This window comes from Streptomyces sp. NPDC048650 (genome assembly GCF_043199095.1).
Taxonomy (GTDB): domain Bacteria; phylum Actinomycetota; class Actinomycetes; order Streptomycetales; family Streptomycetaceae; genus Streptomyces.
In genome coordinates, this window is the sequence record NZ_JBICVM010000004.1 from 507527 (window position 1) to 619707 (window position 112181).

Annotated in this window: 102 protein-coding genes and 1 tRNA gene (2 of these 103 running past the window's edge); 46 read left to right on the forward strand and 57 right to left on the reverse strand. The window is 72.0% G+C overall.

Annotation, left to right across the window (positions count from 1 at the left end; all coding sequences use genetic code 11):
- Together ACGFML_RS14675 and ACGFML_RS14680 are read left to right on the forward strand one after the other, a co-directional pair.
- Positions 1 to 594: the 3' portion of a hypothetical protein gene (locus tag ACGFML_RS14675; protein ID WP_393543547.1), read on the forward strand. Its footprint begins 63 nt before the window's first position; 594 of the gene's 657 nt are visible here — the last part of the coding sequence; its start codon lies beyond the left edge, outside the window; the stop codon is at positions 592 to 594.
- Positions 595 to 848: 254 nt separating this feature from the next.
- Entirely contained in the window at positions 849 to 3323 is a 2475-nt protein-coding gene (locus ACGFML_RS14680) for a polysaccharide lyase 8 family protein (RefSeq protein ID WP_393543549.1), read from the forward strand.
- On the opposite strand, the gene ACGFML_RS14685 is transcribed toward ACGFML_RS14680, so the two are convergent.
- On the reverse strand, positions 3283 to 4434 hold the full coding sequence (locus tag ACGFML_RS14685; protein ID WP_393543550.1) for a substrate-binding domain-containing protein: 1152 nt from the start codon (positions 4432 to 4434) through the stop codon (positions 3283 to 3285). The genes ACGFML_RS14680 and ACGFML_RS14685 overlap by 41 nt on opposite strands.
- Positions 4435 to 4578: 144 nt before the next feature.
- Between ACGFML_RS14685 and ACGFML_RS14690 the strand changes: the two genes are divergently transcribed.
- The 3 genes from ACGFML_RS14690 to ACGFML_RS14700 all read left to right on the forward strand — a co-directional run bounded on the left by ACGFML_RS14690 (position 4579) and on the right by ACGFML_RS14700 (position 7373).
- Positions 4579 to 5469 carry a YndJ family protein gene (locus ACGFML_RS14690; protein WP_393543552.1) on the forward strand — a complete coding sequence of 297 codons (891 nt, stop codon included), beginning with the start codon at positions 4579 to 4581 and terminating at the stop codon, positions 5467 to 5469.
- Positions 5466 to 5990: a DUF1990 family protein gene (locus tag ACGFML_RS14695; RefSeq protein WP_393543554.1), complete on the forward strand. Its 525-nt coding sequence runs from the start codon at positions 5466 to 5468 to the stop codon at positions 5988 to 5990. The genes ACGFML_RS14690 and ACGFML_RS14695 overlap by 4 nt, the downstream gene beginning before the upstream one ends.
- A gap of 159 nt (positions 5991 to 6149) precedes the next feature.
- Positions 6150 to 7373, forward strand: coding sequence for a metallophosphoesterase (locus tag ACGFML_RS14700; RefSeq protein ID WP_393543556.1), 1224 nt, complete (start codon positions 6150 to 6152; stop codon positions 7371 to 7373).
- A 77-nt stretch (positions 7374 to 7450) separates the two neighbouring features.
- Here ACGFML_RS14700 and ACGFML_RS14705 read toward each other — a convergent pair whose 3' ends face one another.
- From ACGFML_RS14705 to ACGFML_RS14725, 5 genes are all read right to left on the reverse strand, one after another.
- On the reverse strand, positions 7451 to 7693 hold the full coding sequence (locus ACGFML_RS14705) for a hypothetical protein (RefSeq protein WP_393543557.1): 243 nt from the start codon (positions 7691 to 7693) through the stop codon (positions 7451 to 7453).
- Between the two features lie 195 nt (positions 7694 to 7888).
- Positions 7889 to 8287, reverse strand: coding sequence for a recombinase family protein (locus ACGFML_RS14710; RefSeq protein WP_393543559.1), 399 nt, complete (start codon positions 8285 to 8287; stop codon positions 7889 to 7891).
- Complete coding sequence (locus ACGFML_RS14715; protein WP_393543561.1) at positions 8284 to 8769, reverse strand: DUF6415 family natural product biosynthesis protein; 486 nt, start codon at positions 8767 to 8769, stop codon at positions 8284 to 8286. Before ACGFML_RS14715 ends, ACGFML_RS14710 begins: the two co-directional genes overlap by 4 nt.
- 126 nt (positions 8770 to 8895) lie before the next feature.
- A complete protein-coding gene (locus ACGFML_RS14720) occupies positions 8896 to 10086 on the reverse strand; it encodes a helix-turn-helix domain-containing protein (protein WP_393543562.1) in 1191 nt (396 codons plus the stop codon).
- A gap of 106 nt (positions 10087 to 10192) precedes the next feature.
- A complete protein-coding gene (locus ACGFML_RS14725; RefSeq protein ID WP_393543564.1) occupies positions 10193 to 10834 on the reverse strand; it encodes an HAD family hydrolase in 642 nt (213 codons plus the stop codon).
- 351 nt (positions 10835 to 11185) lie between these two features.
- On the opposite strand from ACGFML_RS14725, the gene ACGFML_RS14730 reads away from it, so the two are divergent.
- The gene (locus ACGFML_RS14730) at positions 11186 to 11641 is read left to right on the forward strand and encodes a hypothetical protein (RefSeq protein WP_393543566.1); all 456 of its coding nucleotides are present in this window, start codon (positions 11186 to 11188) and stop codon (positions 11639 to 11641) included.
- A gap of 50 nt (positions 11642 to 11691) precedes the next feature.
- Here ACGFML_RS14730 and ACGFML_RS14735 read toward each other — a convergent pair whose 3' ends face one another.
- The 3 genes from ACGFML_RS14735 to ACGFML_RS14745 all read right to left on the reverse strand — a co-directional run bounded on the left by ACGFML_RS14735 (position 11692) and on the right by ACGFML_RS14745 (position 15397).
- On the reverse strand, positions 11692 to 12024 hold the full coding sequence (locus tag ACGFML_RS14735; RefSeq protein WP_393543568.1) for a hypothetical protein: 333 nt from the start codon (positions 12022 to 12024) through the stop codon (positions 11692 to 11694).
- Positions 12025 to 12178: 154 nt separating this feature from the next.
- Positions 12179 to 13900 (reverse strand): coagulation factor 5/8 type domain-containing protein, encoded by a 1722-nt coding sequence (locus ACGFML_RS14740; RefSeq protein WP_393543570.1) that lies wholly within the window; start codon positions 13898 to 13900, stop codon positions 12179 to 12181.
- Between the two features lie 12 nt (positions 13901 to 13912).
- On the reverse strand, positions 13913 to 15397 hold the full coding sequence (locus ACGFML_RS14745) for a glycoside hydrolase family 30 beta sandwich domain-containing protein (protein WP_393543572.1): 1485 nt from the start codon (positions 15395 to 15397) through the stop codon (positions 13913 to 13915).
- Between the two features lie 428 nt (positions 15398 to 15825).
- Here ACGFML_RS14745 and ACGFML_RS14750 point away from each other — a divergent pair, with 428 nt between their 5' ends.
- Complete coding sequence (locus ACGFML_RS14750) at positions 15826 to 17985, forward strand: SpoIIE family protein phosphatase (protein ID WP_393543574.1); 2160 nt, start codon at positions 15826 to 15828, stop codon at positions 17983 to 17985.
- Positions 17986 to 18177: 192 nt separating this feature from the next.
- Here the strand turns inward: ACGFML_RS14750 and ACGFML_RS14755 are convergent, their stop codons facing one another.
- A complete protein-coding gene (locus ACGFML_RS14755) occupies positions 18178 to 19575 on the reverse strand; it encodes an NADP-dependent succinic semialdehyde dehydrogenase (RefSeq protein WP_393543576.1) in 1398 nt (465 codons plus the stop codon).
- 438 nt (positions 19576 to 20013) lie between these two features.
- Here ACGFML_RS14755 and ACGFML_RS14760 point away from each other — a divergent pair, with 438 nt between their 5' ends.
- A complete protein-coding gene (locus ACGFML_RS14760; RefSeq protein ID WP_393543578.1) occupies positions 20014 to 20796 on the forward strand; it encodes a L,D-transpeptidase in 783 nt (260 codons plus the stop codon).
- Here the strand turns inward: ACGFML_RS14760 and ACGFML_RS14765 are convergent.
- From ACGFML_RS14765 to ACGFML_RS14780, 4 genes are read right to left on the reverse strand one after another with little or no spacing between them, the layout of a single operon-like run.
- Positions 20783 to 22975, reverse strand: a complete 2193-nt coding sequence (locus ACGFML_RS14765) for a dipeptide ABC transporter ATP-binding protein (protein WP_393543579.1) — start codon at positions 22973 to 22975, stop codon at positions 20783 to 20785. The two genes, ACGFML_RS14760 and ACGFML_RS14765, sit on opposite strands and share 14 nt — an antisense overlap.
- Positions 22976 to 22991: 16 nt before the next feature.
- Complete coding sequence (locus ACGFML_RS14770; protein WP_393543581.1) at positions 22992 to 23882, reverse strand: ABC transporter permease; 891 nt, start codon at positions 23880 to 23882, stop codon at positions 22992 to 22994.
- Positions 23879 to 24829 carry an ABC transporter permease gene (locus ACGFML_RS14775; RefSeq protein WP_393543583.1) on the reverse strand — a complete coding sequence of 317 codons (951 nt, stop codon included), beginning with the start codon at positions 24827 to 24829 and terminating at the stop codon, positions 23879 to 23881. Before ACGFML_RS14775 ends, ACGFML_RS14770 begins: the two co-directional genes overlap by 4 nt.
- Complete coding sequence (locus tag ACGFML_RS14780; protein ID WP_393543585.1) at positions 24826 to 26625, reverse strand: peptide ABC transporter substrate-binding protein; 1800 nt, start codon at positions 26623 to 26625, stop codon at positions 24826 to 24828. Before ACGFML_RS14780 ends, ACGFML_RS14775 begins: the two co-directional genes overlap by 4 nt.
- A gap of 191 nt (positions 26626 to 26816) precedes the next feature.
- Between ACGFML_RS14780 and ACGFML_RS14785 the strand changes: the two genes are divergently transcribed.
- Entirely contained in the window at positions 26817 to 28025 is a 1209-nt protein-coding gene (locus ACGFML_RS14785; protein WP_393543587.1) for an ROK family protein, read from the forward strand.
- A 50-nt stretch (positions 28026 to 28075) separates the two neighbouring features.
- Positions 28076 to 29605, forward strand: coding sequence for a M81 family metallopeptidase (locus ACGFML_RS14790; RefSeq protein ID WP_393543588.1), 1530 nt, complete (start codon positions 28076 to 28078; stop codon positions 29603 to 29605).
- A gap of 137 nt (positions 29606 to 29742) precedes the next feature.
- Here the strand turns inward: ACGFML_RS14790 and ACGFML_RS14795 are convergent, their stop codons facing one another.
- Together ACGFML_RS14795 and ACGFML_RS14800 are read right to left on the reverse strand one after the other, a co-directional pair.
- Positions 29743 to 30573, reverse strand: coding sequence for a hypothetical protein (locus tag ACGFML_RS14795; protein ID WP_393543786.1), 831 nt, complete (start codon positions 30571 to 30573; stop codon positions 29743 to 29745).
- Positions 30504 to 31487: an alpha/beta fold hydrolase gene (locus ACGFML_RS14800; RefSeq protein WP_393543590.1), complete on the reverse strand. Its 984-nt coding sequence runs from the start codon at positions 31485 to 31487 to the stop codon at positions 30504 to 30506. Before ACGFML_RS14800 ends, ACGFML_RS14795 begins: the two co-directional genes overlap by 70 nt.
- An 89-nt stretch (positions 31488 to 31576) precedes the next feature.
- Here ACGFML_RS14800 and ACGFML_RS14805 point away from each other — a divergent pair, with 89 nt between their 5' ends.
- Positions 31577 to 32281, forward strand: a complete 705-nt coding sequence (locus ACGFML_RS14805; protein WP_393543592.1) for a TetR/AcrR family transcriptional regulator — start codon at positions 31577 to 31579, stop codon at positions 32279 to 32281.
- Positions 32282 to 32341: 60 nt separating this feature from the next.
- Here ACGFML_RS14805 and ACGFML_RS14810 read toward each other — a convergent pair whose 3' ends face one another.
- The 4 genes from ACGFML_RS14810 to ACGFML_RS14825 all read right to left on the reverse strand — a co-directional run bounded on the left by ACGFML_RS14810 (position 32342) and on the right by ACGFML_RS14825 (position 38399).
- On the reverse strand, positions 32342 to 33628 hold the full coding sequence (locus ACGFML_RS14810) for an MFS transporter (RefSeq protein WP_393543594.1): 1287 nt from the start codon (positions 33626 to 33628) through the stop codon (positions 32342 to 32344).
- A 73-nt stretch (positions 33629 to 33701) separates the two neighbouring features.
- Entirely contained in the window at positions 33702 to 34856 is a 1155-nt protein-coding gene (locus tag ACGFML_RS14815; protein ID WP_393543596.1) for an amidohydrolase family protein, read from the reverse strand.
- On the reverse strand, positions 34856 to 36253 hold the full coding sequence (locus ACGFML_RS14820) for a glutamine synthetase (protein ID WP_393543598.1): 1398 nt from the start codon (positions 36251 to 36253) through the stop codon (positions 34856 to 34858). Before ACGFML_RS14820 ends, ACGFML_RS14815 begins: the two co-directional genes overlap by 1 nt.
- An 82-nt stretch (positions 36254 to 36335) precedes the next feature.
- Positions 36336 to 38399, reverse strand: coding sequence for a SpoIIE family protein phosphatase (locus ACGFML_RS14825; RefSeq protein ID WP_393543600.1), 2064 nt, complete (start codon positions 38397 to 38399; stop codon positions 36336 to 36338).
- 193 nt (positions 38400 to 38592) lie between these two features.
- On the opposite strand from ACGFML_RS14825, the gene ACGFML_RS14830 reads away from it, so the two are divergent.
- From ACGFML_RS14830 to ACGFML_RS14870, 9 genes are all read left to right on the forward strand, one after another.
- Positions 38593 to 39453 carry a TetR family transcriptional regulator C-terminal domain-containing protein gene (locus tag ACGFML_RS14830; RefSeq protein WP_393543602.1) on the forward strand — a complete coding sequence of 287 codons (861 nt, stop codon included), beginning with the start codon at positions 38593 to 38595 and terminating at the stop codon, positions 39451 to 39453.
- A gap of 40 nt (positions 39454 to 39493) precedes the next feature.
- Positions 39494 to 40381: a 3-keto-5-aminohexanoate cleavage protein gene (locus ACGFML_RS14835; protein WP_393543604.1), complete on the forward strand. Its 888-nt coding sequence runs from the start codon at positions 39494 to 39496 to the stop codon at positions 40379 to 40381.
- 42 nt (positions 40382 to 40423) lie between these two features.
- The gene (locus ACGFML_RS14840; RefSeq protein WP_393543605.1) at positions 40424 to 41431 is read left to right on the forward strand and encodes a 3-hydroxyacyl-CoA dehydrogenase NAD-binding domain-containing protein; all 1008 of its coding nucleotides are present in this window, start codon (positions 40424 to 40426) and stop codon (positions 41429 to 41431) included.
- The gene (locus ACGFML_RS14845) at positions 41428 to 41901 is read left to right on the forward strand and encodes a thioesterase family protein (protein WP_393543607.1); all 474 of its coding nucleotides are present in this window, start codon (positions 41428 to 41430) and stop codon (positions 41899 to 41901) included. The genes ACGFML_RS14840 and ACGFML_RS14845 overlap by 4 nt, the downstream gene beginning before the upstream one ends.
- A 164-nt stretch (positions 41902 to 42065) precedes the next feature.
- A complete protein-coding gene (locus ACGFML_RS14850; protein ID WP_393543608.1) occupies positions 42066 to 42398 on the forward strand; it encodes a DUF427 domain-containing protein in 333 nt (110 codons plus the stop codon).
- 183 nt (positions 42399 to 42581) lie between these two features.
- On the forward strand, positions 42582 to 43568 hold the full coding sequence (locus ACGFML_RS14855; RefSeq protein WP_393543610.1) for a metallophosphoesterase family protein: 987 nt from the start codon (positions 42582 to 42584) through the stop codon (positions 43566 to 43568).
- Between the two features lie 40 nt (positions 43569 to 43608).
- Entirely contained in the window at positions 43609 to 44889 is a 1281-nt protein-coding gene (locus ACGFML_RS14860) for an MFS transporter (protein WP_393543612.1), read from the forward strand.
- Positions 44890 to 44927: 38 nt separating this feature from the next.
- On the forward strand, positions 44928 to 45998 hold the full coding sequence (locus ACGFML_RS14865) for a TolB family protein (RefSeq protein ID WP_393543614.1): 1071 nt from the start codon (positions 44928 to 44930) through the stop codon (positions 45996 to 45998).
- 67 nt (positions 45999 to 46065) lie between these two features.
- Positions 46066 to 46752 (forward strand): DUF309 domain-containing protein, encoded by a 687-nt coding sequence (locus tag ACGFML_RS14870; protein WP_393543616.1) that lies wholly within the window; start codon positions 46066 to 46068, stop codon positions 46750 to 46752.
- A 152-nt stretch (positions 46753 to 46904) separates the two neighbouring features.
- Here ACGFML_RS14870 and ACGFML_RS14875 read toward each other — a convergent pair whose 3' ends face one another.
- The 5 genes from ACGFML_RS14875 to ACGFML_RS14895 form a co-directional block, all read right to left on the reverse strand.
- Complete coding sequence (locus tag ACGFML_RS14875) at positions 46905 to 48086, reverse strand: D-alanyl-D-alanine carboxypeptidase family protein (protein ID WP_393543618.1); 1182 nt, start codon at positions 48084 to 48086, stop codon at positions 46905 to 46907.
- Positions 48087 to 48272: 186 nt separating this feature from the next.
- Positions 48273 to 49526 (reverse strand): cytochrome P450, encoded by a 1254-nt coding sequence (locus tag ACGFML_RS14880; protein WP_393543620.1) that lies wholly within the window; start codon positions 49524 to 49526, stop codon positions 48273 to 48275.
- 159 nt (positions 49527 to 49685) lie between these two features.
- Positions 49686 to 50918, reverse strand: coding sequence for an MAB_1171c family putative transporter (locus tag ACGFML_RS14885; RefSeq protein WP_393543622.1), 1233 nt, complete (start codon positions 50916 to 50918; stop codon positions 49686 to 49688).
- On the reverse strand, positions 50911 to 51564 hold the full coding sequence (locus tag ACGFML_RS14890) for a hypothetical protein (RefSeq protein WP_393543624.1): 654 nt from the start codon (positions 51562 to 51564) through the stop codon (positions 50911 to 50913). Before ACGFML_RS14890 ends, ACGFML_RS14885 begins: the two co-directional genes overlap by 8 nt.
- Before the next feature lie 4 nt (positions 51565 to 51568).
- Entirely contained in the window at positions 51569 to 52054 is a 486-nt protein-coding gene (locus tag ACGFML_RS14895; RefSeq protein WP_393543626.1) for a helix-turn-helix domain-containing protein, read from the reverse strand.
- Between the two features lie 327 nt (positions 52055 to 52381).
- Here ACGFML_RS14895 and ACGFML_RS14900 point away from each other — a divergent pair, with 327 nt between their 5' ends.
- On the forward strand, positions 52382 to 52912 hold the full coding sequence (locus tag ACGFML_RS14900; RefSeq protein WP_393543627.1) for a carboxylesterase family protein: 531 nt from the start codon (positions 52382 to 52384) through the stop codon (positions 52910 to 52912).
- A gap of 315 nt (positions 52913 to 53227) precedes the next feature.
- Here the strand turns inward: ACGFML_RS14900 and ACGFML_RS14905 are convergent, their stop codons facing one another.
- The gene (locus tag ACGFML_RS14905) at positions 53228 to 53884 is read right to left on the reverse strand and encodes a hypothetical protein (RefSeq protein ID WP_393543629.1); all 657 of its coding nucleotides are present in this window, start codon (positions 53882 to 53884) and stop codon (positions 53228 to 53230) included.
- Positions 53856 to 56300, reverse strand: coding sequence for a hypothetical protein (locus ACGFML_RS14910; RefSeq protein ID WP_393543631.1), 2445 nt, complete (start codon positions 56298 to 56300; stop codon positions 53856 to 53858). Before ACGFML_RS14910 ends, ACGFML_RS14905 begins: the two co-directional genes overlap by 29 nt.
- A 44-nt stretch (positions 56301 to 56344) precedes the next feature.
- On the opposite strand from ACGFML_RS14910, the gene ACGFML_RS14915 reads away from it, so the two are divergent.
- Positions 56345 to 57595, forward strand: a complete 1251-nt coding sequence (locus tag ACGFML_RS14915; protein ID WP_393543633.1) for an erythromycin esterase family protein — start codon at positions 56345 to 56347, stop codon at positions 57593 to 57595.
- Between the two features lie 11 nt (positions 57596 to 57606).
- Here ACGFML_RS14915 and ACGFML_RS14920 read toward each other — a convergent pair whose 3' ends face one another.
- The 3 genes from ACGFML_RS14920 to ACGFML_RS14930 form a co-directional block, all read right to left on the reverse strand.
- Positions 57607 to 58128 (reverse strand): hypothetical protein, encoded by a 522-nt coding sequence (locus ACGFML_RS14920; RefSeq protein WP_393543635.1) that lies wholly within the window; start codon positions 58126 to 58128, stop codon positions 57607 to 57609.
- Entirely contained in the window at positions 58128 to 58391 is a 264-nt protein-coding gene (locus tag ACGFML_RS14925) for a hypothetical protein (protein WP_393543637.1), read from the reverse strand. The genes ACGFML_RS14920 and ACGFML_RS14925 overlap by 1 nt, the downstream gene beginning before the upstream one ends.
- 532 nt (positions 58392 to 58923) lie before the next feature.
- The gene (locus ACGFML_RS14930) at positions 58924 to 59697 is read right to left on the reverse strand and encodes a hypothetical protein (RefSeq protein ID WP_393543638.1); all 774 of its coding nucleotides are present in this window, start codon (positions 59695 to 59697) and stop codon (positions 58924 to 58926) included.
- Positions 59698 to 60949: 1252 nt separating this feature from the next.
- Between ACGFML_RS14930 and ACGFML_RS14935 the strand changes: the two genes are divergently transcribed.
- Both ACGFML_RS14935 and xerC read left to right on the forward strand, forming a co-directional pair.
- On the forward strand, positions 60950 to 61279 hold the full coding sequence (locus ACGFML_RS14935) for a helix-turn-helix transcriptional regulator (protein WP_393543640.1): 330 nt from the start codon (positions 60950 to 60952) through the stop codon (positions 61277 to 61279).
- Positions 61269 to 62255 carry a tyrosine recombinase XerC gene (xerC, locus tag ACGFML_RS14940; RefSeq protein ID WP_393543641.1) on the forward strand — a complete coding sequence of 329 codons (987 nt, stop codon included), beginning with the start codon at positions 61269 to 61271 and terminating at the stop codon, positions 62253 to 62255. Before ACGFML_RS14935 ends, xerC begins: the two co-directional genes overlap by 11 nt.
- A 107-nt stretch (positions 62256 to 62362) precedes the next feature.
- Here the strand turns inward: xerC and ACGFML_RS14945 are convergent.
- Positions 62363 to 62436, reverse strand: a tRNA-Pro gene (locus ACGFML_RS14945).
- 164 nt (positions 62437 to 62600) lie between these two features.
- Here ACGFML_RS14945 and ACGFML_RS14950 point away from each other — a divergent pair.
- From ACGFML_RS14950 to ACGFML_RS14960, 3 genes are all read left to right on the forward strand, one after another.
- Complete coding sequence (locus ACGFML_RS14950; protein WP_393543643.1) at positions 62601 to 62894, forward strand: YiaA/YiaB family inner membrane protein; 294 nt, start codon at positions 62601 to 62603, stop codon at positions 62892 to 62894.
- A gap of 83 nt (positions 62895 to 62977) precedes the next feature.
- A complete protein-coding gene (locus ACGFML_RS14955; RefSeq protein ID WP_393543645.1) occupies positions 62978 to 63679 on the forward strand; it encodes a transketolase in 702 nt (233 codons plus the stop codon).
- 70 nt (positions 63680 to 63749) lie between these two features.
- Complete coding sequence (locus ACGFML_RS14960) at positions 63750 to 64652, forward strand: transketolase family protein (protein WP_393543647.1); 903 nt, start codon at positions 63750 to 63752, stop codon at positions 64650 to 64652.
- Positions 64653 to 64661: 9 nt separating this feature from the next.
- Here the strand turns inward: ACGFML_RS14960 and ACGFML_RS14965 are convergent, their stop codons facing one another.
- Positions 64662 to 65576, reverse strand: coding sequence for an alpha/beta fold hydrolase (locus ACGFML_RS14965; RefSeq protein WP_393543649.1), 915 nt, complete (start codon positions 65574 to 65576; stop codon positions 64662 to 64664).
- A gap of 166 nt (positions 65577 to 65742) precedes the next feature.
- Here ACGFML_RS14965 and ACGFML_RS14970 point away from each other — a divergent pair, with 166 nt between their 5' ends.
- Together ACGFML_RS14970 and ACGFML_RS14975 are read left to right on the forward strand one after the other, a co-directional pair.
- On the forward strand, positions 65743 to 68949 hold the full coding sequence (locus ACGFML_RS14970; protein ID WP_393543651.1) for an amidohydrolase family protein: 3207 nt from the start codon (positions 65743 to 65745) through the stop codon (positions 68947 to 68949).
- A gap of 286 nt (positions 68950 to 69235) precedes the next feature.
- Entirely contained in the window at positions 69236 to 70516 is a 1281-nt protein-coding gene (locus tag ACGFML_RS14975; RefSeq protein WP_393543653.1) for an acyl-CoA dehydrogenase family protein, read from the forward strand.
- 69 nt (positions 70517 to 70585) lie between these two features.
- Here the strand turns inward: ACGFML_RS14975 and ACGFML_RS14980 are convergent, their stop codons facing one another.
- From ACGFML_RS14980 to ACGFML_RS15010, 7 genes are all read right to left on the reverse strand, one after another.
- Positions 70586 to 71197 (reverse strand): GAF domain-containing protein, encoded by a 612-nt coding sequence (locus ACGFML_RS14980; protein ID WP_393543655.1) that lies wholly within the window; start codon positions 71195 to 71197, stop codon positions 70586 to 70588.
- Positions 71194 to 71814 (reverse strand): ATP/GTP-binding protein, encoded by a 621-nt coding sequence (locus ACGFML_RS14985; RefSeq protein WP_393543657.1) that lies wholly within the window; start codon positions 71812 to 71814, stop codon positions 71194 to 71196. The genes ACGFML_RS14980 and ACGFML_RS14985 overlap by 4 nt, the downstream gene beginning before the upstream one ends.
- Positions 71792 to 72196, reverse strand: a complete 405-nt coding sequence (locus ACGFML_RS14990; protein ID WP_393543658.1) for a DUF742 domain-containing protein — start codon at positions 72194 to 72196, stop codon at positions 71792 to 71794. The genes ACGFML_RS14985 and ACGFML_RS14990 overlap by 23 nt, the downstream gene beginning before the upstream one ends.
- Positions 72197 to 72198: 2 nt before the next feature.
- The gene (locus ACGFML_RS14995) at positions 72199 to 72648 is read right to left on the reverse strand and encodes a roadblock/LC7 domain-containing protein (RefSeq protein WP_393543659.1); all 450 of its coding nucleotides are present in this window, start codon (positions 72646 to 72648) and stop codon (positions 72199 to 72201) included.
- Positions 72638 to 74590 (reverse strand): sensor histidine kinase, encoded by a 1953-nt coding sequence (locus ACGFML_RS15000; RefSeq protein ID WP_393543660.1) that lies wholly within the window; start codon positions 74588 to 74590, stop codon positions 72638 to 72640. The genes ACGFML_RS14995 and ACGFML_RS15000 overlap by 11 nt, the downstream gene beginning before the upstream one ends.
- Before the next feature lie 277 nt (positions 74591 to 74867).
- A complete protein-coding gene (locus ACGFML_RS15005; protein ID WP_393543662.1) occupies positions 74868 to 75143 on the reverse strand; it encodes a hypothetical protein in 276 nt (91 codons plus the stop codon).
- A 139-nt stretch (positions 75144 to 75282) separates the two neighbouring features.
- Positions 75283 to 75579 carry a cupin domain-containing protein gene (locus tag ACGFML_RS15010; protein ID WP_393543664.1) on the reverse strand — a complete coding sequence of 99 codons (297 nt, stop codon included), beginning with the start codon at positions 75577 to 75579 and terminating at the stop codon, positions 75283 to 75285.
- 368 nt (positions 75580 to 75947) lie between these two features.
- Here ACGFML_RS15010 and ACGFML_RS15015 point away from each other — a divergent pair, with 368 nt between their 5' ends.
- A complete protein-coding gene (locus ACGFML_RS15015) occupies positions 75948 to 77453 on the forward strand; it encodes an exopolysaccharide biosynthesis polyprenyl glycosylphosphotransferase (RefSeq protein WP_393543666.1) in 1506 nt (501 codons plus the stop codon).
- A gap of 79 nt (positions 77454 to 77532) precedes the next feature.
- Here ACGFML_RS15015 and ACGFML_RS15020 read toward each other — a convergent pair whose 3' ends face one another.
- Positions 77533 to 78477 carry a GDP-L-fucose synthase family protein gene (locus ACGFML_RS15020; RefSeq protein ID WP_393543667.1) on the reverse strand — a complete coding sequence of 315 codons (945 nt, stop codon included), beginning with the start codon at positions 78475 to 78477 and terminating at the stop codon, positions 77533 to 77535.
- A gap of 190 nt (positions 78478 to 78667) precedes the next feature.
- Between ACGFML_RS15020 and gmd the strand changes: the two genes are divergently transcribed.
- The 3 genes from gmd to ACGFML_RS15035 are packed head-to-tail and all read left to right on the forward strand — an operon-like array spanning position 78668 to position 81353.
- Positions 78668 to 79681 (forward strand): GDP-mannose 4,6-dehydratase, encoded by a 1014-nt coding sequence (gene gmd, locus ACGFML_RS15025; protein ID WP_393543669.1) that lies wholly within the window; start codon positions 78668 to 78670, stop codon positions 79679 to 79681.
- Positions 79678 to 80232 carry a putative colanic acid biosynthesis acetyltransferase gene (locus ACGFML_RS15030; RefSeq protein ID WP_393543671.1) on the forward strand — a complete coding sequence of 185 codons (555 nt, stop codon included), beginning with the start codon at positions 79678 to 79680 and terminating at the stop codon, positions 80230 to 80232. The genes gmd and ACGFML_RS15030 overlap by 4 nt, the downstream gene beginning before the upstream one ends.
- Positions 80229 to 81353: a glycosyltransferase gene (locus ACGFML_RS15035; RefSeq protein WP_393543673.1), complete on the forward strand. Its 1125-nt coding sequence runs from the start codon at positions 80229 to 80231 to the stop codon at positions 81351 to 81353. The genes ACGFML_RS15030 and ACGFML_RS15035 overlap by 4 nt, the downstream gene beginning before the upstream one ends.
- A gap of 42 nt (positions 81354 to 81395) precedes the next feature.
- Here the strand turns inward: ACGFML_RS15035 and ACGFML_RS15040 are convergent, their stop codons facing one another.
- On the reverse strand, positions 81396 to 82607 hold the full coding sequence (locus tag ACGFML_RS15040) for a glycosyltransferase (protein WP_393543783.1): 1212 nt from the start codon (positions 82605 to 82607) through the stop codon (positions 81396 to 81398).
- Between the two features lie 185 nt (positions 82608 to 82792).
- Between ACGFML_RS15040 and ACGFML_RS15045 the strand changes: the two genes are divergently transcribed.
- The 5 genes from ACGFML_RS15045 to ACGFML_RS15065 all read left to right on the forward strand — a co-directional run bounded on the left by ACGFML_RS15045 (position 82793) and on the right by ACGFML_RS15065 (position 89570).
- Positions 82793 to 84289, forward strand: coding sequence for a hypothetical protein (locus ACGFML_RS15045; protein ID WP_393543675.1), 1497 nt, complete (start codon positions 82793 to 82795; stop codon positions 84287 to 84289).
- Positions 84286 to 85962 (forward strand): lipopolysaccharide biosynthesis protein, encoded by a 1677-nt coding sequence (locus tag ACGFML_RS15050; protein WP_393543677.1) that lies wholly within the window; start codon positions 84286 to 84288, stop codon positions 85960 to 85962. Before ACGFML_RS15045 ends, ACGFML_RS15050 begins: the two co-directional genes overlap by 4 nt.
- On the forward strand, positions 85959 to 87494 hold the full coding sequence (locus ACGFML_RS15055) for an oligosaccharide flippase family protein (protein ID WP_393543679.1): 1536 nt from the start codon (positions 85959 to 85961) through the stop codon (positions 87492 to 87494). Before ACGFML_RS15050 ends, ACGFML_RS15055 begins: the two co-directional genes overlap by 4 nt.
- A gap of 117 nt (positions 87495 to 87611) precedes the next feature.
- Positions 87612 to 89120 (forward strand): fibronectin type III domain-containing protein, encoded by a 1509-nt coding sequence (locus ACGFML_RS15060; RefSeq protein WP_393543680.1) that lies wholly within the window; start codon positions 87612 to 87614, stop codon positions 89118 to 89120.
- A gap of 21 nt (positions 89121 to 89141) precedes the next feature.
- The gene (locus ACGFML_RS15065; RefSeq protein ID WP_393543682.1) at positions 89142 to 89570 is read left to right on the forward strand and encodes an adenylyltransferase/cytidyltransferase family protein; all 429 of its coding nucleotides are present in this window, start codon (positions 89142 to 89144) and stop codon (positions 89568 to 89570) included.
- Between the two features lie 29 nt (positions 89571 to 89599).
- On the opposite strand, the gene ACGFML_RS15070 is transcribed toward ACGFML_RS15065, so the two are convergent.
- Complete coding sequence (locus ACGFML_RS15070; protein ID WP_393543684.1) at positions 89600 to 90331, reverse strand: CDP-alcohol phosphatidyltransferase family protein; 732 nt, start codon at positions 90329 to 90331, stop codon at positions 89600 to 89602.
- Positions 90332 to 90370: 39 nt separating this feature from the next.
- On the opposite strand from ACGFML_RS15070, the gene ACGFML_RS15075 reads away from it, so the two are divergent.
- Positions 90371 to 91654, forward strand: coding sequence for a glycosyl hydrolase family 28-related protein (locus ACGFML_RS15075; protein WP_393543685.1), 1284 nt, complete (start codon positions 90371 to 90373; stop codon positions 91652 to 91654).
- A 61-nt stretch (positions 91655 to 91715) separates the two neighbouring features.
- On the opposite strand, the gene ACGFML_RS15080 is transcribed toward ACGFML_RS15075, so the two are convergent.
- Positions 91716 to 92933, reverse strand: coding sequence for an MBL fold metallo-hydrolase (locus ACGFML_RS15080; RefSeq protein WP_393543687.1), 1218 nt, complete (start codon positions 92931 to 92933; stop codon positions 91716 to 91718).
- A gap of 315 nt (positions 92934 to 93248) precedes the next feature.
- Here ACGFML_RS15080 and ACGFML_RS15085 point away from each other — a divergent pair, with 315 nt between their 5' ends.
- The 4 genes from ACGFML_RS15085 (at position 93249) to ACGFML_RS15100 (ending at position 96128) form a co-directional block, all read left to right on the forward strand.
- On the forward strand, positions 93249 to 93473 hold the full coding sequence (locus ACGFML_RS15085) for a hypothetical protein (protein WP_393543689.1): 225 nt from the start codon (positions 93249 to 93251) through the stop codon (positions 93471 to 93473).
- A gap of 147 nt (positions 93474 to 93620) precedes the next feature.
- Positions 93621 to 93794 (forward strand): hypothetical protein, encoded by a 174-nt coding sequence (locus ACGFML_RS15090; RefSeq protein WP_393543691.1) that lies wholly within the window; start codon positions 93621 to 93623, stop codon positions 93792 to 93794.
- Positions 93795 to 93985: 191 nt separating this feature from the next.
- Positions 93986 to 95047 carry a nitrous oxide reductase family maturation protein NosD gene (locus ACGFML_RS15095; protein WP_393543692.1) on the forward strand — a complete coding sequence of 354 codons (1062 nt, stop codon included), beginning with the start codon at positions 93986 to 93988 and terminating at the stop codon, positions 95045 to 95047.
- Between the two features lie 52 nt (positions 95048 to 95099).
- Positions 95100 to 96128 carry a methyltransferase gene (locus ACGFML_RS15100; protein ID WP_393543694.1) on the forward strand — a complete coding sequence of 343 codons (1029 nt, stop codon included), beginning with the start codon at positions 95100 to 95102 and terminating at the stop codon, positions 96126 to 96128.
- Positions 96129 to 96195: 67 nt separating this feature from the next.
- Here the strand turns inward: ACGFML_RS15100 and ACGFML_RS15105 are convergent, their stop codons facing one another.
- From ACGFML_RS15105 to ACGFML_RS15135, 7 genes are read right to left on the reverse strand one after another with little or no spacing between them, the layout of a single operon-like run.
- Complete coding sequence (locus ACGFML_RS15105; RefSeq protein ID WP_393543696.1) at positions 96196 to 96525, reverse strand: TcmI family type II polyketide cyclase; 330 nt, start codon at positions 96523 to 96525, stop codon at positions 96196 to 96198.
- A gap of 58 nt (positions 96526 to 96583) precedes the next feature.
- Positions 96584 to 97054 (reverse strand): SRPBCC family protein, encoded by a 471-nt coding sequence (locus tag ACGFML_RS15110; RefSeq protein ID WP_393543697.1) that lies wholly within the window; start codon positions 97052 to 97054, stop codon positions 96584 to 96586.
- A 1-nt stretch (position 97055) separates the two neighbouring features.
- Complete coding sequence (locus tag ACGFML_RS15115) at positions 97056 to 97313, reverse strand: acyl carrier protein (RefSeq protein ID WP_393543699.1); 258 nt, start codon at positions 97311 to 97313, stop codon at positions 97056 to 97058.
- Positions 97314 to 97328: 15 nt separating this feature from the next.
- Positions 97329 to 98600 (reverse strand): ketosynthase chain-length factor, encoded by a 1272-nt coding sequence (locus ACGFML_RS15120; RefSeq protein ID WP_393543701.1) that lies wholly within the window; start codon positions 98598 to 98600, stop codon positions 97329 to 97331.
- Complete coding sequence (locus ACGFML_RS15125) at positions 98597 to 99865, reverse strand: beta-ketoacyl-[acyl-carrier-protein] synthase family protein (RefSeq protein WP_393543702.1); 1269 nt, start codon at positions 99863 to 99865, stop codon at positions 98597 to 98599. The genes ACGFML_RS15120 and ACGFML_RS15125 overlap by 4 nt, the downstream gene beginning before the upstream one ends.
- Complete coding sequence (locus ACGFML_RS15130) at positions 99862 to 100296, reverse strand: cupin domain-containing protein (protein ID WP_393543704.1); 435 nt, start codon at positions 100294 to 100296, stop codon at positions 99862 to 99864. The genes ACGFML_RS15125 and ACGFML_RS15130 overlap by 4 nt, the downstream gene beginning before the upstream one ends.
- Positions 100297 to 100355: 59 nt before the next feature.
- Complete coding sequence (locus ACGFML_RS15135; RefSeq protein ID WP_393543706.1) at positions 100356 to 101477, reverse strand: SchA/CurD-like domain-containing protein; 1122 nt, start codon at positions 101475 to 101477, stop codon at positions 100356 to 100358.
- A gap of 247 nt (positions 101478 to 101724) precedes the next feature.
- Between ACGFML_RS15135 and ACGFML_RS15140 the strand changes: the two genes are divergently transcribed.
- Positions 101725 to 103359 (forward strand): FAD-dependent oxidoreductase, encoded by a 1635-nt coding sequence (locus ACGFML_RS15140; protein ID WP_393543708.1) that lies wholly within the window; start codon positions 101725 to 101727, stop codon positions 103357 to 103359.
- A gap of 13 nt (positions 103360 to 103372) precedes the next feature.
- Here the strand turns inward: ACGFML_RS15140 and ACGFML_RS15145 are convergent, their stop codons facing one another.
- Genes ACGFML_RS15145 through ACGFML_RS15155 form a run of 3 tightly spaced genes read right to left on the reverse strand, consistent with a single transcriptional unit; the run spans position 103373 to position 105423 of the window.
- A complete protein-coding gene (locus tag ACGFML_RS15145; protein ID WP_393543710.1) occupies positions 103373 to 104275 on the reverse strand; it encodes an SAM-dependent methyltransferase in 903 nt (300 codons plus the stop codon).
- Positions 104272 to 104550, reverse strand: coding sequence for a DUF397 domain-containing protein (locus tag ACGFML_RS15150; RefSeq protein ID WP_393543712.1), 279 nt, complete (start codon positions 104548 to 104550; stop codon positions 104272 to 104274). Before ACGFML_RS15150 ends, ACGFML_RS15145 begins: the two co-directional genes overlap by 4 nt.
- A gap of 6 nt (positions 104551 to 104556) precedes the next feature.
- Entirely contained in the window at positions 104557 to 105423 is an 867-nt protein-coding gene (locus ACGFML_RS15155; RefSeq protein ID WP_393543714.1) for a helix-turn-helix domain-containing protein, read from the reverse strand.
- A 136-nt stretch (positions 105424 to 105559) separates the two neighbouring features.
- On the opposite strand from ACGFML_RS15155, the gene ACGFML_RS15160 reads away from it, so the two are divergent.
- Complete coding sequence (locus ACGFML_RS15160; protein ID WP_393543715.1) at positions 105560 to 106021, forward strand: ATP-binding protein; 462 nt, start codon at positions 105560 to 105562, stop codon at positions 106019 to 106021.
- 79 nt (positions 106022 to 106100) lie between these two features.
- Here the strand turns inward: ACGFML_RS15160 and ACGFML_RS15165 are convergent, their stop codons facing one another.
- On the reverse strand, positions 106101 to 106901 hold the full coding sequence (locus tag ACGFML_RS15165; protein WP_393543717.1) for an SGNH/GDSL hydrolase family protein: 801 nt from the start codon (positions 106899 to 106901) through the stop codon (positions 106101 to 106103).
- A gap of 288 nt (positions 106902 to 107189) precedes the next feature.
- On the opposite strand from ACGFML_RS15165, the gene ACGFML_RS15170 reads away from it, so the two are divergent.
- Positions 107190 to 107996 (forward strand): tyrosine-protein phosphatase, encoded by an 807-nt coding sequence (locus ACGFML_RS15170; protein ID WP_393543719.1) that lies wholly within the window; start codon positions 107190 to 107192, stop codon positions 107994 to 107996.
- A gap of 59 nt (positions 107997 to 108055) precedes the next feature.
- Here ACGFML_RS15170 and ACGFML_RS15175 read toward each other — a convergent pair whose 3' ends face one another.
- The 3 genes from ACGFML_RS15175 to dxs all read right to left on the reverse strand — a co-directional run.
- Positions 108056 to 109258, reverse strand: coding sequence for a serpin family protein (locus ACGFML_RS15175; RefSeq protein WP_393543721.1), 1203 nt, complete (start codon positions 109256 to 109258; stop codon positions 108056 to 108058).
- A 259-nt stretch (positions 109259 to 109517) separates the two neighbouring features.
- Positions 109518 to 110906 carry an aspartate aminotransferase family protein gene (locus ACGFML_RS15180; protein WP_393543723.1) on the reverse strand — a complete coding sequence of 463 codons (1389 nt, stop codon included), beginning with the start codon at positions 110904 to 110906 and terminating at the stop codon, positions 109518 to 109520.
- A protein-coding gene (dxs, locus tag ACGFML_RS15185) for a 1-deoxy-D-xylulose-5-phosphate synthase (RefSeq protein WP_393543725.1) crosses the window boundary here: on the reverse strand, positions 110903 to 112181 show its 3' portion. It continues 623 nt past the right edge of the window; only the last 1279 of its 1902 coding nucleotides appear in the window; its start codon lies beyond the right edge, outside the window; its stop codon occupies positions 110903 to 110905. Before dxs ends, ACGFML_RS15180 begins: the two co-directional genes overlap by 4 nt.

The window sequence follows — 112181 nt, forward strand, 5'->3', positions numbered from 1 at the left end:
GCGGTGCCGGCCGCGGCCGAGGACGGCCCGACCCGCGAGCAACTCATAGCCGACTGCGCCTCCGGCGAAGGCAAGTGCAGCTTCAACGAGCCGACGCTCGGCAAGGCGTATCTCGGAGACTTCCGGCAGGTCTCCAACTCGCTCTACAACTGCAGCTCTTCGGATGCCACCCAGTCCATGGGCTGGGCGGACACCGTCGGCTCGACGGATTCGGCGGGCGGTTCGGTCACCGCCGGCGGGACCATCGCCGGCCTCATCAACCTGAGCGTGACCGCCACCTACAGCCACACCTGGTCGAGCTCGCACACCGAGAACAGCTCCCTGAACATGACGGTGAAGCCCGGTGAGGTGGGGTGGATCTCCCGTGCGCAGGTCATGCAGGACGTGTCCGGCACCTGGCAGACCCACTACGACAGCCCGAAGTGGGGGCACTACTTCTGGTTCGTGCCGGACACCGTCAGCGGTCCCGCGGACAACGGCACGGACGGGCAGAGCAACGCCGTGACGGTCAAGACCCGGAAGATGACCGGCGCGGAGCAGGCATCCTGCTCCTCGAACGCGAAGAAGGGCCGGTCGTTCGTGGTGCAGCGCTGACCACCGCCGGGCTCCCCCCGGCCCGGGCCGGGGGGAGCGTGCCGGGCCGGGCGTCACAGGTCGTACTGCGCGCCGCATGTCGTACGGCGCGCCGCAGAACGGACACGGCCCGGCGCGCGGCCGCCCCGGCGAGCGAACGATCGTTTTGTGCGTTTGGGCGAAGGTATTGAGCGTTTGAGGGCGCTCGTGTTTCATACGGGCACGCGGCACGCCGCACTGCCCGGCGCGCTCTCCTCCCGGCCACGGAGGCCCCCATGACGCACCCATGGTCCCGCCGCTCCCTGCTCCTGACGGCGGGAGGCGCCTCCCTCGCCGCCGGCCCGCCCGGCGCCCGCGCCCTCGCCACCCCCCGCACGTCACCCGACGCTCCGACGGCCCAACAGGGGCCCTCCGCCGACGACTTCGCGGCGCTGCGCACCCGATGGCGGGAACTGATCCTGGGAAGCGGGTTCAGCCCCACCGCCCCGCCCTTCAAGGGCCGGCTGGCCGCCCTGGGCGCCGACGCCGAACGCCTGGCCTCCACGATGGCGCCGGCCGAGGGATCGCTGTGGCCCGACGCGGTGTACGCCGATCCCGAGCCGGACACCGACCCCGAGTCGTACGGCTACTCCGGGCAGATCCAGACCAGTTGCACCCGACTGCAGACCATGGCCCAGGCGTACGCCCAGCCCGGCACCGGGCTCACCGGTGACCAGCGGCTGAGTGCGGCGGTATGCACCGGCCTCGACCATCTCCACCAGCAGGTCTACAACGAGCGGACGACCCGCTACGGCAACTGGTACAACTGGCAGATAGGCGCCCCCCAGCAGCTGCTGGACACCTGCGTACTCCTCCACGACCAGCTCACCGAGGACCGAAGGGCCCGCTACCTCACGGCCGTCGACCACTTCGTCCCCGACGCGGCGGTGGGCTCCTACACCGGCACCAGCACGGGCGCCAACCGGGTGGACCTGTGCCGGGTGCTGGCCCTGCGAGGCATCGTCGGGGCCCGCGCCGACAAGATCGCGCTGGCCCGCGACGCGCTGAGTCCGGTCTTCCCGTACGTGACCACCGGCGACGGCATCCACGCCGACGGCTCGGTGGTGCAGCACACCTGGGTGCCCTGCACCGGCTCGTACGGGGCGGTGCTGATCGACGGTCTGAGCCGGCTGTTCGCGCTGCTCGGCGGCTCCCCGTGGGCGGTCACCGATCCAGGACGCCAGATGTTCCTCGACGCGGTGGAGCGCTCCTACGCGCCGTTCCTCTTCAACGGGCTGATGATGGACGGCGTGTCGGGCCGCGCGGTCAGCCGTGGCATCGCCGCGAGCGACCCGGCGAAGGTCCAGGCCGACGACCACCTGCGGGGGCATCCCGTCATCGCCTCGATCCTGCTGCTCGGCGAGGGGGCGAGCACGGAGGAGCGGGCCCGGTGGCGGGGACTGGCCCGGGGATGGTGCCGGCGCGACCGGTACTCCCCCGTGCTGGACGACCCGGTCCTGTCCATCGGCGCGCTCGCCCGGATCAGGGAGGTGCTGGACGACGAGGACGTCACTCCGGCCCCCGAGCCGGTCGGGCACCGGCAGTTCCCGGGGATGGACCGGGCGGTGCACCGCCGCCCCGGCTGGGCGGCCGCGCTGTCCATGGCCTCCCGCCGCATCACGTACTACGAGAACGGCAACGGCGAGAACGTCCGCGGCTGGCACACCGGCGCGGGGATGCTCTACTGGTGGGGCGACACTCTCGCCAACGGCCAGTACAGCGACGCCTTCTGGCCGACCGTCGATCCGCTGCGACTGCCCGGTACCACCGTCTCCCGCAAGGAGCTCGCCGACGGTGAGGGCGGCACCTGGGGCGCGGCCCGCCCGGAGGTGTCCTGGGTGGGCGGCAGCGACACGGGCACCTACGCCTCGGCGGGTCAGCACCTCAAGGGGCTCGCCGGCACGCTTCGCGCGAAGAAGTCGTGGTTCTTCGTGGCGGACGCGGTGGTCTGTCTGGGGGCCGGCATCACGGCGGCGGACGGTCGCCCCGTCGAGACGACCGTCGACAACCGCAATCTGGGCACGACGGGCGCGGCGGCCCTCACCGTCGACGGGCGCCGGCAGCCCACCGCGTACCCCTGGTCGGCGACGCTGCCCGGAGCCCGCTGGGCGCATCTCGCCGGGCATGCGGGGTACGTCTTCCCCGACGGCAGTGCCCTGACGGCGCACCGCGTGGCGCGCTCCGGCACCTGGCGGGACATCAACGCGGGCGGCTCCGCGGAGCCGATCGGCCGCCGCTATCTGACGCTGCTCACCGACCACGGCACCGACCCGTCCGGTGCCCGCTACGCCTATGTGCTGCTGCCCGGCGCGAGTGCGGCCCGCACCGCGGCGCGGGCGGCCGACCGCGACTGGCTGCGCCTCCTCGCCAACACCGATGACATCCAGGGGATTTCGGTACCCACCTCGGGTTTCACCGGCGTCAACTTCTGGTCCGGCGGCACGGCCGGGCCGCTCACCGTCGATGCCCCGGCGAGCGTGACGGTGCACGAGCGGTCCGACGGGACGGCCGTCATCGGCGTCAGCGATCCGATGCGCGCCCGGACCTCGCTGAGGCTCTCCTGGAACCGGCCGGTCGCGGCCGTACTGTCCCGGCCGCCGACGCTCACGGCTGTCACCACCGGCGCATCCCTGTCCCTGGCCTTCGGGGACCTCACGGGAACCGGCGGGGTCAGTCAGAAGGTGACGGTACGGCTGGGCCCGCTTCGGTAGCGGGCTCGGCCGCGGTACCGGCGCCGCACGAGGCGCGGATCCGCAACTCGGGCAAGAGACCGAGATGTTGTCGAGGTGTCATATCGCGCCCGTGGGATGCCGCGGCGATGCGGCTGAGCAGGAGCCGCGCCGCCGTCGTGCCGACCGCCCCCTTGGGAGGCGCCACCGCCGTCAGCGGCACCTCCGCGAGCGAGGCGACCTCGTCGTCGTAGGCCACCACCGCCAGGTCCTCCGGGACCCGGACCCCGCGCTCGCGCAGCCGGGCCACCAGGGCGATGGCGTCCGCGTCGCTGTGCACCAGGGCGGCCGTCACACCGTCCTCGGCGATCGCCCGGACCAGCTGTTCCAGGGTCCGCTCCAGGCGCTCGGCGCCGTTCGCCGAGGGCGGCGGCATCCGCTCGGGGACGGGCTCGACCGCCCGCCCCAACGACCGCACCGCCTCCCGGAAGCCGTCGCGGATCCGGCTCGCGTGAACGCTCTCCTGCACCATGAGGGCGATCCGGCGGTGCCCCAGGCCGGTGAGGTGCCGCACCGCCGTCGCCGCGCCGTGCGCCCGGTCCGTGCCCACCCGGTCCAGCTCGGCCGCGGGGCTGCCCGGCGGCGCCCACCGCTCCACCAGGACGATGGGGGCGGTCCCGCTCAGCAGGCGCTCCTGCTCAGCGGCCGAGGGCAGTCCGTCCTGCCAACTGGGCGCCAGCAGCAGCCCCTCGGCACCGGCGCCGAGCAGCCGCTCGATCTGTGCGGCGTCCTCCGCCGGCCGGTATCCCGTCAGGCCGAGCAGGAGCCGGCCGCCGCGCTCCTCGACCGTCTCGCGGGCGCCGCGCACGATGTCGCCGAAGAAGCGGTCGACGGTCGGGACGACCATGCCCACCACCGGTGCCGCGGCTCCGGGCGCGGCCCCCGCACGGTCCGGCGCCGACACCCCGCCGGGCCACAGCACGGCGCCGTGCCGGCGGACCAGCACGCCGCGCTCCGCGAGCGCCTCGACGTCCCGGCGCACCGTGACGACGGAGACCCCCAGCTCCTCCGCCAGGTCCGCCACCCGCAGGCTGCCGCGCTCCCGGACCAGCGCGACCACCCGTTCCTGACGCCGGTCGACATGCATCCGCATGGTGCCCCGCCCCTGATCGTCTCCCGTTCCCGCCCTGGCCGCGGCAGTCTACGCAGCCGCCGCACGAGGGCTTTCTTGAACGTGTTCAATTCTGCGCGTACTGTCGGTCCGGGAACGGCCCGACGGCCGTGAAAGGGGGACGTGATGACCACGCTGGTCCATCTCATCGTCATGCTCGGGATGTTCGTGGTGATCCCGCTGGGGGCCGGGCTGATCGACGGCCCGGGGACGGCCACGCTCCGGCGGATCTGGCCGCTCGCCGCGACCGCGGGGTCGCTCGCGCTGTGGCTGCCGCGCGGCCCGGCCGCCACCGGCTGCGCCGCCGGGTACGCGGCAGCCACGCTGGCGCTCGCCGCACAGGCCCCTCGGCGGGCGGCCCGCACCCGCTCGCTCGCACCCGCCGAGATCGCGGTCCTGACCGCGCTGACCACTCCGGCCGTTGCGGGACTGGCGCTGGTCGCCGAGCGCGCCGGGTACCGGCTGTTCGGCTTCGACCTCGACATCCTCGCGCTGACCGTGCCGCACTTCCACTTCGCCGGGTTCGCCGCCGCACTGGTCGCGGGGCTGGTCTGCCGGGCCACCGGCGCCGGCCGGGCGGGCCGGCTCGCGGCGCTCAGCGTCCCGGCCGGCACCCTGCTCGTACTCGCCGGCTACTTTCTCGACGACTGGGCCGAACTGGCCGGTGCACTGGTGCTGACCGCCGGCATGTGGCTGGTGGGCCTGCTCACCTGGCGCGACCTCAGGGGTGCCGGTCCCGACCGGACGACCCGCGCACTGCTCGGCTGCTCCGCGGTGGTACTGGTGGCGACCATGCTGCTCGCGCTGAGCTGGGCGCTCGGCGAAGCGACCGGGCTGCCGCACCCCTCCCTCGCCTGGATGGCCGCCACCCACGGCCTGGGCAACGCCCTCGGCTTCACCCTGTGCGCCCTCCTCGCCCAGCACCGGCTCCGGGCCACGACGCCGCATCCACACCCGCACCGGGCCACCGGGACCGTTCCGGCCGCCGCCCCCACCCCGAAGGAGCGCCACGCATGAGCGACGTCAACTACCCCGAAGAGGGCGCCACCCGGCGCACCCCGCTCCCGGCCGGCTACAGCCATCTGCACGTCGAGGTGCCGCTCGGCCACGGGCGGGACGTCCTCGTCGCGGCGGGCGAGGCGGTCACCTCCTTCCGGATGCACCGGGCGGCCGGCACCGTCATCCGGGCCGACGCGACACAGGCCGCACCGGGCGTGGCGGTCGAGGTGGCCCTGGGCGTCGGCCCGCTGCGCCTGGTGGCGCCGTGCCGGGTGGTGTGGACGGTGTCCGACGAGAGCCGGATCGGCTTCGGTTACGGCACCCGGGCGGGGCACCCCGAGTGCGGCGAGGAGGCGTTCGTGGTGGAGCGGCGGGCGGACGACTCGGTGTGGTTCACCGTCACCGCCTTCAGCCGGCCGGGCCGCTGGTACACCCGGCTGGCGGGCCCGCTGGTTCCGGTGTTCCAGCGACTGTACGCCCGGCACCTCGGTCGGACCCTCCGCCGCGCCGCGCAGCGGACCACCGCCGCACCCCGGTGAACCGCAGACCCGTTTCCGCGCGTTTTCTCACGCCCTGCTGACGTGCGGGAACGGGTAGTTACCGACAGGTAGCCCAAGCTTCGCACGATCGCCATACGTCCACCTCTGATTCATCATTCCGTCACCACCACCCCTGCCGGTCGTGAGAGAAAACCAGGCATGTGTGATGACGAACTGATCCCGCCGCAGGCGGACATGACCGAGCGGGAGTGGCTGCGGACCGGCTCGCAGCCGGCGGCCGAGGGGCCGCCGATGCGCACGACGGGGCGCACGCCGCAGTGGGTGAACCGGCGGACCCTGCTGGGCGGCGCGATGGCCGGAGCGGCCCTCACGGTGCTGGCGTCGGGGACGCAGGCGCCGGCCGCCTCCGCCGCACCCCGCCGCGGGGCACCCGGGGCCTTCCCGTTCCCGGAACACCCCAACGGCAACGGGGAATTCGCCGTCCTGGTGACCGGTGACGCGGGGACCGGCGACGAGGCACAGTACGCGGTGGCGGCCGCCGCCCGGGACGTCTGCCGCAGCGAGCGGATAGGTCTCGCCGTCGGACTCGGCGACAACATCTACGAGAACGGTCCGGAGTCGGCACACGACAGCGAGTTCCAGGACAAGTTCGAGAAGCCGAACAACGGCATCGACGTGCCGTGGCTGATGGTGCTGGGCAATCACGACTGCTCCGGGCTGATCCCGGGCAGCGGCGGCGACCCGTCCCGCGGTGACCGTGAGGTCGCGTACGCCACGACGTCGAAGCGCTGGTACATGCCGGGCCGCTACTACAGCGTGCCGCTGCCGGCCGCCGACCCGCTGGTGGAGTTCTTCGCCATCGACACCATTCCCTGGTCGTCGTACGTCGCGCAGCTCGACCCGTACTTCCACTGGGACGGCCCGTACATGCGCGAGCAGCAGAGCTGGCTGGAGGGGGCACTGCGCGCCTCGCGGGCCCGCTGGAAGGTGGTGCTGAGCCACCATCCGTACCTGAACAACGGCAAGCACGGCAGCGCCGGTTCCTACGACGGCTTCACGGTCGGGAACTACACCAGCGGTGTCCACCTCAAGGACATGTACGAGAAGGTGGTGTGCGGGCGGGCCGATCTGATTCTGTCCGGTCACGACCACACGCTGCAGGTGCTGGAGCCGACGGCGCGGACCGGCGGCACCCGTCAGGTGGTGTGCGGCGCATCCGCCAAGACGGAGGACGGCAAGGCGCACTTCACGAACCCGGCGGCCTGGCAGAACTTCTCGGACCACGGGTTCATGGTGCTGAAGGTGTCCGGCGCACGACTGACCGTCGAGGTGTACACGGTCGACGTGGCGACGCGGAAGGCCACCCTCGCGCACCGCACCCGGCAGACCGGCCCGGTCTCGGCGGCGCGGGCGCGCGCCTGAGGTGGCACACGCCGTCCCGGGGGGGCGCTCACCCCGGGACGGCCCGGCGGCTCACCCGGGCTCGCCGCCCGCCATGCCTACCGGACCCAGACCGGGTCCAGGGCCCGCACTTCATCGCGATGCGCCCGCACCATCGTGAAGAATCCGTCCGGATCGGCCTCGAACGCCTCACTCAGCCGCACGTAGAGGCCGTGCGCGTCGCCGTTTATCTCGTAGGGGCAGCCGTCCTGGGAACAGTGCCACCATTCATGGGGAATGCTGGTCAGTACGCCTCCGCACTGAGGGCAGGGAGCGGTCAGCCGGGCTGACTCGTGCCGCACGGGTAGCAGATGTACCAACCGTCCTGCGTCCGGGTCATCTGCTGGTGACATTTTGGGCACGGCATGTGTCTTCCATCGGGGTGGGAGATTGTGCCATTGACCGGTCGGTAACGGCAGCGTGCCGGCCGGCCACCGCCACGGTGCGACGGCGAACGGCCTTCTCTCGGCCCTCACGGGGCACCCGGCCGCGGGAGTTCAGGGGTCGGCCGCCCGCCGAGCCTGCGCCGGCGCGGCGCGGTAGCGCCGGTCGGACTCGCCGAACGTCGTCGCGGTCCAGCCACCACCGTCCTGCGCGATGCGGCGCTGCCACTCGAGCCGCTCGTCGGTGTCGTGCGCGAGCCGGCTCCAGTTGTGGACCAGGCACAGCACCTCGCGGCGCTCGGACTCGCCCCTCATGGCCGCGATCAAGGAATACAGCTGCGGGCGGGCAGCCCCGAGCGCGTGGTCCCCGAGATCGAGCCAGCGGCCGGCGAGGACCCAGCCATGGCTGTCGGCCCAGTTGTGGCAGCCCGTCAGCCGCATGTCCCGATCACGGTGATTCCGCGTCGCGCAGCGGTCGTGGACGAAGACCAGCGGAGCGCGGTCGACGGTCACCACCGGACCTGGTCCAGCAGCCACTGGCAGTCACGTGCCAGAGCACGGACCTGCATCTGCGCGGACATGAGCCCCTGCCCGAGACCCCCTGCGGTGCGGCGCCGGACGGTGTCAAGACGAGCGCGCAGTCGGCAGCCGTCAGCGCTGTCCGGCGGCGTCCCGTTCACCATCTCGTCAACGGGCGCGTACAGCAGCGCAATGGCGCGTAGAAGCGTCTGCTCCAGGCCCACCAGGTCGTCGTACGGCGGCGGGGGGCCGAGGTGCAGAGCGCGGTCCACCGACTCTTGAATCTCGTGCCGGCCCGGAGCGTCGGTGGTCGCCGTCATGGTGACCACCGCGCGGCATGCTGGGGGCAGGCCACGACGGACCAGACGCACGCCCCGGCCCTCAGCCGGTGCGGTGACCGATCCGGCCGGGCTGAGGCTGCTGTGCGCGGCGCCGCACCAGGAACCCGCCTCGCCCTGCAGCCGGACGAGACTCATGTCAGGTTCTGCGGGCGGGTCGTCAGGCGGAGCTGTCATTGCGGTCACGGTCTCTCCCTGTGTCGGTGGGCTCAGGGAGAGATTCGCCCCGCAGGTACCCCTCAAGTACCCCCGCGAGGGGTACCGTCAGCTGACCGCACCAGCGTGACACCACTCGGCGAAGTTGCTGAGCGATTCGGCATCCGCGCGCTTCAGCCGGCGCAGGGTGGCCGCGTCCTCCCGTACCCACCGGTGTTCACGGGCGTGCTGCGGCGCGATCCGACGCGCGAGCTTCAACGACTCGAACGCGGCATCCGGGCGACCGGACCACAGCTGGGCGCGACCGAGCTCGATGTAGAAGCCCGAGCGCCGCTCGGCCGGCAGGCACCGCGGCGGCTTCCACTCCCGAGCCAGCGTCAGGGCCCGGCCCAAGTGGCCGTCTCCCAGGCTCACGGCCACGGACACCTCGTGCACGCGGACACTGTCCGGACCGAATGCGGTGCCCTGATAGACGTCCTCGGGTACCCGGTCACCAGCCGCCCGCGCCTCGTCCAAGTGTGTCTCCGCCGCATTCCCGTTGCCTACCCGGCCCGCGATCACCGCGGCGCGCATGTGCAGCGCGCCGCGAGCAACGATCGCTGCAGGTCGATCACACCGCGGCGCAGCGTCCGCCGCGCGTTCCAGAGCTCGCAGCCCTGCGGTGTGTGCCCTCGCAGCGAGGTAGGTTTCCGTGCCGACGTAGGCCACCGTCGCCTCCACGAGCGGGTCGCTGGTCTGGCCCGCCGCCCACCGCATGAGGTCGACAAGACGCGCTGACAGATCACGAGCGCCGTACTTGAACGCCACGGCATCCGCGGCCCGGCACGTGTCCACCATCAGACGAGCCACCGCTGCACGCTCGCCCGGCGGCGCGTCCTGCAGCGCGCGGCAGAGCTCGGCGAGGAGACCCGGGACAGTGCGGGCGATGCGGACGTACTGCGAGTTGAGGCGGTGAGCGACAACCGACGCCACGGCCTCGCCAAGGACCCACAGGTCCCGACATGGGCCGTCCTCCGGCGCCTCGTACTCGGCGAGGACTGCCGACAGGGTGGGCATGGCCTGGTGCACACGATCATCCGGGCGTTCCCGGTCCGGCAGCAGCCGAGCCGGGTCGACGTCGAGTGCCGCGGCCACGGCGTCCAGGACAGCGTCCGAGATTCCCCGCTCGCCCCGCTCGATCTTCCGCAGGGTGCCCAGGGCGATGCCTGTGGCGCGGGCCAGATCGGCCTGTGTCAGGCCGACGATGCGGCGTTCGTAGGCAATGCGGCGGCCCACCCCGCGATACACGACGCTGGACATACGGTCTCCGTTCGGTGCAGCCACTCCGAACCGTACCCACGCCGTGACAGCTCGGGTACGCAAACGGCCCCGCCTGCATCTCGCAGACGGAGCCGTTCAGTTGGCATCACCGCGCCCGTACAACGTCCACCAGCTCCGTCAGACTCTCGACTCGCCAGTCGGCGGTCCGCGCGTCCTCGCCGTCCGCCCAGAGGTGACCGAGCGGACCGCGGCGCAGGTGAGCCGTCCGGAGCCCGGCGCCGCGGGCAGGCAGTACGTCATTCCGCGGGTGATCGCCGACGTACAGCACCTCGTCCGCCGCGGCCTCAGCAAGCTCAACGGTGCGAGCGAAGAACTCCGGTGCCGGCTTGGCCACGCCCCACTCTCCCGATGTGGCCAATGCATCCACCGGCAGGTCGAGCGCGCGAAGCAACCGCCCTGCTCGCGCCGTCTGGTTGCCCGCCACGACCACACGAACCCCTGCGCCACGGAGCGCGTTCAGAGCCGGGCGAACGTCCGGGTACAAGTCCGTCTCGTCCAGTGCTTCACCACAGCCCGCCCGCTCCATCGCGGCCCGCTCGACCTCGATGTCGATCCCCGGTCGGACAAGTCGCAGCGCATCCGCGTTGTCCCGGCCCTGCGCGACCACCGCGCCGACCAAGGCCGATAGCGTGTGCCGCTTCACGCCGAGCCAGTCCGCCCACGCGCCCCACTCACGGTCATCGCTGATCAGGGTCTCTCCGACATCGAATGCCACTGCACGGATCATGCGACAAGCCTAGGGCTGAGCCGTACCACCGGCTTCTTCCCGCGTGGTCGGCGGCGATTCACGATCAGGCAACGCCCGCCACCCAGCGGCAGGCGAACCGCAGCGCTGGGGTCCGCCGCCCCCGCCGAAGCTGGGGCGGGCGGTTCCGAGGAACGGACCACGCAGCACGCCGTGGGAGTCGCCGCAGATACGCAGTCGGGACGGGTCCGCAGTCAGCTTGCGCAGCTCTACCCGTATACGGTCGGCAGGGACGCTCCCGGCCCACTGCGTGAGGCACGGGACCACATCCGCGGCCTGCTGGCAACGTAGGGAGACACGGGGAGAAGGCCCACCCTCGCCGTTACCGGACACATGGATCTCACGGACGGCACCGTGCGCCTGGTGCAGCAGGCACTGCGACACCTGCTGCGCGAGCACCGCAACAACGAGCTGATCGGGGTCACCTGCCTGGCACGCGGCTCCGACACCCTGTTTGCCGAGGCGGTCATCGCGGCCGGCGGGCATCTGGTCGTCCTCCTGCCCTCAAGGGACTACCGGCAGGCGAAGGTCAAGCCCGACCATGCCCCTGCGTTCGATCGCCTGGCTGCCGTTGCGGATGTGGTGACCATGCCGTACGACACCGCGGATCGGGATGCTTACGAGGCAGCCAACCGCGAGTTGCTGAAACGGGCCGACCGGCTCGTAGCGGTGTGGGACGGCGTGCCGTCCGCAGGAAAGGGTGGCACGGCCGACACCGTCGAACAGGCCCGCAAGGCTGGGTTGCCTGTCGACGTCGTGTGGCCGAGCGGGGCCGAGCGGGGCGCGTAGCCGAAGCGCCCCGCACCCGCCACAGCAGGGACGGGGCCGCCTCCGAGGAACTACTTCTCCTTGTTGTAGCCGGGCAGCATGTTCGACAGCATCCATGCCGCCCCGTTGGCCTGCTCTCCATCACCGTGCGCCGCTTCCACCAGAGCCACCAGCGCCGAAGCCGACGAGCCGTCCATCCGGTAGACGAGAACGACGCGATCCTGGCGTTTCGGGATCTGGAACGGCACGTGGCCCAGCCCAGCAGCCCTCAGTCCGGCCGAGATCTGCTGCACGACGTTGCTCTTGGCTCGTTGGGCGCCGAACGCGTTCCTCAGCGTTTTCACCGTCACCGCGGCATAGCCGTTGCCTGCCTCGATCGCCTTCTCAACCTCTATCAGGTCCATCCCGCCCCCACCCTCTTGGTTGCGGGGAGCGTAGCGCCGCAGGGTGCCGATGGCGTCAGTTTTCCGGATATCACTGCTCTGTCATGAAAGGGGCCCCGCCCCTGCTGCGGCAGGGGCGGGGTGTCGTCACGTCGTGCACCGGTCAGGAGCCCGGCTATTGCGGGTAGTTGACCAGGTTCGCCACATTGCTGTGCGCGTCCGAGGGGCCGCCCGTCCCGTTCACGACGTGGTGGATGGTCCCGGTACCGCCGAGCGAGACGGTCACCATGTCGTGGAGGCGCACCCCGGGGGTGTCGGGGACCGCGAAGGCGTACTCGGCGGCGACGTCGTGGTCGGCGCTGAAGAAGCAGTAGCTGCCGAGGCCCCACGCCTCGTGGTTCTTGACCTGGTCACCGACCTTGTAGGCGGCGTATCCCTGGGTGGCGCCGTTCATCCAGGAGCCCTGGTCCGGCGGGTCGTAGGGCATCTCGTTCTGGTAGAAGTACGTCCGGCCGCGCTCGCCGTTCCAGACCGTCTGGTGCTGCTGGTAGTGCTCGACGAACAGGCCGTAGAGCGTCACGTCGTCGCCGTTGACCGTCAGGCCGTTGGCGGCGGTGTTGGTGTTCCAGCCGACGCCGACGCCGTGGTCGGCGCGCCAGATCCACAGGTGGTCGCCGATGACGTGCGAGCTGTTGACGACCAGGCTCTCGGCGGCCTTGCCGGGGCCGGCGCCGCCGACGCGGAAGAAGACGTCGTGCAGCGAGGTCGGGTCGGCGGCATGGCTCGCGGACGAGTTCTGCGGGCCTATCTCCATGAGGGACGGGGACTCGACCCGGCCCGCGTCGATCAGCAGTCCGGCCAGCTGCACACCGTCGACGTCGGCCACGGAGACGGCCGTGACACCGTCGTCGGGGACGAGGGTGGCCAGGCCCAGGCCGAGGACGACGGTGTCCGGCCGGGTGATCCGCAGCGTCCGGTCGAGGTGGTAGACGCCGGGTGTGATCAGCAGGTGCTTGCCGGCGGCCAGCGCCGTGTTGATCTGTTCGGCGGTTGCGCCGGGCTTGACGACGAAGAAGTCGCCCAGCGGGACGGAGCTGCCCTGCGGGTCGCCGGTCGACCAGCTGGTGCCCTGGGAGTTCTTGCGCAGGGCCGGTACGAACACCTTGTACGCCCCGTCGTCGTCCACGTACAGGAACGGCTTCTCGCGGGAGACGGGTGTGGTGTCGACGCGGGTGTAGGGCGGGTTCGGGAAGTCGCCCGCCGGGGCGTTCCGGGCTCCGACGAAGACCATGTTCCAGTTGGCGCCGCTCCAGCTGCCCCATTCGGTGTTGCGCGACAGCCACTGCTGCTGCGAGCCGGAGCGCACCTGGCCGTCGACCTTGGTGTCGGCCAGCAGTCCACCGCTGGACCAGCCGCCGTCGTCGAGTTGCAGATCACCCTTGAGATGCATCCGGCGGTACGGCGCGGCCTGGGACACCGCCCAGCGGTCGGCGCCGCCGGTCGGGTCGACGGCAAGGTTCTCCGCGGAGCGCCAGAAGTTCTGGGTCGCGTTGCCGTCGAACCAGTCGGCCTCCGCGTGCACGGCGCCGTTGATGGTGGTGTCGTCCGGTGAGCGGCCGAGGCCGGCGATCTGGGTGTAGAAGCCGATGTCGGCGTCGACGTCGTAGGAGCCCGGCTTGAAGAGGAGGGCGTGCCGTGCGGCTCCGAACTGGTTCTTCTCCTGTTCCTTGAAGACGCCGTCCACGGCGCTCTGGACCTGGTCCTTGGGGGTCGAGGGGTCGAAGATCTGCACGTTGGGGCCGAGGTCGGGGTCGGCCGCCGCGGCGTCGACCGAGGGGAGGGAGAGCGTGGCGGCACACGCCGCGAGGAGCGCGGCGAGGACGGTGACGCGTTTCATGGGGGGGTTCTCCTACCAGGTGAAGGTGACCGAGGCGCCGGCCGGCAGGTCGTAACCGGCGTGCAGGCCGTGCTGGTCGATGTCCATCCGTTGGGTGACGCCGGTGTCGTTGTAGGCGATCAGCGCCGTGGAGCCGTCCGGGTTGCGCCACGCCACGTTGGGGACGGTCGTCGAGGCCGTCGAGGCGATGCGCCGGGCGCCGGGCCGGACGAACTTGGTGAGATGGCCCATCGTGTAGTACTCGATGGTGTAGTCGACGGTGCCGTGCGCCCCGTCGCCGTTGTGCACGGTGACCAGCCCGGTGCAGGTGCCGCAACCCCCGTAGTGCGGGCCGCCGTTCTGGTCGACGGCCAGGGACCATTTGACCCAGCTGCTGCCCCAGTCACGGGTGTAGTCGATGAGGTTGTGCATGTCCTCCTTCTGCTGGTCGGCGATCCACTGGCCGCCGGAGTGCTCGGTGTCGTACGCGACGAGATCCGGGTACCGGTCGTGCACCCGGCTCTGCTCGGCGACGTCGCCGCCGTAGCCGTGCCAGGCCATGCCGCCGAAGTTGGGATGGCTGCGGACCGCCGCGTCGTCGACGGTGGGTGCGGCGAAGTCGGCGTACTTGTCCCAGTTCCAGTCCAGGGCGAGGACTTCGGTGGACAGGCCGGCGTTCCGCAGTGCGGGCAGCAGGTTGTTCTTGGTGAAGTAGGCCAGACCCGAGCCGTTCCACTGCATGGACGGATAGCCGGAGCAGCAGGTGGGTTCGTTCTGTACAGAGACGAGGTCGACGGGCACGCCGTGGTCCTGGTAGGCGCGCAGGTACTTCACGAAGTACTGCGCGTAGGTGCCGTAGTACTTCGACTGGAGCCAACCCTGGTCGAGCTTGTCGTTGTCCTTCATCCAGGCGGGGGCGCTCCACGGCGAGGCCATGACCTTCAGGGCCGGGTTGCGGCGGCGGGCCTCGGCGGTGAGGGGCAGCACATCGGCGAGGTCGTGATCGATGGTGAAGTGCCCGAGGTCCGGGTCGGTCCCGCCGGGCGGCATGTCGTCGTAGGTGTAGCCGAAGCGGGCCAGGTCGGAGGCGCCCATGGGGTTGCGCAGGAAGCTCAGGCCGATGCCGTCGACGGGGTCGAAGAGCTTCTTCATCGTCGCGTCGCGGGTGGTGTCGCTGAGCGCGCCGCTGCCCTTCAGCAGCCAGGCCGCGGTGTCGGTGAAGGAGGCGCCACCGCCCGCGAAGGTCTGGTAGCTCTTCGAGTCGTCCACGGTGATGCCGACGGCGCCGGGAGGCCCGTCGCCGGAGGTGAAGGTGAGCGGGTCCTGCCGCTCCAGCCCCTTGACGACCTGACGGCCGCCGGGATCGGAGGTGGTGGTGAGGTGGACCTGGGCCTGTGGTTCCCCGGCCGTGGTGCCGATGCCGGCCGGCGCCCCGGCCGCCGTGGACACCAGGGCCAGGGCGGCGACAACCGCTCCGGCCGCGCCGCCCAGGACACGGGGGAAACTCCGGATGCTCATGGTGGGGGGGGGTGCCCTCCTGTCGAGGGCAGCACAGGCGTGCACGCCATGCGTCTGCCCGCGGACCGGTACGGGCACGGCCCTGCTGTCGCTTCACGGCCGGTGTGGACACGGCCGACGGCTCGCCCTCATGGTTCGGGAGTTGAACGTGCGGCGTCAAGAGGCGTGCACGAACCGCCGGTTGTGGCGGAGGGGCGGCGGGATGCCTTCACCTTCTGAAGCCGGATCGTTCGGCCGCGTACGGTCGGCGCGCCCCGCCACCCGGCCCCGCCACCCGCCACCCGCCTCCGTCACCCGTCGCCCGTCACCCGTTTTCCGTAACGCCCGCCGCCCCGCACCCGGCCGGAAGTGCGGCGCGCACGACCGCCACCTAAGGTGAGCGCACGGCAGCGTTCCGGTGGACCTCGGCCGCGGAGGCGCAGCGCACCATGACCAGGCAGAGCGGACCGGCCCCCGACGGCTACGACCCCCGCGCCGACCGGGAACCGCGACGCGTGCGGGAACCCGCCCCCGGCGTCTCGCACCACGAGCCGATCAGTCTGCGCCGGAGGCTGGCGCTCAACCGGATGGGCACCTTCGACTGGGACCTGGACCGCGGGTTCATGGATCTGGACGCAGGGGCGCTGGAGGTCTTCGACCTGCACCCGGACGAGTACGACGGCGCGCCGCTGTCGCTGGCCTCCCGGGTGCCACCGGAGGAGGGCGAACGCCTGGACGCGGCGGTCTCCCAGGCGCTGCAGGAGGGCACCTCCTCCTACGGCGCGTACTTCCGTGTCCGGTGCCGGGACGGGACGCCGCGCTGGACGCACTCGCAGGGCCGCATCCTGCACGACGAGGACGGCCTGCCGTACCGGATCGTCGGCATCGTCCGGGAGGCGTCCGGTGAGCTGGCCGACTCCTCGCTGCTGCGCTCGCTCCAGCAGGAGCGGCACCGGCAGACCGTGATGGTGCAGCAGGTCACCGCCGCCCTGTCCCGGGCGCTGTCGGTCGAGGACGTGACGCGGGTGCTCAGCGGTCTCGGCGGTGCCCGGCGGTTCGGCGCGGACGGGCTGGTGCTGGGGCTGGCGGCCGACGCCCGGTTCGAGGTGATCGCCACCGCCGGGCTGGAGGGCGAGGTTCCCGAGGGGATGATGAACTCCCGCCTGGACGACACCCTGCCGCTGTCGGACGCGGCCGTCTCACGCCGGCCCAGTTTTCTGAGCACCCGGGGCGAACTGGTCGCGCGCTACCCCCGGCTGCGCCCGTACAGCGACCTCCTGCCGACGGGCAGCGCGTCCTTCCTGCCGCTGATCGCGCAGGACACCGTCATCGGGGCGCTGGGGCTGTTCAACGCGGAGCCCGCGGTGCAGTCGACGGAGGCCAAGAACCTTGCGCTGGCGCTGGCCGGTGTCGTCGCCCAGTCGCTCCAACGGGCGACGCTCTTCGACCAGGAGCGGGAGTTCGCCACCGGGCTGCAGGAGACGATGCTGCCGCGCCGGGTGCCGGCCATCCCCGGCGGCGACGTCACCGTCCGCTATCACCCGGCGAGCGTCGGGCGGGATGTCGGCGGCGACTGGTACGACGTGATCCCGCTGCCGCAGGGGCGGACCGGGCTGGTGGTGGGTGACGTGCAGGGCCACGACACCCATGCGGCCGCCGTGATGGGCCAGTTGCGCATCGCGCTGCGCGCCTATGCCACCGAGGGGCACTCCCCCGAGACGGTCCTGGTGCGGGCCTCCCGATTCCTGGCCGAGCTGGAGACCGAGCGCTTCGCGACCTGTACGTATGTCCAGGCCGATCTGGAGTCCGGTGCGCTGCACGTGGCCAGGGCCGGTCATCTGGGCCCGTTGATCGGCGACGGGAACCGGCACCTGGACTGGCCGGACGTCCGCGGCGGGCTGCCGCTGGGGGTGGCCACCGCCTTCGGGCACGACCACTTCCCGGAGACCCAGCTGTTCCTGGAGCCGGGCTCCACGCTGCTGCTGTGCACCGACGGGCTGGTGGAGCAGCCGGGCCGGGACATCTCGGCCGGACTGGAGGCGCTGTCGGCGGCGTTCCGCTCCGGGCCGGGCGATCTGGAGGCGCTGGCCGACCAGCTGTCGGCGCAGCTGTGGGCCGAACCGGGCTCGGACGACGACATGGCCCTTCTGCTGCTGCGCCGGCTGGCGGTCCCGGGCGCGGACACCACTCCGCGGCTGCGGCTGCACGTCCATCAGGCCGACCCTTCGGGCGCCGCGGAGGTCCGCTCGGCACTGCGGCGCCGGCTGGACCAGTGGCGGGCGGGCGAGGTCACGCACCACGTCGAGGTCGCCGCCTCGGAGCTCATCGCCAATGCGCTGACGCACACCGAGAGCGGCGCGCTGATCTGCGTCGAGCTGGTCGAGGGTGACCCGCGGCGGATCCGGCTGGAGGTGGAGGACCGCTCCAGCTCCTGGCCCCGTCGCCGCAGCCCCGGCGAGACCGCCACGTCCGGCCGCGGGCTGATGCTGGTGGAGGCGCTCGCGGACCGCTGGGGCGCGGAGCCGCGCGGCTCGGGGAAGGCGTTGTGGTGCGAGTTCGAGCTGCCGGAGGCGGGGACGGGGACGGGAGCGGGAACGGGAGCGGGGTGAACTGCGGGGTGGACTCCCTTACGGCCCTGGAACTTACGGCGACGGCCAGGTGGCGAAGGGCGCGTTCACGAAGGGGGGATCCAACAGGCCCGGCACCAAGGGGCGTGCACGGGCCCGGTGGATCCCCCCTTCGCACTCTTCGCGCTCTTCGCGCTCTTCGCGCTCTTCGCCGCGCTCCGGAACGCCTCGTGGCTAATCCTCCGGTCCGTACCACAGCGTCGTCGGATTGCAGAACTCCCGGATGCCGTGCCCGGACAGCTCCCGGCCGTATCCGGAGCGCTTGGCGCCGCCGAAGGGGAGGCCCGGGTGCGAGGCGGTCATGCCGTTGAAGTAGACGCAACCGGCCACGATGTCCCGGGCCAGGCGGGCCTGTTCGTCCGGGTCGCGGGTCCAGGCGTTGGAACTGAGCCCGAACGGCGTGTCGTTGGCGACCCGCACCGCCTCGTCCAGGTCCGCCACGCGGTAGAGCGTGGCGACCGGGCCGAACGCCTCCTCGTGGTGGATGCGCATCTCCGGGGCGATGCCGGTGAGCACCGTCGGCTCGTAGAACCAGCCCGCGGAGTGCTCGGGCGGCCGGCGGCCGCCGCACAGTGCGGTGGCGCCCTGGTGGACCGCGTCGTCGACCAGTTCCTCCAGGTCGGAGCGGCCCTGCTCGCTGGCCAGCGGGCCGACGTCGGTGTTCTCGTCCATCGGGTCGCCGACGGTCAGCGCGGCCATCCGTTCGGTGAAGCGGGCGGCGAAGGCGTCGTGGACGTCGGTGTGGACGATGAACCGCTTGGCCGCGATGCAGGACTGCCCGTTGTTCTGGACGCGGGCGGTGACGGCGGTGGCGACGGCCTTCTCCAGGTCGGCGGACGGCATGACGATGTACGGGTCGCTGCCGCCCAGCTCCAGGACGGTCTTCTTGATCTCGTCGCCGGCGATGGCGGCGACCGAGCGGCCGGCGGGCTCGCTGCCGGTGAGTGTCGCGGCGGCGACCCGCGGGTCGCGCAGCACGTCCTCGACGGCGCGGGCCCCGATCAGCAGGGTCTGGAAGCAGCCCTCGGGGAAGCCCGCCCGGCGGAAGAGCTCCTCCAGATAGAGGGCGGTCTGCGGGACGTTCGACGCGTGTTTGAGGAGGCCGGTGTTGCCCGCCATCAGGGCGGGTGCCGCGAACCGTACGACCTGCCAGAGCGGGAAGTTCCACGGCATCACCGCGAGTACGGTGCCGATCGGACGGTAGCGGACCACGGCGCGGGCCGCCCCGGAGTCCTCGACGTCGGCGGGACGCGGATGCTCGTCGGCGAGGAGCTCCTCGGCGTGGTGGGCGTACCAGCGCATGGTCTTGGCGCACTTCGCGGCCTCCGCGCGCGCCTGGGCGAGCGGTTTGCCCATTTCGGTGGTCATGGTGCGGGCGATGCCGTCCTGGTCGGCGTCGAGCAGCTCGGCGGCCTTGAGGAGCAGTTCGCGGCGGTAGGCGAAGGACGTGGTCCGGTGCCCCTGGTAGGCCCGCTCCGCGCGGACCAGGCGGTCCTCGATCTCGCCCGGGTTGAGCGCGTCGAAGGTCTTCAGGGTTTCGCCGGTGGCCGGGTTGACCGTGGCGATGGCCATGATCAGCACCTTCCTTGGGTGAGCGGTGAGGGGGCGGGGGACGGTTCGGGCACCGGGTCGGGTCCGGGGGGACGCGGCACCGGACCCGGGTCCGGCGGTACGGGATCGGGCGGCGGGGGCGGCGTCGGCGGGCCCGGGAGCGGCTCCGGAAGGGGGCTGGGCGGGGGGCCGCCGGGGTCCGGTGGCGGCGCGGGCCCGGGCTCGCGGTCGAGCGTGCGGTCGCTGCGCACTGGCGGTTGCCGCTGCACTGGGGGCCTCCAGAATGAGACGTCTAGTGGCACATTGACCCCCGTACCCGAGTTTGGCCCGTCCACGGGCCCGGCGCACCATGGATTACCGCCGGATGAGGGGCGGCGGCGGGCGGCAGGCCGTCGGCAGTGGCCGATGTGACCTGATTGGGCGGCGCCCGGTCCCCGTAGTGCGTCCTACATTGCCGCCATGCCCATGACTACCGGTACCCGTGCCCGCACCCGGACCTGTGTCGCGCTGCTGACGGCGGTCTGCGCGGCGCTGCCGCTCACCCTCGCCGCCCCGGCCCACGCCGGCCCGGCCCACGCCGGCCCGGCCCACGCCGGCATCGCCCACTCCGACCGCGTCCCCCTTCCCTACCGGATGGCCGACACCGGGGGCGGTGACCAGCTGATCACCGCCCGGGCGCCCGCCCCGGACACCACCACCGGGACCGTGACGTGGTGGCAGCGGCTCAACGGCCGGTGGCGGGAGAGCGGTTCGGCACCCGCCCGCTTCGGGTCCGGCGGCCTGACCGAGGGCAGCACCCGGGTGCAGGGCACCTCGACCACGCCGACCGGCCTGTACGACCTGCCGTTCGGCTTCGGGAGCGATCCTGCGCCGGCCGGCACCACGGCCCCCTACCGGCGGGTCGGACCGGACTCCTGGTGGTGCGAGGACAACGCCTCGGCCTCCTACAACCGCTGGGTGGACCCGCTGCCGCGGGACTGCGCGGCCACCGAGTCGGAGCGGCTGGCGGACTACCCGGTGCAGTACGGCCGGGCCCTGCTCATCGCGTTCAACTATCGCCGCCCGGTCCACCGCCGCGGCGCCGGGATCTTCCTGCACGTCAACGGGAAGGGGGCGACGGCCGGTTGTGTGTCCGTCCCGGCCGGGGCGATGGCGCGGATCCTGGCGTGGGTGCGGCCCTCGGACGCACCGCACATCGCCATCGGTACGGCGCACGGGCCGACGGCGATCACCCGCTACTGACCGCCTCGTCGGCCGGCGGGAAGTGGCAGGCCACCCGGTGTCCGGGCGTGGACGGCTCGGCGACCGGCGGCTCCGTGGTGGCGCACAGCCCGGTGGCGACCGGGCAGCGGGTACGGAAACGGCAGCCGGAGGGCGGCGCGGCGGCCGACGGGGCCTCGCCCGCCGGCGGCGCGCCGCCCGGGGCGGAGTCCGGGTCCGGAACGTTGACGGTGTCCAGCAGTCCCCGGGTGTAGGGGTGCAGCGGTCGGCCCAGGACCTGCTCGGCGGGGCCCGATTCGACCAGCTTGCCGAGGTACATCACCCCGACGGTGTCCGCGACGTGCCGGACCACCGCCAGATCGTGCGAGATGAAGAGATAGGAGAGCCCCTTCTCCCGTTGCAGCTCACGCATGAGGTTGAGGATCTGCGCCTGTACGGACACGTCGAGGGCCGAGACCGGTTCGTCGGCGACGACGAGCGACGGCGCGAGGGCGAGGGCGCGGGCCAGGCCGAGGCGCTGCCGCTGGCCGCCGGAGAACTCGTGCGGATAGCGGTCCACCGCGCCGCGTGGCAGTCCGACGTCGTCCAGCAGCCCGGCGACCCGCCGCCGCTGCTCCGCCCGGTCGCCGATGCCCTGGACGACCAGCGGTTCGCGGAGCACGGCGTCGACCCGCATCCGCGGGTCCATGGCGGCGTAGGAGTCCTGGAACATCAACTGGACGTCGCGGCGGTGTGCGCGCAGCTCACGGGTGGTCAGGGCGGCGAGGTCGCGGCCGGCGAAGCGGATGGTGCCGTCAGTGGGCGCCTCCAGGCCGACGGCGAGCCTGCCGAGGGTGGACTTGCCGGAGCCGGACTCCCCCACGAGGCCGAAGGTCTCGCCGCGCCGGACGGTGAGCGAGACCCCGGCCACCGCGCTGACCTGCGCGGCACGCCGGCGGCGGGCGAAGGGGCCGCCGTGCAGCGGGTAGGACTTGGCGACGGCGGAGAGGCGCAGCAGGGGTTCCCCGGGACCGGCCGGGGGTGCGGCGGGTGCGGGCGGGCGGGCTCGGGCGGCCGGGTCCGGGCCGGGGGCCGTCCGGTGGGCGGGGCGTTCGGCGGGATGGAAGCAGGCGTAGGCGTGGGCCGTGCCGTCGCCGCCCGCGGCGCCGTGGTCGTCCGACCTGCCGTCGCCGTCTGCCCTGCCGTGGTCGTCCGCCGGGCCGTCGCCGTCCGCCGGGCCGTCGCCGGTCAGCGGCGGCTCCTCGGTGCGGCAGCGGTCGGTGGCGAAGCCGCAGCGGGGCGCGAAGCGGCAGCCGACGGGGCGGGTGACCAGGGACGGCGGCAACCCAGGGAGGATGGCCAGCGGCCGGGCGGAACCGACGCCGGGTGCACCACCCGGCGGGAGCCTGGGGAGTTCGGGGAGCGCGGCGAGCAGAGCCCGGGTGTAGCGGTGCCGTGGTGCGGCGAACAGCGGCCGCACGGGGGCGCGTTCGGCGATCCGGCCGCCGTACATCACCGCGACCCGGTCGACCCGGCGGGCGATCACCCCGAGGTCGTGGGTGACGAGGATCAGCGCCATGCCCAGGCGGGCACGCAGCCCGTCGATGAGCTCCAGGATCTGGTGCTGGGTGGTGACGTCGAGCGCGGTGGTCGGCTCGTCGGCGATCAGCAGCCGGGGCCGGCAGATCAGCGCCATGGCGATCGCGACGCGCTGGCGCATACCGCCGCTGAGCTGATGCGGGTAGTGCGTCATCCGCTCGGCCGGGCGGGGCATACCGACCAGCCCCAGCATCTCCTCGGCCCTGCTCCAAGCCTCGGCCCTGCTCACCTCACGGTGCAGCAGCAGGGGTTCGGCCACCTGGGCGCCGACGGTGAGGGTCGGGTTGAGGGAGGTCAGCGGGTCCTGGAAGACCATGCCGACGGTGTTGCCGCGGACCGTGCGCAGGACGGCCTCCGGGGCGGTGGCCAGGTCGATGGGCGGACCGGCCGCGCCGCGCGGGCCGTCGAAGAGGATCCGGCCGCCCGTGATCCGGCCCCCGGGCGGCAGCAGACCCAGGACCGAGAGTGCCGTCATCGTCTTGCCGCAGCCGGATTCGCCGACGATGCCGAGGGACTCGCCGGGTGCCAGGCCGAGGTCGATGCCGTCGAGGGCGTGGACGGTGCGGCCGCGGCCGGCGATCTCGACGCGCAGGTCTTCGATCCGCAGGAGCGAGGGGGTCATGGAGTCGGTCCCGTCGTCAGTTCTTCTGGAGCCGTACGTCGAAGGCGTCCCGCAGCCCGTCGCCGATGAAGTGGAACGCGGCGACGACCAGCACGATCGCGAGGCCCGGCGGGAAGATCAGCCACCAGTACCCGACCTGGGTGTAGGTGATGCCGGCGGAGAGCATCGAGCCCCAGTCGGCGGCGGGTGGCGGGACGGACAGGCCGAGGAAGGACAGATAGGCGACGTAGAGGATGGCGTCGGCGATCTGGAAGGTGGCGTTGACGACGACCGTGCCGATGGCGTTGGGCACGATGTGCCGGAGGACCGCACGGGTGCCCCCGCCGCCCATCAGCCGCATCGCGTGCACGTAGTCCCGGCCGCGCAGCGCCAGCGCCTCGCCGCGGATGAGCCGGGCCGGGGAGAGCCAGGCGACGGAGGCGATGATCAGGATGAGGACGGGTGTGCTGGGCGTGACGATCGTGGCGACCACGACGAGCAGGAAGAGCGCCGGAATCGCGAGCGCCGCATCCGTCACGCGCATCATCGCGGCGTCCACCCAGCCGCCGCAGTAGCCCGCGACCGCGCCGTAGACGGTGCCGAAGAGGGTGGCCAGCAGACCTGCCGCCAGTCCGACCTCGAGGGAGGTGCGGCCGCCGTACATCAGCCGGCCGAGCAGGTCGTAGCCGAGATCGGTGGTGCCCAGCGGGTGGCCTGCGCCGGGGGCGTGGTTGGCCTGGGAGAGGTCGGTGTGGATCTGGTCGGTGGGGTGGATCAGCGGCCCGAGGAAGCAGAAGGCGAGCAGGGCGAGCAGCACCAGGGCGCCGATGAGGGCGAGCTTGTTGCGGGCGAAGACGGTGAGGGTGCGGTGGGCCAGGCCCGGGGTGGCGAGGTCGGCCTCGGGAGCCGGGGCATCGATCGCGGTCATGTCACGCTCCTGATGCGCGGGTCGAGGACGGCATAGGCGATGTCGGTGAGCAGGGAGCCGAGAACGGTCGCGACGCCGACCACGAGGGTCACGCCCAGTAGGACGGGGAAGTCCGAGCTCTGGGCGGCGTTCCAGAACAGCAGCCCCATCCCGGGGTAGTTGAAGACCGACTCGACGACGAGGGTGCCGCTGAAGAGGGTGGGCAGGTAGAGGCCGAGGAGGGTGGCCAGCGGTATCAGGGCGTTGCGCAGCACGTGCCGGACCATGATCCGGGCGTCGGACTGGCCCTTGGCGCGGGCGGTGCGGACGTACTCCTCGCCGAGGTTGTCGAGGACGGCGGAGCGCATATAGCGGCTGAAGGCCGCGACGATGCCGAGCGCGGTGGTCGCGACGGGAAGCACCAGGGCCGGGGGGTCCGTGAGGATGCCGCCGACCGTGTCGGCCTGCGGCGCCTCGGCGGGCAGCAGTTGGAGCTGCTGGCTGAAGACGAGGACGAGGACCAGGCCGAGGAAGAACACCGGGGTGGCGTAGGCGAGGAAGGCCGCGCCGGTCAGGACGTGGTCGGCGACCCCGCCGCGGCGTACGGCCTGGAGGATGCCGAGCGGTACGGCGAGGAGTGCGGCCAGGGCGATGGCCAGTCCGGCCAGCAGGGCGGTCCTGGGCAGCCGTTCGGCCAGCAGCGAGGCGACGCTCTGGTTGAGCTTGTAGGACTCGCCGAGGTCTCCGGAGAGCAGCCGGCCGAGATATCGCACGTACTGCTCGGGCAGCGAGCGGTCGAACCCCTGCTGGTGGTCGAAGTGCGTGACGGCCTGCGGGGTGGCCTGGACGCCGAGGATGGCGCGGGCCGGGCCGCCGGGGAGCAGATGCAGCAGGACGAAGACGATGACAGAGACCAGCAGCAGGACGACGACGGCCTGTGCGAGGCGCTTGACCAGGAAGTGGATCACTTGCCGGTGCCCCCGTTCCTGACGTAGTACCAGTTCTGCGGGGCGAGGGAGAGCGTCGGGTTCTGGTCGACGCCGCGCAGGTCGTTGCGGATCGCGGAGACCTGGTAGGCGGGGTTGGGGGTCCACAGGACGGGAAGCCGCCGGGCCACCTCGCGGCCGTAGTCGCGCATCGCGGCCGGGGCGGCGGAGTACTCGGTGGCCCTGATGAGCCGGTCGGTGTCCGGGTCGGACCAACTGCCCATGTTGGAGGGCGCGTCGGTGGTGAAGATCTTCTCTCCGCTGGGGTCCGGCGGGAAGTACCAGCTGCCCTGGGTGCCGAAGAAGCCGAGCTGCCACTGCGCACAGGCGGGCTCGGCCCTCTTGCAGGGCACGGTGGTCCCCAGGACGGTGTTCAGCGGCTGCTGCCGGACGTCGAGGGTGATGCCCGCCCTGCCGAAGTCGGACTTGATGGCCTGCATGGTGTTGGAGGTCTCGGTCGAGCCGGACTGGGAGAGCAGCGACAGCCGCAGTTCCCGGCCGTCCTTGACGCCCGCGCCGCACTCCCGGGGCCCACTGCCCGGCCGCACGCAGCGCAGCGTGCCGTCCCGGTCGGCCCAGCCGTGCCCGGCCAGCAGCGCCCGCGCGCGTCCCGGGTCGTACGGATAGGGGTCGCCGTCGAGGAGACCCGCAGGGACCGGGCCCAGGGTGGGTGCGGCGCTGCCGTGCCAGATCACCCGGGAGATCGCCTTCTGGTCGATGAGGTGCTGCATCGCCCGGCGCAGATAGCCGTGGCGCAGCAGCGGTCCCGCGGTGGGGTGGTGGTAGTTGAGGACGATGTACGTGATCGCCCAGCCCTCCCACGGATCGATGCGGTAGCCCATCTCCTTGAACTTCGCCGACTGCGCCATGACGGAGGGCGGGAGGTAGCCGTAGTCGACGCCGCCGGCGCGCAGCACGTTGAACTCGGAGTCGGCGGTGGTGAAGGGCTTGAGGACGACGCGGTCCAAGTGGGGCCTGTCGGGGCCGCGGTACTGCTTGTTGGGGATCAGCGAGACCAGCCCCGACGTCGTCCACTTCTCGATCCGCCAGGGTCCGTCGACCGTCTTCCACAGGGGGTCGGTGGCGAAGTGGGAGAACCGCTTGGCGTGCCGCATCAGCCGGGCGAAGGCCCGCCGGGGTCCCTCGTCGCCGGGGTTCCAGGCGTGGGCGGGAAGGGCGACGAAGTCCTGGAGCTCGTTGGCCGTGAACCACTTCGGGTTGTAGGCGCGGTCCAGGCGGAGCCGGAATGTGCGTTCATCGACGATGTCGAATCGTCTGACGTCGTCCGGCATCAGCTTCGGTGAGTATCCGGCCCATTCCCGCTTGTTGTACTTGATCAGATCGAACCAGAACTTCACGTCGCGCGTGGTGACGGGCTTTCCGTCGGACCACTCGTAGCCCTTCTTCAGCGTCACGCTGACCGTGGTGTTCCGGTCGCTGTAGCGGGGCGCTTCCGCGAGGCCGCGGGGCGAGTCCATGGTCAGGGCGTCGCCCTTCTGCTCGGGCGTGAACAGCGGCAGGAAGAGGAGGTTCTGGACGGCGCTGTTGTACGAGGCCAGATAGCCGGGAGCGCCGATGGGGAAGATCCAGTCGGGGACGGCGGCGGGTGGCAGGGCCATGGTGGCGGTGCCGCCCCTGACGGGCGTGCCGCCGGTGGCCCCCACCGTGGTGACAACGTTGCCAGCGGGACCGCAGCCGACGAGTGTGAGGACGCCGAGCAGGAGCACGGCCGCAACGCGCCCCAGGGGCCCGCGTATTCGTGTACTGCGCAGCCCCATGCCGCCTCCGGGGATCGACCGGTCGAAGAGTGCGAGCAAAGTACGGACGGCCGGGAAAAGAAGTCAAGACCTTGGCGAAACGGCACCAACTGCGTTCTACTGACGGCCAGTTGCCACCGGCACTTTCTTCGGTCGCCGAAGGAAGTCCACCCGTCCGCGCGGCCCGTCCCGTCACCCGAAAGGCGCCCCCCATGACCGTCCCCGACGAGCAGCCCGGCTCCGCCGCGCATGTCCTCGAACTCGTCGCGAACGGCTCCGCCGCCTCCCGCGCCGATCTCGTACGGGAGCTGGGCCTCGCCGCCTCCACCGTCTCCGCCCGCGTCCAGGAACTCGTCGAGGCGGGTCTGTTGGCCGAATCCGGTGCGGGCGTCTCCCGCGGCGGGCGGCGCCCCCGGCTGCTGCGGATCGCCGGCCAGGGGGCCGTCGCGCTCGCCGCGGACCTGGGAAGCCGCCACATCCGCACCGGCGCCGTGGGGCTGAGCGGCGACGCCTTCGACGTCGACGACCACGCCGTCGATCCGGCCGCCGGGCCCGAAGCCGCCCTGGACACGCTCGCCGCGCGGCTGGCCGCGCTGGCCGAACGGCAGCGCGCCGCCGGCCGGACGGTCCGCGGGGCCGGGATCGGCTTCCCCGGGCCGGTCGACGCGGACGGCTCCCGGATCATCGCACCGGCCCGGATGCCCGGCTGGCACCTCTTCCCGCTGCGCGACCGGCTGGCGGACCGCCTCGGCCTGCCGGTGCTGCTCGACAACGACGCCAACATGATGGCGCTGGGCGAACACCGCGCCGGCCATCGGGGACGACGTCACCTCGTCCTGGTCAAGGCGGGTCGGGGCATCGGGTCCGGGGTCATCAGCGACGGCAGGCTGCACCGCGGGGCCCACGGCTCGGCCGGCGACATCAGTCATGTCCGCGTGGACGAGGCCGCCCGGCTCCCCTGTTCCTGCGGCAACATCGGCTGCCTGGAGACGGTGGCATCCGGCGCCGCGATCGCCGCGGCGCTGCGCGGCGAGGGCCTCGCCGCCGACTCGACGGCCGACATCCTGCGTCTGGTCGAGAACGGCGAACCGCACGCCACCACCCTCGTGCGGCAGGCCGGTCGGGACATCGGCGCGGTGCTCGCCGTCGTCGTCAACTTCTTCAACCCCGAGGCGGTGGTCCTCGGCGGTGCGCTGGCCGGCGCCCAGCCGCTGGTCGCCGCCGTACGCGGCATGCTCTACGAGCGCTGTCTGCCGATGGCCACCAGCGAACTCACCATCGGCGCCGCGGTCTGCGGCCCGAATGCGGGCCTGCTGGGCGCGGGCCATGCCGTGCTGCGCCGGACGGCCACCGTGCCCGCGCGGCGCCCGACGCCGTCGGCCGCCGACGGACCGCACGCCTCGGCCGCCGGGCACGGCTGACGGCCGCCCTTCCCGAAGCCCGGCCCGCCGCCTCACGGAAAGCGAACCCCATGCGCGCACCGACCAGCCCCCGGCCCCGCCTCCGCATCGGCATCGGCGGCATGGCCATCGAGTCCAGCCAGTTCTGCCCGCACCGCTCGACGTACGACGACTTCCGCGTCACCCGGGGCGACGCGCTGCTGACCCGCTACGCCTGGACCCGGCCGGACGGTGATCTGGCGGAGCTCGTCGAATGGGTACCGCTGGTGCACGCCGTCGCGGTGCCCGGCGGCCCCGTGGAGCGCACCACCTACGACCGCATCAAGGGCGAACTCACCGAGCGCATCCGGGAGTCGGGGCCACTGGACGGTCTGGTCTACGACATCCACGGCGCCATGAGCGTGATCGGCCTGGACGACGCGGAGGCGGATCTCACCGACGCCGTACGGTCCGCCACCGGTCCCGGCACCCTCATCTCGGCCGCCATGGATCTGCACGGCAACGTCTCGCGCCGCTTCGCCGAGCGCCTCGATCTGCTCACCGCGCACCGTATGGCGCCGCACGAGGACGCCTGGGAGACCCGGGAGCGGGCCGCCCGCAAGCTCGTGGAGCGGCTGGTCTCCGGGACGGGCCGCCCGCACCGCGCGTGGGTGCAGATCCCCGTCCTGCTCCCGGGCGAGAAGACCAGCACCCGTCTCGAACCGGCCAAGTCGCTCTACGGCCGGCTGGCTTCGGTCGAGGCGCTCGACGGCGTCGTCGACGCGGCGATCTGGGTGGGATACGCCTGGGCCGACGAGGAGCGCTGCCGGGCCGCGGTGGTGGTCACAGCGGACGATCCCCGACTCGCCGCCGACCAGGCCCGGTCGCTGGCCCGCGCGTACTGGGACGCACGCCGCGACTTCGTCTTCGTCGGCCCGACCGGTGACGCCGACGAGTGCCTCGCCCGCGCCGTCGCTTCCCCTGCCCGTCCCTTCCTGATCAGCGACTCGGGTGACAACCCCACCGCGGGCGGCGCCGGCGATCTGGCGTACATGCTCGGCCGGCTGCTGGCCAACGAGGAGCTGGCGAGTGGCCGGACCACCGCGCTGCATCCGGGCATCACCGACCCGGCGGCCGTCGCCGTCTGCTGCGACGCCGGTGTGGGCGCCGAGGTGACCCTCCGGGTGGGCGGCCGGTTCAGCGCGGGCAGCGGCCCGCACGCGAAGCCGTACGAACTGACCGGCACGGTCACCGCCCTGGAGGGCGTGGCGGACACCGACTCCGGTGCGCCGCGCGGCAATCCGGCCTACGACGGGGGCGGCCGCAGCGCGGCCGTCACCCGCGGCGGCGTCACGGTGGTCCTGACCGAGCGCCGCAGGCCCTTCCACACCCGTGCCGACTTCGGTGCGCTGGATCCCCTCGCCCACGACCTGGTCGTCGTCAAGATCGGCTATCTGGAACCCGAGCTGCACGCCATGGCCGCCGACTGGTTGCTGGCCCTCACGCCCGGCGGCGTGGACCAGGACCTGCTGCGCCTGGGCCACCACCACGTCCGGCGGCCGCTCTACCCCTTCGACGACGAGGGCTTCGAGGAGCCGGAGTTGGAGCCGGTGCTGCTGTAACGGGCGACACCGGGCTCCGGGCCCGCTGTCGCGCCTCGTCGCGGGAAACCGGCCACGGATCCCGAGCCACCGGCCACGGGCCCCGAGCCACCGGCCACGGACCGAGGTCACCGACACGCGGGCGCACCGCGCCCGGCTCAGCCGCCGTCGGCCGGCACCGTCCGCCCCACGGCTGCCAATACCGCCTCCAGCGCCTCTTCCCAGGCGTGCGGCCAGCCCTCCACGTACATCTCCTGGGCGAGCCCCGGACCGACCTCCTCGTCCGGCACGGAGACCCGTATCTCCCGACCCGCCACCGCGATCTTGTACGTCACCCAGGAGTCACCGCTCGCGTCCGCATCGCTGTAGACGTCGTCGGGCCCGATCGGCAGGCCCCGCTCGATGAGTGCGGCCTCCAGCCGCTCCACGTTGGAGGAAATCGTGCGCCGGGCCGCGTCGAAGGCGACGAGCTGGGCGACGAGGTCGTCCCATGCTTGCGGGACGTCGTTGTGCACCGGCGCCCACCGGCCGTCCGCGTCCGCCTCCTTCACCAGGGTGAGCGGGACACCCGGCATCACCAGTTCGCCGTCGTACCCCTGCGGGCAGGTGAAGGGGAACAGGATGAATCCCGGCTCCGGGCGGTCCGTGTACGCGGAGTCGAGGTAGGCGGAGGGCTCCTCGCAACCGCGCTCGGTCAGCTCGGACAGTAGCGCCGTCATGTTCGCCCGTGCCTGTTCCTCGACCCGGGCGTCGTCGGCGAGCAGGTGCTCGATGTCATAGGTCATGCAGCGATTCTCCGCCGGACCACTGACAACCGGGCCGGCGGGACCGCCCGAGCGGTATGCAGCGGCGCCGGCCTGGCCCGTGAAGTCGTCGGCCGCCTTCATGACGCCGTGCTTGACCGTCAGCGGCGGCCGCTCTACCCGTTCGACGACGCGGGCTTCGAGGAGCCGGAGTTGGAGCCGGTGCTGCTGTAACGGGCGGGGCACCCGCCCCCCTGCCCGTCGGCGAGCCGACGCACCTGGACGGCGACGTCCGCCCAGACGGGCTCGGGGAGGCCGTGGCCGACGCCGGGCAGCCCGACGAACCGCGCTCCCGGGATGCGGGAGGCCACCGCACGTCCGGCGGCGGGTTTGACGAGGGGGTCGTCCATGCCGTGCAGCACCAGGGTCGGCACCGCGATCCGGCCGATGGGCGGACCGTGCCACTGGGCACCGATCTGGCGGCTCTGGCTGCGCGCGTCCCGGACCCCCGCGTCGGCCATGGCGGTGATCCTCTCCTCGGTCGCGCGCTCGTCGAAGGGGTGGGCCGGCGAGTGCATGAGGCGGGCGACGGCCATCCCGGCCCGGATGTCGCCCTCGGGTGTGTCGGGGAACCTCATCCGGGCGAGCCGGGCGAGCGTCCGCATCCGCAGGTGGCGCACGGTACCCAGCCCCGCGGCGTCGCCGGGAACGGCCGACACCGACGTCAGTGTGCGCACCCGCTCGGGGTGGCGCAGCGCGATGCGCTGGGCGATCGCGCCGCCGAGCGACTGACCCAACAGGTGGGCCGAGTCCCAGCCGAGGGCGTCCAGCACGGCGACGGCGTCGTCGGTCATGTCCTCGGCGGTATAGGCCGCGCCGCGTCTGCGGAAGAGCGCGGTGACGGGGTTGCCGGTGGCGGGGTTGCCGGTGGCGGTGGGCGGCAGACGTGTCGACTCCCCCGCATCGCGCTGGTCGTAGCGGGCCACCGCGAAGCCCTGCGCGGCCAGCGCCTCGGCCAGGCCGTCCGGCCACCAGAGCCGGGAGACGCCCAGGCCGGTCACCAACAGCAGCGGCTCCCCGTCCCGGTGGGCGGCCAACTGGTCGTGGGCCAGCTCGACCGTGCCGTTGCGGGCCCGACGAGCCGGAGTCCATGGGGTCATGTCCCCTCCTCGACACTCGAATACTGCGATCGGTGTTCGCAATATCTACCATGGGCGCAGGACGGTGTGGAGGGGCAGGGTGAGATGCGGTGACCGAGGAACCGGTGACGGTGTGGGAGCGTCCCGAACGGGGAGCGCGGGGACCCGCACCCGAGCGGAGCCGTGAGCAGCTCACCCGGACCGCGATCCGCCTGGCCGATGCGGGCGGGCTGGCGGCCGTCTCCGTGCGGCAGGTGGCCGGGGAACTGAGCACCGGCCCCGCCTCCCTCTACCGCTATATCGGCGGCCGGGACGATCTGGTGGACCTCATGACGGACGCCGTGACGGGTGAGATCGACCTCGCCGTGGCCCTGACGGGGGACCCGGTGACGGACCTGGTGGACCTGGCCACGCGTACCCGGGAGGTCCAGCTGCGGCACCCCTGGCTGCTGGAGGTACCGCCGGAAGCCCTGCGGGTGGGGCCGCGCGGGCTGGACCTTCTCGAATTCGCCCTCGGCGCCCTGGCCCCGGCGCAGTTGCCGGGCCGGGCCGCGCTGGAGGCCGTCGCCGCGATGAACGCCCTGGTCGCGATGGTCTCCCGTGCCGAACTGCGGGGACCTTGGGCACCCACCGGCCGCCAGGCGGCCCAGGCCGCCTACCTCATGACCACGGCCCGGCGGGGCGCACACCCGCTGCTGGCGCAGGCGCTGGCCGGCCGGACCGCGGCCGACCTGACGGAGGATGCACGGTCCTTCGAGCGGGTGATCCGCGGGGCACTCGCCGGTCTGCTCGCTCCCGACCCAAGGACGGAGTAGCGCCCGCGGCGCGACCGGCGGCTGTGGCACCTGCCGCGGCGCCCCGCACCCCGTCGTCCGTCAGGGCTGCGGATCGCGGGCGTCGTAGCGGGCGAAGGCGCGGCGGCCGAGGCCCAGCGCGGCGACCACCAGGACGCAGGCGAGGCCGCCACCGATCACCGCGGTGGCCGGGGACGTCAGGTCGGCGGCCGATCCCGCGAGGAAGTCGCCCAGTCGCGGGCCGCCCGCGACCACCACGATGAAGACGCCCTGGAGGCGGCCGCGCATCGCGTCCGGCGTCGCCGCCTGGAGCATGGTGCTGCGGAACACCATGGAGATGGTGTCCGCGCAGCCGGCCACGGCCAGGAAGAACAGGCCGAGCCACAGGTGCCGGGAGAGGCCGAAGCAGGCGATGGCGGCGCCCCAGGAGGCGACGGCCAGCAGGATGGCCAGGCCGTGGCGGCGGATCCCGCCGAGCCAGCCGGAGAACAGCCCGCCCAGTACGGCGCCGACCGCGGGCGCGGCGACCAGCAGGCCGACGGTCTTGGCGTCCCCGGCGAACCACAGCACCGCGACCGCGGGGAACAGCGCGCGCGGCTGGGCCAGCACCATCGCCGCCATGTCGGTGAAGAACGTCATACGGATGTTGGGGCGGGTGGCGAGGAAGCGGAGGCCGTCCAGGACGGAGGCGCGGCGACGCGGGCCGTCGCCCTGCTCCGGCCGCATCGATGGCAGCCGCCACATCGCGTACAACGAGCCGCTGAAGGCCACCACGTCGATCAGATACGCCGCCTGATAGCCCCACAGGCCGACGATCACGCCGCCCAGCATCGGACCGCCCATCATGCCGAGGTTGCTGGTCAGCGAGTTGAGGGCGTTGGCGGCGGGCAGCTGCTCGGTCGGCAGCAGCCGGGGGATCATCGAGGAGCGGGCCGGGGAGTTCATCGCGAAGCAGACGGCCTGGAGGGCGACCACGGTGTAGAGCAGCCAGACCCGGTGGAAGCCGGCCAGTGCCGCGGTGGCCAGCACCACGGACATCACGGTGGCGCCGGTGGCGCTCACGAGACCGAGTTTGCGGCGGTCGACGGTGTCGGCGATGGCGCCGCCGTAGAGGCCGAAGGCGACCAGGGGGATCAGCGAACACAGCCCCACCAGGCCGACCGAGAAGGTGGACCCGGTGATCGCGTAGACCTGGAGGGAGACCGCGAGCGCGGTCATCTGCTGGCCCATCCAGGAGATCGTGTTGCCGCACCACAGGCGGCGGTAGTCCGGGGAGGAGCGCAACGGGGTCAGGTCGGCGAATATCCTGGAGCGCAGGGGTATTTCGCTGTTTCCCGGTCGGGTGCCGGGAGTAGGTGCAGGGGCCACGCGGCGCAGTAAAGCACGCGGCGGTGGTGTGCCGGACGGCAGGGCGGGAAGAGGCGCAGCGGCGGTGTGCCCCTTACCCGGGCGGTGCGCTCTCCTCGAGGCCGTAGACCCGTCGCGCGTTGTCCGCCGCGATCATCGCGCCGACCCGTCGCGCGTCGTCCGCCGACCACGCCCCGGAGGCGGTCCACTCGCCGAGTACGGAGGCGAGCGCGGTACGGAAGAGGACACTGCCGACCAGATAGAGCTCCGGCAGTCCGTAGGCGTCGGTGGAGAAGAGGAGTTTGCCGAACGGGGCGAGTTCCAGGAACTCGGCGAGGACGGCCGAGGCGCGCGGGCCGACGTGGGTCAGGGTGAGTCCGACGTCGGCATGGACGTGCGGGAAGACACCGGCCAGGTAGGCGGCCTGACGGTGGTAGGGGTAGCAGTGCAGCAGCACCAGGTCGGTGCCGGTGCCGGCGGTGGCCCGGACGAGGTCGGTCAGCAGCGCCGGGTCGGCGTCGTCCAGGCGCAGGTCGGGGTCGCCGAAGCCGGTGTGCAGCTGGAGCGGGCGGCCGGTGGCGACGGCCTGCCAGATCAGGTGGCGCAGCAGGACGGGGTCCGTGAGGCGGGGCAGCCCGTCGGCCATCCAGCCGCGGACGGCGGTGTGCACCTCGCCGGAGGCCGGCGGCAGCGGGTCCAGGGCCAGGCCGTGGCGGTAGGCGACGACGGACTTGAAGGCCACGGCGGTGCGGGCGGCGTCCCGGACCGCGGCGCCGAGGGCGTCGGTGAACTCCTCGGCGTCCCGCACCCCGATCGCGACGCGTTCGGCGAGCGCCTCCAGGCGGACGACCTCGTATCCGGTGCCCCGTCCGGCGCGGGCGGTCTCGTCGGGACCGGTGAGGTCGCCGGGCAGGCCGGTGTCGAGGAGGTAGGTGCCGATGCCGGTGGCGCCCAGCAGCCGGCGGCAGGTCTCCCGGGGGCCGAGGTCGCGGCGGCGGGCCAGATAGCGCTCGGGCGGGCAGTGGGCCGGGAGGTCCAGCAACGGGGGGCACCAGCGGCGGACCGCGAAGCCCGTCTGGGTGTCGAAGAAGGAGGTGCCGGCGGCGGGCGGGCGGTCGGATTCGGTGAGGTACCCGGCGAACGTCCCGGGGTCCGGCTCGTGCCGCAGGACGCCGTGGCAGTGGTGGTCCACCAGCGGCGGGAGGCCGTCCTCCAGGCCGGGCACGGGCCCCGGGCCGTTCGCCGCCATCACCAACGCCAGCGGGTCGCGGCGGCGAGCTCCTCAGCGCCGGTCTCGGCGAACCGGGCCTCCTCGGCGCGCCGGACGGCGAGCACCGCACCGTGCAGCACCTTGCCCATCGCCTCGTGGAGCGGGGCCGACTTCTCGAACCGGTCGGCGGCCTCGGTCAGGGTGCCGGGCAACCGGACGATGCCGCGGCGGGCCCGCTCGCGGACCCCGAGGGTGCCCGGATCCTCGGTCTCGGGCGCCGGCAGCTGCGCTCCGGTCTCGACGCCGTGCAGTCCGGCGGCGATGACGGCGCCGACGACGAGGTAGGGGTTGGCGGCGCCGTCGAAGGTCTTGACCTCGGCGCTGCCGCCGTCGGGATCGTCGGGGGCGCCGGGGATCAACCGCAGCGCCGCTTCCCGGTTCTCGATGCCCCAGCACTGGTAGACGCCGGCCCAGTGCGAGGGCTGGAGCCGCAGATAGCTGGCGGGCGAGGGGCAGCCGACGGCGAGCAGGGCGGGCAGGGCGCCCAGGACGCCGCCGAGGAAGGCGACCGCATCGGGGGCCAGGCCCCAGGCGGCGTCCTGGGCGCGGTGCAGGCTGGTGCCGTCGCGGTTGAGGCTGAGGTGGAGGTGGCAGCCGTTGCCGACCTGTCCGGCGACGACGGAGGGAGCGAAGGAGGCGCGCAGTCCGTGGCGGGCGGAGACGGCGCGGACGGTCTCGCGTACCAGGACGGCGTCATCGGCGGCGCGCACCGGGTCGCCGGGGGCGCAGCTCACCTCGAACTGGCCGGGGGCGTACTCGGGGTGGATCTGGTGGACCTCGATGCCCTGGAGGGTCAGCGCCTCGGTGACGTCGCGGAGGTAGTCGGAGAGTTCGACGATGCGGGTCATGCCGTACGCGGGCCCCGCGCAGGGGTGGTCCAACGGCTCGAACACGTCGCCCTGGGCCGGTTCGTGGCCCTTCGGGGCCCGGGTGACCACCCACTCGGTCTCGAAACCCATCCGCAGGTCGAGGCCGGCCGCGGCGGCCCGGTCGGCCATCCTGCGGGCGAACTGCCGCTGGCAGGCCGGGTGCGGCTGTCCCTGCTGGTCGTAGCGGTCCGCCGGGGCCCACGCCCAGCCGGGCTGCGCGGCGAGCACCGTGACCCGGTCCAGGTCGGGGAAGAGCCGCAGGTCACCGGTGGGGCCACCGAGGTGGTCGGAGGCGGCGACGGCGTCGTCGGAGGTGAAGGCGTCGAAGACGGGCGACATACCGACGCCGCGGCGCGCGGCGTGGTCCAGGCGCGCAGCGGGCACCCCCTTGGCACGCACGATGCCGGCGTTGTCCACCCAGGTGAGCGCGATCGTACGGATGCCCTCCGCATCCAGCTGTGCCGTCAACTGGCGGGCGTTCCCGCGCTCTTCCGCCGGCGATCCCATAGGTCGTCCTACCGTCCTCACGTGGCCGTGCCGAGTGTTCGGCGCCCGTACCGCTGGTCCGGTGCGGCTGCACGCCTCCCGGTCAGGGGCAGTTGAACTCGCACCATACGCACTTTCCGGTGCCGCGCGGCTCCACACCCCAGACATCCGCCAGCCGGTCCACCAGCAGCAGGCCGCGCCCGGAGACCCCGGCCTCGCCCGGTTCGCGGCGCCGCGGCAGGCTGCTGGAGTGGTCCTCGACCTCCAGCCGCAGCCGGCGCATGGCGCTGTGCGGCATCCGGATGTTGACGATCGCCTCGCCGTCCGTGTGCAGCAGGGCGTTCGTGATCAGCTCGTCGGCGACCAGTTCGATCTCCTCGGAGCGCTCGCGGGCGCCCCAGGCCCGTACGGCCGCCCGGATCATGTGCCGCGCGGCGGACAGCGCTTCGGGATCGGCCGGCGGGATGTGCTGCCGGAACCGGCCGACGATGTCGTGCTCGGGCACACCGAGCCGGCGCAGCAGCAGCAGCGCCATGTCGTCCTCGCCGGTCCCCGCGTCCACCGCCGCACACAGCCGGTCGGCGAGCTGCTGGACGTCCTGCGGGCCCTCCCGGATCGCTCTGGCCAACTCCCGCATCCCGTCGTCGAGATCGACGCCGGGCTGCTCGACGAGGCCGTCGGTGCACAGCACCAGGGTGTCGCCGGGGGCGAGGTGGACGGTGGTGACGGGGTAGTCGAGCCGGATGAACTCCGAGGCGATGCCGAGCGGCAGCCCGCCGGCCACCGGGAGGCGGCGGCAGATCCCCTCGGCGTGCCGCAGCAGCGGATCGATGTGCCCGGCGCGGACGAACCGGGCCGCGCCGGTGGTCAGGTCGGCGTCGACGTAGATGCAGGTGGCGAAGCGGTCGGTGTCGAGTTCGTTGAGGAAGGCGGAGGCGCGTGCCATGACGGTGGCCGGTGCGTGGCCTTCGGCGGCGTAGGCGCGCAGGACGATCCGCAGTTGGCCCATGAGGGCGGCGGCCTGGGTGTCGTGTCCCTGGACGTCGCCGATGACGGCGGCCACCCGGCCGTCGGGCAGCGGAATCACGTCGTACCAGTCGCCGCCGATGTCCCGGCCCATCCGGGCGGAGCGGTAGCGGACCGCCACCTGGGCGTCCGCCACGCCGGGGATCCGGCGCGGCAGCATGGCCTGCTGGAGGCCGGCGGCGAGGTCGTGCTCCTGGTCGTAGAGCATCGCGCGGGCCAGGCTCTGGGCGATGCTGCTGCCGAGCGCGAGCAGGACGTTGCGCTCCTGGTCGCGGAACTCGCTCTCCCGCTCGAAGAACAGCCCGATGACACCGATGGGGCGGCCCTGGGCGATCAGCGGGAGGTACGCGGCGGAGTTGACGTTGAGGGGCTCGATGGCGGGCCACAGCCGGGGATAGTCGTGTCGGAACGCGGCGCGGCTGCGGACGTAGCGGGGAGTGAGGGTGCGGACGACCTCGCTCATCGGGAATTCGTCGCCGACCCTCGTGTACTCCAGATCGGGCACGAAGCTGCCCGCCTTGCCTTCGGACACCAGCCGGATCCGGCCCGCCTCGACGAGGCCGAGGATGACGTTCTCCGCGCCCAGCCGGCTGAGCCCCTGCTCGTCGGCGAGTACGGCGATGACCTCGCCGACCGTTCGGGCGTGCGCCAGGGCGGCGGTGGTGCGCTCCACGACGCTGGTGTGCCGGCGCCGCTCCTCGTCGACCGCGAGCCGCTCCGCCGCGTGGGTGTATTCCTCGGTGGCGTCGCGCACCACGCCGATGATCCGGCGGGGCTTGCCGGTGGGGTCGCGGCGGATGCTGCCCTGGGCGTGCGTCCAGCGCAGCCCGCCGTTCCGCAGGCGCACGCGGAAATAGGCGCCGTAGGAGTGGCTGCCGTCCTTGAGGGCGCGGGCCACCACGGCGTCGAGGCGGGCCGACTCGTGGGCCGGCACACGGCAGGCGAGGCTGCCCGGGCGGTCGTCGTACTCCTCCGGAAGCATGTCGAAGACCTCAAGGGCGGGCGGGTCCATGTGCATCAGCCCGCTGTCGAGGTCCCAGTCGAAGCCGCCCATGCCGTTGAGAGCCAGGGTCAGGTCCGGGTGGGCCGGCCAGTCGTCCGGCACCGACACGGTGGGGCGCTTCGCTCCCCGCTCAGCCATGTCGTCACTTTGCCACATTCCAGGGAGTTTCGGCTGATTCGGGCAATTGGTCCGCCACACCGCCCCCATCACTGACTCACTCATCAGTCGAACCACAACACGCATCGCCGCACCGCACTGGAACTGCTCTTTTATCGTTTCCCGCTTCGCCAAACGTTGCGATGTTCTCAACACGCTGTTACGGTCCCCGACCATGCAGGAAGACCCCGGAACCCGGGTTGCCGACGACCACGGGGACGTCACGGACCGTGTCCGCCAGGTGATCGACCGCCTCGGCTGCAGCCGTCGTGAGTTCGCCCGCCGGATCGTGATGGACCCCTCGAAGCTCTCCAGGTCACTGGGCGGTACCCGGCGCTTCACGCTCGCCGAGATCGTGCGCGTCGCCGATATCGGCGGAGTGGACACCGGCTGGCTGCTCGGCGCCCCGGAACGCCCGGCGCCGCCGCCCGGCCGCGAGCCGGTGCCGGTGCCCGAGGGCGGCCGCCCGCTGCAGATCGTCCGGGAGACCGTCCGGCTCATCGCCGAGCACGGTTTCCACGGTGTAAGGGTCGCCGACATCGCCGCCGCCTGCGGTACGAGCACCGCCGCCGTGCACTACCACTTCCCCGGCCGCGACGAGCTGCTCGAGGCGGCGGTGCGCTGGTGCATGGACGAGGACACCGACCGCCGCGCCGCGGGCCTGGCCGAGGCAGCCGACGCCCGCGCCGAGCTGCTGCATCTGATCGCGCTGCAGACTCCGCGTACCGCCCAGCAGCGCCGGCAGTGGCTGGTGTGGCTCGACCTGTGGGCACAGGCCGCCCGCTCCACCGCCGTCGGCCGGCTGCACGAGCACTACTACCGCCAGTGGCGCACCACCGTCGCCGACGTCCTGCGACGGGGCGTCGACCAGGGCGTCTTCCGCGCCGTGGACCCCGAGTTCACCGCCCTGCGCCTGACCGCGCTGATCGACGGCCTGGCCACACAGGTACTGGCCACCGCACCGGACAGCACCTCCCCCGACACCATGCACACCGCCCTCCTCGCCTTCGTGGAGAGCGAACTCACCGCCGGCTGAGCACGCCGGAACGCCCCCGTACCCGCCGAAGGGAACCCCCGTGAACAACGAGGTCATCATCACCTGTGCGCTGACCGGCGCCGGTGACACCGTCCGCCGCTCCCCGCACGTCCCCGTCACGCCCGAGCAGATCGCCCGATCCGCCGTCGAGGCGGCGTCCGCGGGCGCCGCGGTGGTGCACATCCACGTCCGCGACCCCGAGACCGGCGCCCCCTCGCGGGACCCGCGGCTGTACGCGGAGGTCGTGGACCGCGTCAAGCAGACCGGCACCGACGTCGTCATCAACCTCACCGCGGGCATGGGCGGCGACCTGGTGATCGACCCCGACGACCCGCTGACGCACCTGCCCGGCACCGACCTGGTCAGCGGCCTGGAGCGGCTGCCGCACGTCGAGGAACTCCTCCCCGACATCTGCACGCTGGACTGCGGCTCGCTCAACTTCGGCGACGGCTCCAACCTCTACGTCTCCACCCCCGACATGCTGCGGTCCGGCGCCAAGCGGATCCAGGAGCTCGGCGTGCGGCCGGAGCTGGAGATCTTCGACACCGGCCAGCTGTGGTTCGCCAAGCAGCTGCTGGCGGAGGGGCTCCTGGACGACCCGACCGTCTTCCAGCTGTGCATGGGCATCCCGTGGGGCGCACCGGCCGAACCCGGCGTCCTGCAGTCGATGGTGAACATGCTGCCCGAGGGCGCGCAGTGGGCGAGCTTCGCGCTCGGCCGGATGCAGATGCCCTGGGTCGCCCAGTCGATCCTGCTCGGCGGCCATGTCCGGGTCGGGCTGGAGGACAACCTCTACCTCAGCAAGGGCGTCAAGGCGACCAACGGCCAGCTGGTCGAACGGGCCGTGCAGATCACCGAGCTGCTCGGCGCCTCGGTCGCCACGCCGGACCAGGCACGGGCCCGGCTCGGCCTGAAGCCGCGCGTCTGAGCCTCCCTCCCCCGCCCCTCTCCCCCTTGGAGCCGCACTCCCATGCCCGAAAACAGCCCCGAATCCAGCCCTGAGACCGCCCCTGCAACCCCTCCCACCCCCGAGGCCGTACGCCGCGTGGCCTGCATCGGCGCCGGCGTCATCGGCGGCGGCTGGGTCGCCCACTTCCTGGCCCGCGGCTACGACGTCACCGCCTGGGACCCGGCCGACGATGCCGAGGAGAAGCTGCGCCGCCTGGTCGCGGCCGCCTGGCCCGCGCTGGAGCGGATAGGTCTGGCCGAGGGCGCCTCCCAGGACCGCCTGACGGTGGCCCCCACGCTCGCCGAGGCCGTCGCCCACGCCGACTTCGTCCAGGAGAGCGCCCCGGAGAAGCTGGAGTTGAAGCGCTCGCTGCTGGCCGAGCTGGCCGCCGCCACCGCGCCCGGCGTCGTGATCGCCTCCTCCACCTCCGGCTACCCGATGACCGACATGCAGCCCGCCCACGGGGCGGCGGCCGACCCCGGCCGCCTCGTCGTCGGCCATCCCTTCAACCCGCCGTACCTCATCCCGCTGGTCGAGGTGGTCGGCGGCGAGCGGACCGACCCGGACGCGGTGGCGTGGGCCTCGCGGTTCTACGACGTGGCCGGCAAGTCCGTCATCACCATGGACCGCGAGCTCCCCGGCTTCATCGCCAACCGCCTCCAGGAGGCGCTCTGGCGCGAGGCGCTGCACATGGTCGCCAACGGCGAGGCGACCGTCGAGGACATCGACGCCTCGATAACCGAGGGGCCGGGCCTGCGCTGGGCCTTCATGGGCCCCTGCCTGACCTTCGCGCTGGCCGGCGGTGAGGGCGGCATGGCCCATATGCTCGACCACTTCGGCCCGTCCCTGAAGTCCCCCTGGACCCGTCTGGAGGCGCCGGAGCTCGACCGGACGCTGCGGGATGCGATGGTCGACGGCTGCGAGGCGGCCGCGGGCACGCGCACCTACGCGGACCTGGTCGCCGAACGCGACCAGGGCGTCATCGACGTGCTCCGGGCGACCGGCCGGCTGGGGAGCGGCCGGCGATGAGCGGCCCTCTCCCCCTGTACCGGCAGCGGGTCCGGGACGAATGGATCGACTACAACGGCCACCTGAGCGAGGCGTACTACGTCCTGGTCTTCGGGTTCGCGACGGACGCGCTGATGGACGCGGTGGGCCTCGACGCCGGCTACCGCAACCGGTCGGGCTGCTCCCTCTACACGGTCGAGGCACACGTCCGCTATCTCGACGAGGTGCCGCGCAACAGTCAACTCGCCGTCCGTACCACGGTGTTGGGTGTCGACACCAAGAAGGTCCGCTTTCTGCACGAGATGTACGTGTGCGACACCGCGTCCGGTGAGCCCGCCGGGGACCCGGTGGCGACGGAGGAGCTGTTCACCCTGCACGTCGACCAGGGTGCGGGCCGGGCGGCGGCGCTGCCGAATGCGGCGCGCGACCGCCTCGCCGGCCTGACGGGACCCGCGCCCGCATGGGCGGGCCGCGGGATCCGGGCGGTCTGAGCCGCCGCCGGCCGCCGCCCGCACCCGTGGGAGCGGGCGGCGGCCGGCAGGGCGGTGGGCCGGTGCGGCCTCCTTCCTCGTGCCGCGGCCGTCACGACCCGGCGCCGGTGCGACCCTGGACCCGGGGATCACCCCGCACCGCTCACCGACAACGGGAGGCGCTCATGACCACCACCCCCGGCCACCACATCGAAGTCGCCCAAGGCACCGACCACATCCGCGTGGCGATCGACGGACGGATCCTGGCCGACACCCACCGCCCGCTCCTCCTGACGGAGACCGGCTATCCGGTGCGCTACTACCTCCCGCCCGAGGATGTCCGCACCGACCTGCTCGTCCCGTCCGACACCCGCACCGTCTGCCCCTTCAAGGGCACCGCCTCCTACTGGTCACTTCCCGGTGGCCCGAAGGACATCGCGTGGGCCTACCCTGAGCCGCGCCCCGAGGTGGCGGACATCAAGGACCATCTCTGCTTCTACGAGGCGGAGTCGGTCTGATCCACAGCGGATCCCGACGAGGTGCGGAAGGGCGCACGGAGCGACGCACGGAACACACTCCGGAACCACGTCGCAGAGACGACAGGAACGTTTCCTGACAGTTCCGCCGCCTTCTTGACGCGTACATGGCCGCCCGCCAGGATTTCTGGGGACGGCTCCCCCACGCCGACCCAGGAGACGGATATGACGTCGACCTCCCGCGCCAGCACGCACCACCCCAGGACCCCGCCGAGGAAGCGCCCGCGGCTCACCGACCCCCGCTGGGGGCTCCCCGCCGCGGGCGCGGCACTCGCCCTCGTCGGCGGGGCGCTGCTCTGGTCGCCCGCCGGGCGCGCCGACGCGGCACCGGAGCAGGCGGCCGGCGCCCGGGCCGGCGGGTTCACCGCCGTGGCCGCGGGCGATATCGCCGAGCGGTGCACCGCCGACGACAGCGACTGCGCGCACCCGAGGACCGCGGCGCTGGTGAAGAAGATCAACCCGGCGTTCGTGCTGACCATGGGCGACAACCAGTACGACAACGCCCGGCTGAAGGACTTCAAGAGCTACTACGACACGAGCTGGGGCGCCTTCAAGGACAAGACGCATCCGGTGGCCGGCAATCACGAGACCTACGACCCGGCCGGTGAACTCGCGGGCTACAAAGCCTATTTCGGGTCCGTCGCCTACCCGAAGGGCAAGAGCTACTACAGCTTCGACCAGGACAACTGGCACTTCGTCGCGCTGGACTCCAACAGCCTGGACTCCGCGCAGACCAACTGGCTGAAGGCCGATCTGGCCGCCAACTCCAAGAAGTGCGTGGCCGCCTACTGGCACCACCCGCTCTACTCCTCCGGCGAGCACGGCAACGATCCGGTCAGCCGCCCGGTCTGGAAGCTGCTCTACGACGCCAAGGCCGAGCTGGTCCTCAACGGCCACGACCACCACTACGAGCGCTTCGCGCCCCAGAGCCCGGACGGCAAGGCCGACGCGAACGGCATCGTCGAACTCCTCGGCGGGACGGGCGGCGCCGACCCGTACAAGATCGAGGAGGTCCAGCCCAACAGCGAGAAGCGGCTGACCGACACCTTCGGCGTGGTGAAGCTCGACTTCACCGACGACGGGTTCTCCTGGGACCTGGTGGGCACGGACGGCAGCACCAAGGACAGCAGCCCGAGCTACCGGTGCCACTGAGCCCGCGGCCGGTGCGCGCGACCCACGGGCGGCCCGACTGATGTACCTCGCGACCACCGACGCGGCCGCGACGGTGACGAAGGTGACGCGCGGCCGCATCGCGGGGCCGGTCCTGGCTCTCGGCGCGGTCAGCCTCGTCACGGACATCTCCTCCGAGATGGTCACCGCCGTCCTGCCGCTCTACTTCGTCCTCCAACTCGGCCTCTCCCCACTTCAGTTCGGGTTTCTCGACGGCCTCTACAACGGCGTCACGGCGCTGGTACGGCTGCTGGGCGGGCACGTGGCGGACCGCGGCGGGCGACACAAGCTCGTCGCCGGCACGGGCTATGCGCTCTCCGCGCTGTCCCGCCTCGGACTGCTGCTCGCCGGCGGCGGCACGGTGGGGATCGGCGCCTCGCTCGCCGCGGACCGCATCGGCAAGGGTGTACGGACCGCGCCGCGCGATGCGCTGATCTCCCTCAGCGCCCCGCCGGACATGCTCGGCCGGGCGTTCGGCGTCCACCGCGCGATGGACACCACCGGCGCCCTGCTCGGCCCGCTGGCCGCCTTCGCCCTGCTGTGGGCCACCGCGGACGCCTATGACGCGGTGTTCGTCGTCAGTTTCTGTACCGGGCTGCTGGGTGTGCTGCTGCTGGTCGCCTTCGTACCGGGGCGCACCGCGCAGCCCACGGCGCGGCCGCCGGCACCCGCCGTCGGACCGCGTCCCCGCGCGCGGCTCCTCACACCGCTGCGCGACCCCGCCTTCCGGCGGATCTTCGTGTCCGCGGCGCTGCTCGGTGCGGCGACCATCGGCGACTCGTTCCTCTATCTGCTGCTCCAACGCCGACTGGCGTTCGCGGTGAGCTGGTTTCCGCTGCTGCCGCTGGGGGCCGCCGCGGTCTATCTGCTGCTCGCGGTGCCGGCCGGGCGACTCGGAGACCGGATCGGGCGGCGGGTGCCCTTCCTGTGCGGGCACGCCGCACTGCTCGGCGGATACGGGCTGCTGGCGGCCACGGACGTCGGCCCGGTGCTGCTGGTGGGCGTGCTGCTCCTGCTGGGGGTGTTCTACGCGGCGACCGACGGCGTCCTGATGGCGCTCGCCGGTCCCGTGCTGCCGTCCGCGCGGCGGGCGAGCGGGATGGCGCTGCTGCAGACCGGACAGGCCCTGTGCCGGCTGCTGGCGGCCGCCGGCTTCGGCGCCGCCTGGACCCTGTGGGGCGCCCGGCCCGCCCTGCTCCTCGCGATCGCGGCACTGGCAGCGGCGCTCGCCGCGGCCGTCGCCCTGCTGCCCCGGCCCGACGAGCCCGCCGGGCGTCCGGCGCGCGGGCTGTCCCGCCCATGACCCCGTCGCACCCGAACCGATCGAAGGGACCGACGCCCTTGTCCGCGACTCCGTCCACGGAGCAGCCCGACGCCCCTGCCCTCCGGGCCCGCCCCTCCCCAAGGCCCGCCGCCCTCTCCCACCGCGCCCGGATCGTCGCCGTGGCGACGGCCGCCGCGCTCCTCGCCACCCTCGCCGTCGTGTACACCGTGCACGCCGCCCGGCGCGCCGAACCGGCCGACGCCGTCTCGGCCTTCGGGCTCGACCACGGCCGGCTCTACTTCCGCAGCACCGGTGCCGGGTCCGGCCGGATCGCCCGGCTGCCCGCCCGGACCGGAGCCGCCACCCGTGCGCCGGCCCGCACCACCGGCGGCCCCGCCTGCGCGCGCTTCCACGCCGCCGCGGGCACCGGCCTCTGCCTGCAACGCCGCCCCGGCATCCCGCCCAGGTCCTACGCGGTGGTGCTGGACCGGCGGCTGCGCGAGAAGCGGCGGATCGCGCTCACCGGGATCCCCAACCGGGCCCGCGTCTCGGCCTCCGGACGGATGCTGTCGTGGACCATGTTCGCCACCGGGGACTCGTACGCCACGACCGCGTTCTCCACCCGCACCTCCCTCCTCGACACCCGCACCGGCTACCTCATCAAGAACATGGAGGAGATCCCCCTCACCCTCCACGGCCGCCGCTACCACTCCCCCGACGTCAACTACTGGGGCGTCACCTTCGCCCGCGACGACAACCGCTTCTACGCGACGGTCTCGACGAAGGGGAAGACCTACCTCGTCGAGGGCGACATGCGGAAGTGGACGGCGCACACCGTCCGCGAGAACGTCGAATGCCCCTCGCTCTCCCCCGACGACACCCGCCTGGCCTTCAAGAAGCGGGTGCGCGAGGGAGCCACCGATCCCTGGCGGCTGTACGTCCTGGACCTGCGCACCCTGCGCGAGCACCCGGTCGGCGAAACCCGCAGCGTCGACGACCAGGCCGCCTGGCTGGACGGCCGCACCCTCGCCTACGCCCTGCCGGGGCGCGCGGGCCGCCCCTACGACATCTGGACCGTACCGGCGGACGGCGGCGGCACCCCGGCCCTGCGGGTGCCGGACGCCTCCTCGCCGGCTGCCGTCCCGTAGGACGGGGCCGGCCCATCTCCCCGCCCCCGGGGCGACGCGCGCGGACCGCACGGCGCACAATCGAGGGGTGAGCGGCACGGAGGAACGAGACAACAGGCCCGGCGGGCCCGACACGGGCGGCGATCCGGCCTGCTGGCTGCACCGGGTGTGCGACGCGTGCGGACGGATCCGCGAACAGCCGGACGGCGACGCGTGCGAGCACTGCGGCGCCGGGCCGGAGACCGCCGCCGGGCCGGAGAACGCCGCCGCGCCACCGCCCGTCGCCCCGTCCCGCCCCCGGGACCGTGACGAACAGGGCCGGGCCCGAAACGCCCGGCCCCGGGACGGGCTCGGCCGTCCGCTGCCGTACGGCTCCCCTGGCGTGGCGCGACAGCCCGAGGGGGTTCCCCGGACCCCCGCACAGGCACTGGCCGAGGCCCAGCAACTGCTCGACGACGGGATGCCGTTCCATGCGCACGAGGTCCTGGAGGACTCCTGGAAGGCCGCGCCGGAGGCGGAACGGGGGCTGTGGCGGGGGCTGGCCCAACTCGCGGTCGGCCTCACACACGCGGCACGCGGCAATGCCTCCGGTGCCGCGTCGCTGCTCGGCAGGGGCGTGACGGCCCTCGCGCCCTATGCGGACGCCGCCCCGTACGGCATCGACATCGCCGGACTGACGTGCTGGGCAACGGAGTTGACCGGGCGGCTGGACAGCTCCACCGCCCCGGTCCAGGCAGCCGGGTCGGCGCCTCGGCTGCTGCGCGACCCCCGGTAGCGGACTTCGCGGCGCCGACGTCGACGTGGCCCCCCTCTCGTTCGGATCACCGGCGGACAGAGGGAGAGGGGGTGGCCCCGGAACACGTACGGCGTTCCGGGGCCACCCCGCTCGTGCGGACGAACCCGCCGGGCGACCGGAGACGAAACGGCCTACGCCGCCTCCTCCGGAGTCCCGCGCCGCCGGCGGTGCCGTCGACGGATGAACGTGCCGGCCAGGGCGAGCGCCACGGCGCCGAACCCGCCTCCCCACAGGGCGGCGGCGGAGGCGCCGCCGGACGCCGGAGGCGCGGCCTTCACCTTGACGGTGTCGGTGGTCAGCGTGCGTATCCTGCTGTCGTCCCCGGGAACGGTGCCCACCGTGCGCAGGGTGTCGATCGGTCGGGCCTTCGCGGCGCTGTCGAAGCCCCAGTCCAGCAGGGCTCCCGCCTCCTTGTAGACCGCGTTGTTCTCCCCGGACTGCGGGTTCATCACGGTGACCAGGAGGGTGCGGCCGTCCCGGCGGGCGGCGGCGACGAGGGTGTTGCCGGCGTTGGTGGTGTAGCCGTTCTTGACGCCGATGATGCCGGGGTAGCGGGTCATTCCGTGGGAGCCCGACAGCAGCCGGTTGGTGTTCTCGATCTGGTTCACGCCCTCCTTGGTGGGGAACCCCGCACGGGCGGTGGCGCAGTAGCCTGCGAAGTCGGCGTTGGCGAGACCGGCCCGGCCGAAGACGGTCAGGTCGTACGCCGAGGAGACCTGCCCCGGCGTGTCGTAGCCGTCCGGGGACTTCACGGAGGTGTCACGGGCGCCGAGCTCGCGGGCGGTCTGCTGCATCTCCTTGGCGGTGGCGTCCCAGCCGCCGTTCATCGACGCCAGGACGTGGACGGCGTCATTGCCGGAGCGGAGGAAGACCCCGCGCCACAGATCGGCGACCGTGTAGCGGCCGCCCTGTTCGACGCCGACGAGGCTGCTGCCGTCCCCGACGCCTTCGAGGTCGGTGGCGCTCACCTGGCGGACGGTGCCCGCCGTGAACTTCGGGAGCACGGTGACCGCGAAGAGCGTCTTGAGGGTGCTGGCCGGGGGGAGTCGGCGGTGCGGCGCCTTGGCCGCGAGGACATCGCCGGTGCCGGCGTCGGAGAGCATCCAGGAGCGGGCGGAGAGCCCGTCCGGCAACTCCGGCGCGCCGGGCGACGTGACGGGCCGGACGCCCGCGCCCTGCACGGCGGGCCGACGGCTCCCCGGTCCGGCGGCCCCGGGGTGGGCCTCGGCAGGTATGGAAGTCAGGGTGATACCGGCGACAGCGAGTGCCGCGACCGCGGCGGCCCTTCCGGAATACAGCACGTCGGTTGCCATGCCGTCACGCTAAGAACGGCCACGGCGGCCCGCAGCGTGGATGCGCCAGACGGACCAAGGGCGCGCCGGGCGCTCGGCGTGTCGCGTCGTGGACGCGGGTCGCATCTGCAAACAGCGACCCGCCCGGTGCGACGGGGGATGCACACCGGGCGGGTCTCAAGACCTTTTTACCGCATCGGAGGGTGGTTATGCCTCAAAAACTTGTTCGTTTCTCGATTTCCAGGTGACGGGCAGCGAAATCAGGCCACGCGCGCGCAACGACCGTCGGCGGCGCAGATCGCCCTGCGCCACGCCCCGTCGCAGTCCCGGAAACCGGCTGATGAGCGCGCCGAGGGCGATCTCGGCCTCCATCCGGGCCAACGGGGCGCCGAGGCAGCGATGGATGCCGTGCCCCAGCGCGAGGTGCCCGGAGAGGTCCCGGTGGGGGTCGAACGTGTCCGGATCGGGGAAGCGGGCCGGGTCGCGGTTCGCGGAAGCGATGCCGAGCAGCACGGTCTCCCCGGTCCGGATCCGTACGCCGCCGATCTCCAGGTCCTCCGTGGGGAACCGGCGGATCGCCAGCGGCGCGGGCCCGTCGTGACGCAGGAACTCATCCACGGCCTGCGGTAGTTCGTGGGGGTGACGGAGCAACCGGTCGTACAGGTCCGGATGTTCGAGCAGCGTGAGCGCGGCGTTGCCGATGAGGTGGACGGAGTTCTCGTAGCCGGCGAAAAGGATCAGGAAGGCGAGGGAGGTCAGTTCGTCCTCGGTGAGCCGGTCGCCGTCGGTGTCGTCCGCTCCGTCGCGTACCGCGATCAGGTCCGAGAGCAGATCGTCGCCCGGCGCGGCGCGCTTGCCGGCGATCAGGCCGGTGAAGAACTCCAGCATCGCCCCGATCGCCTGCTTCATCAGCTCCGGCCTGGTGGGGTCGGGTGTGATCAGGGCGTCCGTCCAGGCCCGGAAGTCGTGCCGGTCGCGCTGCGGGACGCCGAGCAGGTCACAGATCACGATGACCGGCAGCGGCCCCGCGTAGTCGGCGATCAGATCCGCCGGGCCGCCCCGCGCCTCCATGGCGTCCAGCAGCTCGTCGGCGATCCGCCGCACGGGCTCCCGGAGCGTGTCCATCCGGCCCGTGGTGAAGGCCTTCACCACCAGGCGGCGCACCCGGGTGTGCTCCGGCGGATCCATGTTCAGCAAGTTGGCGTCCAACGCGGGCGGCAGCGAGAAACCCCGGTAACCGCCGGGCGCCGCATGGCGCTTGTCCAGGGACAGCCGCGGATCGGCCAGCGCGTCGCGGACGTCGTCGTAACGGGTGACCAGCCAGGCGGGGTGGCCGTCGGGTCCGGTGATCCGGTGCACCGGACCCGACGCGCGGAGCGCGGCGGACGCGGCGTGGGGGTCGTCGAGGAGGGGCGTCACGTCGATGGGGGCATCGGGGCCGGGCTCGGCGGTGTTCTGCATGGAGCCCGACTCTAGACGGCTGCCTCCGGGTGCGCCGGGCGCGTGACGCGGCCCGCGACGGCCGGGCGGCACCGGCGCCTACGGACCGGTGCCGCCCCCGTCGTACGGGTGGCCCGGACCCCCGTGCCGGGCCACCCTGTCTGTGTGGTCGCGCCGCCGCTATCCGGACGACACGGAGCTGCGCTGGCGCAGTTCGGTGAGCACGGTCTCTATCAGCGGCGAGTGATAGACATCCGCGACCAGCGCCAAGTGTTCGTACTCCGCGGTGAGTTCGGCACCCTCCGCGCCGGTGGCAGTGCCGGTGGCGACCACCACGCTGTCGGCTCCGTGGGTCGGTGCATGGCCCACCGAGCGGTTCTCCAGCCCGCGGCGGAGCGCAACGGCTTCCGCGACCGCGGCCAGCTGCCGGTCGTCGAGCGACACACCGCGGGCCCGCTCCCGGGCGATGTCGACGGCGTCGTACTCGACATGGCGGCGGATGCCGCGCTGGACGTCCCGGATCTCCGCCATCTGCCGGTTGGCTCGCCATTCCAGGTCGGCGAACGGCCACCGGCCCGCCCAGTTCGACCGTTCCATGGTGACCTCGGGGGTGTCCGCGGTGACGGTCCGCCAGAGCGGGGAGAGGCGGCGCAGCCGGCGCCAGGCGGCGGCCCGGGGGCCGGCGGCGGGCAGGGCGAATCCGGCGAGCACCAAGATCGCCGCGACCGAAGCGCTCAGCGGGGCCACGCCGTTGGAGAGCCAGAGCACCGGGTGGCCCGTCCAGGAGAGGACGAATCCGATGACCTTGCAGGCGCAGTAGACCAGGCCGAGCCAGCAGCCCGCGCCCAGCAGCCGTAGGCCGCGGGCCAGCCAGGTGGTGCCGAGCCGCCCGGCATAGCGCGGGCAGAGCGTCCCCAGGCCCGCCAGGCTCGCGCCGAAGACGGCCAGATACAGGACCAGGAAGAGCATCACGCCCGGCGAGTCCGTGTAGGCCGTGCTGAAGTCGCGGGGATGCTCCACGGAATCCGGGCGGCCGACCGCGAAGCCCGTGACGGCGACCGCCCACAGCGCGGCCACCGCACCGACGGCGGCGCGCGCCCGGGTGCGCGCGCGGGCCCGGGCGGCTTCCCCCTCGCCCGCCGTCCAGCGCAGCAGCAGCACCAGCGCGCCCGCGGCGAACACCACGACGGAGGAGTAGAGGAAGACCATGGCGAGGTTGGCCACGCCGGTCAGCCGGTCGAAGAGGCGGTAGAGGGAGGGCGCGGAGAACAGGAAGACCGTGGCCACCCCGCCGGTCATGACACAGGTGAGGCCGAGGTCGGCGTTGGCGCGGTCGCGGAACCAGGCGGCGGCCTTGTAGCCGACGAGGGCCCAGGCGACCGCCGCGAAGGCGAGGTAGATGACGTCAAACACCCCGGGGACCCCCGTTTCCGGCCGCATCCGTCTCCTGCTGGTGCCGGATGTGCTGGAGCGCCGGGCCGAGCGCCGCCGCGAGTTCGGCCGCCGTTCCCTCCAGCGGCACATCCCGCTCCCCCGCCGACGGGGCGACCCGCTCCATCAGCAGCGTGCCCAGCACCTCGGTCTCGCGCTCGGCGAGGTTGTCGTACCCGTGGTGCCGGGCGAGTCCGGCCGTCAGCCCGAGTCGGCGCATGGCGGTGGCCACGTCGACCGACGGCGTCCACATCCGCAGGGCGTCCTCCGTAATGGCCGGATCCTGCGCATGCCCCAGCAGCAGATGGCTCAGCTCGTGCAACACGATGTGCGTCTGGTGCCAGGGGGACGTCTTGAGCTCGAAGAAGACCCAGTAGCCGTCGTCCGTGGACGCGGTCATCCCCGAGACCACCCCGCCCAGGCTCATCGGGACCATGTGCACCGGCCGTTGCACCCGCGCGGCGACGATGTCGCACATCTCCCGGAGATCGATGGCGGCGGGCAGCGCCAGCTCCCTGATCAGCTGCTTGCACCGCCTGCGTATCTGCCCCACTCGCATGGTCGTCCCGTCCTCGTGTCCCATCCGCCGCCAGAAGGCGAAGATCTGGTCGGGCCCGACGGTGGGCATCGGATCACTCCGCACACCGCTCACCACCCTCATCCGGCGGATCGGCCGGCAGGTTCATCTGCCGCCGGAACTGGGAGATGATCGTCGTCAGGCTGTCCTGCACCTCCGGCGGCAGCCCCACGGAGCGCAGGGCGATGGCCCGCACCCGCTGGTCGCGCATGGCCGCCAGGAAGCGGACCTCCTCCTCCACCCGCGCGGCCTGTGGCTGCGAGAGGTCGCCCAGCAGATAGCCGACCGGTACGGCGAAGAACCTGGCGAGCGCGCGCAGCAACTCCGGACCCGGGTTGGTGCGCCTGCCGTTGCGCAGCATCGACAGATACTGCTCGGTGACCTTGACGCCGCCGTACTCCGCCGCGTCGCCGCTGATCTCGTCGGCCACAAAGGAGTTGGTGTACGGAGCACCGGCCGGATGCATGTGCGCGAAGAGATGGTTGAGCCGTTCCGCGAGCGTGCTGCTCGCCTCCGCGGGCCCGTCACCCCCGACCGTCATGCCATCGCCCCGCCCTCCGGACTCCTTCGGGCCCCGCGGCCACCCACCAGGCCGAGCCCAACGAACAGTTAAGGACGCCGGGACCTCTGTCGACATCCTGTCACGGGAGGAACGCCCCGCACCAGTCCACTTACGGACAGTGAGGAGCGCCGGACTTAACCGGGAGTTGAGTTCACCCTGCGCATCGGCAGCCCTCGGCAGCCCCTGCCGTCCCACCGGCCACCTTCCCTCTCGGCCACACCCGGCACCCGCCGGGTCCCGGAGAATTCCCTACGCCGCGTCCCAGGTCGGGGACCTGCGCCTCGCCCCGCCCTGGGCGACATTGCCGTGGCCACCGTCAACTACCGCATCGGGCCGCCGGGTTGCCTCCATCTGCCGGGCATCGGCGCGGACAACCCGGGCCTGCTGGACCGGACCGCCGCGCTGCGCTGGGTGGCCACCAACCTCGCGGCGTTCGGCGGCGATCCGACGCTGGTCACCGTGGCCGGCCAGTCCTCGGGCGCGTACGGCGCCCTGCTGCCGGCGCTCTCCCCCGAGGGCGGCCCGCCGGTGCGCCGGGTGATCGCCCAGAGCGCGCCGCTGAGCCTGCCGCTCCAGGACCCGGAGCAGGCCGCCGCGACCGCCGTCAGCCATCTGCGACTCCTCGGACGGCGAGCCGTGAGCGGGGAGCAGTTGGGGAGGCACGGAAGGGGCGCGGGGACCCAGGGTCGGCGCGCCCGCCCAACAGAGGAGGACCGGGGCCCGAGAGGCGAGGAGCGCGGCCGGAGAACGGGGCCGGAGACGACCGAGGGCCGGTTTCCACTTCCGTGGAAACCGGCCCTGATCTGCGACGTAAAACGTCGGGACGACAGGATTTGAACCTGCGACCCCTTGACCCCCAGGAGCAGGGGTCATCCCTTTTGTCTGCGTATACAGCCAGAAATGAGGGAGCATGGCGCGCGGCGACGTGCGTGCCGTTCAGGTGTGCGGAAACCGTGTGGTCCCCAACTGGTCCCCATAGGGCACGTTCCGTTGGCCAGCGATCGCCGCAACAGCAAGGCCGACACCGCGCAACGGTGACTCATCCGACAGTCGTGTCTGTTGGACGAGGGTGGGGCGGCCGGGCTCTCGGAATCCGGCCGTATCCGGGACGTTGGAACGGAGGTGAGGTGGCGGGGTTAGTGAGGTGCCGCTTCAGTGGGCGGGGAGACGGAGGCAGACGAAGTCCTTCGTCGTGAGGACGCCGAGGAGGTCTTCGCCTGCAAGGGCGACGGCGTCCACCCTGGCACCAGGATGGACACGGAAGGTCACTCGATCGGCGTCGGCATCCAGGAAGATCAGGCTCTGGTCGGGGCGGACGACGAGCACGAGACGGCGGCCGTGCACGGTCAGCAGCCGGAGGACCGGGTATGCGCGGCGGTGGCTCATGTCCTCGTAGCGCCACAGCGGCTTGCCCGAGAGGGCGTGGAACACCGAGATTCCGCCGTCGAGCAGGACACCGATCACCGGTTCGCCGCGCCACAGGCCCAGGTGATGGCCACTCAGCGGAGGGGCGGAAGACCCGAACAGAGAGAAACCGAGCCCGCCGTCCGGGAAGGAGTAGACCTGGATCCCACCGCCATGTGCGTGCGGCACTGCAGCGAGCAGGTTTCCCTCGTGTTCGACATACTGCACCGATACCCCGTTGCCGCGTGTGTGCCACTGCCCGACCAGCTCTCCGTCCAACGACCATGCTCTGAACCAGTTGCTGTGCGGGCCGACGATCACGTCCTTGCCCTGGAGCTGGCCGAGTCCTGGTGTCAGGCGGTTCGGGAGCCGCAGGTCACGCAGGTCTTTGTCGAGGAAGGTCACGTGGGTCGGGCCCCAGAACAAGTCCTGCCAGCTGTATCGCAGGGGTGGCAGTTCCGGGTGGCCGACTGTGCGGTGGTTCGAGGCCGCGTGCCCGCGCGGGGGAGTCACATCGTCCCCCGTGGCGGCGTCGAGGAACCTGTCGAGGAAGAAGAACGACTGACGGCCGGCGTACTGACCGGTGCTCAGGGTGGGCCAGAGCCGGTTGTGGTGTTTCCGCCGGCTCGGCGGACCCGCCGGTGACCGCAGGGTCCACACCCTCGGAGTGGGGCTGTCGCCCTGCCAGGACAGGACGTGATGTCCTTGGGTGTCTGTCAGGACATGGCGAAAGAACGCGGGGGATCCACTGATCGTGGCGGCGGCCCGCAGGCGGCCATCGAGGCCGACGACACCGAGCTCGTCGTCGGGTTCTCCGTAGCAGAGCAGGAACTCGCCGGAACTCCGTCCATTCGGCCAGAGTGCTGCTGTGCACGGTCCGCTTGCGTTGCCCTTCCATCGCCACCGGCGGACTCGCGAGCGTCGAGACCACCCACGTCCTGTCCTCCCATACAGCCACGGAAAGGATCACGTCGCCCTTGGCGCGGCGTGGATGGGAGGACCTCGTCACCTGCCACCCGGCGCTCGGGTCGACGACCCACTCCCAGATCCGTCCGTGACCCACGCTGTCCACGTCATTGCCGGCGATCACCACCACGAGTTGCCCCGCGCGCATGCCCATGCCGATCCGCCAGCCGCCGCGTGAGCTGTACCACCACGGGGGTGTGCGTCCGACCTGGGGCACCGGGACACGCGCCAGTTTTCTGCCGTCGGTCGGATCCACCAGAAGGATCGCTCCGGGTTCCAGCAGCGCCACGACGGGCCGACCTTCGACGTCCGTGACGGCCCACGCGAACGCCCGAGTCGGCACCGAGGGTCCTGCGGGGGCGAGGGTACGCAGATCGAAGAGCCCGAGCACCGCCCGGGAACCGAACCCCTCCTGGGCGCCGGACAGTACGAGGAGCCGCGAGGACTCCGCACCGGGCAGCGGGGCGAGAGCCCGAACGGGATGATCGGCGGCGCCCGGCAGTTCGCCCAGGCTCGTTCCCGTGGCGAAGTCCCACAGCCGTACCCGGTTGGGGGTCTCCGCCGTGACGACCACCTTCCGGCCGTCGAACTCCAGCAGGGTGACAGCGGTCACCTCACCCTCGTAACTGCCGATCGCCCGGTAGCCCGCAGCCCTGTCGTCGAGGGGCACGGTCCACTCGGTGTCCCACGGCAGACGCTCGCCGCCCCGGGCCTCTGCCGCTTCGGCGAGCTCATGGGCGCCCGATTGGAGCGCGGACAGCCGGAGTTGGGCCAGCCGGGCCCGTGGATCGGGTTCCCGGGACAGCTCCGGTCCCACCTGCTCGTAGACGGCCCGCGCGGCTCTTCCCGGAGTGGACCGTACGGACGGCAGCCCCCGTTGCAAGGCCGTCGGTTCGGCGTGGACCAGAAATCCCGGGTCGCATACCAGGTCGTCGAGGAGGCCGCAGCCCGCGGCATGGGTGGCGAGGTGGGCCAGGACGTAAGGGTCCGCTCCCGACCAGTCGCGCAGGCCCGCTGCCGCATCGGTGGGGACGAGGGAGAGCAGGACGCGAGTGACGGCAGTCAGGGCACCAAGTGCCGCGTCCGCGCGCAACTCGTCCGCGAACGACTCATGGTAGAGGCGGTAGACCGAGCGACCGCCGGCGTCCAGTTCCTCGACGATGTACGCGCCCGCAGCCCGCATCACCCACCGGATGTCGTCCGACGTCACCGGGACGCCCGTCAGCTCCGAGGCGACCGCCGGCCACACCGTGGCACTGGGCAGCCCCGCACCCTGGGCCAGAGCGAGGGGAAGCAGCAGGGAACGGGCACGGTCGGCGTGTTCGTGAAGCTGGTCGCGCAGGACCCAGCGGAAGACGGGGCCAGCTGTGAGGGACGGTCTGTCCGTGGGACGCGGGATCTGCTGCCGCCAGCCAGGGGTTTTGGTGTCGAGAGGGCCGGGGCGGTGGGCGAGAGCCCGAGCGATCAAACGGGCGACGAGGTAATTGTTGCCCTCGGCGTGCGCGGCGATCGCCTCGGCGACCTGCCGGGAGCCGGCAACGCCCTCGTACGCTCCGGTACTGCCGAGACCGTCGGGGGCCCGGAGCGCCGCGCCGGCCTGCGGGTGCACCACAGCCAGCCGAACCTCGGCGCCCGCGCTCTGGTCGACTCCGGCACCTTCGCCCACGGTTCGCCCGAGGACATCGCCGAGCAGTTGGCCGAATACGGTCGGGCGGGCGTGGACGAAGTTGTCGTCAACGTCGCTGGCGTGTACTCCGAACACGGACACCCGGACGCCGTGCAGGACCTCCAGGACATCCTCGCCGCGTGCCGGGAGAAGGAGCAGACACACGATCAGGTGCGGGTGTACGGGCACGCCGAGGCGCCGCCCGGTCGCACGCAGGGAGGAGACGCACCACAGTGCCCGACGACATCGCTCGCTGGCTGACCGAGCACGCCAGACCGCTCGGCACGCTGACACCTGGCGCTCCGCACCAGGACCTCGAACCGCTCGGCGACGCCCTGCGGGACGTACGGATCGTCGGTCTGGGCGAATCCACCCATGGCACCCGAGAGTTCTTCCGGCTCAAGCACCGGATCGTGGAGTTCCTGGTGCGCGAGGCGGGCTTCACCACCTTCGCCATGGAGGCCAGCGCGTCCGCCGCCCGCGCCCTGGACGCGTACGTGCGGCACGGCACCGGGGACCCCGCGCGCCTCCTCACCCGCCTGGGGTTCTGGACCTGGCGCACCGAGGAGATGCTCGGCCTCGTCGAGTGGCTGCGTGCCCACAATCGCGGGCTCCCCGAGGGTCGGCGGGTGCGCTTCGTAGGCACGGATCCCCAGCGCTGCGCCGACTCGGTCGAGGCGGTCGCCGCCTTCCTGCGCCGGGTGGCGCCCGAGCGGGTGGATGACGTGCGCGAACTGGAGGTGCTGGCGCAGGCCCGCCCCGCTTCACAGCCCGACCCGGAGCAGGCTCTCCTGCGCCGCGCCGAGGCCCTCGCCGGCTTTCTGGAGGACCACCGGGAGGAGTTCGCCCGGCACACCACGGTGGACACCGCGGACGAGGCCCTGGAGCACGCGCGGATCCTCACCCGCGCCGCCGATCTGGTGACGTGCTCTCCCGACCTGCCCTCCGGGGAGAACAGCGTGTTCGCCGTCCGTGACCGCTACATGGCCGAGGCCGTGGCGCGCCTGGTCGACGACAGCCCCGACGCGCGCGTCATGGTCTGGGCGCACAACGGACACATCGCGAGGGGCACGTACGGAGAGGGGGTGCCCTCGCTCGGCAGCAGACTCCGAGAGCGCTACGGCGACGGCTACTACGCACTGGCCCTGCTCTTCGGCAAGGGCTCCTTCCGCGCCCGCCGCGGCGCCGACCCGCAGGGCCCGCCCCTCCGGCACCGCATCGGCACGGGAATCCGGTCCGTCGAAGCGCGGCTCGCGGACGCCGTCCCCGGCGACTACTACGCCGACCTGCGCGCCGCCGGCCCCTCACCCGAAGCCGCGCAGTGGCTACGCGCCCCGCACACGCAGCGCAGCTTCGGTGCCCACGTGCCACGGTTCGTCTACCGCTTCCACGTGGCACCGCTCGTACCGGCAGAGGACTACGACGGCATCGCCTTCGTCGCCCGCTCCACCTGCTCCCGCCTCCTGCCACCCGCGCAGACCTGAGCACCACCGCTTCAGGGCCACATGGCGAGCGCCGCGTCCAGGGTCAGCTTCCATATCGGCTCGGCTCCGGTGCCGAACGCGGCGGCGAGCGCGTACCCGACGGACGCGTCGTACGGGCCCGGTACGGTGCCCGTCTCCCACTCGGCCGTCACGTTCCCATCCCCCGTCGACGTGAAGACGCTGAGGGGCGTGTCGTCCCGCAGCAGCCGGCTGGTGCCGAGTGACACGGGCACCAGCCGGTGACCGTACCCCTTCGCTCCGGATCCGGCGTCCACCCGGTAGGACCTGCGTGTCAGGAACCCCTTGGAGGGCCGCAGGGATACCGCCGTGCCGTCGACGCTCATCGTCAGACGCCCCGGGTCGCGCGTGCCGATCGGCACATGGCTCTCCAAGGGCGTACCGGCAGCCCGCCGCACGTCGGCCCGCGGCACGCCGTCCCCGTCCACGACGAGCACACCGGTCTCGTGGTCGAGAACGACGCCGACCGCGCCGAAGAGCGGATCGTCGGCGGACATGTACGCGATCGGGTGCATCAACAACTCCTTGCCCGGTGCTTCCCTCGTTGATCGTCAGCTCCGCCAGGATCCGGCACGCGCCCGGACACCGGGTCCGTTACCAGCCACAAAGCGGCCTCGCCGCCTCCCTCGGCCCGGCGGCGGATCTCGTTCGGTGCGGCCCAGGCGAATGCCGTTTCGGCTACTTCGCCAGTGAAGGGCTCGCCCCGATAGAGCAAACGTTGAACATGGTCCATGTCGACATCCGGATCATCAACGTCGATTCGCAGCACAGAAATCATCAGGGGTTCTCGTTATTTGACGACAAGCCGGTGAACTTGTTCGGCGAGGTTCAGAGCTCCCCGCTCAGCACCCGTGCCGAACCCCGTCGATTCCCTGCCGATAGTCCCACCCTGACCAGAACTCCCCTTGCTGACCGGCAAGAACGGCCGCACCCGTACCCAAGGAGCCAGCCTCGGAGCTCCGTGACATCGAAAAGGGCCACTCATCCTCGGCGGAGTAAGCCTGCGTCCCACAGCACTGCCCGCCTCAGCTACTCCCGCATCAGAAGACGACGCGACATCACGTGCCAACTCCTGCAAGGACTCCTTACCCAGAATTCGGCCTCCGCGGGATACTGACCTGCACCCCAGGATGCCTGACGCCCCATCAGGATGTGCGTCACGTACGTCGAACACGCATCAAGGTATCGCCCGTAACGCCCACACCGCACATGACGCGCACGGGAAAAACTCCAGGTCAGACGCCCTTAGCCGCCTTCTCCAACACCACAACGCACTCCACATGATGCGTCATCGGCAGCAGGTCGGCGTACTACTCATGCGCGCGCCACCGACCGCCCCGCCGTTCCGGCCCGTCAGGGCTCCATCCCCTGAGATATGGCTTGAGTTGCTCCGGCGTAGGTTCGCGTGCGTCCGGCACCTTCGGAAGCTCGCTCAAGGGGTCGATCGACCTCACGTACGCCCTTGCCCACTCCAGCCAGCGCCGGGACTGGCTCAGAGTCGCCTCGTCCGCAACGCCGTGAAGCTCGCCAATACGACGTTCCAATGCCGTGCAGTACGCGCTGAGGGCAGCAGACTCCTTCCAGCGGCTGGCCTCTTCGCGTAGTACCTGGGCAAGTTGTTCGCGAACAGCCTGTTCTTTCGCCACCTCCACAGCCGCTCGCCAGCGAACTTCGCGTTCCACAATGGCCTGCTGCTCGTCCTGCCTGCGCCGAACGTCTTGTGCCGCTCGTACCTCGATCTCTCCAAGGACCGCGCCCAGGGCCTCTTCCAGCGTCCGGGTCTTCCGATCTCGCCAGCGGCCGGGCCGGTCGGCCAGGCCATGAGCGAGCTCCAGTACGAGGCGAGAGGAGCGGTCGGGATCCGTGGACTGCGGGAACTCCTGCCTGACACTGACGGTGTAAGCGAGGCCGTCGACAGCAATGTCCACTCCGCCCTCGCGTGGGTGGAAGAACGAGTGGGCCTTCCGCACCTCGTACCCTCGCCGGACCGCCTCAGCCGACAGTCCCTGCAGCAGCTGAAGCGACCTTCGGCGGAGCCCAGACGGCATGACGAGTCGGCGCTCGTCGTCTTTGAGCGCGGTCACGATCGGATGAAGGTTCCCCAGTCGTGAAGGAACAGGAACCGGATCCCCGCTCTCCTTCGGCCGTTGACTCCGCGCATTGGGATGCGGGCCATCCGAAGAAACAGCTCCAGCCCCGGCCCACCGTACGGAACCTTCTCGATGCGCTTGCCCGCCGGTTCCAGGCGTGCCGTTTCGCGTAGTTGACGACGCGCCGCCACTCCGCGACCTCGTCGTCATCAGGGTCGGTGAGCCGAACGCGGCCCTCGGCGACGAGCCGCTCGATCAGCTCATGAGCCTTCGCCCGCCGGGTTCGCGCGACGGGCCTCTCGCTGTAGGGCGTCCGAAGGTTGGCGGGCACTGCGGACTCACTGCCACCAGCGACCGCAGAGTCGTCGTCGATCATCAGACCCCACCATCCCGCAAGGCATCGCTCGAGCGCCAGTCACTCGACATCTAAGCTCCACCGCCGAGCCCGTACTGCCGTATGGAGCCGAAAGGCACCCGTCAGCAGTGGGAGTCCCCTGGGACTTTTCTGGGACTTGCGGCCCCATCAAGCGGCACGAGCGTGAAACAGCCGAAAGGACATTCGCGCAGGTCAGCGTCCATAAATCACCCATCGCGGCAGGTCACCGCGTTCGACGGTCTCTTCCGGGACAACTGAGCATCAGGAACGAGCAGCCCCGCGCAGAGCGTCGCCCGCCCTCGGCACCCCATCGGTATCTCCGAAGCCGCTCGTGCTCGACACCAAGGCGTAACAGGCCGATCTTGCCGCTCACATACGCCACTCGGCGAGACATCTCCCCCAGGACGGCATCCCACCACTCCAGCTGACGGTCAACGGGGCCTCGGCCCAGCAGGGAATGGGCTCACAGGCCCAGCGTCAGGTTCCCGGTCCTGCCCCTTCCCAGCCCCACTCACCCTACGCAGCAGCGAAAGAGCAGCCGTCGACGGCAGGAGTCCTGTGGGCCCCCTGGGAATTCCGGCTGCGTCAACGGACACGGCAGTGAAACATCCCAATGACCTCCTACCGCCGTCCGACTCGGCGGCAACATAGCTCGGAAACGCCGGTTAGCCAAACCGGCGTTTCCGGAGACGATTAATGCGCCAACGTCCGCACCCGAGCACAACCACAGATCGAAGCACTGGCGAAGGCGCGTCGCCGCTGCCTGCCGGAAATTTACCGCGCGTTCTCCGTTCGCGAACTGTGCTGTCCGTCTCTGGACTCTTCCGCAGATCCGTCTAGTGTTCCGTACTCCCCCGGGAATAGCCGCACTTGCCCAATGAACTAATAGCAACCATTGCCAACGCCGAACCGCATCGCGATAAGGAGACCACAGCGAACCCTGCAACTCCTCGCCATCATGCCATCTCGCCTGATAGCCAAGCGCTTCTCCTCACCAGCACCTGGTATTCAACCAACGACCTCGCTGCCTGCCTGCAAGTGGACGTCTCAACCCTGCGCCGCTGGCGCACCGCCCAGCCTCCCCAGGGGCCGCCTTTCGTCACGGTCTCGGAACGCGTCGTCATGTACAGCGCCCTCGACGTCGAGGAATGGCTGCGCCACCGACGTACCATCCCGAGCAAGGGGCTTAATGGCCGATAAGACCAACGTTCCTGCCGGTGTCCGGCTCTCAACCGATATCGAATACCGTCCTGACCGCCCCACTCCCTATCGGGCACGTGTCCGGTGGACCGATCCAACTAGCAAGCGCCGCCAGTCACTGTCCGAGGGAAAGGACAGCGAAGAAGAGGCCCAGGAATGGCTCCAGGCCATCATCGAGGCCGCACAGGCCGGCCTGAGCCCGTCGCTGGCCACCATGAAGCTCACCGAATACGGCGAAGCGAACATGGACCTCGCCCTGCGCGGTCTGGAGTTGAAAACGCTGGACCCCTACCTGTCGGGGTGGCGGATGCGCGTGATCCCCGCCCTGGGCCACCTCGCGGTGCGGATGATCACCAATGGTGTCATCGACCGCACCGTGCAGAACTGGATCGCCGACGAGCACAGCCGCTCCACGGTGAAGAACACCATCGCCGTCCTGGTCCGCGTCATGGAGCAGGCAGTCCGCGACGGCATCATCAAGGTCAACCCCGCCCGGGTGACCGGCTGGCAGAAGCTCTACAAGCAGGCCGAGGACGAACTCCACGACCCACGCGCGCTGGCCCTGCCCGACTGGGAAACCCTCGTCGCGCTGGCTGACGCGCTCGTTGCCGGCTCCCACGACCAGTACCGCGGCTGGGGAGACGTGGTCGTCTTCGCCGCGTGCACCGCCGCACGGATCGGCGAGGTCTCAGGCTGCCGCGTCGGGGACATCGACACCAACCACTGGATCTGGACCGTACGGCGCCAGACCACACCCGCGCCCGGCGGGCTGACCGACAAGGGCACCAAGGGCAAGCGGGCCCGCAAGGTTCCCATCGTCGAGGAGATCCGCCCGCTCGTCGCCCAGCGCGTCCTGTCCGCCCCCAGCGCTACCTGCACCCCGACGTACACAAGATCACGGCCGCCGGGGCGGCGCTCACCGCACACCTCAGCGTGCTCCGCGCACCACGCTCGCTGCCGAGCCCGATCGTCATGACCCGCTGACCCCGGTCAAGAACGCCGGTCCCCAACTGGTCCCCAAGAATGATCAAGAGCGGGTTTCGGATACCCCCGAAACCCGCCCTCATCTGCGACCGTCTCCAGTCGGGACGACAGGATTTGAACCTGCGACCCCTTGACCCCCAGTCAAGTGCGCTACCAAGCTGCGCCACGTCCCGGTTGCCCGATCCGGCCGGAGAGTGTCCGGACCGACCGCGCACGAGAACAATACCGCATGTCAGAGGGTGGGCGCTGCCAGGTTCCGGGGCGGCGGGCCGGCGGGCCGGCCGAGATGAGTATCCGTACTCATGCGCCTGTGTCACGGCGCCGCCACGCTACGCGCATGACTACTCCATCGATTCAGCGGCCGACCACCACGGCGTTCTTCGTCCAGTCCGCGATCTCGTTCGGGCTGTCGCTGGTGGCGCTGATGGTCGGGATCATCAAGCTGCCGGTCGGGCCCTGGGAGCGCGGGTTTCTCGCACTCGGCCTGGTCTTCGTGGTGTCGTCGGCGTTCACGCTGGCCAAGTGCGTACGAGACCGGCAGGAGGTCGAGGAGGTGACGAACCGGGTCGACAAGGCCCGGATCGACAAGATCCTCATCGAGCAGGACGTGTTCAAGCCGGGACAGGTCTGATGCCGCCGGCCGGGGACCGCGGGCGCGCGGTCCCCGGCATCGGAGCTTGACCTCAAGGAAACTTGAGGTTGCACGCTCTCCGTATGACGCACGCAACCACCACCGCACCCGGCTTCGCGCAACTGCCGCAGCTGATGAGCCTGATGACGGGCGACGAGAAGCACGGCCCTGCCGCCACGTCCACTCTCGACACCCTCTGGGTGCTCTACGACCGGGTGCTGCGGGTCTCCCCCGCCACCGTCACGGACCCCGGCCGGGACCGCTTTCTGCTCTCCAAGGGCCACGGCCCGATGGCCTACTACGCGGTACTGGCCGCCAAGGGCTTCTTCCCCACCGCCTGGCTCTCCGGCTTCGGCTCGTACGACTCGCCGCTCGGACACCACCCCGACCGGGAGCTGGTGCCCGGCGCGGAGATCGGCAGCGGCTCGCTCGGGCACGGCCTGCCCCTCGGCGTCGGCACCGCCCTCGGACTGCGCGCCCAGGGCCGGACGGCCCCGGCCGTCTGGGTGCTGACCGGCGACGCCGAACTGGACGAGGGCAGCAACCACGAGGCGCTGGCCTTCGCCGGCGCCACCGCCCTGGACCGGCTGCACACCGTCGTCATCGACAATTCCTCCGCCTCGCACGCCCGGCCCGGCGGCATCGTCGCCCGCTTCGCGGCGGCCGGCTGGTCCGTCGCCACCGTCGACGGCCGTGACCACGAGGCGCTGCACTCGGCCTTCGGCGCGCCGCACCCGGGCCGCCCGCACGCGGTGGTCGCCCGCGTCGAGCCCAAGACCACCTGACCGCCCCGCCCCCTCCCTCACCGCTTCTGCGTCTCCCCCTCCCCCTCCCCCTCCCGAAAGGGCTTCCACGATGGACACCATGCGTGAGCGTTTCGCCTCGGTCACCTCGCGACTGCTGGACGAGGACCCGCGGCTCGCGGTCGTTCTCGCCGAGATCGGCAGGGACGGCTTCGCCGATGCGGCCCGGCGGCACCCGCACCGGGTGGTGAATGTCGGCATCAGGGAGCAACTGCTGGTCGGAGTGGGTGGCGGGCTGGCACTGACCGGGCTGCGGCCGATCCTGCACACCTTCGCCAGCTTCCTGGTGGAGCGCCCCTTCGAGCAGGTGAAGCTGGACTTCGGTCACCAGGGTGTGGGCGGGGTGCTGGTCAGCGCCGGCGGCTCCTACGACTGGCCCAGTGGCGGCTTCACCCATATGGCACCCGGCGATATCGCCCTGCTCGACACCCTCGACGGCTGGACCGTGCAGGTGCCCGGCCACCCGGACGAGGCGGAGGCGCTGCTGCGGCAGGCCGCGGCGGCCGGCGACGACAAGGTGTACGTACGCCTGTCGATGCAGACCAACGCGGCGCCGCGGCCGGTGGACGATGCTCGCTTCCACGCCGTGCGACAAGGCCACCGGGGGGTCGTGGTGGCGGTCGGGCCGATGCTCGACGCCGTCCTCGCGGCGACCGAAGGGCTGGCGGTGACCGTGCTGTACGCCACGACCGTGCGGCCCTTCGACGCGGCGACACTGCGGGCCACGGTCGGGGCCGCCGACGCGGCGGACGTGGTGATCGTCGAGCCGTGCCTCGCGGGCACCTCGACCCGGTTCGCGAACGAGGCTCTTCAGGACCGGCCGCACCGGGTCCTGGGGCTGGGCGTCGGCCACCGGGAACTGCGCCGCTACGGACGGATCGACGAGCACCTGGCGGCACACGGCCTCGACCCGCGCGGCCTGCGGGAGCACATCACCGAGTTCCTGGCGCAGTAGTCCGCCGCGTCAGACGTGCTTGTCCAGCCAGGCCAGCAGGTCGCCCTGGACCTCGTCCCGGTTGGTCTCGTTGAGGATTTCGTGGCGGGCGCCCTCGTACGCCTTCCAGGTGAGGTCGCGGGTGCCGAGGTAGCGGAAGTCCTCCAGGAGCTCGTGGACCAGGGTCAGGCCCTGGTGACAGGGGTCCAGCTCGCCGACGGCGACGTGGACGGGGAGCCCGCGGGGGATGCGGGCGAGGTGGGCGGGGTCGTTCATCTTGCGAATGGCGCGGACCCAGTCGACCGCCAGGCCCGCGCAGAACGCGAAGCCGCAGTCGTCGTCGGCGACATAGAGGTCCACCTCGGCGACGTCGCGGGAGAGCCATTCGTAGCCGGTGCGCGGGGTGAAGGCGTCGTTGAAGGAGCTGAAGTTGCGCGGGATGAAGGGCGAGAGATGGGTCCTGCCGTGGGCGGCGATCTCCTGGTCGAGTTCGGCGACGGCACCGTCGATGTCCAGTCCGGGCAGCGTGCGGAACGTCCCGGAGAGGATCAGGCCGGCGAGGTCGGCGCCGTACTCCTGGGCGTAGTCGCGGGCCAGCAGCGAGCCCATGCTGTGGCCGAGCAGGACCAGCGGGACGCCGGGGTGGGCGGCGGCCGCGTGATCGCCGATGCCCTTGAGGTCCGTGACCATCGCCCGCCAGGCGTCCTCACCGACGACGCCGCGGCCCCCGGTGGCGGGCGCGGTGGCGCCGTGGCCGCGGTGGTCGGAGGCGATGACGGCGTAGCCGTGGCCGGCCAGGAAGCGGGCGAACCGGGCGTAGCGCCTGCCGTGCTCGGCGGCGCCGTGGGCGATCTGGAGCAGGGCCCGGGGCGTACCGGACTCCGGGAGCCAGGTGTAGGTGGCGATGCGGGCGCCGTCGGCGGCCCGGTGCTCGTCCTGCTGCATGGCGTCATCTCCTGACGGCGGTGAGTGTCGCGACCACTCTCTCCCTCCTGGTCACGCTCCGCCAAGGGGACCGCGCGGCGCGGTTACCCCGTGCCCGTGGCGCGTGACACGATCGGGCGGCCCGGCTCCGTCGACTGTGCGGCAAGTCCCTTTCACAGGAGGACCGTTGGACGCCACCGACCGTTGTGAGGATCTGTCACCCGAACCGCTGCCGCTGTCCCGGCGCAGATTCCTGCAGGGCACCGCGTCGGCGGCCGCCACGGCGGGGCTGATCGGGGCCGCCGCCCCCGGTTCCTGGGCGCAGGGCGCCGAGGGCACCGGCGCGACGCTCTCCTTCACGGCCGCCACCAACGGCGCGGCCTCCCTCTCCCCGGCCGGCGACCGGCTGGTGGCCGAGGTCCAGAACGTCCTGTGGTCGCTGCCGCGCGTGGGCGGCACCGCGGTGGCCCTGACCCCGCCCGATCTGGAGCCGACCCGGCCGGTGCACTCCCCCGACGGCCGCCGGATCGCCGTGTGCGCCTACCGGGGCGGCGGCTTCCACCTGTGGCTGCTGCACGCCGACGGCAGTGAGCTGACGCAGCTGACCGACGGCCCCTGGGACGACCGTGGACCCGCCTGGTCCCCCGACGGCTCCCGGATCGCGTTCGCCTCGGAACGCGGCGGCGACGCGGTGACGGGCGGCCCCTACCGGATCTGGGTGCTGGAGGTGGCGACCGAGCGACTGACGCGGGTGACCGGGCTGCCCGGCCAGGACGGGCCCCATCAGGACGGCGCCTGGGAGGACTTCGACCCCTGCTGGTCCGCGGACGGCACCCGGATCACCTTCGTACGGGGCACGGTCACCGGCACCGCGCTGGACTCCCGCATGGTGGCGTCGGTGCCCGCCGACGGCGGCGGCCCGGTGCGCACCGAGCACACCGAGGAGTCCGCCGCCCATGTCATGGTGCCCGCACTGTCCCCCACCGGGCGGCTGGCGTATCTGCGGACCACCGACTATCCGGGGCCCACCTGCACCCTGGTGGTGGACGGCAGGCCGGTCGAGGCCGGCGGGGATGTGGAACCCGTGCCGCCGCGCTGGGTCTCACGGGACGCCCTGCTGCTGACGGTCGACGGACAGTTCCGGATCGTCCCGGTCGACGCTCCGCACCGGGCCGAGACGGTCGCCTTCCGGGCCGAGCTCCCCGTCGAACGCCCGGACTACCGCGTCAAGGACTACGGCTTCGAGCGGGCGGCGGCGGGACCGGTGCACGGGGTGCATCTGCCCGCGCTGTCCCCCGACGGCCGCACGGTCGCCTTCGCCGCCCTCAACTCGCTCTGGACGGCGTCGACTTCGGGTGACGCCGGGCCGCGCCGGATCGTCCGGGCCGCGGCCACCCGGTACGTCCTCGCGCCGAGCTGGTCACGCGACGGCCGTTCCCTGGTCTACGCGGACGACCGGGACGGGCTGTTCGCCGTGCGCCGCCGCGAGATCGCCTCCGGAGAGGAGACGGTACTGGCCACCGGCGGCCGGGTGCAGCCGGCGTTGTCGCCGGACGGCGGGCGCCTGGCCGCACTCGACATGTCGGGGAACCTCGTGGTGCGGACCCTGGCGGACGGGACGGAGAAGGTGCTGGCCGCACCGATGGGCGGCGGCGGGCTGCCCGGCCGACCCAGCTGGTCACCCGACGGCCGCCATCTGGCGTACTGCGACCGCAATCGCCTCAACCGGAGGTTCCGCGAGGGCTACAACGTCATCCGGGTCATCGACACCACGACCGGGAAGGGGCGGCTGTACGCGCTCGCCGAGCATGTGTCGATCGCCGACCGCTACGACTCCGGCCCGGTGTGGTCACCCGACGGCCGGTGGATGGCGGTGATCGCGGAGTCCGCGCTGTGGGTGCTGCCGGTGCGGCCGGACGGCACCCCAGGCGGTGCGCCGCGGCAGCTGACCGAGGAGAGCGCCGACCATCCCTCGTGGTCCGGGGACTCCGGCACCCTGCTGTATCTCTCGGCCGGCCGGCTGCGGCTGATCGGCGTGGACGGTACAGCCGCGCGGACCGTACCGCTCTCGCTGGAGCGGCGCCGTGCGCGGGCGCGGGACACCGTCGTGCACGCCGGGAAGTTCTGGGACGGCACCGGCGAGGAGGTCCGCGAGGACGTCGACGTCGTCGTCCGGGACGGGCGGATCACGGCGCTGGAGCCGCACCGGGCGGCCCGCGCCGGCACGGCCCGCCGGGTGGACGCCTCGGAGCGCACCGTGCTGCCCGGCCTCTGGGACGCGCACACCCACCCGTGGCAGACGACGTACGGCGGGCGGCAGACCGCACTGCAGCTGGCCTACGGGATCACCACCGCGGTGTCGTGCGGCGGCTTCTCGTACGAGCAGGCCCGCATCCGGGAGGCGGTGGCGGCCGGTGCGCTCGCCGGGCCGCGGCTACTGACCTGCGGGGAGCTGCTGGACGGCGGGCGGGTGGCGTACAGCATGGGGCGCGCGCACCGCACTCGGGCGGGGCTGCGCCGATCCCTGGCGCGGGGTGCGGCGCTGGACTGGGACTTCGTCAAGACCTACGTCCGGGCGCCGGGCTGGGTGATGGCGGAGGCCGCGCGCTTCGCGCACCAGCGGCTCGGGGTCCGGGCCGGCAGCCATCTGCTGAGTCCCGGCGTGCAGCTGGGGCAGGACCTGACGACACATCTGCAGGCGACCCAGCGGCTGGAGTTCGGGCACGCCGTGTCCGGTTCGGCGCACGTCTACGGGGACGTCGAGGCGATCTACACCGGCGGCGGCTTCCACCTCGTCGCGACCCCGTTCTCGTCGGCCGCGCTGCTCGGCGCCGACCCCTCGCTGGCGGACGACGACCGGGTGGGCACCTTGATGCCGCCCTGGGACGCCGCGTTCGTCCGGGAGAACGCGGGGCACCGACCGACCGAGGTGCAGCTGGCCGACATCCGGACCGAAGTCGCCGTCTACCGGCGGGTGCTGGACGGCGGCGGGCTGGTGGCACTGGGGACGGACCAGCCGCTGTCGCCGGTCGGGCTGTCCCTGCACCTGGGCCTGCGGGCGCTGCACCAGGGCGGGCTGAGCGTGAGCCGGACCCTGCGGTCCGCGACCGCACTGCCCGCGAAGGTGTTCGGCGCGGAGCGCGACCTGGGGACGCTGGAGGTCGGGAAGCTCGGCGACCTGACCGTGGTGGACGGTGACCCGTTCACCGACTTCGCCTCGTTGGTGCGGATCGCGGCGGTGCTGCGGGGCGGGCGGCTCTTCGAACGCCGGGAACTGGTCGGCTCCTTCCCCGCGCCCGCCGCGCCCGCCGACCGGGCGGCACGGACGGCGGTCGACTGGCTGGAGGTGGGCCGGCAACAGCGCCGCGAATCCTGCTGCGACACCCGGCACTGAACCGGGAGGGCCCACGGGGAGGCGTGGGGTGGCGCGGTTCCCGGGCGACGCGGAACCGCGCCACCGCCCTTCCCGGAGGGGGGTGGTGCGGAGATACTTCGCACTTCAACTCTCCGCCCAAATGCCATCAGTTGATGTTTTGTACGGCCCGCAGTAGGTATGCCAACGGGTATTGCACGCGGTAAGCGACAGAACACGTTCCGGAACGACGAGGGCGACGGCACCGCCAGTGCCGTCCGAGGCAGGGTGCGACCGGCGCGGGAAGGTTCGCGGAGGAGGGCTCGTCTTGCATCGCTACTTCACCGACCAGCGACATGAGGCACTCCGGCAGCGGGTGCGGGACTTCGCCGAGCGCGAGGTCCGGCCCCGGATCGCCGAGATGGAGGCGAGCCGTTCCGTCTGCCACGACCTCTCGCGCCTGATCGCCCGCCAGGGGTGGATCGGCGCGACCATCCACCGCGCGTACGGCGGGATGGGCGCCGGGCACCTGGCCAAGACCCTGGTCATCGAGGAGCTCTCGCGGGTGAGCGGGGCGATGGGCGCCATGGTGCAGGCGTCCCAGCTGGGCGTGGCGAAGATCGTCCACTTCGGCAGCGAGGAACAGAAGAAGACCTGGCTGCCGGCCATCGCGTCCGGCGACTGCCTGCCGACCATAGCCGTGACCGAACCGCAGTCCGGCGGCCATGTCCTGGGCATGGAGAGCACCGCGGTGCGCGACGGCGACGACTACCTCCTGAACGGCCGCAAGACCTACGTCGGCAACAGCCACATCGGCGATCTGCACGGCGTCGTGGTCCGTACCGGCGAGGGCTCCAAGGGCCTGTCCGCCTTCCTCGTCGAGTCCGACCGCCCCGGCTTCCGCGTCGGGGAGCAGCAACCCGCCATGGGGCTGCACGGCTTCAGCTTCGGCGAGCTGTTCTTCGACAACTGCCGGGTGCCGGCGGCAAATCTGCTCGGCCGGGAGGGCGAGGGGTTGTCCGTGGCGTACTCCTCCAGCGTCCTGTACGGGCGGCCCAATCTGACCGCGGTGTCCCTGGGCATCCATCAGGCGGTGCTGGACGAGACCTCGCGGTTCTGCGCCGAACGACAGCGCTACGGCAAACCGCTGGCCGCTTTGGGCAACATCAAGCTCAAGCTGGGGCGCATCCAGTCCCGGCTGCTGCTGGCCCGGCTGGCCGCGTACCACTCCGTCCATCTGTTGGACCAGGGGCTGCCGTGCGACGCGGAGCTGATGAACGCCAAGCTGGTCAACGTGGAATCCGCGCTGGAGTCGGCGCGCGACGCGATGGACATCCATGCCGGGTGCGGGCTGTTCACCGACCGGCCGGTGGAGCGGTTCCTGCGCGATGCGCACCACATGTTCGCGCCCGCCGGCACGTCCGACGTCCAGCTGCTGCGCCTGGGCGAGCTCGCCCTGGGGCAGGCGCAGGGCCAGTGGTCGAGCCGGCTTGCGGAGCTGCTGCGGCTGGAGCCGGCCGAGCGGCCGGAGGAGGCGGCGCCACCCACGGTGCCGGGCCAGCGCCGGAGGCCGGGGCAGGGCGTCTCGTGGTGCGCGCCGCTGAAGTGAGCGACCGCGCGGGGCCGCGGCACCGGCCGGTACGGCCGGGAGCCGCGGCCCCGTCGCGCGGGCATCCGGTCAGGACGCGTCGGACTGCTGCTGGTCGCGCTCCATGCGGTGAATCTGCTCGACGAGTTCCGCGGCCAGCGACTTGATGGTCGCCAACCCCTCCCGCCCCCAGGGGCGGGGTTCGAGATCGACCACGCACACGGTGCCCAGTGTCATACCCGTGCGGTCGATCAGCGGCGCGCCCATGTAGGAGCGGATGCCGATCTCGTCGACGACGGGGTTGCCCGCGAACCGCGGATAGTCGCAGACGTCCTCCAGGACCAGGGCCTTGCGCCGGACCACGACATGGGGGCAGTAGCCATGGTCGCGGGCCATCACCCGGCCCGGCCGGCCGCTGGGCGGCGCGGGCCCCAACTCGACGGCCCGGTCCAGGTCGGGGGCGTAGAGCCCGGCGAAGTACTGCCGCTTCTCGTCGATGAAGTTGACCATGGCGTACGGCGTCCTCGTCGTACTGGCCAGCTTGCGGGCGAAGTCGTCGAACGCGGGCAGCGGGGAGCTGCCGATGCCCAGTTCGCGCAGCCGGGCGACGCGCGCCGGGGCCTCGTTGTCCTCGGGTGTGAGCAGCAGCCGGCGGGTGGGGTCATAGGAGACGTAGGGGCTACGGGGGGCGGAATGATTCATGGCAGCTCCGGGGTGGCGGCTAGGGCAGGGGCGAGCAGATGCTCGACGAGCGAGACCAGGACGTGGGTGGCCGAACTGCACTGGCGGGCGTCGCAGACCACGACCGGGGTGTGCGCCGAGAGGTCTATGGCGGCCCGGACCTCGTCCGGTTCGTAGTGGTAGGCGCCGTCGAACTCGTTGACCGCGACGATGAACTGGATGCCGCGCCGCTCGAAGAAGTCGACGGCGGCGAAGCACTGGTCCAGGCGCCGGGTGTCGGCGAGGATCACCGCGCCGAGGGCGCCGTTGGACAGTTCGTCCCACATGAACCAGAAGCGCTGCTGTCCCGGCGTGCCGAAGAGGTACAGGACGTGGTCGGAGCTCAGCGTGATCCGGCCGAAGTCCATGGCGACCGTGGTGGTGCTCTTGTCCTCGATGCCCGCCAGATCGTCGGTGCCGATGCCGATCTGGGTGAGGAGTTCCTCCGTACTGAGCGGTTCGATCTCGCTCACCGCTCCGACGAAGGTCGTCTTGCCGACCCCGAAACCGCCCGCGACAAGGATCTTGAGCGCGGTCGGAAAGGCGTCGGGCGTGGGATCCCCCGGGGTCAGAGGGTCACAGTCGTTTGCGAAGACCATTCAGCACCGCCTCCAGCAGGGCTCGGTCGGTACGGGACGCGGGGCCTGTCGACACGGCCGCGGGGGCCCGCGCGGTGAGCGCCCCGCAGTCGACGAGATCGGCGAGGAGCACCTTGGTGACCACAGCGGGGAGGTGTATGTGGGCCGCGATCTCGGCGACCGAGACCGGCCCGCCGCACAGGCCCAGCACCTGTGTGTAGTCCGGCCCCTGGCAGGTGGCGGGCCGCCTTCCGGTGGCCATGACCATGGTCAGCAGATCGAAGTGCGCGGTGGGACGCGTCCGGCCGTTGCTGATGGTGTAGGGCCGGACCAGCCGGCCCGCCGCATCGTCGTACCACGCCGGGTCATGGCCGCCATGCCGCCGTCTGCGGCGTAGCGGCATGGTCAGCGACCGCCGGCCGGTGTATGCCGGCGCGCGGGGGTGGACAGATAGGGCCGCACGCTCTTGACCAGCATCCCCATCTCGTACGACAGCACTCCGACATCGGCGTCCCGGCCGGCCAGGACGGCCAGGCAGGCACCCGAGCCGGCGGCCGAGACGAACAGGAAGCTGGACTCCAGCTCGACGGCGACCTGCAGGACCTTGTCGCCCGGGGCGAAGCGCGATCCGGTGCTGCGGGCGAGTGAGTAGAGGCCGGAGGCCAGGGCCGCCATGTGGTCGGCGCTGTCCGGGTCGAAGCCGTGGGCGGCCTTCACCAGGCCGTCGGAGGACAGCAGGAGGGCGCTGCTGGTATGCGGGACGCGCTGCACGAGCCCGGTCAGCAGCCAGGACAGTTCCCCTTGCTGCTGGCCCTCGAGCTGCCTGTGCGACTGCGTGTGCACATCACTCACCATGATTGTGGTCGTCTCCTCGGGGGCGGGCCGTCGGGGCCTGGTGGTCACGGTCGTCGAGCAGTTGATTGCCGCCGAGGCTGCCGGTGTCCCCGCCCGGGTCGGCGGAGCCGCGGTTGCGGTAGGCGGCCAGACCGGCCGCGTAGGTGTCGTCGCCCATGCTGAAGCCGCGCTGGAAGGTGGCCATCAGCGTCGGGTCGTGCTCGCGTTCGGGGCCGGTGTCCGCGGACGGCAGGATCGGGTCGCCACGGAGCTCGGGGACCAGATGGGTCTGCTTGATGCGGCGCGGCAACCGGGGCCGGGCGCCGTTGTCCAGGTCCGCGGGCGGGGCGGGCGGCAGGTGGACGGGGCCGGGGTCGGCGTCGTGCCGGGGGTGCGGGGGGCCTGCCGAGGGCACGGGGCCGGTGGACGTGGCCGGCGGGACCGGCCCGGAGGGGGCCGGGGGCATGGCCGACCGGTCGTCGTAGCCCCGCTGAGGGGCGTCGAGCGCGAGGCCGGGGGCGGAGCCGGAGTCCAGGCTGCGGTGGTCGGGGACGTGCCGGTCGTCGTACGCGGGGAGGGAGGCGTAGTGGTCCTCCTGCCCGAGGGACGGGACGGGGTCCGGGGCCCCGGCGGCCGCCGGGTTCTGCTCGGCCCCCTCGGTGGGTTCGTCGCCGAGTTGTTCCTTGGGCACGATCAGCACGGCCTGTACCCCGCCGTAGATGTTGCTCCGCAGCTGGACGACGATGCCGTGCCGCCGGGCGAGCGAGGCGACGACGAAGAGGCCGATCCGGCCATCGCTCAACAGCTCGGCGACATCGACGTGTTCGGGGTCGGCGAGCAGCGCGTTCATCTGCGTCAGCTCGTCCGCGTCCATGCCCAGCCCGCGGTCCTCGACCTCGACCGCGAGGCCGGCGGTGACCAGTTGGGCGCGCAGCAGGATCGGGGTCTGCGGGGCGGAGTAGATGGAGGCGTTCTCGACGAGCTCGGCGAGCAGGTGGACGACGTCCGCGACGGCGTGGCCCTGCAGATGTCCCTCGATCGGGGGAACGAGCTTGACCCTGGGGTACTGCTCGACCTCGGCGATGGCCGAGCGCAGTACCTCGATCATGGAGATCGGGCGGGTCCACTGGCGGCGGGAGATGGCACCGCCGAGGACGGCGAGGTTCTCGGCGTGCCGCCGGGTGCGGGTGGCCAGGTGGTCGACGTGGAAGATCCCCTTGAGCAGGTCGGGGTCCTCGACCTGGTGCTCCAGCTCGTCCAGGAGCAGGATCTCGCGGTGCACCAGGGACTGGAGGCGCCGGGCGAGGTTCACGAACACCTCGACCTTCTGCTCGCTGCCGGAGGCGTTGCTGCGGGCGATGGCGACGGCGTCGATGACGGCGGCCTCGGCGGCCCGTCCGGCGGCGGTGACCTCGTGGGCGAGCAGGTCGAGGGTGTCGCCGGTGGGGGCGGGGCCGCCGTCCGGCTCTCGGTGGCGGAGCCGTTCGCCCCGCCGTACCCGGCCCAGGAGGTCGTAGAGGTCGGACTGGCTGCGGGCGCAGACCTCGCGGAGCCGGGCGTAGCGCGCCACCACGGCGCGGGCCTCGGAGTTGGCGGCGGCGCCGGCGGCGAGGACGACGACGCAGACCAGGCCCATGCCGCCCGTCAGCACCGGCCATTCGCGGCCGGTGAGCCGGGCGCCGCCGGCCTGGACGGCGAAGGCGGCGACGGCGGTACAGATGACGGCGACGAGCAGGCAGGGAACGGCGGCGAGCCGGACCAAGCGGGACCGTATCGCCGAATCGGCGGCCGACTCGGGGAAGGCGGCGCGCCCGTGGCGGCCGCCCTCCCGCTCCCGCCTTCGTGCGGGCAGGGGTACGGGGACGCCCCCGGGGGAACGCTGATCCCCGGAGGAGCCGTGTGCTCCTGGGGACCTCTGTACCTCCGGGGACGGCTGGGTCCCCTGGGGGAGTGCGGTAGGCATCGGCGCCCTCCGGATCGGCCGTTGGCACTTCGCGGAGCACGCACGCTAGTTGTTGCCGGGGTGGGGTTCGAACCCACTTCGAGGTTTCGCTACCCCTCGCTACCTCCTTGAGTGGGCACGCCCGCATGGTCGTGCGAATTGATGCGAACTACCGTTCAGTGCAAGGGATTTGGAGATCACTGACGGCGCGCGGCGGGCCCGCTCGCGCCGGGGGCGGGCGCCGTATCAGGAGTCACGGCTGCCGCGCCGCGCGGGCGGGCGGGCCGATGGGCGGCGGTCAGTCGTGTGCGGTCTCGTGCAGCCGGAACGGTCCGGCGGCTCCGGGGCCGAACATCACCGGCAGATTGCGGCCCACCGGCACCACCACGAGCGGCTCCTCGCGGTACTCCCGCAGAAAGTTCTCCAGCGGCTCCCAGATGAGGCTCCGGTATCCGGACTCACTCCGCTGGGGTTCGAAGGAGAGCGTCAGCGCGGAGTCCTCCACGGTGACGCTCACGGCGCCCACCTCCAGCCATTCTCCGCCGATCCACGCCTCGAGTCTCACGTTCGTCATAACGCAAGAGTGGCCTGAATCGGACGTCGGCCGCAATCAGCGGCCGGGCTGTGGCGACGGACGGTCCGAAGCGGGCATGCCGCCCTCTCGCCAGGCGGACCGTCCGGGGCGGTGGGGGCACCGCCCCGGTGACGCACCGCTATGCCGCGGTCTCCTTCAGCTCGATCTCGACGAAGGCCAGCCACGCCACGCCGACGTTGACGACCTCGTGTTCGACACCGGCCGGCCGCGCGTAGGACTCGCCGGCCCGCAGCTGTGAAGCGGCCACCGCGCCGTCGGGGGTGCGCGCCTCGATCCGGCCGTCGGCCAGCGGCACCACGACGTAGTCGTGCGCGTGCACATGACGGCCGGTGCTGTCGCCCGGTTCGAAGTCCCAGCGCATGACGCGCACCCGCTCGTCCTCGTGCTGCACGGTCGCCCGGGCCGTTGTCGTCATCGCGCCTTCCCCTCGCTCCGTTCGCCTCGGCCCACCACGCCGCGTGCCGGACGGAAGGATCCGTCGCTCCGGCAGGCGGGTGCGCCGGGGCGTTCCGCGCACGCCCCACGTCACAGGCTAGAAGGCCGCCGTTCCGCCGTCGAGCGTCGCCCTCGGCCCGCATCCCGGTGTCCCTGCCCGTCGGCCCGCCGATGAGCGGAACCGGTTCGGATGTTCGGCCACTTGTAAACAATCGGACACAAGAACACTCAAAATAGGTAAAGCGCAGCAGTCGAGCGCACCGTGCTCTAGCGTTCACGACCACACGGAGGCGGTTGTGTGCCGGGGGGCCGACCGCGCCGGAAGAGGGGACGACCAAGTGGGGGGCCATGGGGTTGTTCGAAGCTGCCGGATCACGGGTGCTTGCGTCACCTGCCGGGACAGCCAAGGTGCACGGTTCGCCGGAGCACGACACGGAGGAAGGAAGACGCCGCTCGGCCGCGCGCGGGCTCTTACAGGTGGCCCTGGCCACGGACGCGCTGGGCGCCTCGGTGCCGGTCGGTGCGCTGTGTGCCGCGGCCCGGCAGCCCCATCCACTGCTGATGGGCGTCCTGGCCGGGGCGTCCTGGCTGGTCGTGGGGGCAGCCAAGAATCGTTACACCCGCGATGAACTGGCGGGCCGCGGCGCGGTGTTGCCGGTCCTGCGCGACTGGCTGACCATGCTGGGTGTGCTGGCCGTCGTCTGCGTCACCGCCCGGATGGAGATGTCCACCGCGGTCTGTGTGCTCGCCCTGGTGCCCTGCCTGGCGGTGACGGTGGTCCGGCGCAGAGTCGTGCACCGGTATCTGCTGGCCGCCCGCCGGCGCGCCCAGGCCCTGCGCCGCGTGCTGCTCGTCGGGGAGGCGGGCGCCGTCGACGGTGTGCTCCGGGAGCTGGCGCACCGCACCGATCATGAATACGTCGTCGTCGGCAGCTGTCTGGTCGGGGAGGAACCCACCGACTCGGCGCTGCCCGTTCCGGCCCGGCTCGCGTCCGGTGACGACCCCCTGGGAGGCGCGCCGGACGGGGAGACCGTCCTGCGGTGTGCGGCCGAGCTCGACGCCGATCTGGTCTTCGTGGCCCCGGGGCTGCGGATGTCCCCGGGGCGGGTACGCCGGCTGGCCTGGGCGCTGCACGACGGCGGGCGGGATCTGGCCATACTCCCCGGCCTGATCGATGTGTCGCAGCACCGCGTCCGGCTGGCGAAGGCGGCCGGTCTGACGGTGATGCACATTGAGCCGGCGGCCCGGCGGGGCTTTCCGGTGCTGCTGAAGCAGGCCACGGACCGGCTGGGGGCGGCGGCTCTGCTCATCCTGCTCGCGCCCGTGTTCGCCGTGGTGGCCGCGGCGATACGGCTCTCCTCCAACGGCCCGGTGTTCTACTGGCAGGTCCGGATAGGGCGGGACCTCATGCCGTTCCGGATGTGGAAGTTCCGCACGATGGTGGTCACCGCCGACCGTATGCGGGCCGCCCTGGAGTCGGCGAACGAGCACGACGGGGCGATGTTCAAGATGCGGCGGGATCCCCGGGTGACCCGGGTGGGCCGACTCCTGCGCCGCTTCTCGTTGGACGAACTGCCGCAGCTGTTCAACGTCCTGGCCGGCCACATGTCCCTGGTGGGCCCGCGGCCGCCGCTGCCCGAGGAGGTGGAGCGGTACGACGGCACCGAGGTCCGCCGGCTGTCGGTCAAACCGGGGCTGACCGGGCTGTGGCAGGTCAGCGGACGCTCCGACCTCTCCTGGGACGAGACCGTCGCACTGGATCTGAGCTACGTGGACAACTGGTCCTACGCCCACGACATCGGTGTGCTGATGCGCACCGTGCGCGCCGTGGTGGACGGGCGCGGTGCGTACTGACCGGGCCCGGGCAGGGGGTGCGGGCGGCGGGGCCCCGGCCGGGGGCGGCCACCGCCCGCGGCCAGCGGGCCCGGCGGACTCACACCGGCGCCGGCTCCGCGCGCCAGGCCCGGTAGGTCCGGGCGATGCCCTCGGCGAGCGGCACGGCCGGCGCCCAGCCCAGGGCACGGATCCTGCCGGTGTCGAGCAGCTTGCGGGGGGTGCCGTCGGGGCGGGACGGGTCGAAGGCGATCCGTCCCTCGTAGCCCACCGCGGCGGCGACGCAGGTGGCGAGTTCGGCGATGGTCAGGTCCTCGCCGCAGCCCACGTTGACCGCGTCGTCGCCGTCGTAGCGGCGCAGCAGCACCTCGCACGCCGCGGCCAGGTCGTCGACGTGCAGGAACTCGCGCCGCGGGGTCCCGGTGCCCCAGAGGGTGAGCTCCGGCAGGCCGTTCTCCTTCGCCTCGTGGAAGCGCCGGATGAGGGCGGGCAGGACGTGCGAGGTCTCCAGGTCGAAGTTGTCGCCGGGACCGTAGAGGTTCGTCGGCATGGCGGAGACGAAGGAGGCACCGTACTGCCGGCGGTAGGACCGGACCTGGATCAGACCGGCGATCTTGGCTATCGCGTACGCCTCGTTGGTGGGCTCCAACGGGCCGGTCAGCAGGGCGTCTTCGGAGATGGGCTGGGCGGCGTGCCGGGGGTAGATGCAGCTCGATCCGAGGAACAGCAGGCGGCGCACCCCGGCGTGGTGCGCACCGGCGATGACGCTGAGCTGGATCGTCAGGTTGTCCTCGAGGAACTGCACGGGGTACGTGCTGTTGGCCATGATTCCCCCGACTCTGGCCGCCGCCATGACGACGGCGTCGGGCCGGGCCTCGGCGAAGTGTGCCGCGGTGGCCTCGGCGTCGCGCAGGTCGAGTTCGGCCCGGGTCCGGGTCAGGACGTCGTAGCCCTGGGCGGTCAGCCGCCGGGCCACGGCGGATCCCACCAGGCCGCGGTGGCCCGCGACGAAGACGCGAGCGGGTGTGGGCAGCAAGTCAGTCATGGGGCGGATTGTGGCAGTGAATCCGATACGCCCACCGGCTATTTCCGGAAATATCTGTCGCACTTCGCTCTCGACCGCCTGTCGCCGAGCGGGTAGCGTCCACGCCCCGCGGCGGTCCATCGGAGCGGGGCCTGCACCGATCCACTGCGGATCGATCCCGATGCACATCAACTTCTCGTGGGGGGAAGCCATGCCGAAAACCGCGGTCATCACCGGTATCACCGGTCAGGACGGCTCGTATCTGGCCGAATTGCTGCTGAGCAAGGGCTATGAGGTGCACGGGCTCATAAGACGCTCGTCGAGCTTCAACACCGAGCGCATCGACCACATCTACCAGGACCCGCACACACCGGACCGGCGGCTGGTGCTGCACCACGTCGACCTGTCCGACGGGGTCGCCCTGGTGAACCTGCTGCGCGACACCCAGCCCGACGAGGTCTACAACCTCGGCGCCCAGTCCCACGTCCGGGTCTCCTTCGACGCGCCGCTCTACACCGGCGACGTGACCGGACTGGGGGCCCTGCGGCTGCTGGAGGCCATCCGCGCCAGCGGCGTGCGGACCCGGCTCTATCAGGCGTCGTCCTCCGAGATGTTCGGCGCCACCCCGCCGCCGCAGAACGAGGCGACGCCCTTCCACCCGCGCAGCCCGTACGGCTGCGCCAAGGTGATGGCGTACTGGTCCACGGTCAACTACCGCGAGGCGTATGGCCTGTTCGGCGTCAACGGCATCCTCTTCAACCACGAGAGCCCGCGGCGCGGTGAGACCTTCGTCACCCGCAAGATCACCCGCGCGGTGGCACGCATCCAGGCGGGCCTGCAGAAGCACCTCTACCTCGGCAACCTCGACGCCGTGCGCGACTGGGGCTACGCGCCGGAGTACGTGGAGGCGATGTGGCTGATGCTCCAGCGCGACGAGCCCGACGACTACGTGGTGGCCACCGGAGTGGCCGCGACCGTACGGGACTTCCTGCGGGCCGCCTTCGACAGCGTCGGGCTCGACTGGGAGCGCTGGGTGCGCTTCGACCCGAAGTACGAGCGCCCCAGCGAGGTGGACGCCCTCATCGGCGACCCGTCCAAGGCCAAGAGCCTGCTGGACTGGTCGGCGAAGGTGCAGTTCGACGAACTGGCGCGGATCATGGTGGAGTCCGACGTACGGCAGCTGGAGGACGAACTCTCCGGCCACCGGGTGCGGGTGGACCGATGACCCACGCTCCCGCTCCCGCCCCCGGTGCCACGGCCCGCCGGCTGCGCGAGTTCACCGGCGCGGGCTACGACAAGGGCCGCGGTCTGCTGACCCAGGCCGCCTGGTTCGCCGTGCTCAACGTCCTGTTCGTCAAGTGGTGGTTCCCACCGCGGCTACGGCCCGCGGTGCTGCGGGCGTTCGGCGCCCGCGTCGGGAAGCGGGTGCTCATCCGGCACCGGGTGCGGGTGCAGTGGCCCTGGAAGCTGACGGTCGGCGACGACGTCTGGGTGGGCGAGGACGCCTGGCTGATCAATCTGGAGCCGATCAGCATCGCCCGTGACGTCTGCGTCTCCCAGGGCGCCGTGCTCTGCACCGGAAGCCACCAACGGCGCTCGCCCACCTTCGAGTTCGACAACGCGCCGATCCGGCTGGAGCCCGGCTCGTGGGTCGCCGCCCGCGCCGTGGTGCTGCGCGGCGTCACCGTGGGCGCGGACGCCGTGGTCGGCGCCGGCGCGGTCGCCCACCGGGACGTGCCCCCGGGGGCCGTCCACACCGCCGGGGGTGCCCGATGAGGATCACCCATGTCGTCACCCTGGTCAGCGACGACGGGGCGTACGGCGGTCCGGTGAGCGTGGCGACCGGGCAGCTGGGCGAACTGGCCTCGCGGGGCCACGACGTCGAGCTGATATCGCTGTGGCGGGGGCGGAGCGCACCCCCGCGGGCCGTGGACGGGGTCCGGCTGCGGGCTCACCGCGCCCGCACCCTGGTGCCGGGGCAGGGGTTCCTGGGCCTGTTCCATCCGCGACTGCTCGCCACACTCTGGCGGCGGACGGGTGGGGCCGACGTGCTGCATCTGCACGCCGGGCGCGATCTGGTCTCGCTGGCCGCGCTCGCGGTGGCCGCGCTGCGCCGCCGGCCGTTCCTGGTGCAGACACACGGCATGGTCCAGCCCCGCAGCTCGGCGGTGGCCAGGGTCTTCGACCTGGTCCACGTCCCGCTGCTGCGCCGGGCCGCCGCCGCACTGGTGCTGACCGACGCGGAGGAGAGCGGGCTGCGGAAGGTGCTCGGGCCCGGCGGGCCGCGCCTGGTCAGACTCCCCAACGGAATCCGCACACGGCCGGCCGAGGCGGAGCGCGGCCCGGCGGACGTGCTCTTCCTGGCACGCCTGCAGGAGCGCAAGCGCCCCGAGGCGTTCGTGCGGATGGCGGCGCTGGTGCACCGCAAACGGCCGGACGCGACGTTCACCCTGCACGGTTCGGACGAGGGCCGCCTCCCCGAGGTCCGCCGGCTGATCGCCGAGGAGGGGCTCGACGGGGTGGTGACCTACGGCGGCGCGCTGGAGCACGGTGCCGCGGTGCGGCGGACGGCCCGGGCCGGGGTGTACGTCCTGCCCAGCGTCGACGAGCCGTTCCCGATGAGCGTGCTGGAGTCCCTGGCGGTGGGCACCCCGGTGGTCTGCACGGACAGCTGCGGCATCGCCGCCACGCTGCGGCGGCGCGAGGCCGCCCTGGTCACCGACGGTTCCCCGGAACAGCTGGCCGACGCGGTGCTGCGGCTGCTGGAGGACCGGCAGCTCCGGGAGGGGGTCGTCCGCGCGGGCCGGACGGCCGTCGAGGAGGAGTTCTCGCTGGCGGCCGTGGCCGACCGGCTGGAGGAGTGGTACCGGCTCCTCGCGGGGAACGCGGCCGGGTGAGGCCGGGCGGCGGGGTCCGGCCCCCGCCGCCCGGCCCGTGGATCACGCAGCGCCCGCCACCGCGTGCCGCAGCAGCGCGGTGATCCGCTCCAGGCCCGCCGTACTGCTCAGCCGCTCCTCGACGTACCGCGGGCCGCGGGCGCCCAGCCGGTCCGCCTCCGCGGGGTCGTCCGCGAGCGCCCGGACGGCGGCCAGCAGCGCCTTCGGGTCCTCCGGCGCGATCACCGGCCCGGCACCCGAGCGCCGGACCTCCTGGGCGGTCCCTCCTTCGGCGGCCACCGAGGCGATGACCGGCCGACCGGTCATGAAGTACGAGGTCAGCTTGGAGGGCAGGCTCATGTCCAGTACGGACGCCTTCTGGGTCACGGCGAGGACGTCGGCCGCGGCGAGGACGTCCGGGAACTCGTCGGCGCCGACAGGCGGCAGAAAGGACAGTGCGGAGACGTCCGCGGCGAGCCGTTGCAGATGTGCCCGCTGATTGCCGTCGCCCATCAGCACGATCCGTACGGCGGGTGCCTCCCGGCCGGCGAGCCGGGCGGCCTCGACCAGCACCTCCAACCCCTGTTTGAGGCCCATGTTGCCGGCGTGCAGCAGCACGGTCTCGTCGGCCTTCCACCCCAGCCGGGCCCGGGTCGACTCCCGGTCGCCGCTCGGGCCGCGCACATGCGTCCAGTTGGGGACCACGTGCACCCGTGCGCGGGGCACCCCCATCGCCGTGACGCGGTCCACGAACGACTCGTGCACCACCCCGACGACCGCCGCGCCGCGCAGCACCCTGGCCTCGACGGCTCCGGCCACGGCGGCGGCCCGGCCGCCCCCCTGGATCCCGCTCTGCTCCGCCGCCGCCCCCATCAGGTCCTGGACGACCACGACGTGCGGGACGCCCGCCCGCCGCGCCAGGCGGCCGCCCAGCACTCCCCCGGCCAGGCTGGGCATCTGGGTCAGCACCACGTCGGGGCGGACCGGCGGTGGCGCGAGCGTGCCGTGCGCCAGGATGCTCGCCTCGAACAGCGCCCGGCGCAGGGCCGTCTGACGCGGCGGCACGGTGTGCCGGCGGCGGTGCACGCTGACCCCGCCGAGGCTCTCCCGCATCCGCCACCGGCCGCGGTGGGACTCCGCCACCCGCCAGGCCGGGTAGTGCGGCATGCCCGCCAGGACGTGGGTGTCGACACCGGACGCGGCCAGGTGCTCCGCGATCTGCGTCGAGTACGGCCCTATGCCGGTGTGTTCGGGTGCGTAGTTGGTCGAGACCACGAGCACGCACCGGCCCGCGAACGCTTCTTCCACGGATGCCCCCCTCAGGCTGTGCGGTCATCGTAGGAGCGGTCCGACGTCCCCGGTGGCGGATTCGGTTGCGATTGCGTCCCGAAGGCCACGGTGTTTCCCGATGTCCCTTAGATTGTGCTCTCTGGTGGGGAGTTGGGGGAGGTGGGCCCGTGATGCCCGGGATCCGTCGGGGCGGCGCGGTACCCACGCGCAGCATCGCCGCGCTGTGCTGCTGGGCGCTGCTCCTCGTCGTCCTGCTCCCCCTGCTGGTGCTGCAGTCGCAGGACGCCCGCTTCGGTGCCGCGCTCGCCGTCCAGGGCGTGGTGGTCGCGCACACCGGTGCGGCGCTGGCCCGGGTGCTGACCGCCGTGCGGGCCCGGGTGATCGCCTTCGGCTTCTGGCTCTTCTCGTATGTGTGGCTCGGGCTGGCGCCGCTGGCCATGCTCGCCACGGACGCCTATCCGCGGGGGTTCGTCGTCGACGCGCACACCGCCTTCGTCACCACGCTGCTGGTGGAGGCGGGACTCTTGGCCTACAGCGCGGGTTCGGCGGTGGCCTCGTGGCGCTCGGCGCGCACCTCCACGATCCTGGAGCCGGTCCTCGCCCGGCGGCTGTCACCGGGGCGGGTGCTGCTGCTGTGCGCCGCGGCCCTGGGGCTGGCGGTCGTGCTGATTCCCGGTCAGGGCGGGCTGTCGGCGTTCTTCCTCAGCAGGCAGGCGGCCAACGAGGCCGCGGCGCTGGCGGAGCCGGCCGGGTCGGCGGACCGGGCGATGGCCGCCTGGGCCCTGTCGGTGCCGGCGTTCTGGGCGCTGGTGGCGCTGGTGCACGTACCGCGGTTCACGACGGGCGACCGGACGCTGCGCGGGCTGCGGTGGCTGCTGCTCCCTCTGCTGGCGGCGGTGAACGTCGTGGTCAACAACCCCATCAGCCAGCCGCGTTTCTGGGCCGGCACGGTCCTGCTCGCGCTGGTCTTCAGCGCGACGTGGCTGCGCGGGCCGCGGGCCTTCCGGTTCGGCGCGGCGGGGGTGGCCGCCGTCGTGCTGGTGGTCTTCCCGTACAGCGACTACTTCCGCTACGACAAGCGGGAGCCGGTCCAAGTGGTGTCGCTCGCCGAGCAGTTCACCGGAAACGGCGACTACGACGCGTTCCAGCAGATCGAGACGGGTGTGGACTATGTGCGCACGCACGGCTTCACGCCGACGGCCGCGCTCGGCCCGCCGCTGTTCTTCGTGCCGCGCGCCGCGTGGCCCGGCAAACCGGACGACGCGGGGATCCTGCTGGCCCGGCACGCGGGGTACACCTTCAGCAACCTCTCCGCGCCGCTGTGGATCGAGACGTACATGTGGGCCGGTTTCCCGTCGGTCGTCGCCGTCTTCGGTCTGATCGGTGCCGTGGGCCGGCGCATCGACGACCTGCGACACCGACTGCGGCGGCGACCGGGCACCCTCGCCGCGCTGCTGGTGCCCGCCTTCGGCTTCTACCAACTGGTGCTGCTGCGCGGCAGTCTCATGGCCATCGTGGGCCCGCTCGCGCTGCTCGTGTGCATCCCGCTGCTGATCACCCGCAAGCCCGGCCGGCGGATCCTGCCGCCGGCCGCCGCCGAGGCGGCGACGGCCACCCCGGCGGACCGCACGGCCTTACCTCTACCCACAGGAGGAGCACGTACGTGAGCGTCTTCGACGAGCCTTCGGAGGAGCCGGACCAGATCCGCGACCAGGTGCGCCAGCTCTTCCGCTATCGCGCCCTCCTCGTGGTCGGTCTGCTGGTGGGCATGCTCGGCGGGGGCGCGGTGTCCCTGCTGGGCGGCCCCACCTACACGGCGACCGGTGAGGTCGTGGTGCATGCGATCAGCACCGCGCCCTTCGAGGCGGGCGGCGTCTCGGTGGACAAGCAGATCAGCATGGGCACCGAGCGGCAGATCGCGCAGAGCGCCTCGGTCGCGGCCGGTGCCGCGAAGGCGCTCGGGGAACGGGCCGGGCCGGCCACGCTCCAGCGCGATCTGCGGGTGAGCAACCCGCCCGAGACCCAGACGCTGACCTTCGAGTACAGCGCGGACTCCCCCGGGCGGGCGGCCTCCCACGTCAACGCCTTCGTCCACTCCTACCTCGACTACCGGCGGGACGCCGCGACCCAGCGCATCGACACGACCGTCAGCAAACTCGCCGCCGAGCTCAAACCGCTGCAGGAGCAGCGCAAGGTGCTCGACGGCCGGATCGCGGCCGCCGGCGCCGGCACGGAGCGGGCCACCGACGAGTCCGAACGCAGCAATCTCGTATCGGAGATAGCGGATCTGCAGGGGCGGATCTCCAGTCTGAAGTCCCTCGACACCACCCCCGGTGACATCGTCCGCAAGGGCGATCCGCCGGCCTTCCCGTCCAGCCCCGCGCCGGCCGTGCTGCTGCTCGCCGGGGCCGTGGTCGGTCTGGTGCTGGGGATCCTGGCGGCCTGGGTGCGCTCGGTGCTGGAGCCGCGGGTCCGGTCGGTGGCGGATGTGCAGGACAACCTGCGGGCCCCGGTGCTCGGCATCCTGCCGCGGCGACGGGGCGGCGACCAGATGCTGGAGGTCGGCCGGTCCGGCCAGGGCAACCGGGCGGAGGCGTACCGGACGATCGCCTTCCGGCTGGTGCACGACCAGCGGTTCGCCGGGCGGGGCAGCCTGCTGATCGTCTCGCCCCGGGAGAACGCCGACGCGGTCTCGGTCGCGGTCAACCTCGCCGGGGCGTTCGCCGAGATCGGCAACGACATCCTGCTGGTCGAGGCGAATCTGCGCACCCCGGAGCTCGCCCAGCGGCTGCCGCTGCACGCCGGCCGCCGGCGTCCGGTGCCGGGGAGCTGGGCGGAGGGCGAGCGGTTCACGGTGGACGCGGGCGTCGACGGGCGCTTCGACCTGCTGCCGGGCCGGGAGGTCCCCAACCCCGCGCGCGCCCTGTCCGGGCCGCAGTTCGCCCGGCTGCTCAACACCCCGGCGGGCCCGAACGAGAACGTCGTGGTCGTCACCGGGCCCCTGCTCTCGCACGCGGACGGGCTGGCCGTCGCCAAGCAGGCCGCGGGTGTGGTGGTGGTCTGCGACCTCAACGAGGTGCGCCGGGACGACCTGGACCGGGTGTGGGAACTGATCACCGGAGCGGGCGGCCACATCCTCGGTGCCGTCCTGGACAAGGGCGGCCACAGCACGTCGCTGCGCCGGCTGACCGACGGCGGCCCGACCCACCGCAAGCGGGGCCGGGGTCGGCCGCGTACCGCCGCGGCGGTACCGCCCGCGCAGCCCGGTCCGCCGTCCGCCGGCACGGTCCCGGCGGACGCGACGTCCACCGAGGCCGACGCCACCTCGCTCCCCGGATGACGGCCGTCAGCCCGGCGGAGGCGCCCGCCGGGCGGCGCGGCATCGCCACGACCGCGCGCGGCAGTCTCTTCGCCCTGGCGGGCTCGGCCGCGAACGCGCTGTTCGGCTTCGCGCTCGTCGCCGTCGTCACGCACGGGCTCGGGGCCCGCGGTGCGGGGGCCCTGTTCACCGGTGTCGCGGCCTTCACCATCGCCAGCAACGCCCTGAAGCTGGGGGCCGACACCGCTCTGGTCCGGTTCGTCTCCCGGGACCTGGAGCTCACCGGGGGTGCGGGCGTACCGCGCCTGTTGCGGATCTCTGTCGGGCCGACGTTGCTGGCGAGCGCAGCGGGGGCGGCGGTGCTGCTGTGGTCCCCCGGTCTCGCCGGATGGCTGCTGCCCGATCTGGATCCGGGGCAGGCCGCCGCGATGATGCGGTTGTTCGCGGTGTTCCTGCCGGTGACGACCGTGGCGCTGGTGCTGCTCGGCGCCACCCGGGGGTACGGCTCGGTGGTGCCGTTCGTGGGGGTGGAGCAGATCGGCAAGCCCGCGTTGCGGGTGCTGTGCGCGGTTCCGCTGGTCCTGGTCGCGCCGAGCGTGGCCGGGCTCTCCGCGGCGTGGCTGGTTCCCGGGGTGCTGGGCGTGGTGGCCGCCGGCGTCTCGCTGCGCAGGTCCCGTCGCGCGCACCCCGGCCACTCCCGACCCGCCGTGGAGACACGGGAGTTCTGGGCGTTCGCCGGGCCGCGGGCGGTCTCGTCGGTCTTCGACATCACGGCGGTGTGGATCGGCGTGATCCTGCTGTCGGTGCTGGGCACGAGCCGCGACGCCGGCGTCTACACGGCGATCGGGCGGCTGATCACCGCCGGCACGCTGCTCCAGCTGGCCGTCAGACTGGCGGTCGCCCCGCAGATCAGCCGGCTGCTGGCGGGCGGCGACGAGGCCGGGGCCGGACAGCTGCACCGGTTGTCGACGCGGTGGATCGCGCTGTTCTCCTGGCCGGTGTTCGTGATCCTGGCGGCCTTCCCGCGGACCGTGCTCTCGCTCTTCGGGCCCGGTTTCGCCGGTGGGGCACCGGGGCTGGTGGCGCTGTCGGCGGCCTGCGTGCTCAACGTCGGTGTCGGCAACGCCCAGACGGCCCTGCTGATGGCCGGGCGGAGCCTCTGGAATCTCCTGGTCGCCGGTGGTGCGTTCCTGGTCCAACTCGGCAGCGGAATATGGCTGGTTCCGCGCTACGGGGTACTGGGGGCGGCGGTCTCGTGGGGACTGGCGATCGTGGTGGACAACGGCGCCTCGGCCGTGCTGGCCCGCCGGCGTCTGGGGTTTCGCACCGTCGACCGCGGCTATCTGCTGGCCGCACTGATCGGCTTGGCGGCGGTGGTGCCGGTCGCGTTCGGCATCCGAACGTTTTTCGGAGACAGCGTCCCCGGTGTTCTTTTAGGAATTGTTTTGTCCATCGGGACGTTCGGCCCCCTCGTCTGGCGCTATCGTGTGCCGCTGGGGGTAGGGGAGTTCTTCGGTGCGTTGCGCAAGCGCAGTTCGGAAAACTCACGGTGAACGCTGTGCCGTTTCCCCACAGAACTCATCCCGTTCGCACTTCCTATCCCGACAATTCCGATCGCGCCATGATTCCAGGGGGGACCTGTGCGCCTGAAAAGCAGACCCGTCAATTTCTTGATCGCAGCCGCGGTCCTGGGCACCGCGTCGACGGCACTCGCCGCCGGCCCCGCCCAGGCCACCGGCGAGACCACACTGACCGCCGACCCGCTGAGCACCTGGCAGACCGACGGCATCGTGTGGTCCCTGGCCTACGCCAAGGGCGTCGTCTACGTGGGAGGCACCTTCGACCACATCCGGCCACCGGGCGCCGCGCCCGGCACCGGTGAGATCGCCCGGAAGAACTTCGCGGCCTTCGACGCCAAGACCGGCCAACCGCTGCCCTGCGCACCCGCGTTCACCGGTGGCACGGGCACGATCCGGGCGATGAAGGCATCGCCCGACGGCTCGCTGATCTACATCGGCGGCTCGTTCGGCAAGGCGGGCACCGTCGGCCGGTCCAACACGGCCGCCCTCAACACCGCCGACTGCACGATCGGCGCGGCCTGGCAGCCGACCGTCGGCTCGACCGTGCGGGCGATCGACGTCACCGCCGACGCGGTCTACATCGGCGGCGGCTTCGACACGGTCCAGGGGCAGACCCGCGAGCGGATCGCCGCACTGCGGCCCACCGGCGCGCTGCTCCCGTTCAAGGCGACCGTGCGCGGCTCGTCGATCTCCAACGACCCCACGCCGGCGGTCAACGCCCTCACGGTCGCCCCCAAGCTCAACAAGGTCATCATCGGCGGCCGGTTCACCTCCGTGAACGGCAGTCTGCTGACGGTGCACGCGCTGGCCGGGCTGGACGCGACGACCGGAAAGGTCGTCAACTCCTTCAACGGCTGGATCCCGCGGCGATCGGCGGTCAAGACGCTCGTCAACGACGGCACGAACTTCTATCTCGGCGCCGAGGGCACCGGCGGTGGGGTCTTCGACGGCCGGGCCGCCGGTCGGCTCTCGGACGGCTCGCAGGTCTGGAAGGACACCTGCCTGGGCGCCACCCAAGCCGTGCTGCCGTACAAGGGCGTCCTCTACAGCGGCTCGCACGCGCACGACTGCAAGGACACCCCTGGCGGGTTCGAGGACATCGACAACCGCCAGCACTTCCTGGCGCAGTCGATCTCCGACAAGACGATCCTGCCGTGGTTCCCGGACACCAACGACGGGATCGGCGAGCAGATCGGCCCGCGGGCGCTGACCGTGGCGGACGGCGTCCTGTGGGCGGGCGGCGAGTTCACCACCGTCAACGACCGGCCCCAGCAGGGCCTCACCCGCTTCGCGGCGGGCCCGGACACCGGGGCGCCGCAGGTGCCGCTGCTCAGCGGCGCGAGCGGATCCCGGGGGAAGATCACGCTGAACTGGAAGGCGTCGTGGGACCGGGACAACGGCGTCCTGACCTACCGGATCTACCGCGACGGCGAGTATCTGACCTCGCTCACCAAGGACTCGCGGTACTGGAACCGGCCCGCCATGAGCTTCACGGACACCGTGCAGGCCGGCTCGGAGCACCGCTACTCGCTCGAGGTCACCGACGGCACGAACGTCTCCGGCCGCAACGGCCCGGTGTATGTGACCGCCCGAAACTGACCGCAGGCGAGTGGGGGGTAAATGACGCACCGAGTAGGTTATGCGCCCGGGGTCTACGACCTCTTCCACGTCGGGCACCTGAATATCCTCCGGCATGCCAGGAGCCGCTGCGACTACCTGGTGGCCGGAGTCGTCTCGGACGAAATGACGGTACAGGCCAAGGGGAAAGCGCCGGTCATTCCACTCACCGAGCGACTGGAGATCGTACGCAGCGTCCGGTACGTGGACGCGGCATTCGTCGAGACGGTGCCGGACAAGCTGGACACCTGGCAGCAGGTGCGGTTCGACGTCCTTTTCAAGGGCGACGACTGGCGGGGGACGAGCAAGGGCGAAAAGCTGGAACGGGATTTCGCGACGGTCGGTGTCGAGGTGGTCTATTTCCCCTACACCGTGCACACGTCGAGCACCCTGCTGCGCAAGGCGCTCGACGGGCTCGCGAATTCCGCCTGACCGGATGAACCGACTGTCCGTCCCGTGGCTCAGCGGCCCGGGGCGGACAGTTCGCGATACCACTTCACCAGGAACGCCACCAGGAAAAGGACGTGGACGGCAAGGAGCACTCCGTACACCGCCACAAAGACATCGCGGCTGCCGAACAGCAGGAATACCGCGCAGAACACGCCGTAGTCGACCGGCAGCAGGGCGACGGCGCGCAGGGTGGACCCGGACGCCGGCGCCGGGGGCGCCGCCCCGCCCCGCTTGAGCCGGTCGGCGCGCTTGAGCTGCTCGGTGAGGATGCCGCCGAAGAAGACCATCACCGCGGCGAATTGGAAGACGACGGGCATCAGCAGATACAGCGGGTCGGAGAAGCCGAAGTGGCGGTAGAACGCGATCAGCACGGCCATGTGGAGGGCCAGCATCTTCCCGCAGTCGACGACGTGGTCGAGCCACTCCCCCGCGGCGCTGCCCGCCCCGGTCAGCCGGGCCAGCTGGCCGTCGGCGGAGTCGAGGGCGAAGCCGACGACCAGCGCCGCGCAGATGGCCACCGCGGCGGCGAACGAAGGACGGAGTGCGGCGATCAGGACCACTCCGCCGAGACTGAAAGCGGCGCTGATCAGGGTGATCTGATTGGGTGTCAATTTGATGGCGTAGCCCGCCGCGGCCAGCAGTCGGCCGGCCGGCCGGTTCACGTACCGCGAATACAGGGACACCCCTTTCGCGGATTTCTGGGCCGCCGACAGCTCTCTGACCGCATATCCGAACCGGCTCATGTCCCCCACCTGATGAATGGCCCCCGAAGGAGCAACATCATGGCAGTCCCGGCCTCTTCGTCAACCGGCGGCGCCGCCCGCAGGACAGTGCTGGCGGGTGCGGCCGCCGCCCTGGCGGGATCGCTCGCCGGATGCGACGCCGCCGACTCCGGTCCGCCGACCGACGACGCCGGCGCCGCCCTGGTCACCGGCCGCAAGCCCAAGGGCAAGGACGTCGTGGACGTGGTCGCCGACTTCGGCGCCAAGGGCGACGGACACACCGACGACAGCCGGGCGTTCGCCCGCGCGTACGCCTACGCGGCCGGCCGGGTGTGGGACCACATCGGCCGGACGGTGATCGACGTGCCCGCCGGCACCTATCTCATCCGCTCGCCGAACGCGCTGCTCAACGCCACCGGAGGCAAGCTCAAGGCCAACGGCCTGCGGTTCCGCGGCGCCGGTAAGCGCATGACGCAGTTGCTCTTCGCCCCGGCCCGGGCGGAGGGCTCCTACCTCTGCCGCAACGAGGACAGCTGGGCGAATGTGATGTTCGAGCAGATCGGGTTCCGCTCCGGCACGCCCGGTGCGTCGTTCTTCTACTCGTACTCGACCGGCCAGGCCCAGGACTACCGGTTCACCGCGTGCGAGTGGACGGGCGAGTGGACCTACGGACTCGCCCTCGACGGCAGCAACACCAACTCGGAGATGCGCTGGGACGCCTGCCGCGTCGGCGGCGCCTACCGCAAGGCGTTCCTCTACTCGGGGCTGTCGCAGAAGTCGCGGGACCGGCAGCAGCAGGACCAGTTCCTCAACTACTGGTTCACCGACATGAAGGTCGAGTACTCCTGGGGCAACTTCCTGGAGTTCCCCTACGGCGGGTCCGTCACCTGCCGCGGTGGTTCGTACATCGTCACCGGCCGCCGCCCCCAGGACTCCGACGACTACGGGCGTACCAGCACCTTCTTCCGCTTCCCGCGCGGGCCGCACCACGATTCCGTGCAGCGCTTCCACGCCGAGGACATCCGCTTCGAGGTACGCGGCCCGGACACCGTCGTGATCGACTGCGCCTGGGACGGCGGCACCGTGCACTTCAACGACTGCGACGACACCGCGCACGCCTTCCGGCCCTTCGCCAAGGACAGCCGCCCGCACCGCTACCGCACCGGGGCGCTGGTGCGCTACGACTCGTGCCAGCTCTCCGGGCGGCACGTCTACGAGCCGGGCGGCAAGGGCGACGCTCCCCGCGTCCGCTACGACATGTGCCTGTTCCGCAATCACCCGGCACGGGATTTCGCCGAGGGCGCGGGGGACCGGGTGAGGTTCGTCGACTGTCTCGGGGCCTGAGCGGGACGGGGCGTCCCCGCACCCGAGGGGCGCCCCGGCGGCGGGCCGCCGGGGCGCGGCATCACCGGTCCGCGGCCAGGTCCACCTCGGTGGCGGACACCGTCGGCGGCCACGCGGGCCATCCCTGGACGGGCGGCACGGCGATCGCCCGCCACCACGGATAGACGGCCGGCGGGTCGGCGGGCTCGAACGGCTCGCCCGGCCGCGGGTGGACCGTGGTGACGCCGGCCTCCCGGCCGGCGGTCAGGGTCCAGTCGGCGGGCTCCGCCCACGGGTGCGGCGCGAGCTTGAAGGTGCCCCAGTGGATCGGCAGCAGCACACCGCCGGGTTCCACGCCCTGGAGGTCGAGGTGGGACCGCACGCCCTGTTCGGGGTTCATGTGGATGTCCGGCCACATACCCGGGTGCCGGGTGCCCACGGGGTCGTTCGTGGGCCTGAAGTCGGAGTACGCGCCGATCTGGATCATCGTCGCGTCGAACGGGCCGTGTGCCGCGCCGATCTCGGCGAATCCGGAGAAGTATCCGGTGTCACCGCTGTGGAAGATGCGGTGCTCGGGGCCCGCGACCACCCAGGAGGCCCACAGGGTGTGCTGGAGACCGCGCAGTCCGCGGCCGCAGAAGTGCTGCGCGGGGGTGGCGGTCAGGGTGAGCCCCGCAAGCCGGGTGGTCTCGTGCCAGTCCAGCTCGGTGATCCGTTCCGCGGGCACTCCCCACAGCTCCAGGTCGGCGCCGATGCCGAGCGGTACGACGAAGGCCGCGCCGGTGGCCGTCAGACCCCGGATCGTGGGCATGTCGAGGTGATCGTAGTGATCGTGGGAGATCACCACGACGTCGACCGGGGCGAGCTCGGCCGGCTCGACCGGCACGGGGTGCAGACGCTTGGGCCCGACCCAGGTGAACGGGGAGCAGCGCTCGCCCCAGACCGGGTCGAAGAGCACCCGTCGGCCGTCGATCTCGGCGAGCACACTCGAATGGCCCATCCAGGTGAGCCGCAGCCCGGACCGCGGCGGGCGCTCCCGCTCGGCCGCGGTGGGGCGGTGCACCGGAATCCGGCCCACCGGTGCCCTGCGCAGCCGCCCCTCCCGGCTCAGCTGGCTGCGGACCATCGGCAGCGCACTGCCCCGCGGGACCTGGCGGGCCGGCACCGGGTTGCGGAACTGGCCGTCCGCGAACTGCGGCGAGCGGCGAATCCTGGCCAACCGCTCGCCGGTGGGCTCGGCGCCGAAGCTTGCGGGGCGCAGCGCGCTGAGCGGCGTACGGCGGGGTCGGGAACCGGTCACGGCACCTCCATGGTCGGGGCGGTCGCGAGATGAACGGACCGCACGAGCGGCAGGTTCCGGCGCGCCGGGCCGCGCGGTGCCTCGGTGCGCTGCGACAGCACGACACCCGCTCCTCTCTCACCATCACCCTCGGACACAAACCGCGCGACCGGCGGTGACATTCCCGGCCGGGCCCGGCGGGGCCCGGCCGGATCCGGTGCGCAGGAAGGGCGCGCACCCGCGGTCCCGGGGCGGTCACCGTGCGTATGTGTCCGGCGCGCCCCGATGGCGGACGGTTGACGTGCGCCGTCGTCTCCCCGGTCGCAGGGTGGAGGTATGGCCGATCATCCGCCCGTCGTCGTGCACCCGCCGTCCCCCGGTGGCGGGCGGCGGGTGACCATCGACGGCGAGAGCGTCGGCCGCGCCTACAGCAGCGTCGACGTCCTCGAATTCCTGCGCCGGGCCGGCCTGGACACCGACATGGTGTCGCTCGACGACCGTGCGGTCATCGAGTGGCAGGGCGGCGATCACGACGCCTGGTCGGGATCCGAGACCCGGTGACGAGGCCGCCGGCCGGACCGCGCCTCCGTTCCGGCCGGGCCTCCGCCGTCCGCGTGCCGCTGGGGCCGTTGGGGCCGTTGGGGTGACGAAGCGGGTCCGCGGCGTCGGTACGAGTGTCGTATGACGCCTCCGCGCCGTTGGTGTTCCGTGACCGCCCCCCAAGCCCGGCCGTGGTTCCTGCCGACCAGCCTCGCGGCGCTGACGGCGGAGATGTTCCCCGACGGGCCGGCCGAATCTCCGGCCGCCGCACTCCGGGCCCCGGAGCCGCAGCCGGGCGCCGACGCCAAGTCGGTGCCGGCACCCGCCACAGACCGGCCCTGACGGTGCGTCGCGCCGGTGCGACGGCGTGTCGCGGACTGTCCTGACGGCCCGTCCGACGGTGTGTCGCGAAGGTGTCCGGCGGCGCGCCGCGGATGTCCCTGACGAAGCGTCGGAACCCGACGGGCGTACCGGCTGTAGCCATCGGGTTACCCCATGTGGCGAGCGGTCGTGATCGCCCATAGCTTCGCCTCATGGCGATTCGACAGCTCACATATCTGGCGTGCCTGACGGCCGCCTCGGTCGCCGGGTTCGGCATGGCCCCGACGGCCCAGGCCGGCGACCGGCACATCGTCCACCGGGGCGAGTCCATCCAGAAGGCGGTGGATGCGGCGAAGCCCGGCGACACCGTGTTCGTCGAGCCCGGGATCTATCAGGAGAGCGTCCTGGTCAAGGAGTCACGCGTGACCCTGCTCGGGGCGGGCCGGCAGACCGTGATCAGACCGCCGACGGCACGGGCGGCGAACGCCTGCGGGCAGGACGGCAACGGCATCTGCGTGACCGGAAGTCCGGGGCACCGCCTGCGGGACGTCACCATCCGGTCCCTGACCGTCGCGGGCTTCAAGAAGAACGGCATCTGGGCCAGCGGTACCAACCGGCTGCGGGTGCGCGACGTCGCCGCGCAGGGCAACGGCCAGTGGGGCATCGCCGTGGAGAAGTCCGTCCGCAGCTCCGTCCGGGACAACACGGCCCGCGACAACGGTGACGCGGGCGTCTTCCTCGCCAACACGGTCGCCGAGGAAGGCGGCGCCACGGACACCCACGGCGCCGCGATCAGCGACAACCACATCACCGGCAACCGGATCGGGGTCACCGTCCGGCGGGTCCGCAATCTCCGGGTCGACAACAACCACATCACCGGCAACTGCGCCGGGTTGTTCGTGGTGGGTGACGAGTCGCGGCCGCGGGCGGGCGATCTGACGGTGAGCCGCAACGAGGTGTCGGGCAACAACAAGTACTGCCCGGCCACCAAACGCCTGCCGTTCCTCCAGGGCATCGGGATCGTTCTGACCGGCGCCGAGGACACCCGTGTGCGGGGCAACTGGGTCGACAACAACGTCGGCAAATCTCCGCTGTCCGGCGGCATCGTCCTCTTCCCCAGCTTCGCCAAGGCCCCCGACGAACGCAATGTCATCAGCGCCAACGTCGCGCTGCGCAACCGGCCGGCCGACCTGGCCAACCGCGACAAGGCCGGTTCCGGAAACCGGTTCGTCCGCAATGTGTGCCGCACTTCGGAGCCGGCGGGGCTGTGCTGACCGGCGGGTGCGGTTCCTCAGGAGTATCGAACAGCAGCAGAATCGAGGCGGAATGACCACCGTAAGCCCCACTCCCCAGCCGGCCATGCGGCTGCGGGAACTCGTCTTCGGAGCCGCGTGTGCGGCGTCCGTCCGGGCGGCAGCGAGACTCGGCGTGGCCGATGCGCTCCAGGACGCGCCCGCCACCGCGGAGGAGCTGGCCGCCTCGGTGCACACCGAGGCGCGGCCCCTTCAGCGGCTGCTGCGGGCCCTTTCCTGCTACGGGATCTTCGAGGAGACCGAGGACGGGAGATTCACCCACACCGAGATGTCCCGTCTGCTGCGGGAGGACTCCCCCAACAGCCTGCGGTACATCTCCCTGTGGTGCACCGAGCCGTGGACCTGGGAGGCCTGGCCGCGGCTGGACGAGGCCGTACGGTCCGGCCAGAGCGTCTTCGACGGCCTTTACGGCAAGGGGTTCTTCGACTATCTGCACCAGGACGCCCAGGAGTCGGCGCAGGTCTTCGACCGGGCGATGACCACCTCCAGCAAGCAGTCCGCGCGGGACGTGGCCGAGCTGCTCGATCTGACCGGGGTGGCGTCGGTGGCGGACATCGGCGGCGGCCAGGGGCATGTGCTGGCCGGCCTGCTGGAGAAACACCCGGATCTGGAGGGGTCGCTGCTCGATCTGCCCAACGTGGTGGCGAACGCGGATCCGCGGCTGCGGGACGGCGGCCCGCTCGCCGACCGCGTACGGATCGTGCCCGGGGACTGCCGCGACGAGATCCCGGTCCAGGCCGACCTCTACATCATCAAGAACATCCTGGAGTGGGACGACGAAAGCACCCGGCGGACCCTGGGAAACGTCCTGGAGGTCGCACGGCCCGGCGCCCGCGTCGTGATCATCGAGAACCTCGTCGACGACAGCCCGTCGATGAAGTTCACCACCTCCATGGACCTGCTGCTGCTCCTGAACGTCGGCGGCGCCAAGCACACCAAGGAGAGTCTCATCAGCCGGATGTCGGAGGCCGGCCTGCTGGTCCACGACATCATGCCGGTCAACGCGTATCTGCACGCCTTCGAGTGCAGCATCCCCGGTTAGGCGCGCGCAGGTGCCCGCGATCGGCGTCGATCGCGGGCACCTGCGGCGGCCGGGCCCCGCGGGACCGTCACCCCTCGTCGCGCTGCCAGCTGTAGAACTGGCGGGCCATCGCGTCCTTCGGGCTCCGCCAGGTCTGCGGGTCGTAGGCGCTGACGTAGGCGGAGAGCCTGTCGCTGATGGACCGGAACTCGGGGTGCTCCGTCAGCCTGGCGATCTCCGGGCCCGGCGGCTTCTCGGACTCGATGAGGTGCAGGTACACCTCGCCGAACTGGAACAGGCTCCGCCGGGAGACGCCGATCAGATGTGGCAGCTCCGTGCGGTCGGATTCCGCGAAGACCTCGGCGATCCTCGGAGCGGACTCCGGCGCCATACGGGCGACGATCAGTTCGTGGTGCATCGGTCAGGTCCCTTCGTTGCCGCCGGGGGTGGCGGACCGGACGCGGCCTGGTGGGCGGTCAGTTCGCCGAGGCCCGCTTGTCGCGGTCGTGCTGTTCGATCTTGTCCCGGATCAGCGCCAGTTGGATCTTGGAGTTGCGGTTGATGTGCTCGGTCATGCCCTGGTCGTCGACCGGCGCCTCGGGCTTCATCGCGAAGTCCTGGGACCAGTACATGCCGGTGCCGCCGGGCAGTTCGGCGTACGTCCAGTGGATGTCCATGTGCTGGAAGGGGCCGGTCTCCACGCGGCGGGCGCGGACGGTCAGGCCCTTGCGGTCGGTCACCCGCTCCGAGACCCAGCTCCAGACGGTGCCGTTGTCGTCGGGGTGCATGGTCAGCCGGAAGGTCGTCTTGTCGCCTTCCCGCGAGAGCACGTCGACGGCGGCGTACTCGCTGAACAGCTGGGGCCAGTTCTCGAGGTCGTTGGTCATGTCCCAGACGAGATCGAGAGGGGCGGCGATCTTGATGTCGTTCTCGGTGTGGCCGGGCATATCAGGCTCCTGTCATCGGGGCGGTGTTGACGAGGTCGAGGAAGTCGCTCGGCGTCTTGCTGCGCTCGGCGTCGTTGGGCAGCGGCCTGCCCAGCCGGTTCTCCAGCTCGCCGACGATGCCGAGCAGACCCAGTGAGTCCAGGCCGAATTCGGCGAAGGTCGCGCCGGGCCGGCCCGCCAGGTCACTCGGGGCGACGGTGAGGCCGGCAGCCGATTTCATCAGCGAGGCCAGCTCGTCGAAGGTCAGTTCAGTGGTCATGACGGGTTCTCCTTCTCACGAAGGGGACTCGGTCGGGCCCCGACGCAGCACCAGCGCCGCGTTCGAGCCCATGAGTCCCCGGCTCAGCACCAACGCCGTCCGCAGCTCGGCCGGGCGGGCCGAGACGGTGACCAGGTCGAGGTCGTGGCACACCTCGAAGACGTTGGGGGTAGGGGGCACGACGCCGTGCTCCATGGAGAGCACCGCGGCCGCCGCGTCGAGGACGGGGGCGCCGCAGTACGCCCGGCCGGTGCCGGTCTTGGGTGCGGTCACCGGCACGTCGGGGGCGTGCCGGCCCAGCACATCGGCGATCGCGAGGGCCTCGGCCCGGTCGGCCGCGGGGACGCCGAACGCGTCCGCGAACACCACGTCGATCTCTTCCGGGGCGCACCGCGCGTCCTCCAGGGCGCCGCGGATCGCATGGACCAGCCCCTCGCGGGACTCGTCCCAGCGGGCCGCGCCGGTGAAGGTCGCGGCGTGCCCGGCCACCACGGCGCGGACTTCCGCCCCGCGGTCGAGGGCCGCCTTCTCCTCCTCGACCACGAGCATCGCTCCCCCCTCCGCGGGGACGAAGCCGCAGGCGGCCTCGGTGAAGGGGCGGTAGGCGCGGTACGGGTCGTCGACCTTGCTGAGGTCGTCGTACCCGAGCTGGCAGACCACCGAGTACGGGGCGAGCGGCGCCTCGGCCGCGCCGACGACGACGGCGTCGGTACCGCGCAGGATGGTCCGGCCCGCGTGCGCGAGCGCATCCAGACCGCCCGCCTCGTCACTGGCCACGACGCCGCAGGGGCCCTTGAAGCCGCCACGGATCGAGATCTGGCCGGTGCTGGCCGCATAGAACCAGGCGATGGACTGGTAGGGCCCGACGTGCTTGGAGCCCTGGCCCCACAGGTGTTGCAGTTCCCGCTGGCCGAACTCGCCGCCACCGGATCCGGCGGCGGTGACCACGCCCACCGCGAACGGTGAGTCGTTGTAGTCGGCACGGCCCAGTTGGGCATCGTCCAGCGCGAGGTTGGCCGCGGCCATGGCGAAGTGCGTGAACCGGTCGGTCTGGACCAGGTAGCGCTCTTCGATGAGCACCGCCGGGTCGAAGTCGCGGACCTCGCCGGCGACCTTGAGCGGCAGGTTCTCGCACCCTTCCCTGGTGACCAGGTCGAGCACGCTCATGCCCTCTCTGGTCGCCTTCCAGAAGGCTTCGGTGCTCACCCCGTTGGGGGCGATGACGCCGATGCCCGTGACGACGGCCCGTCGTTGCTGACGCTGTGGATGTTGCTGCAGGGAGCTCATCGGGCCCTCCCGCCCTGTCTGGTCAGAACCACCGCGGACTGGAAGCCGCCGAACCCGCTGCCGACCGACAGCACGGACCGCAGGGGCAGTTCGCGCGCCGTCTTCGGCACATAGTCGAGATCGCACTCGGGGTCCGGGGTCTCGTAGTTGGCCGTCGGCGGTACGACCTGGTGGGCGAGCGCCAGCACACACGCGACGATCTCGATCGCCCCGATCGCGCCGAGCGAGTGGCCCACCATGGATTTGATGGAGCTCATGGGCACCTGGTACGCGTGCTCTCCCAGCGACTTCTTGACCGCGGCGGTCTCGTGCCGGTCGTTCTGCTGGGTGCCCGAGCCATGGGCGTTGACGTAGTCGATCTGGGAACTGTCGACCTTCGCGTGACCGAGTGCGCGGTTGATCGCCTCGGCCATCTCCAGGCCCTCCTGGGTGAGCCCGGTCATGTGGTACGCGTTGCCGAAGGTGGCGTAGCCCCGTATCTCGCAGTGCACCGTCGCACCGCGGGCGCGGGCGTGCTCCAGCTCCTCCAGTACGAGGACGGCGCCGCCCTCCCCCATGACGAATCCGTCGCGGTTGGCGTCGAACGGCCGGGAGGCGTGGGCGGGGTCGTCGTTGTTCGCGGAGGTCGCCTTGATCGCGTCGAAGCAGGCCACCGTGATCGGAGAGATCGGCGAGTCGGACGCGCCCGCGATGCACACGTCGAGCCGGCCCTCCTCGATGGAGTGGAAGGCGTAGCCGATGGCGTCGAGGCCGGAGGTACAGCCCGTGGAGACGGTCTGCACCGGGCCGTGGGCGCCGATCTGCTCCGCCACCGCGGAGGCGAGCGAGCTGGGGGAGAACGCCCGCTGCAGATGGCGGCCGGCCGGCCGGTGGTCCACGTCCCAGTGCTGACCGACGTCGCTCACGGCGACGTAGTCCTGCTCCAGGCGCGTGGTGCCGCCGACCGCGGTGCCCAGTGACACCCCGATCCGCCAGCGGTTCTCGCTGCCGGTCTCCAGGCCCGCGTTCCGTACCGCCTCCTGGGCGGCGACCATCGCGAACTGGATGTACCGGTCCTCCGCGGCCACCTGCTCCGGCCCCAGGCCGTGGGCGGCCGGGTCGAAGTCGCACTCCGCGGCGATCCGCGAGCGGAAGCCCTCCGGGTTGAAGAGGGTGATCCCGCGGGTCGCGGTGCGCCCGGAGGACAGGAGGTCCCAGAAGGCGGGCACTCCCACGCCGCCCGGCGCGACGATCCCGACGCCGGTCACCGCTACCCGGCGGCTCATGACACCCGCTCCGCACGGTCGGGTGGGCCGGACGGCGCGCCGCCGTCCGTCTCCTCGGTGTCGACATGGCCCAGGTCGGGGCGCGGGGCCAGCGGGCCGAGGTGGAAGACCATCCGGGCCTCCACGTCACCGACATTGCGGAAGCGGTGGCGCAGGTACGGCGGGATCAGCAGCCCCTGGTCCGGGTGGAGCGGATGCGGCTCACCGTCCAGGTCCACTTCGAGCGCGCCGCTCACGACGTAGACGAACTCCTCGGAGTACGGGTGGTAGTGCTCGCCGATGCGCTCCCCGGGCTGTACGAGGGCCATGCCCATGAATCCGCTGGTGGCGCCCACCGCGGTGGGTGTCAGCATGGCGCGCAGGTCACCTCCGCGCCTGCGGTTGGGCTGGGTCTCGTTGAGGTCCACGATGCGTGGGCGGTGGGTGGTCATGGCTGCTTCCTCCTGGTACGGGGCCGACGGATGGGGGCCGTGGACGGCCGGGTGCGCGGTCAGGAGTCCGATGCCCGGCGGTCGGTGATCAGGTCCATGTCGGAGCGCGCGAGGAAGTGCGCCAGCTCCCGGTCGGTCGTCAGACCGCCGGCCACGTCGGTGTCCATGAGTCGCTTGAAGACGCCGCGCTTGCGGGGGCCGTGCACGCCCAGGACGAGATCGGGGTCGCTGTCGTCGAGGGGGACCCGGAGGTCGATGAGCCGGACGACGAGGTCGTCGCGCTGGAAGATGGTGCTGCCGCTGATCGGGCAGCCCGGGTCGTCCGCGGCCAGCTCGTCCTGCCGGGCGAGCAGCCGGGCCAGCGCCATACCGCAGCCTTCCTTGGCCGGGTAGTACAGCGCGTGCCGCTGCGCCGCGTGGGCGTCGGGGCCCTCGGTGGCGATGTGGTGCACGGCGGGCAGCGCGGCCCGGGTGAAGAAGACGCGGGCGGAGTTGGGGTCGTTGAGGTCCCGGTCCTGTTCGAGGTAGGGGTTGATGGCCTCCTCGACGGCCCTGACCTCGGGCTGCTCCGACACGTGGCGCAGCGCGGCGACGAGATCGCCCTGCACCTCCACCGCGCGTACGACGCGGTTGCCGTGCATGAACAGCGAGGTGCGGCGCAGCCGGGTGACCTCGTCGACCTGTGCCTCCGGGGAGCTGTAGTCGGCCAGGATCTCGGCGACCATCGACTCGCTGCCGGGCTTCACGGTGAAGGTCAGGGCGTGCCGGACCACTCCGTCACCGACGCGGGGCGATGCCTGCAGCCGTCCCTTGGCGGGCTGGGGGGCGGCGTGGGCGACGTTGGACGTCTCGCGCAGCACGCTGAAGCGCAGCGAGCGGGTGTTGCGCACGCAGCCGTGCAGGGGCTGCACCACCTTCACGTGTTCCTCGCTGTTGACCCAGGCCAGGAACGGCGGTGCGCTCTCCCATTCGCTGGTGATCAGCCACTGCGAGGGGTTCTCGATGGACTGGCACAGCTGGTCGGTGATGTGACCGGGGACGGAGGCCACCTGGTTGCGAAGGTGCTCATAGGCTTCGAGGAACCGCTGCTGGGCGCCCTCGTGGAGGTCCAGCATGAGGACGACCCGGAGTCTCGAGCCGTCGAACGCGGACTGCGATATTCGTTCCGACACTGTTGTCATCGTCTACGCATCTCCCTCGGAGCGAGCTGGCTCCTGTGGTGCGTCGTCAGTTCCGGAGGTGATCCGGGCACTGACCCGGCGTACCGGGACGACCGGCCCCGCGGTGGGGGTGGCCGTCCCGGAATCGATCGTGGCCGGGACCCCCTGGGCGCGCGAGATGTGTGGGCCATGCGGGTGAACCATGATCGAACGCTTCACCGGCCGGGGACACTCCCCCTCCACGAGCGCAGAGGGAGTGGAGCAGGCAATGAGTCCAACGGTCGAGGACAGGGTTCCGGTACTTGTCGTGGGCGGTTCCCTGGTGGGGCTGTCCGCTTCGCTGTTCCTGGGGCGCCTGGGAGTGCGGCACATGCTTGTCGAGAAGCATTCCGACACCTCCCGGCACCCGCGCGGCCGGGGGAACAACGTTCGCACGATGGAGCTGTACCGGGTGGCGGGCGCCGAACAGCGGATCCGGGAGGCCGCCTCCGTCCTGGCGGACAACCACGGCATCCTCCAGACCCCGTCGCTGACCGGCGAGGAGCAGGAGTGGCTGTTCAAGGAGATCGACCCGGGCGGCGGGCTGGCCCGGTTCAGCCCCGCCGGGTGGTGCCTGTGCAGTCAGAACGACCTGGAGCCGGTGCTGGTGCGCTGCGCCCGTGAACACGGCGGCGACCTGCGCTTCCACACCGAACTGCTCTCCTTCGACCAGGATCGCGAGGGGGTGACCGCAGTCGTCAAGAACCGGGACACCGGCGAGCACACCACCGTGCACGCGGACTACCTCATCGCCGCCGACGGCCCCCGCAGCCCCGCCCGGGAACGGCTCGGCATCGGCCAGACCGGCCCCGGGGACCTGTTCCACAACGTCAGCATCACCTTCCGGGCCCCCGCGCTGGCGGCGGCGGTGGGCGACCGCCGCTTCATCGCCTGCTATCTGACCAACCCGGAGGCCGACGGCGCGCTGCTCCCGGTGGACAACCAGGAGGAGTGGGTCTTCCACGCCCCCTGGCACCCGGACCGGGTCGAAACCCTGGAGGACTTCACCGACGAGCGGTGCATCGACCACATCCGGCGGGCGACCGGCGTGCCGGACATGGACGTCGAGATCACCGGCAAGGCGCCCTGGCACGCGGCGGAGCGCGTCGCCGAGCGGTACTCGGAGGGCCGGGTCTTCCTCGCCGGCGACTCGGCCCACGAGATGTCCCCCACCGGTGCGTTCGGCTCCAACACCGGCATCCAGGACGCCCACAACCTGGCCTGGAAGCTCGCCGCCGTGGTGAACGGCTGGGCGGGCCCCGGCCTGCTGGACACCTACGAGTCGGAACGCCAGCCGGTGGCCCGCGCCACCAGTGCCCGTGCCTCCGCCCGTTCCGCGGAACACAGCCACCCCGGCTATGCCGCGGCTCCCGGCGCCGGCGGCGGCCGGCAGAGCGGCGTGCTCACCGTCGCGCTCGGTTACAGCTACCCGCGGGGTGCGGTGGCCGGCGCCGACCCCGAACTCCCGGTGGTCCCCGCCCGGATGCAGCTCACCGGCGCCCCCGGCACCCGGGCCCCCCACATGTGGCTCCGGCGCGCGGGCGTACGGCTGTCGACCCTGGACCTCTACGAGCAGTCCCTGGTCCTGCTCACCGGGCCGGACGGCGAGGGCTGGCGCACCGCGGCCGCCCGGGCCGCGGAGCGCTGGTCGCTCGACCTGCCCGCCTACAGCATCGGCGACCGCCCCGAGGACGACCTCGCCCCGGACGAGGGCGCCGACTGGGCCGAGGCCCACGGCACGACGCCCCAGGGCGCGGTGCTGGTGCGCCCTGACGGGTTCGTGGCGTGGCGGGCCCCGGGTACGGCGGCCGACCTCGCCGGGGAGCTCGACGCGGCGCTGGCGAAGGTGCTCTGCCGGGGCTGACGGCGGCTCCGGCTCAGTCCTTTCTTCCCACGCCGCCGTAGAAGACGATGTCGTTGAGGGCCGCGGGGCCGGGCACCTCACCGTCCGGACGCCACAGCGGCACCCGGACGACGCCCGGCTCCAGCAGCGTGAACGGTCCGAAGAAGGAGGCGATGTCGGCCTTCGACCGCAGGTTGAGCGGGGCGGCGGAGCACTGGTAGATCTTCTCCGTCATCGCGCGCTTGACCTCGTCCACCGCGCCTTCCGCGTACGCCTCGTAAGGCTCGTACGTCGAGTGGGACAGCACGAGGTGGCTGCCCGCGGGCAGCGCGTCGGCGAAGGCGGCGACCATGGCGGCCGGGTGCTCGCTGTCCTGGACGAAAGACAGGACGACGGCCATCAGCAGCGTCACCGGACGGTCGAAGTCGATCAGCTCGCGGACGGCGGGATGGCCCAGGATCGCCGCGGGGTCGCGGAGGTCGCCCAGCACGAACGCGGTGCGTTCGGTGGTGGTGAGCCGGGCCTGGGCGTGGGTGGCGACGATCGGGTCGTTGTCGACGTAGACGACAGCGGTGTCGGGCGCGACCTCGCGGGCCAGTTCATGGGTGGTGGGCGGGGTGGGGATGCCGGTGCCGATGTCGATGATCTGGCGGATGCCCTCGGCGGCCAGTGCGCGCAGGGCCCGTCCCTGGAACGCGCGGTTGGCGATGGCGCTGTCGCGTACCTGGGGGTGCATCTTCAGGACGTGGTCGGCGGCCTCGCGGTCGACCTCGTAGTTGTCCCAGCCGCCGAGGAAGTAGTCGTTCATCCGGCCCGGATGCGGCCTGCTGGTGTCGATCTCCTCGGCCGAGAAGCCCGTGTGCTCCGGCCCCTTGACATACGGCCCGATGCCCGCGGCCGGGGAGTCCGGCGCCTTCGGGGGGAAGTTCTCGCTCATGCCGTCCTCCGCTCCACGCGCCGGCAGGGTGCCGCGGTGAGCAGGAAGTCGGCGTGCCCGGCCTTCGCTCCCTCGATGAAGCTCACCATTTCGTGATGGGTGTAGATCAGGGCCGGGCCGTTCGGGTCGGTGGACTGGCGCAGCGCCACCCGGCCGTCCTTCAACCGCATGGCCTCGACGCACTCGCCTCCGTTTCCGCCACTCCACGGCTTGTGCCAGCCGTCGTTGCCCAGTTCGTTGGCGGGCATGCCGTTGTAGATGCGTATGCGATCCATGGGGGGTTAGATCTCCTTGCGAAAGCCACCCAGAATGTCCCGGGTGGTGTGTGCCGGCGCGGCCTGCGCACACATCCGGTCCAGGGCTTCCAGGAACTGCGAGACGTCGTTGCGCTGGTCGAAGTACACGGCTCCGACGAGGCTTTCCGCATACGCGATGTCCGGCAGCTCCGGGATCGGGAAGCGGAAAATGTGGAACGGCCCGTACATCGCGGGATGCGGGCCGGATGCGAAGGGCATGACCTGCAGCCGGACGTTCGGCAGCGCGGTGGCCTCCATCAGCCGGGCGATCTGGTCGCGCATCACCTGCGGGCCGCCGATCGGGCGCCGCAGGACGGTCTCGTCCATCACCGCCCAGAGCATCGGGGCCTGATCGCGGGTCAGCAGCGACTGGCGCTCCATGCGCAGCGCCACGATGCGGTCGATGTCCGCGGCGGGGGCGTGCGGCATGCCGGCCCGCAGGACGGCGGCGGCGTACTCCTCGGTCTGCAGCAGGCCGGGGACGTAGTGCGGTTGGTAGGCCCGGATGAGGTTCGCCTCGCTCTCCAGGCTGACGAACGCGCTGAACCACTCGGGCAGTACGTCGCGGAAGTTGTGCCACCAGCCGGGCTTGTTGGCCTCGCGGGCGAGCGCGAGGAAACCGTCGATCTCCTCCTGGTCGGTGACGCCGTAGGTCGCCAGCAGCTTCTCGACGTAGGGGATCTTGAGCCCGACCTCGGCCTTCTCCATGCGCCGTATCGTCGCGTGGGTGACGTCGAGGGCCCGCGCGGACTGTTCGAAGGACAGTCCCGCCTTCTCGCGCAGATCCTGCAGCCGCTTGCCGAGCACCACCCGCAGGACGGTCGGCGCTCCGGCCGAACGTGGGTCCACCACGCCTGATCCCCTCCAACTGACTTATGTGTTCAGCAGTGTGTCATGCCGTCAGGAGGACGAACAGGCTGCATATGCGATTCTGCAAATTACAGAGTGATCCTTGCCATCGGTGACCAACATCGCACATAGTTACGTCGTGGCTTCCTCCAAAAACGCTCCCTCGTTAGGGCGCTACTGCGGTTTCGCCGCCGAGCACCCCCAGGACGCGTTCCATCTGCCGGCCCGGCGCACCTCGGTCCCCGAGGCACGCCGGCGGGTCAGCACGCTCCTGCGTTCCTGGGGCGCGGCCCAACAGGTCCGTGACGACGTGGAGTTGGTGGTGTCCGAACTGTTCACCAACGCGGTGCGGCACACCGACAGCGAGAAGGTCGGCTGCGAGGTGACCCTCGTCGGGTCGTATGTCCGCATAGAGATCACGGACGAGGGCGGCTCCGGCACCTCGGCGCCGCACGCTCAGCCCGGCAGCGTGGACAAGGAGTGCGGACGAGGGCTGTTCCTCGTCGGCGCACTGTCCGAGAGCTGGGGGACGCGCCGCGACGACGGCGGCCAGGGCCGGGTCGTCTGGGCGGATCTGCCCTACACCACCGCGGCACACTGAGGCCCCGGTCCGCCATCGGCGGAGACCGGGGCCTCAGTCGTTCCGTGCGCCCGCCGTTTCGTGCGGCCGCACTCCTGCGTCACAGGGGCAGCAGATCGGGCCGCTTGGGCTCGACGTGGTCCCCCGAGGACTCGCCGCGCAGCCGGCGCCCGATCCACGGGACCAGGTGTTCCCGCGCCCAGTGGATGTTGTCCCGCCGCGCGTCGGCGGCCGACCGCTCCGCCTCCGGCGGCCACGGCTGGTCCGGGTCGGCCGGCACGGTGAGCCCGAGCACCTGTGCGGCGCGCAGCGCCACCCGGGTGTGCCCGTCGGCGGACAGATGCAGCCGGTCTTCGCTCCACGCCCTCCGGTCCTGCACCGACCTCAGCGACCACAGGTCGAGCACCGGGCAGCCGTGCCGGTCCGCGATGGCGCGGACGTGCGCCGTGTAGGTCGCTATCTTGCCGCGCAGATGCTTGAGGACGGGCATCCCGCGGGTGTCGAACCCGGTGCACAGCAGCACCGTCCCGACCGAGGTCCGCAGGTCGGCGACCGCCCGCTCATACCGCTCGGCCACCGCGTCCGGGTCCGAGCCCGGCCGCAGGATGTCGTTCCCGCCGGCACAGAACGTCACCAGCGTGGGGGCCAGCTCCTTCGCCCGGGGCACCTGCTCCTCGACGATCTGGTCGAGAAGCCGCCCCCTCACGGCGAGGTTCGCGTAGCGGAAGTCCCCTTCTTCCCGCTGGTCCGACAGGAGGACCGCGAGGCGGTCCGCCCAACCGATGTACGCCCCGTCACGGCCGGGATCCCCGACCCCCTCGGTGAAGCTGTCCCCGACGGCTGCGTACGACCCGATGGCGCCACCGGCGCCGCTGCTGAGGTTCTTCGAATCGTCTGCCACGTCAGGACATACTTCACCTTGAGAAGTGACCTACGCCATCGTAACCAGGGGTTGACGGGAGGTGATTAATACCACCCAGTCAAATTCTCCTCAAATGGGAATAACGATTGGTCACAGACTGCTCCATCATCGCTTCATGTGCGGTCGGGAGGCGGCCGCCGCACGTCACCTCGAGAGTCACACGGCGGCGCCGTCGCGAGCTGGTTGCCTATTGCACCAATGTCGTATCGTCGGAGTAGCCCCGCCGCGTGGACGACGAGCGTCGGCGGCCGAACAGAAGGAGCGCCCGTGACGCAGACGCCGCAGGTCCCGCAGGACCACTCCGAGCTCGCGGAGGTCCGCAACTTCCGCGATGTGGGCGGACTGCCGACCGTGGACGGGCGTCGGGTACGTCATGGGCGGCTGTTCCGCAGCGGCCATCTCGCCCACGCGACCGAGGCGGACGCCGAATTCCTCGCCGGCCTCGGCCTGCACACCGTCTTCGACTTCCGCAACGCCGCGGACATCAAGCTCGAGGGCCCCGACGTCTCGCTCCCCGGCGTGCGGAACGTGAACATCCCGCTCACCGATCCGGCCGACGGCGCGGAGTTCTGGACCATGGTGCGCGACGGCCACGTGGACCAGCTGCGGACCGCGCTCGGTGACGGCAAGGCCGCGGCCCGGATGTCGTCGACCTACCGCCACATCATCACCACCCGCACCGAGGACCACAGCCGGGTGCTGCACGCGCTCGCCGAGGACAGCCTTCCCGCGCTGATGCACTGCGCGGCCGGCAAGGACCGGGCGGGCCTGTCCGTGGCCGTGACACTGCTGGCGGTCGGTGTGGAGCCGGACGCCATCGAGACGGACTACCTCAAGTCCAACGACCCACACCGCCGCTACAAGATCCGCCGCAGCGACAACTCCGCGGTCGGGATGTCGGAGGAGGTCATGGAGCTGCTCTCGCCGCTGTTCGGCGCGCACACCGACTACCTCACCGCCGCCTTCGACACCATCGAGCAGACCTGGGGCTCCCGGGACCGCTACCTCGCCGAGGGCCTCAAGCTGACCGACGCCACCCGCGAGCGACTGCGCGCCCGGCTGTTGACCGACTGACCCCGCCCGGCGTACGGACGGCCCGGCGACTGCCCGCCGGGCCGTCCGTACGCCGTGGTTCACCGGCGCTCGAGCCGGCGCGGCCGGTCCTGGTGCTGGTCCGGGTCGGTGACCCACCCCGCGACCAGCACCAGTCCCGACTCCCGGTGCACCGCGAGGAAGCCGAAGGGCCGGTCGAAGGTCGCCGAAAGGACCTGCGACTGCTGCTGCGGCCGCAGCGCGGAGCCCGCGCGCATCCCGATGGCCGTCACGGCCGCCGCCCGGAATCCCAGCGGCCCGAAGGTCGCGGTGACCGTCTGCCGGGCCGACGACACCGCCAGCGGCTGCGCGCTGATCCCGGGGAAGTGCCCCCGCGAGCCGTCGGTGGCCGTGGCGAGTCCGAACAGCCCCGCCTGCGCCAGCAGATCGTGATCGGCGTCGACGGTGAAGCGCGCGCAGGTCAGCTGGGTCCGCGGGGCCCCGTCCCAGCTGGTCGTCGTCCGCACCTGCACCCCGGGCCCGGCGCCGTCCCCCAGCTCCGTACCGGACTGCACCGGATACCCGCCGCCCAGCGCCGCGACGCCATGGCGCAACACCTCGCCACCGGGCAGCTCCGGCGGTCCGAGCAGCAGGTGCACGTCCAGGCCGTTGTCGCCCTCGACCTGCACCGTGGTCAGCGCACCGGCCGGCGAGCGGTGCACCCGGACCTGCTCCGATGCCGTGTCGGAACGATGCAGCCCGGCCAACTCCCGGCCCGCCCACGGCCCTTCGGTCGTCCGCAGCGGCACCTCGCGGAACGCCTTGCACCATGTCGTCCGCACCAGCAGCGCACTCGCGAGCACCAGGAGGGTGCTCGGACCGGCCGCTACGGGCATCCGCTCGATCAGGCCGTCGGTGTGCCGCCGCACCCAGGCGTCCATCGCCGCCGCATCCGCCGCCGCGTCCCCGGACAGTTCGCCGTGGACGTCGAGTGGCAGGCCGTCCAGCCATTCCGGGCGCAGCTCCAGCACGCGCCGGGTCCACAGTCCCACCGCGGCATCGATGCCGTCCGCTGCGGCCAGCGCGTCGAGCAGGGCGCGCCCTTCGGACACGGCGTGCTCCGCGTCCGTGCCGATCGCGCCGGCCAGTTCCGCACGGGCCTCGCCCGCCGCCGGCCCGGCCAGCAGGGCCAGCAGCGGCCAGAGCCCGGCGGCCGTCAGGGCCGTGCCCCGCTCCCCCACCGCCTCCCGCGCCCAACTGCCCGTCAGGTCGTTGACGGCCCGTACCGTCGTTGCAGCGATCATGGATGCATCCCCCGGACTCATCGGCGGTCGACGACCGCTGCCGCACCAACCTGCGGCCCGGTGGCTCTCACAAGCCGTCACCACATACTCTGGCCTGCACCTTTCCGGCGCAGGCAGGGATCAACCCTAGTGGCACGCAGGCCCGCCCGCACCCCTCGGGCCTCCCGGTGCGAGGCCGTCCGCGGACGGCGGGGCAGCGGGATCCACTACTGGGAGGTCGCCCTCGTGACCGCGGCGGAGGGCGGGCCCTGCCGGGACCTCACACGGCGGCCCGCCCCAGGTGCGCCTTGACCAACGTCCGCCCGAAGTCCCACATCAGTCCGCCGCCGTTGTGGGCGTCGTCCATGACGGCCGTGAACGCCTCGACGAACCGGTCCACTTCCCGTTCCCCGATGATCAGCGGCGGAATCAGCTTGATGACCTCCAGATGGTCGCCGGAGACCTGGGTGAGGATGCGATGGCGCTGCAGCAGCGGCGCCACGACCAACTGCGCGAAGAGCCCCTTGCGGGCCGCCTGCAGCATCGTCCAACGTCCCCGCAGGACCAGCGACCTGGGCTTGCCGAACTCGATGCCGATCATCAGGCCGCGCCCGCGGACGTCGTGCAGCAGCTCGTACGTGTCGACGAGCGCGGCGAGCCGCTCGCGCAGCAGATCGCCGGTGTGCCGGGCGTGGGCGACGGTCTGCTCGTCCTCCATCACGGACAGCACCGCGAGACCGGCCGCCATGGCCTGGGCGTTGGACCCGAAGCTGGCGGAGTGCACCAGCACCCGGTCCATGGACGAGTAGACCTTCTTGAAGATCCAGTCCTTGCCGAGCGTCGCGCCGACCGGGACGTAGCCGCCGGAGAGCGCCTTGGCCACGCACACCAGATCCGGTTCGACGCCGTCCTCGTGCTGGTAGGCGAAGAAGTCGCCGGTGCGGCCGAGGCCGGTCTGCACCTCGTCGGCGATCAGCAGGGCCTTGTGCCGGCGCAGCAACTGCTGCGCGGCGGGCAGGAAGCCCGGCGGGGTGGGGTGGACGCCCTTGCCCTGGATCGGCTCGACGATGAAGCCCGCGACGTCGCCCTTGCTCAACTCCCGCTCCAGCGCGTCCAGATCGCCCATGTCGATGGCGGTGTCCGGCAGCAGCGGCGCGAAGCCGTCGCGGAAGCCGTCCTCGCCGTTGACGGAGAGCGAGCCGGTGGTCAGGCCGTGGAAGGCGTGGGTGCAGTAGAGGATGCGGGGCCGGCCGGTGGCGTAGCGGGCGAACTTCACAGCGGTCTCGACGGCCTCGGTGCCGCTGTTGCCGAAGAACACACGGTCCAGGTGGGGCGCGTACGTGAGGAGCTTCTCGGCGAGCAGGCCGGGCAGCGGCTGGCAGTCGAAGCGGGTGAGGTCGGGCAGGCCGGCGTCCAGGACGTCGTGCAGTGCCTGGCGTACGACGGGGTGGTGTCTGCCCAGGCCCATCACGCCGAAGCCGGCGAGCATGTCGAGGTAGTCCCGACCGTCGCGGTCCCAGAAGTAGGCGCCCTCGCCCCGCTCGTAGACCTTGTCGAACCCGATGGTGTGCAACATCCGCGGCAGCTGGTGGTTGAGATGGCGGGTGTGCAGGTCGTAGCGCTCAGCGCCGCGTTCGGCGAGCAGCTGTGCGAGGTCGAATCCGGTCACGAGACGTTCTCCTTACGGGCCGACGCGGGGTTCTTGGCAGCCAGCGCGTCGCTGATCCGCGCGGCGATCTCGGCCGGGGTGAGTCCGAGCTCCGCCAGCAGCTCCCCGCGCTTGGCGTGCGCCAGGAACTGCTCGGGGATGCCGAAGGTGCGCAGCGGTACGTCCACCTCCGCGTCCCGCAGTGCCTGGCCGACCGCCGACCCCACGCCACCGGTGCGGCTGTGGTCCTCGACCACGGCCACCAGGGCGTGCCGGGCGGCGAGCTGGGGGACGGCGGGGTCGACCGGCTTGACCCAGCGCGGGTCGACGACCGTCGCGTCGACGCCGCGCGCCGCGAGGAGCTCGGCGACCCGCAGGCAGACCGGTGCCATCACGCCGACCGCGACCAGCAGGACGTCCGGCCGCGGCGTGCGGTGCAGGACGTCGACGCCGCCGACCTTCTCCAGGGCCGGGACGGGGTCCCCCACCAGCTCCTTGGGGAATCGGATGACGGTCGGCGCATCGTCCACGTCCAGGGATTCGCGCAGCTGGGCGCGGAGCTGGTCGGCGTCGCGCGGTGCGGCGATCCGCAGGCCCGGTACGACGCCCAGCATCGACATGTCCCACATGCCGTTGTGCGAGGCGCCGTCGGTACCGGTGACGCCGGCCCGGTCGAGGACGAAGGTGACGCCGCAACGGTGCAGGGCCACGTCCATCAGGATCTGGTCGAAGGCCCGGTTGAGGAAGGTGGCGTAGACGGCGACGACCGGGTGGAGGCCGCCGGTGGCGAGGCCGGCCGCCGAGACCGCGGCGTGCTGTTCGGCGATGCCCACGTCCCAGACCCGGTCCGGGTGGGCGGCGGCGAACTTCCCGAGCCCGACCGGCTGGAGCATGGCCGCCGTGACGGCGACGACGTCCTCGCGCTCGGCTCCGATCTGCACCATCTCGTCGGCGAAGACGGAGGTCCAGGTGGGTGCGCCGGGCGGCGTGACGGGCGCGCAGGTCAGCGGGTCCATCACGCCCACGGTGTGGAAGTGGTCCGCCTCGTCCTCCAGGGCGGGCTGATAGCCGCGGCCCTTCTCCGTCAGGCAGTGCACCAGTACCGGGCCGTGGAACCCCGCGGCCCGGCGGAGCGCGGACTCCACGGCGGCGATGTCGTGCCCGTCGATCGGGCCGACGTACTTCAGGCCGAGGTCCTCGAACATGCCCTGCGGTGCGAAGGCGTCCTTGAAGCCCTTCTTCGCGCCGTGCAGCGATTCGTAGAGCGGCTGGCCGACGACCGGGGTGCGCTGGAGG

Excerpts from the sequence above, each read along its gene's own strand:
- ACGFML_RS14680 (WP_393543549.1), top strand. The coding sequence starts at position 849 with ATGACGCACCCATGGTCCCGCCGCTCCCTGCTCCTGACGGCGGGAGGC.
- ACGFML_RS14685 (WP_393543550.1), bottom strand. The coding sequence starts at position 4,434 with ATGCGGATGCATGTCGACCGGCGTCAGGAACGGGTGGTCGCGCTGGTC.
- ACGFML_RS14690 (WP_393543552.1), top strand. The coding sequence starts at position 4,579 with ATGACCACGCTGGTCCATCTCATCGTCATGCTCGGGATGTTCGTGGTG.
- ACGFML_RS14695 (WP_393543554.1), top strand. The coding sequence starts at position 5,466 with ATGAGCGACGTCAACTACCCCGAAGAGGGCGCCACCCGGCGCACCCCG.
- ACGFML_RS14700 (WP_393543556.1), top strand. The coding sequence starts at position 6,150 with ATGTGTGATGACGAACTGATCCCGCCGCAGGCGGACATGACCGAGCGG.
- ACGFML_RS14715 (WP_393543561.1), bottom strand. The coding sequence starts at position 8,769 with ATGAGTCTCGTCCGGCTGCAGGGCGAGGCGGGTTCCTGGTGCGGCGCC.
- ACGFML_RS14720 (WP_393543562.1), bottom strand. The coding sequence starts at position 10,086 with ATGTCCAGCGTCGTGTATCGCGGGGTGGGCCGCCGCATTGCCTACGAA.
- ACGFML_RS14725 (WP_393543564.1), bottom strand. The coding sequence starts at position 10,834 with ATGATCCGTGCAGTGGCATTCGATGTCGGAGAGACCCTGATCAGCGAT.
- ACGFML_RS14730 (WP_393543566.1), top strand. The coding sequence starts at position 11,186 with ATGGATCTCACGGACGGCACCGTGCGCCTGGTGCAGCAGGCACTGCGA.
- ACGFML_RS14735 (WP_393543568.1), bottom strand. The coding sequence starts at position 12,024 with ATGGACCTGATAGAGGTTGAGAAGGCGATCGAGGCAGGCAACGGCTAT.
- ACGFML_RS14740 (WP_393543570.1), bottom strand. The coding sequence starts at position 13,900 with ATGAAACGCGTCACCGTCCTCGCCGCGCTCCTCGCGGCGTGTGCCGCC.
- ACGFML_RS14745 (WP_393543572.1), bottom strand. The coding sequence starts at position 15,397 with ATGAGCATCCGGAGTTTCCCCCGTGTCCTGGGCGGCGCGGCCGGAGCG.
- ACGFML_RS14750 (WP_393543574.1), top strand. The coding sequence starts at position 15,826 with ATGACCAGGCAGAGCGGACCGGCCCCCGACGGCTACGACCCCCGCGCC.
- ACGFML_RS14755 (WP_393543576.1), bottom strand. The coding sequence starts at position 19,575 with ATGGCCATCGCCACGGTCAACCCGGCCACCGGCGAAACCCTGAAGACC.
- ACGFML_RS14760 (WP_393543578.1), top strand. The coding sequence starts at position 20,014 with ATGCCCATGACTACCGGTACCCGTGCCCGCACCCGGACCTGTGTCGCG.
- ACGFML_RS14765 (WP_393543579.1), bottom strand. The coding sequence starts at position 22,975 with ATGACCCCCTCGCTCCTGCGGATCGAAGACCTGCGCGTCGAGATCGCC.
- ACGFML_RS14770 (WP_393543581.1), bottom strand. The coding sequence starts at position 23,882 with ATGACCGCGATCGATGCCCCGGCTCCCGAGGCCGACCTCGCCACCCCG.
- ACGFML_RS14780 (WP_393543585.1), bottom strand. The coding sequence starts at position 26,625 with ATGGGGCTGCGCAGTACACGAATACGCGGGCCCCTGGGGCGCGTTGCG.
- ACGFML_RS14785 (WP_393543587.1), top strand. The coding sequence starts at position 26,817 with ATGACCGTCCCCGACGAGCAGCCCGGCTCCGCCGCGCATGTCCTCGAA.
- ACGFML_RS14790 (WP_393543588.1), top strand. The coding sequence starts at position 28,076 with ATGCGCGCACCGACCAGCCCCCGGCCCCGCCTCCGCATCGGCATCGGC.
- ACGFML_RS14800 (WP_393543590.1), bottom strand. The coding sequence starts at position 31,487 with ATGACCCCATGGACTCCGGCTCGTCGGGCCCGCAACGGCACGGTCGAG.
- ACGFML_RS14815 (WP_393543596.1), bottom strand. The coding sequence starts at position 34,856 with ATGGCGGCGAACGGCCCGGGGCCCGTGCCCGGCCTGGAGGACGGCCTC.
- ACGFML_RS14820 (WP_393543598.1), bottom strand. The coding sequence starts at position 36,253 with ATGGGATCGCCGGCGGAAGAGCGCGGGAACGCCCGCCAGTTGACGGCA.
- ACGFML_RS14825 (WP_393543600.1), bottom strand. The coding sequence starts at position 38,399 with ATGGCTGAGCGGGGAGCGAAGCGCCCCACCGTGTCGGTGCCGGACGAC.
- ACGFML_RS14830 (WP_393543602.1), top strand. The coding sequence starts at position 38,593 with ATGCAGGAAGACCCCGGAACCCGGGTTGCCGACGACCACGGGGACGTC.
- ACGFML_RS14840 (WP_393543605.1), top strand. The coding sequence starts at position 40,424 with ATGCCCGAAAACAGCCCCGAATCCAGCCCTGAGACCGCCCCTGCAACC.
- ACGFML_RS14845 (WP_393543607.1), top strand. The coding sequence starts at position 41,428 with ATGAGCGGCCCTCTCCCCCTGTACCGGCAGCGGGTCCGGGACGAATGG.
- ACGFML_RS14850 (WP_393543608.1), top strand. The coding sequence starts at position 42,066 with ATGACCACCACCCCCGGCCACCACATCGAAGTCGCCCAAGGCACCGAC.
- ACGFML_RS14855 (WP_393543610.1), top strand. The coding sequence starts at position 42,582 with ATGACGTCGACCTCCCGCGCCAGCACGCACCACCCCAGGACCCCGCCG.
- ACGFML_RS14860 (WP_393543612.1), top strand. The coding sequence starts at position 43,609 with ATGTACCTCGCGACCACCGACGCGGCCGCGACGGTGACGAAGGTGACG.
- ACGFML_RS14875 (WP_393543618.1), bottom strand. The coding sequence starts at position 48,086 with ATGGCAACCGACGTGCTGTATTCCGGAAGGGCCGCCGCGGTCGCGGCA.
- ACGFML_RS14880 (WP_393543620.1), bottom strand. The coding sequence starts at position 49,526 with ATGCAGAACACCGCCGAGCCCGGCCCCGATGCCCCCATCGACGTGACG.
- ACGFML_RS14890 (WP_393543624.1), bottom strand. The coding sequence starts at position 51,564 with ATGCCCACCGTCGGGCCCGACCAGATCTTCGCCTTCTGGCGGCGGATG.
- ACGFML_RS14895 (WP_393543626.1), bottom strand. The coding sequence starts at position 52,054 with ATGACGGTCGGGGGTGACGGGCCCGCGGAGGCGAGCAGCACGCTCGCG.
- ACGFML_RS14920 (WP_393543635.1), bottom strand. The coding sequence starts at position 58,128 with ATGCACCCGATCGCGTACATGTCCGCCGACGATCCGCTCTTCGGCGCG.
- ACGFML_RS14925 (WP_393543637.1), bottom strand. The coding sequence starts at position 58,391 with ATGATTTCTGTGCTGCGAATCGACGTTGATGATCCGGATGTCGACATG.
- xerC (WP_393543641.1), top strand. The coding sequence starts at position 61,269 with ATGGCCGATAAGACCAACGTTCCTGCCGGTGTCCGGCTCTCAACCGAT.
- ACGFML_RS14950 (WP_393543643.1), top strand. The coding sequence starts at position 62,601 with ATGACTACTCCATCGATTCAGCGGCCGACCACCACGGCGTTCTTCGTC.
- ACGFML_RS14955 (WP_393543645.1), top strand. The coding sequence starts at position 62,978 with ATGACGCACGCAACCACCACCGCACCCGGCTTCGCGCAACTGCCGCAG.
- ACGFML_RS14960 (WP_393543647.1), top strand. The coding sequence starts at position 63,750 with ATGGACACCATGCGTGAGCGTTTCGCCTCGGTCACCTCGCGACTGCTG.
- ACGFML_RS14965 (WP_393543649.1), bottom strand. The coding sequence starts at position 65,576 with ATGCAGCAGGACGAGCACCGGGCCGCCGACGGCGCCCGCATCGCCACC.
- ACGFML_RS14980 (WP_393543655.1), bottom strand. The coding sequence starts at position 71,197 with ATGAATCATTCCGCCCCCCGTAGCCCCTACGTCTCCTATGACCCCACC.
- ACGFML_RS14985 (WP_393543657.1), bottom strand. The coding sequence starts at position 71,814 with ATGGTCTTCGCAAACGACTGTGACCCTCTGACCCCGGGGGATCCCACG.
- ACGFML_RS14990 (WP_393543658.1), bottom strand. The coding sequence starts at position 72,196 with ATGCCGCTACGCCGCAGACGGCGGCATGGCGGCCATGACCCGGCGTGG.
- ACGFML_RS14995 (WP_393543659.1), bottom strand. The coding sequence starts at position 72,648 with ATGGTGAGTGATGTGCACACGCAGTCGCACAGGCAGCTCGAGGGCCAG.
- ACGFML_RS15000 (WP_393543660.1), bottom strand. The coding sequence starts at position 74,590 with ATGCCTACCGCACTCCCCCAGGGGACCCAGCCGTCCCCGGAGGTACAG.
- ACGFML_RS15005 (WP_393543662.1), bottom strand. The coding sequence starts at position 75,143 with ATGACGAACGTGAGACTCGAGGCGTGGATCGGCGGAGAATGGCTGGAG.
- ACGFML_RS15010 (WP_393543664.1), bottom strand. The coding sequence starts at position 75,579 with ATGACGACAACGGCCCGGGCGACCGTGCAGCACGAGGACGAGCGGGTG.
- ACGFML_RS15015 (WP_393543666.1), top strand. The coding sequence starts at position 75,948 with ATGGGGTTGTTCGAAGCTGCCGGATCACGGGTGCTTGCGTCACCTGCC.
- ACGFML_RS15020 (WP_393543667.1), bottom strand. The coding sequence starts at position 78,477 with ATGACTGACTTGCTGCCCACACCCGCTCGCGTCTTCGTCGCGGGCCAC.
- gmd (WP_393543669.1), top strand. The coding sequence starts at position 78,668 with ATGCCGAAAACCGCGGTCATCACCGGTATCACCGGTCAGGACGGCTCG.
- ACGFML_RS15030 (WP_393543671.1), top strand. The coding sequence starts at position 79,678 with ATGACCCACGCTCCCGCTCCCGCCCCCGGTGCCACGGCCCGCCGGCTG.
- ACGFML_RS15035 (WP_393543673.1), top strand. The coding sequence starts at position 80,229 with ATGAGGATCACCCATGTCGTCACCCTGGTCAGCGACGACGGGGCGTAC.
- ACGFML_RS15045 (WP_393543675.1), top strand. The coding sequence starts at position 82,793 with ATGCCCGGGATCCGTCGGGGCGGCGCGGTACCCACGCGCAGCATCGCC.
- ACGFML_RS15055 (WP_393543679.1), top strand. The coding sequence starts at position 85,959 with ATGACGGCCGTCAGCCCGGCGGAGGCGCCCGCCGGGCGGCGCGGCATC.
- ACGFML_RS15065 (WP_393543682.1), top strand. The coding sequence starts at position 89,142 with ATGACGCACCGAGTAGGTTATGCGCCCGGGGTCTACGACCTCTTCCAC.
- ACGFML_RS15070 (WP_393543684.1), bottom strand. The coding sequence starts at position 90,331 with ATGAGCCGGTTCGGATATGCGGTCAGAGAGCTGTCGGCGGCCCAGAAA.
- ACGFML_RS15075 (WP_393543685.1), top strand. The coding sequence starts at position 90,371 with ATGGCAGTCCCGGCCTCTTCGTCAACCGGCGGCGCCGCCCGCAGGACA.
- ACGFML_RS15085 (WP_393543689.1), top strand. The coding sequence starts at position 93,249 with ATGGCCGATCATCCGCCCGTCGTCGTGCACCCGCCGTCCCCCGGTGGC.
- ACGFML_RS15095 (WP_393543692.1), top strand. The coding sequence starts at position 93,986 with ATGGCGATTCGACAGCTCACATATCTGGCGTGCCTGACGGCCGCCTCG.
- ACGFML_RS15100 (WP_393543694.1), top strand. The coding sequence starts at position 95,100 with ATGACCACCGTAAGCCCCACTCCCCAGCCGGCCATGCGGCTGCGGGAA.
- ACGFML_RS15105 (WP_393543696.1), bottom strand. The coding sequence starts at position 96,525 with ATGCACCACGAACTGATCGTCGCCCGTATGGCGCCGGAGTCCGCTCCG.
- ACGFML_RS15110 (WP_393543697.1), bottom strand. The coding sequence starts at position 97,054 with ATGCCCGGCCACACCGAGAACGACATCAAGATCGCCGCCCCTCTCGAT.
- ACGFML_RS15115 (WP_393543699.1), bottom strand. The coding sequence starts at position 97,313 with ATGACCACTGAACTGACCTTCGACGAGCTGGCCTCGCTGATGAAATCG.
- ACGFML_RS15120 (WP_393543701.1), bottom strand. The coding sequence starts at position 98,600 with ATGAGCTCCCTGCAGCAACATCCACAGCGTCAGCAACGACGGGCCGTC.
- ACGFML_RS15125 (WP_393543702.1), bottom strand. The coding sequence starts at position 99,865 with ATGAGCCGCCGGGTAGCGGTGACCGGCGTCGGGATCGTCGCGCCGGGC.
- ACGFML_RS15130 (WP_393543704.1), bottom strand. The coding sequence starts at position 100,296 with ATGACCACCCACCGCCCACGCATCGTGGACCTCAACGAGACCCAGCCC.
- ACGFML_RS15135 (WP_393543706.1), bottom strand. The coding sequence starts at position 101,477 with ATGACAACAGTGTCGGAACGAATATCGCAGTCCGCGTTCGACGGCTCG.
- ACGFML_RS15140 (WP_393543708.1), top strand. The coding sequence starts at position 101,725 with ATGAGTCCAACGGTCGAGGACAGGGTTCCGGTACTTGTCGTGGGCGGT.
- ACGFML_RS15145 (WP_393543710.1), bottom strand. The coding sequence starts at position 104,275 with ATGAGCGAGAACTTCCCCCCGAAGGCGCCGGACTCCCCGGCCGCGGGC.
- ACGFML_RS15150 (WP_393543712.1), bottom strand. The coding sequence starts at position 104,550 with ATGGATCGCATACGCATCTACAACGGCATGCCCGCCAACGAACTGGGC.
- ACGFML_RS15175 (WP_393543721.1), bottom strand. The coding sequence starts at position 109,258 with ATGATCGCTGCAACGACGGTACGGGCCGTCAACGACCTGACGGGCAGT.